This is a genomic window from Streptomyces sp. CA-250714 (assembly GCF_050936705.1).
GTDB lineage: Bacteria > Actinomycetota > Actinomycetes > Streptomycetales > Streptomycetaceae > Streptomyces.
The window spans coordinates 3925244-4039569 of sequence record NZ_JBNJMI010000001.1 but is presented as its reverse complement, the minus strand read 5'-3'; the positions used below and the strand labels follow the sequence as shown (position 1 = coordinate 4039569).

General features: G+C 70.7%; 99 protein-coding genes, 3 tRNA genes and 1 pseudogene (2 of these 103 running past the window's edge). 54 read left to right on the top strand and 49 right to left on the bottom strand.

The features are described from left to right. On the top strand, positions 1-433 hold the final stretch of the coding sequence (locus tag ACQEU8_RS18065) for an alanine racemase (protein ID WP_433101782.1). 599 nt of this gene lie to the left of the window's left edge; the window shows 433 of its 1032 coding nt (coding positions 600-1032); the start codon falls outside the window, past its left edge; the stop codon is at positions 431-433. 69 nt (positions 434-502) lie between these two features. On the opposite strand, the gene ACQEU8_RS18060 is transcribed toward ACQEU8_RS18065, so the two are convergent. Continuing rightward, a complete protein-coding gene (locus tag ACQEU8_RS18060; RefSeq protein WP_433101780.1) occupies positions 503-1585 on the bottom strand; it encodes an inositol-3-phosphate synthase in 1083 nt (360 codons plus the stop codon). 50 nt (positions 1586-1635) lie between these two features. Beyond that, on the bottom strand, positions 1636-2274 hold the full coding sequence (locus ACQEU8_RS18055) for a helix-turn-helix transcriptional regulator (protein ID WP_433101778.1): 639 nt from the start codon (positions 2272-2274) through the stop codon (positions 1636-1638). Between the two features lie 376 nt (positions 2275-2650). On the opposite strand from ACQEU8_RS18055, the gene ACQEU8_RS18050 reads away from it, so the two are divergent. The 3 genes from ACQEU8_RS18050 to ACQEU8_RS18040 all read left to right on the top strand — a co-directional run bounded on the left by ACQEU8_RS18050 (position 2651) and on the right by ACQEU8_RS18040 (position 8472). After that, entirely contained in the window at positions 2651-5341 is a 2691-nt protein-coding gene (locus tag ACQEU8_RS18050) for a transglycosylase domain-containing protein (protein WP_433101776.1), read from the top strand. A 155-nt stretch (positions 5342-5496) separates the two neighbouring features. Continuing rightward, a complete protein-coding gene (locus ACQEU8_RS18045; protein ID WP_433101774.1) occupies positions 5497-7020 on the top strand; it encodes a glycosyltransferase family 87 protein in 1524 nt (507 codons plus the stop codon). Positions 7021-7110: 90 nt separating this feature from the next. After that, a complete protein-coding gene (locus tag ACQEU8_RS18040; RefSeq protein WP_433101772.1) occupies positions 7111-8472 on the top strand; it encodes an MFS transporter in 1362 nt (453 codons plus the stop codon). On the opposite strand, the gene ACQEU8_RS18035 is transcribed toward ACQEU8_RS18040, so the two are convergent. Then, a complete protein-coding gene (locus tag ACQEU8_RS18035; RefSeq protein WP_433102493.1) occupies positions 8435-9844 on the bottom strand; it encodes a CCA tRNA nucleotidyltransferase in 1410 nt (469 codons plus the stop codon). The genes ACQEU8_RS18040 and ACQEU8_RS18035 overlap by 38 nt on opposite strands. Before the next feature lie 277 nt (positions 9845-10121). On the opposite strand from ACQEU8_RS18035, the gene ACQEU8_RS18030 reads away from it, so the two are divergent. From ACQEU8_RS18030 to trxA, 7 genes are all read left to right on the top strand, one after another. Continuing rightward, positions 10122-12623: a DUF6049 family protein gene (locus ACQEU8_RS18030; RefSeq protein WP_433102491.1), complete on the top strand. Its 2502-nt coding sequence runs from the start codon at positions 10122-10124 to the stop codon at positions 12621-12623. Positions 12624-12661: 38 nt separating this feature from the next. Further along, positions 12662-14905 carry a murein biosynthesis integral membrane protein MurJ gene (gene murJ / locus ACQEU8_RS18025; protein WP_433101770.1) on the top strand — a complete coding sequence of 748 codons (2244 nt, stop codon included), beginning with the start codon at positions 12662-12664 and terminating at the stop codon, positions 14903-14905. 133 nt (positions 14906-15038) lie between these two features. Continuing rightward, positions 15039-17222, top strand: a complete 2184-nt coding sequence (locus ACQEU8_RS18020) for a hypothetical protein (protein WP_433101768.1) — start codon at positions 15039-15041, stop codon at positions 17220-17222. Positions 17223-17274: 52 nt separating this feature from the next. Continuing rightward, positions 17275-18090, top strand: a complete 816-nt coding sequence (gene sigM, locus ACQEU8_RS18015) for an RNA polymerase sigma factor SigM (RefSeq protein WP_433101766.1) — start codon at positions 17275-17277, stop codon at positions 18088-18090. Next, positions 18087-19115: a hypothetical protein gene (locus ACQEU8_RS18010; protein WP_433101764.1), complete on the top strand. Its 1029-nt coding sequence runs from the start codon at positions 18087-18089 to the stop codon at positions 19113-19115. The genes sigM and ACQEU8_RS18010 overlap by 4 nt, the downstream gene beginning before the upstream one ends. A gap of 105 nt (positions 19116-19220) precedes the next feature. Then, positions 19221-20207, top strand: a complete 987-nt coding sequence (trxB, locus tag ACQEU8_RS18005; RefSeq protein ID WP_433101762.1) for a thioredoxin-disulfide reductase — start codon at positions 19221-19223, stop codon at positions 20205-20207. Between the two features lie 85 nt (positions 20208-20292). Continuing rightward, positions 20293-20622, top strand: coding sequence for a thioredoxin (gene trxA, locus ACQEU8_RS18000; protein WP_209209333.1), 330 nt, complete (start codon positions 20293-20295; stop codon positions 20620-20622). 83 nt (positions 20623-20705) lie between these two features. Here trxA and ACQEU8_RS17995 read toward each other — a convergent pair whose 3' ends face one another. The 9 genes and pseudogenes from ACQEU8_RS17995 to rpmH all read right to left on the bottom strand — a co-directional run bounded on the left by ACQEU8_RS17995 (position 20706) and on the right by rpmH (position 27518). After that, positions 20706-21326, bottom strand: a complete 621-nt coding sequence (locus tag ACQEU8_RS17995; protein WP_433101760.1) for an N-acetyltransferase family protein — start codon at positions 21324-21326, stop codon at positions 20706-20708. A gap of 212 nt (positions 21327-21538) precedes the next feature. After that, on the bottom strand, positions 21539-22708 hold the full coding sequence (locus ACQEU8_RS17990) for a ParB/RepB/Spo0J family partition protein (protein ID WP_433101758.1): 1170 nt from the start codon (positions 22706-22708) through the stop codon (positions 21539-21541). Further along, complete coding sequence (locus ACQEU8_RS17985; RefSeq protein WP_433102489.1) at positions 22705-23871, bottom strand: ParA family protein; 1167 nt, start codon at positions 23869-23871, stop codon at positions 22705-22707. The genes ACQEU8_RS17990 and ACQEU8_RS17985 overlap by 4 nt, the downstream gene beginning before the upstream one ends. A gap of 269 nt (positions 23872-24140) precedes the next feature. Then, positions 24141-24905 carry a 16S rRNA (guanine(527)-N(7))-methyltransferase RsmG gene (gene rsmG / locus ACQEU8_RS17980; protein WP_433101756.1) on the bottom strand — a complete coding sequence of 255 codons (765 nt, stop codon included), beginning with the start codon at positions 24903-24905 and terminating at the stop codon, positions 24141-24143. Then, positions 24902-25414, bottom strand: coding sequence for a protein jag (locus tag ACQEU8_RS17975; RefSeq protein ID WP_433101754.1), 513 nt, complete (start codon positions 25412-25414; stop codon positions 24902-24904). Before ACQEU8_RS17975 ends, rsmG begins: the two co-directional genes overlap by 4 nt. A gap of 20 nt (positions 25415-25434) precedes the next feature. Next, positions 25435-26637 carry a membrane protein insertase YidC gene (gene yidC, locus ACQEU8_RS17970; protein WP_433101752.1) on the bottom strand — a complete coding sequence of 401 codons (1203 nt, stop codon included), beginning with the start codon at positions 26635-26637 and terminating at the stop codon, positions 25435-25437. Positions 26638-26640: 3 nt separating this feature from the next. Next, positions 26641-26931 carry a membrane protein insertion efficiency factor YidD gene (gene yidD / locus ACQEU8_RS17965; protein ID WP_433101750.1) on the bottom strand — a complete coding sequence of 97 codons (291 nt, stop codon included), beginning with the start codon at positions 26929-26931 and terminating at the stop codon, positions 26641-26643. 59 nt (positions 26932-26990) lie between these two features. Further along, positions 26991-27356, bottom strand: a pseudogene (rnpA, locus tag ACQEU8_RS17960) (ribonuclease P protein component); the annotation flags it as partial. Positions 27357-27380: 24 nt separating this feature from the next. Continuing rightward, entirely contained in the window at positions 27381-27518 is a 138-nt protein-coding gene (gene rpmH / locus ACQEU8_RS17955; RefSeq protein WP_099882808.1) for a 50S ribosomal protein L34, read from the bottom strand. Positions 27519-27994: 476 nt separating this feature from the next. On the opposite strand from rpmH, the gene dnaA reads away from it, so the two are divergent. The 9 genes from dnaA (at position 27995) to ACQEU8_RS17910 (ending at position 40700) form a co-directional block, all read left to right on the top strand. Continuing rightward, complete coding sequence (dnaA, locus tag ACQEU8_RS17950; protein ID WP_433101748.1) at positions 27995-29986, top strand: chromosomal replication initiator protein DnaA; 1992 nt, start codon at positions 27995-27997, stop codon at positions 29984-29986. A gap of 889 nt (positions 29987-30875) precedes the next feature. Next, the gene (gene dnaN, locus ACQEU8_RS17945; RefSeq protein ID WP_433101746.1) at positions 30876-32006 is read left to right on the top strand and encodes a DNA polymerase III subunit beta; all 1131 of its coding nucleotides are present in this window, start codon (positions 30876-30878) and stop codon (positions 32004-32006) included. Positions 32007-32096: 90 nt separating this feature from the next. Further along, positions 32097-33083: a phosphogluconate dehydrogenase (NAD(+)-dependent, decarboxylating) gene (gnd, locus tag ACQEU8_RS17940; RefSeq protein ID WP_433101744.1), complete on the top strand. Its 987-nt coding sequence runs from the start codon at positions 32097-32099 to the stop codon at positions 33081-33083. 10 nt (positions 33084-33093) lie between these two features. Further along, positions 33094-34209 carry a DNA replication/repair protein RecF gene (gene recF, locus ACQEU8_RS17935; protein ID WP_433101742.1) on the top strand — a complete coding sequence of 372 codons (1116 nt, stop codon included), beginning with the start codon at positions 33094-33096 and terminating at the stop codon, positions 34207-34209. Beyond that, positions 34206-34781, top strand: coding sequence for a DUF721 domain-containing protein (locus ACQEU8_RS17930; RefSeq protein ID WP_433101740.1), 576 nt, complete (start codon positions 34206-34208; stop codon positions 34779-34781). The genes recF and ACQEU8_RS17930 overlap by 4 nt, the downstream gene beginning before the upstream one ends. Positions 34782-35110: 329 nt before the next feature. Then, positions 35111-37192, top strand: coding sequence for a DNA topoisomerase (ATP-hydrolyzing) subunit B (gyrB, locus tag ACQEU8_RS17925; RefSeq protein WP_433101738.1), 2082 nt, complete (start codon positions 35111-35113; stop codon positions 37190-37192). 117 nt (positions 37193-37309) lie between these two features. Beyond that, positions 37310-39931: a DNA gyrase subunit A gene (gyrA, locus tag ACQEU8_RS17920; protein ID WP_433101736.1), complete on the top strand. Its 2622-nt coding sequence runs from the start codon at positions 37310-37312 to the stop codon at positions 39929-39931. A gap of 9 nt (positions 39932-39940) precedes the next feature. After that, positions 39941-40534, top strand: coding sequence for a DUF3566 domain-containing protein (locus tag ACQEU8_RS17915; RefSeq protein ID WP_433101734.1), 594 nt, complete (start codon positions 39941-39943; stop codon positions 40532-40534). Positions 40535-40623: 89 nt separating this feature from the next. Further along, positions 40624-40700: transfer RNA gene (locus ACQEU8_RS17910), tRNA-Ile, on the top strand. A 56-nt stretch (positions 40701-40756) separates the two neighbouring features. Here the strand turns inward: ACQEU8_RS17910 and ACQEU8_RS17905 are convergent. Next, positions 40757-41290 (bottom strand): hypothetical protein, encoded by a 534-nt coding sequence (locus ACQEU8_RS17905; RefSeq protein WP_433101732.1) that lies wholly within the window; start codon positions 41288-41290, stop codon positions 40757-40759. Between the two features lie 277 nt (positions 41291-41567). Between ACQEU8_RS17905 and ACQEU8_RS17900 the strand changes: the two genes are divergently transcribed. Further along, positions 41568-42461 (top strand): DUF5707 domain-containing protein, encoded by an 894-nt coding sequence (locus tag ACQEU8_RS17900; RefSeq protein WP_433101730.1) that lies wholly within the window; start codon positions 41568-41570, stop codon positions 42459-42461. Here the strand turns inward: ACQEU8_RS17900 and ACQEU8_RS17895 are convergent. After that, positions 42392-43603 (bottom strand): hypothetical protein, encoded by a 1212-nt coding sequence (locus tag ACQEU8_RS17895; protein WP_433101728.1) that lies wholly within the window; start codon positions 43601-43603, stop codon positions 42392-42394. The two genes, ACQEU8_RS17900 and ACQEU8_RS17895, sit on opposite strands and share 70 nt — an antisense overlap. A gap of 204 nt (positions 43604-43807) precedes the next feature. Here ACQEU8_RS17895 and ACQEU8_RS17890 point away from each other — a divergent pair, with 204 nt between their 5' ends. The 4 genes from ACQEU8_RS17890 to ACQEU8_RS17875 all read left to right on the top strand — a co-directional run bounded on the left by ACQEU8_RS17890 (position 43808) and on the right by ACQEU8_RS17875 (position 48813). Further along, positions 43808-44941: a YhjD/YihY/BrkB family envelope integrity protein gene (locus ACQEU8_RS17890; protein WP_433101726.1), complete on the top strand. Its 1134-nt coding sequence runs from the start codon at positions 43808-43810 to the stop codon at positions 44939-44941. Positions 44942-45070: 129 nt separating this feature from the next. Continuing rightward, on the top strand, positions 45071-45205 hold the full coding sequence (locus ACQEU8_RS17885; RefSeq protein ID WP_019356762.1) for a DLW-39 family protein: 135 nt from the start codon (positions 45071-45073) through the stop codon (positions 45203-45205). A gap of 201 nt (positions 45206-45406) precedes the next feature. Next, entirely contained in the window at positions 45407-47374 is a 1968-nt protein-coding gene (locus ACQEU8_RS17880; RefSeq protein ID WP_433101724.1) for a vWA domain-containing protein, read from the top strand. Next, the gene (locus ACQEU8_RS17875) at positions 47368-48813 is read left to right on the top strand and encodes a hypothetical protein (protein WP_433101722.1); all 1446 of its coding nucleotides are present in this window, start codon (positions 47368-47370) and stop codon (positions 48811-48813) included. Before ACQEU8_RS17880 ends, ACQEU8_RS17875 begins: the two co-directional genes overlap by 7 nt. Before the next feature lie 7 nt (positions 48814-48820). Here the strand turns inward: ACQEU8_RS17875 and ACQEU8_RS17870 are convergent, their stop codons facing one another. Beyond that, a complete protein-coding gene (locus ACQEU8_RS17870) occupies positions 48821-50212 on the bottom strand; it encodes a serine/threonine protein kinase (protein WP_433101720.1) in 1392 nt (463 codons plus the stop codon). A gap of 56 nt (positions 50213-50268) precedes the next feature. Next, complete coding sequence (locus tag ACQEU8_RS17865) at positions 50269-50820, bottom strand: helix-turn-helix domain-containing protein (protein WP_433101718.1); 552 nt, start codon at positions 50818-50820, stop codon at positions 50269-50271. Positions 50821-50950: 130 nt separating this feature from the next. Here ACQEU8_RS17865 and ACQEU8_RS17860 point away from each other — a divergent pair. Continuing rightward, positions 50951-51023: transfer RNA gene (locus ACQEU8_RS17860), tRNA-Ala, on the top strand. 268 nt (positions 51024-51291) lie between these two features. On the opposite strand, the gene ACQEU8_RS17855 is transcribed toward ACQEU8_RS17860, so the two are convergent. Then, positions 51292-53391 carry an ATP-binding protein gene (locus tag ACQEU8_RS17855; RefSeq protein ID WP_433101716.1) on the bottom strand — a complete coding sequence of 700 codons (2100 nt, stop codon included), beginning with the start codon at positions 53389-53391 and terminating at the stop codon, positions 51292-51294. Positions 53392-53591: 200 nt separating this feature from the next. Between ACQEU8_RS17855 and ACQEU8_RS17850 the strand changes: the two genes are divergently transcribed. Further along, entirely contained in the window at positions 53592-54104 is a 513-nt protein-coding gene (locus tag ACQEU8_RS17850; RefSeq protein WP_433101714.1) for an STAS domain-containing protein, read from the top strand. Positions 54105-54182: 78 nt separating this feature from the next. Here the strand turns inward: ACQEU8_RS17850 and ACQEU8_RS17845 are convergent, their stop codons facing one another. After that, positions 54183-54923: a DUF5324 family protein gene (locus tag ACQEU8_RS17845; protein ID WP_433101712.1), complete on the bottom strand. Its 741-nt coding sequence runs from the start codon at positions 54921-54923 to the stop codon at positions 54183-54185. Between the two features lie 213 nt (positions 54924-55136). Here ACQEU8_RS17845 and ACQEU8_RS17840 point away from each other — a divergent pair, with 213 nt between their 5' ends. Next, on the top strand, positions 55137-55664 hold the full coding sequence (locus ACQEU8_RS17840) for a peptidylprolyl isomerase (RefSeq protein ID WP_433101710.1): 528 nt from the start codon (positions 55137-55139) through the stop codon (positions 55662-55664). A 132-nt stretch (positions 55665-55796) separates the two neighbouring features. Then, positions 55797-56690 carry a rhomboid family intramembrane serine protease gene (locus tag ACQEU8_RS17835; RefSeq protein ID WP_433102487.1) on the top strand — a complete coding sequence of 298 codons (894 nt, stop codon included), beginning with the start codon at positions 55797-55799 and terminating at the stop codon, positions 56688-56690. Between the two features lie 308 nt (positions 56691-56998). Here ACQEU8_RS17835 and crgA read toward each other — a convergent pair whose 3' ends face one another. Continuing rightward, positions 56999-57262 carry a cell division protein CrgA gene (crgA, locus tag ACQEU8_RS17830; protein ID WP_433101708.1) on the bottom strand — a complete coding sequence of 88 codons (264 nt, stop codon included), beginning with the start codon at positions 57260-57262 and terminating at the stop codon, positions 56999-57001. A 102-nt stretch (positions 57263-57364) separates the two neighbouring features. Between crgA and ACQEU8_RS17825 the strand changes: the two genes are divergently transcribed. The 6 genes from ACQEU8_RS17825 to ACQEU8_RS17800 all read left to right on the top strand — a co-directional run bounded on the left by ACQEU8_RS17825 (position 57365) and on the right by ACQEU8_RS17800 (position 62111). Continuing rightward, positions 57365-58102, top strand: coding sequence for a DUF881 domain-containing protein (locus ACQEU8_RS17825; protein ID WP_433101706.1), 738 nt, complete (start codon positions 57365-57367; stop codon positions 58100-58102). Positions 58103-58121: 19 nt separating this feature from the next. Next, the gene (locus tag ACQEU8_RS17820) at positions 58122-58916 is read left to right on the top strand and encodes a class E sortase (protein WP_433101704.1); all 795 of its coding nucleotides are present in this window, start codon (positions 58122-58124) and stop codon (positions 58914-58916) included. An 87-nt stretch (positions 58917-59003) separates the two neighbouring features. Then, the gene (locus tag ACQEU8_RS17815; RefSeq protein ID WP_433102485.1) at positions 59004-59213 is read left to right on the top strand and encodes a hypothetical protein; all 210 of its coding nucleotides are present in this window, start codon (positions 59004-59006) and stop codon (positions 59211-59213) included. Continuing rightward, positions 59210-59911 (top strand): aminodeoxychorismate/anthranilate synthase component II, encoded by a 702-nt coding sequence (locus ACQEU8_RS17810; RefSeq protein ID WP_433101702.1) that lies wholly within the window; start codon positions 59210-59212, stop codon positions 59909-59911. Before ACQEU8_RS17815 ends, ACQEU8_RS17810 begins: the two co-directional genes overlap by 4 nt. After that, entirely contained in the window at positions 59908-61272 is a 1365-nt protein-coding gene (locus ACQEU8_RS17805; protein WP_433101700.1) for a class E sortase, read from the top strand. Before ACQEU8_RS17810 ends, ACQEU8_RS17805 begins: the two co-directional genes overlap by 4 nt. Before the next feature lie 65 nt (positions 61273-61337). Further along, the gene (locus tag ACQEU8_RS17800; RefSeq protein WP_433101698.1) at positions 61338-62111 is read left to right on the top strand and encodes a class E sortase; all 774 of its coding nucleotides are present in this window, start codon (positions 61338-61340) and stop codon (positions 62109-62111) included. A gap of 301 nt (positions 62112-62412) precedes the next feature. Here the strand turns inward: ACQEU8_RS17800 and pknB are convergent, their stop codons facing one another. The 6 genes from pknB to ACQEU8_RS17770 form a co-directional block, all read right to left on the bottom strand. Then, positions 62413-64377, bottom strand: coding sequence for a Stk1 family PASTA domain-containing Ser/Thr kinase (gene pknB / locus ACQEU8_RS17795; RefSeq protein WP_433101696.1), 1965 nt, complete (start codon positions 64375-64377; stop codon positions 62413-62415). Between the two features lie 181 nt (positions 64378-64558). Beyond that, entirely contained in the window at positions 64559-66031 is a 1473-nt protein-coding gene (locus ACQEU8_RS17790; RefSeq protein ID WP_433101694.1) for a peptidoglycan D,D-transpeptidase FtsI family protein, read from the bottom strand. Further along, positions 66028-67446: an FtsW/RodA/SpoVE family cell cycle protein gene (locus ACQEU8_RS17785; RefSeq protein WP_433101692.1), complete on the bottom strand. Its 1419-nt coding sequence runs from the start codon at positions 67444-67446 to the stop codon at positions 66028-66030. The genes ACQEU8_RS17790 and ACQEU8_RS17785 overlap by 4 nt, the downstream gene beginning before the upstream one ends. Positions 67447-67460: 14 nt before the next feature. Continuing rightward, complete coding sequence (locus ACQEU8_RS17780; RefSeq protein ID WP_433102483.1) at positions 67461-69128, bottom strand: Stp1/IreP family PP2C-type Ser/Thr phosphatase; 1668 nt, start codon at positions 69126-69128, stop codon at positions 67461-67463. Positions 69129-69164: 36 nt separating this feature from the next. Next, entirely contained in the window at positions 69165-69671 is a 507-nt protein-coding gene (locus ACQEU8_RS17775) for an FHA domain-containing protein FhaB/FipA (RefSeq protein ID WP_433101690.1), read from the bottom strand. Between the two features lie 10 nt (positions 69672-69681). After that, positions 69682-70512 (bottom strand): FhaA domain-containing protein, encoded by an 831-nt coding sequence (locus ACQEU8_RS17770; RefSeq protein WP_433101688.1) that lies wholly within the window; start codon positions 70510-70512, stop codon positions 69682-69684. Positions 70513-70950: 438 nt separating this feature from the next. Here ACQEU8_RS17770 and ACQEU8_RS17765 point away from each other — a divergent pair. Beyond that, a tRNA-Leu gene (locus ACQEU8_RS17765) sits at positions 70951-71034 on the top strand. 127 nt (positions 71035-71161) lie between these two features. Here ACQEU8_RS17765 and ACQEU8_RS17760 read toward each other — a convergent pair. After that, positions 71162-71818, bottom strand: coding sequence for an FMN-dependent NADH-azoreductase (locus ACQEU8_RS17760; RefSeq protein ID WP_433101686.1), 657 nt, complete (start codon positions 71816-71818; stop codon positions 71162-71164). Between the two features lie 155 nt (positions 71819-71973). On the opposite strand from ACQEU8_RS17760, the gene ACQEU8_RS17755 reads away from it, so the two are divergent. The 3 genes from ACQEU8_RS17755 to ACQEU8_RS17745 are packed head-to-tail and all read left to right on the top strand — an operon-like array spanning position 71974 to position 73583. Beyond that, positions 71974-72330 carry a winged helix-turn-helix transcriptional regulator gene (locus ACQEU8_RS17755; RefSeq protein ID WP_433102481.1) on the top strand — a complete coding sequence of 119 codons (357 nt, stop codon included), beginning with the start codon at positions 71974-71976 and terminating at the stop codon, positions 72328-72330. Between the two features lie 51 nt (positions 72331-72381). Next, entirely contained in the window at positions 72382-73239 is an 858-nt protein-coding gene (locus ACQEU8_RS17750) for a J domain-containing protein (RefSeq protein WP_433101684.1), read from the top strand. Then, positions 73236-73583: a rhodanese-like domain-containing protein gene (locus tag ACQEU8_RS17745; protein WP_433101682.1), complete on the top strand. Its 348-nt coding sequence runs from the start codon at positions 73236-73238 to the stop codon at positions 73581-73583. Before ACQEU8_RS17750 ends, ACQEU8_RS17745 begins: the two co-directional genes overlap by 4 nt. A 57-nt stretch (positions 73584-73640) precedes the next feature. Here the strand turns inward: ACQEU8_RS17745 and ACQEU8_RS17740 are convergent, their stop codons facing one another. The 6 genes from ACQEU8_RS17740 to paaA form a co-directional block, all read right to left on the bottom strand. Beyond that, the gene (locus tag ACQEU8_RS17740) at positions 73641-74753 is read right to left on the bottom strand and encodes an acyl-CoA dehydrogenase family protein (protein WP_433101680.1); all 1113 of its coding nucleotides are present in this window, start codon (positions 74751-74753) and stop codon (positions 73641-73643) included. 120 nt (positions 74754-74873) lie between these two features. After that, the gene (locus tag ACQEU8_RS17735; protein ID WP_433102479.1) at positions 74874-75953 is read right to left on the bottom strand and encodes a 2Fe-2S iron-sulfur cluster-binding protein; all 1080 of its coding nucleotides are present in this window, start codon (positions 75951-75953) and stop codon (positions 74874-74876) included. Between the two features lie 11 nt (positions 75954-75964). Beyond that, positions 75965-76555: a 1,2-phenylacetyl-CoA epoxidase subunit PaaD gene (paaD, locus tag ACQEU8_RS17730; RefSeq protein WP_433102477.1), complete on the bottom strand. Its 591-nt coding sequence runs from the start codon at positions 76553-76555 to the stop codon at positions 75965-75967. Between the two features lie 14 nt (positions 76556-76569). Then, positions 76570-77292, bottom strand: a complete 723-nt coding sequence (gene paaC / locus ACQEU8_RS17725; RefSeq protein WP_433101678.1) for a 1,2-phenylacetyl-CoA epoxidase subunit PaaC — start codon at positions 77290-77292, stop codon at positions 76570-76572. Then, positions 77289-77573, bottom strand: a complete 285-nt coding sequence (gene paaB, locus ACQEU8_RS17720; RefSeq protein WP_209266011.1) for a 1,2-phenylacetyl-CoA epoxidase subunit PaaB — start codon at positions 77571-77573, stop codon at positions 77289-77291. The genes paaC and paaB overlap by 4 nt, the downstream gene beginning before the upstream one ends. Before the next feature lie 3 nt (positions 77574-77576). Next, positions 77577-78644 (bottom strand): 1,2-phenylacetyl-CoA epoxidase subunit PaaA, encoded by a 1068-nt coding sequence (paaA, locus tag ACQEU8_RS17715; RefSeq protein ID WP_433101676.1) that lies wholly within the window; start codon positions 78642-78644, stop codon positions 77577-77579. Positions 78645-78841: 197 nt separating this feature from the next. Here paaA and ACQEU8_RS17710 point away from each other — a divergent pair, with 197 nt between their 5' ends. From ACQEU8_RS17710 to ACQEU8_RS17700, 3 genes are all read left to right on the top strand, one after another. Further along, positions 78842-79519 (top strand): DUF5819 family protein, encoded by a 678-nt coding sequence (locus tag ACQEU8_RS17710; protein ID WP_433101674.1) that lies wholly within the window; start codon positions 78842-78844, stop codon positions 79517-79519. A gap of 17 nt (positions 79520-79536) precedes the next feature. Continuing rightward, on the top strand, positions 79537-80847 hold the full coding sequence (locus ACQEU8_RS17705) for an HTTM domain-containing protein (protein ID WP_433102475.1): 1311 nt from the start codon (positions 79537-79539) through the stop codon (positions 80845-80847). A gap of 161 nt (positions 80848-81008) precedes the next feature. After that, a complete protein-coding gene (locus ACQEU8_RS17700; RefSeq protein ID WP_433102473.1) occupies positions 81009-81740 on the top strand; it encodes a TrmH family RNA methyltransferase in 732 nt (243 codons plus the stop codon). 43 nt (positions 81741-81783) lie between these two features. Here ACQEU8_RS17700 and ACQEU8_RS17695 read toward each other — a convergent pair whose 3' ends face one another. From ACQEU8_RS17695 to ACQEU8_RS17685, 3 genes are all read right to left on the bottom strand, one after another. Beyond that, positions 81784-82347 carry a bacterial proteasome activator family protein gene (locus tag ACQEU8_RS17695; RefSeq protein ID WP_433101672.1) on the bottom strand — a complete coding sequence of 188 codons (564 nt, stop codon included), beginning with the start codon at positions 82345-82347 and terminating at the stop codon, positions 81784-81786. Positions 82348-82397: 50 nt separating this feature from the next. Then, on the bottom strand, positions 82398-83504 hold the full coding sequence (locus ACQEU8_RS17690; RefSeq protein WP_433101670.1) for a hypothetical protein: 1107 nt from the start codon (positions 83502-83504) through the stop codon (positions 82398-82400). A 360-nt stretch (positions 83505-83864) separates the two neighbouring features. Continuing rightward, the gene (locus ACQEU8_RS17685; protein ID WP_433101668.1) at positions 83865-84848 is read right to left on the bottom strand and encodes an NAD(P)H-quinone oxidoreductase; all 984 of its coding nucleotides are present in this window, start codon (positions 84846-84848) and stop codon (positions 83865-83867) included. On the opposite strand from ACQEU8_RS17685, the gene ACQEU8_RS17680 reads away from it, so the two are divergent. Continuing rightward, entirely contained in the window at positions 84843-84983 is a 141-nt protein-coding gene (locus ACQEU8_RS17680; RefSeq protein ID WP_433101666.1) for a hypothetical protein, read from the top strand. The genes ACQEU8_RS17685 and ACQEU8_RS17680 overlap by 6 nt on opposite strands. On the opposite strand, the gene ACQEU8_RS17675 is transcribed toward ACQEU8_RS17680, so the two are convergent. The 7 genes from ACQEU8_RS17675 to pdhA (ACQEU8_RS17645) are packed head-to-tail and all read right to left on the bottom strand — an operon-like array spanning position 84967 to position 92681. Next, positions 84967-85191, bottom strand: coding sequence for a hypothetical protein (locus tag ACQEU8_RS17675; protein WP_433101664.1), 225 nt, complete (start codon positions 85189-85191; stop codon positions 84967-84969). The genes ACQEU8_RS17680 and ACQEU8_RS17675 overlap by 17 nt on opposite strands. Before the next feature lie 30 nt (positions 85192-85221). Next, positions 85222-86310: a potassium channel family protein gene (locus ACQEU8_RS17670; protein WP_433101662.1), complete on the bottom strand. Its 1089-nt coding sequence runs from the start codon at positions 86308-86310 to the stop codon at positions 85222-85224. Continuing rightward, positions 86304-87980 carry a molybdopterin-binding protein gene (locus ACQEU8_RS17665; RefSeq protein ID WP_433101660.1) on the bottom strand — a complete coding sequence of 559 codons (1677 nt, stop codon included), beginning with the start codon at positions 87978-87980 and terminating at the stop codon, positions 86304-86306. The genes ACQEU8_RS17670 and ACQEU8_RS17665 overlap by 7 nt, the downstream gene beginning before the upstream one ends. Further along, positions 87977-88960: an NTP transferase domain-containing protein gene (locus ACQEU8_RS17660; protein WP_433101658.1), complete on the bottom strand. Its 984-nt coding sequence runs from the start codon at positions 88958-88960 to the stop codon at positions 87977-87979. Before ACQEU8_RS17660 ends, ACQEU8_RS17665 begins: the two co-directional genes overlap by 4 nt. Positions 88961-88978: 18 nt before the next feature. After that, positions 88979-90433, bottom strand: coding sequence for a dihydrolipoamide acetyltransferase family protein (locus ACQEU8_RS17655; protein WP_433101656.1), 1455 nt, complete (start codon positions 90431-90433; stop codon positions 88979-88981). Continuing rightward, the gene (locus ACQEU8_RS17650) at positions 90433-91536 is read right to left on the bottom strand and encodes an alpha-ketoacid dehydrogenase subunit beta (protein ID WP_433101654.1); all 1104 of its coding nucleotides are present in this window, start codon (positions 91534-91536) and stop codon (positions 90433-90435) included. The genes ACQEU8_RS17655 and ACQEU8_RS17650 overlap by 1 nt, the downstream gene beginning before the upstream one ends. Continuing rightward, a complete protein-coding gene (gene pdhA / locus ACQEU8_RS17645; protein ID WP_433101652.1) occupies positions 91533-92681 on the bottom strand; it encodes a pyruvate dehydrogenase (acetyl-transferring) E1 component subunit alpha in 1149 nt (382 codons plus the stop codon). Before pdhA (ACQEU8_RS17645) ends, ACQEU8_RS17650 begins: the two co-directional genes overlap by 4 nt. Positions 92682-92945: 264 nt before the next feature. Here pdhA (ACQEU8_RS17645) and ACQEU8_RS17640 point away from each other — a divergent pair, with 264 nt between their 5' ends. Next, positions 92946-93443: an Lrp/AsnC family transcriptional regulator gene (locus tag ACQEU8_RS17640; protein WP_433102471.1), complete on the top strand. Its 498-nt coding sequence runs from the start codon at positions 92946-92948 to the stop codon at positions 93441-93443. Between the two features lie 25 nt (positions 93444-93468). Here ACQEU8_RS17640 and ACQEU8_RS17635 read toward each other — a convergent pair whose 3' ends face one another. Then, positions 93469-94125 carry a TetR/AcrR family transcriptional regulator gene (locus ACQEU8_RS17635; protein ID WP_433101651.1) on the bottom strand — a complete coding sequence of 219 codons (657 nt, stop codon included), beginning with the start codon at positions 94123-94125 and terminating at the stop codon, positions 93469-93471. 216 nt (positions 94126-94341) lie between these two features. On the opposite strand from ACQEU8_RS17635, the gene paaN reads away from it, so the two are divergent. Further along, positions 94342-96063, top strand: a complete 1722-nt coding sequence (paaN, locus tag ACQEU8_RS17630; RefSeq protein WP_433101649.1) for a phenylacetic acid degradation protein PaaN — start codon at positions 94342-94344, stop codon at positions 96061-96063. A gap of 66 nt (positions 96064-96129) precedes the next feature. On the opposite strand, the gene ACQEU8_RS17625 is transcribed toward paaN, so the two are convergent. Next, the gene (locus ACQEU8_RS17625) at positions 96130-97290 is read right to left on the bottom strand and encodes an RNA-guided endonuclease InsQ/TnpB family protein (RefSeq protein ID WP_433101647.1); all 1161 of its coding nucleotides are present in this window, start codon (positions 97288-97290) and stop codon (positions 96130-96132) included. Between the two features lie 299 nt (positions 97291-97589). After that, on the bottom strand, positions 97590-99317 hold the full coding sequence (locus tag ACQEU8_RS17620; protein ID WP_433101645.1) for a protein kinase domain-containing protein: 1728 nt from the start codon (positions 99315-99317) through the stop codon (positions 97590-97592). Positions 99318-99708: 391 nt separating this feature from the next. Here ACQEU8_RS17620 and ACQEU8_RS17615 point away from each other — a divergent pair, with 391 nt between their 5' ends. Then, complete coding sequence (locus ACQEU8_RS17615; RefSeq protein WP_433101643.1) at positions 99709-101334, top strand: protein kinase domain-containing protein; 1626 nt, start codon at positions 99709-99711, stop codon at positions 101332-101334. A gap of 149 nt (positions 101335-101483) precedes the next feature. After that, positions 101484-102581 (top strand): phosphotransferase, encoded by a 1098-nt coding sequence (locus tag ACQEU8_RS17610; protein ID WP_433101641.1) that lies wholly within the window; start codon positions 101484-101486, stop codon positions 102579-102581. A gap of 17 nt (positions 102582-102598) precedes the next feature. On the opposite strand, the gene ACQEU8_RS17605 is transcribed toward ACQEU8_RS17610, so the two are convergent. Beyond that, positions 102599-103273, bottom strand: coding sequence for a response regulator (locus ACQEU8_RS17605; protein ID WP_433101639.1), 675 nt, complete (start codon positions 103271-103273; stop codon positions 102599-102601). 394 nt (positions 103274-103667) lie between these two features. Between ACQEU8_RS17605 and pdhA (ACQEU8_RS17600) the strand changes: the two genes are divergently transcribed. The 5 genes from pdhA (ACQEU8_RS17600) (at position 103668) to ACQEU8_RS17580 (ending at position 109950) form a co-directional block, all read left to right on the top strand. Continuing rightward, on the top strand, positions 103668-105206 hold the full coding sequence (gene pdhA, locus ACQEU8_RS17600) for a pyruvate dehydrogenase (acetyl-transferring) E1 component subunit alpha (RefSeq protein WP_433101637.1): 1539 nt from the start codon (positions 103668-103670) through the stop codon (positions 105204-105206). A 2-nt stretch (positions 105207-105208) separates the two neighbouring features. Continuing rightward, positions 105209-106189, top strand: coding sequence for an alpha-ketoacid dehydrogenase subunit beta (locus ACQEU8_RS17595; RefSeq protein ID WP_433101635.1), 981 nt, complete (start codon positions 105209-105211; stop codon positions 106187-106189). Between the two features lie 15 nt (positions 106190-106204). Continuing rightward, positions 106205-107674: a dihydrolipoamide acetyltransferase family protein gene (locus ACQEU8_RS17590; protein WP_433101633.1), complete on the top strand. Its 1470-nt coding sequence runs from the start codon at positions 106205-106207 to the stop codon at positions 107672-107674. 246 nt (positions 107675-107920) lie between these two features. Continuing rightward, positions 107921-108625 (top strand): GntR family transcriptional regulator, encoded by a 705-nt coding sequence (locus tag ACQEU8_RS17585; RefSeq protein WP_433101631.1) that lies wholly within the window; start codon positions 107921-107923, stop codon positions 108623-108625. Beyond that, on the top strand, positions 108622-109950 hold the full coding sequence (locus ACQEU8_RS17580; protein WP_433101629.1) for an MFS transporter: 1329 nt from the start codon (positions 108622-108624) through the stop codon (positions 109948-109950). The genes ACQEU8_RS17585 and ACQEU8_RS17580 overlap by 4 nt, the downstream gene beginning before the upstream one ends. 199 nt (positions 109951-110149) lie before the next feature. On the opposite strand, the gene ACQEU8_RS17575 is transcribed toward ACQEU8_RS17580, so the two are convergent. Next, positions 110150-110983 (bottom strand): maleylpyruvate isomerase family mycothiol-dependent enzyme, encoded by an 834-nt coding sequence (locus ACQEU8_RS17575; RefSeq protein WP_433101627.1) that lies wholly within the window; start codon positions 110981-110983, stop codon positions 110150-110152. Positions 110984-111138: 155 nt separating this feature from the next. On the opposite strand from ACQEU8_RS17575, the gene ACQEU8_RS17570 reads away from it, so the two are divergent. Continuing rightward, positions 111139-111936, top strand: coding sequence for a carbon-nitrogen family hydrolase (locus tag ACQEU8_RS17570; protein WP_433101625.1), 798 nt, complete (start codon positions 111139-111141; stop codon positions 111934-111936). A gap of 69 nt (positions 111937-112005) precedes the next feature. Then, complete coding sequence (locus ACQEU8_RS17565; protein ID WP_433101623.1) at positions 112006-113850, top strand: NHL domain-containing thioredoxin family protein; 1845 nt, start codon at positions 112006-112008, stop codon at positions 113848-113850. 24 nt (positions 113851-113874) lie between these two features. Here ACQEU8_RS17565 and ACQEU8_RS17560 read toward each other — a convergent pair whose 3' ends face one another. Next, entirely contained in the window at positions 113875-114102 is a 228-nt protein-coding gene (locus ACQEU8_RS17560; RefSeq protein WP_433101621.1) for a hypothetical protein, read from the bottom strand. A gap of 157 nt (positions 114103-114259) precedes the next feature. After that, a protein-coding gene (locus ACQEU8_RS17555; protein WP_433101619.1) for an ArsR/SmtB family transcription factor crosses the window boundary here: on the bottom strand, positions 114260-114326 show its 3' end. It continues 533 nt past the right edge of the window; only the last 67 of its 600 coding nucleotides appear in the window; the start codon falls outside the window, past its right edge; the stop codon is at positions 114260-114262.

The window sequence follows — 114326 nt, the reverse complement described above, 5'->3', positions numbered from 1 at the left end:
CCGCGCGCGGATCGGCACCCGGCTGTGGCTGGGCGACCACGCCGCCACCGAGTACCGGGGCTCGATCCTGGACGTCACCCGGGTCACCAAGGGCGAACGGTTCGGCTACCGGCAGGCCAAGGCGACGGGCGACGGCTGGCTGGTCGTCGTCGCGGGCGGCACCTCGCACGGGGTGGGCCTGGAGTCCCCCAAGGCCCTGCACGGCATCACGCCGCGCGCCAAGGGTGTGGCCCGCGCGGGTCTGGCCACCGTCAACCGCAACCTCTCCCCCTTCGTCTGGGCCGGCAAGCAGCGCTGGTTCGCGGAGCCCCCGCACATGCAGGTCTCCATCCTCTTCGTCCCCGCGGACGCGCCTGAGCCGCATGTGGGCGAGGAACTGACCGCGATTCTGCGGCACACGACGACGACGGTGGACCGCACGGTGGATCGCTGAGTCCGACAACCGCCGCACACAAAGAGGGGCCCGGGGAACAATTCCCCGGGCCCCTCACGGCTGAAAGCGTCAGCGCTCGACCTTGCCCTCGATGAAGTCCTGCACATTCTTCCGTGCGACATCATCGAAGTACTGCACCGGCGGCGACTTCATGAAGTAGGACGACGCCGAAAGGATCGGGCCGCCGATGCCGCGGTCCTTGGCGATCTTCGCGGCGCGCAGCGCGTCGATGATGACGCCCGCCGAGTTGGGGGAGTCCCACACCTCCAGCTTGTACTCGAGGTTGAGCGGAACGTCACCGAAGGCGCGGCCCTCGAGGCGGACGTACGCCCACTTGCGGTCGTCGAGCCAGGCGACGAAGTCCGAGGGGCCGATGTGCACATTGTCGGCGCCCAGATCGCGGTCGGGGATCTGGGAGGTGACGGCCTGGGTCTTGGAGATCTTCTTGGACTCCAGCCGCTCCCGCTCCAGCATGTTCTTGAAGTCCATGTTGCCGCCGACGTTCAGCTGCATCGTGCGGTCCAGGATGACGCCGCGGTCCTCGAACAGCTTCGCCATGACGCGGTGCGTGATGGTGGCGCCGACCTGCGACTTGATGTCGTCGCCGACGATCGGCACCCCGGCGGCGGTGAACTTGTCCGCCCACTCCTTGGTGCCGGCGATGAAGACGGGCAGCGCGTTGACGAAGGCGACGCCGGCGTCGATGGCGCACTGCGCGTAGAACTCGACGGCCGACTGCGAGCCGACGGGCAGGTAGCAGACCAGGACGTCCGCCCGCGCGTCCTTGAGTGCCTGGACGATGTCGACCGGCTCGGCGGCGGACTCCTCGATGGTCTCCCGGTAGTACTTGCCCAGGCCGTCGTAGGTGTGCCCGCGCTGCACGGAGACACCGGTGGGCGGCACGTCGCAGATCTTGATGGTGTTGTTCTCGCTGGCGCCGATGGCGTCGGCCAGGTCGAGGCCCACCTTCTTGCCGTCGACGTCGAAGGCGGCGACGAACTCGATGTCGCGCACGTGGTACTCGCCGAACTGGACGTGCATCAGACCCGGCACCCTGGCGTCCGGGTCGGCGTCCTTGTAGTACTCGACGCCCTGGACCAGCGATGCGGCGCAGTTGCCCACGCCGGCGATGGCTACGCGAACCGAACCCATTCCGGTTGCTCCCTGTTCGTTCTCGCTGAGGCTCGCGACGGAGTGCGGCCTCATCTGTCGGTGTTGTCGGACGGACCCGGCGCTGGACGATCCGGACCGGTATCCCCCGCCGGGCGCCCCGAACGCTCGCTCTCGATGAGTTCGCTGAGCCAGCGAACCTCGCGCTCCACGGATTCCATGCCGTGGCGCTGGAGCTCGAGCGTGTAGTCGTCGAGGCGGTCGCGGGTGCGGGCCAGAGAGGCGCGCATTTTCGCGAGCCTCTCCTCCAGCCGGCTGCGGCGACCTTCCAGCACGCGCATGCGGACGTCCCGCGAGGTCTGGCCGAAGAACGCGAAGCGGACGCCGAAGTGCTCGTCCTCCCAGGTGTCGGGACCTGTCTGGGAGAGCAGCTCCTCGAAGTGCTCCTTGCCCTCGGCCGTCAGCCGGTAGACGATCTTCGCCCGGCGCCCGGCGAGCGGTGCCGCCTGTGCGCGCCCGGACTGCTGCTCCTCCGGCTGCTCGCTCGGCTCCTCCACCAGCCAGCCGCGCTGCACCAGCGCCTTGAGGCAGGGGTAGAGCGAGCCGTAGCTGAAGGCGCGGAAGACGCCGAGCGAGGTGTTGAGCCGCTTGCGCAGCTCGTACCCGTGCATCGGTGATTCGCGCAGCAGACCGAGCACGGCGAACTCGAGAACGCCTGAGCGCCTGCTCATCGTCCGCCCACCTCCGTCCACAACCGCTTATCCGACGCTTATCTCGCTCTGATGTATCGGCTCGATACATCCCGACGATAGAACGCCGCTTCGGGTGCGACAAGAGGGGGGCCGGTGAAGGGCCTCACATCACTGATTCACCGCAGTCCCTTTGCGTCGATTGAGGCGAATACGACCTAAGGAGGGTTTTGGAGCTGCGTAGTCTGTCCGCTGTGCAGACCACCACCACCGGGAACCGTGCGACGTCACTGAGCGTCCTCGTTCCCGGTGCAGTGCGCCCGGACCTGGTCATTCCATTCCGGCGCACTCGGGGGGACCAGATGCCAACTGCCACCTTCAGGCGCAAGGGCCGCCTGCCCGAGGAGTAGCTGTTCCAATGAGCGGAAACCGTCGAAAGCCGCCGCAGGGGCGCGGCCGTCGTGCGGCGCAGCCGCCACCGTCCCCCGGTCGTCGCGCAGCATCGCGCGGGGGCGGGCAGGCACCGCCCTCCGCCCCGGCCCCCGACGGGTACGGCCGCCGAGGCGCGCCAGGCCACCGGTCGGAGCCGACGGCACCCGGACCCGGAGGCCGCGCGGAGGCCAGAAGAGCCGCCCAGGGAGGCGGACGGCGACGGGCCGCAGCGGCGGCGGCGAGCGCACAGGGCGGCCGGCGCGCTCGGCGCGGGGTGCCGGAGCGCAAGCGCTTCATCGACTACCCGCGCGCGGGCAAATACGGCGTACGGCGCTGGCTCCCGTCCTGGAAGCTGGTGACCGGGACGTGCTTCGGCTTCTTCGCGCTGATGATGGGCGCGCTGGGGATCGGCCTGCTCCTCGTCGACGTCCCGAACGACAAGCTCGCCGCGGCCGAGGTGCAGAAGAACGTCTACTACTGGAAAGACGGCAGCCAGATGGTGGTCGCCGGCGGCGGTGACCAGAACCGGCAGATCGTCGGCATCAACGAGATCCCGAAACATATGCGGTGGGCGGCCATCGCCGCGGAGAACGAGACCTTCTACGAGGACAGCGGCGTCGACCCGATGGGTATCGCCCGCGCGGTCTTCAAGATGGCCACCGGCGGGGAGACCCAGTCCGGCTCCACCATCACGCAGCAGTACGTGAAGAACTCCTACCTGGATCAGTCGCAGACCCTCACCCGTAAGGCGAAGGAGCTGCTGATCTCGATCAAGGTCGGCGGGAAGCTGAGCAAGGACGAGATCCTCGCCGGCTATCTGAACACCGGCTACTACGGGCGGGGCGCCTATGGCATCCAGGCAGCGGCACAGGCGTACTACAACAAGGACGCCAAGGACCTGTCCGCCAGCGAGAGTGCCTTTCTGAGCGCGACGCTCAACGGCCCCAACCTCTACGACCCCGAGGGCGGCATCGGCTCGGCGGCGACCCCCGAGAAGAACAAGAAGCGGGCGAAGGCACGCTGGTCCTGGACGCTGGACCGCGAGGTCGCCATCGGCAAGATGAGCAAGGCGAAGCGCGCGGAGATCGGGGAGAAGTTCCCGATGCCCGACAGGCCGAAGCAGTCCACGGAGCTGAAGGGCCAGATCGGCTATCTGGTGAAGCTGGCGGACAACAACGTCGTCAGCTCCACCGAGCACACGGGCAACCCCATCACCAAGGCCGCGCTCGACAGGGGCGGCTACCGCATCCACACGACCTTCGACAAGCAGAAGATCAAGCAGCTGCAGAAGACGGTCGAGGAGGTCAAGAAGAAGAACATCGACCCCAAAAAGCGGGACGTCGACAAGTACGTCCAGTTCGGCGGGGCTTCCGTCAGACCACAAGACGGCGCCATCCAGGCCATCTACGGCGGTCATGACGCGACCACGCACTTCACCAACAACGCCGACTACACCGGCGTCCAGGTGGGCTCCACCTTCAAGCCGTTCGTGATGGCGGCGGCGATGCGGGACGGCGTACGCGATCCGCAGGGACCCGAGGAACAGGGCCCGGACATGCGCACCAAGGTCTCACCGAAGAGCGTCTACAACGGCAACAACAAGGTCAAACTGCGGAACTACAACGGCACCGTCTGGCATGACAAGAACGGTGGCGAGTGGCACCAGAAGAACGACGGCAACAAGAGCTACGGCGAGGTCACTCTCCGGACCGCCATGCAGCACTCGGTGAACACCCCCTTCATCCAGCTCGGCTGGGATGTCGGCACCGAGCAGGTGAAGAAGGCGGCGCTGGACGCGGGCATCAACGAGGACAGCCTCGCCCGCACCACCCCCACCTTCTCGCTCGGCACCTCGGCCCCCAGCGCCATCCGGATGGCGGGCGCGTACGGCACCTTCGCCACCAGCGGTAAGCAGGCCGATCCCTACTCGGTCACCAAGGTCGAGCGGAAGGGCCAGGTCAAGTACGAGCACAAGAAGGTGACGAAGCCCGCGTTCGATCCCCCGGTCGCGGACAACGTCACCAACATGCTGGAGACCGTGGTCCAGAAGGGCACCGGCACCACAGCCAAGGGCCTGGAGCGGCCGGCGGCGGGCAAGACGGGTACCACGGACGACAACAAGTCCGCCTGGTTCACCGGCTACACCCCGCAGCTGTCCACCTCGGTCGGCATGTGGCGGGTCAACGACAAGGCCAAGTCGCAGAAGTTCCTGAAGATGTACGGCGTGGGCGGCCAGACGTCCATCCACGGTGCCTCCTTCCCGGCCGAGATCTGGACGAAGTACATGAAGCAGGCCCTGAAGGGCACTCCCGTCAAGGACTTCCCGGTTCCGGAACCGATCGGCGACAAGGTCTACGGCGACGGGGCGAGCCCCGATCCGACACCGACCAGGACCACGGCCCCGCCGACACCGTCCGACGAGCCCAGTGAGAGTCCGTCCGACAAGCCGTCGGAGACCCCGTCGGACACCCCGAGTTCGTCGAACACCAGCTGCCCGCCGCTCGACCCGAACTGCGACGAGAACCAGAACGGTGGCGGGAACGACGGCGGAGCCGACGGCGGCAACTCCGACGGCGGTGGCGGGGACCCGGGCGGTACGGGCGATCCCGGTGATCCCGGCGGTGGCGGCGATCAGGGCGGCATCTTCGGCGGCCCGCAGAGCTATCGACGGGAGTGACGGCGTGAGCACCGGCGCCGGGCCCCACTGACGGGCCCGGACGGAGCTCGCCGGCGGAGCCACCCGGCTGCACAGCCCGCCCACGGAAACGGCCCCTGGCTCGGACTCCGAGCCGGGGGCCGTTTCCGTGGGCGGCGTGCGGCAGGATGAAGTCCATGACGAGCGCCCCCACCGAACGGAAATCCGCTCAGCGCCCGGGCCGACCACCCGCCGCGCGTCCCGTCGTACGCCCCACAGACCACGACGAGGTGGCGACAGCGGCGAGCGAAGTGGCCGGCGGTCCTGCAGGACGGCGCGCCGTGGACGGAAGAGGATGGTGGACCCCGGTCCGCGTCGTGGTGACGGTCGCGCTGGGGATGTACGCGCTCGGCATGCTGCAGAAGCTGCCCTGTGTGGACGGGGCCTGGTTTGCCGGACAGACATCGCAGTACGTACACGCCTGCTACTCCGACATTCCGCACCTCTACAACGGCCGCGGTTTCGCCAGCGGGCTGACCCCGTATCTCGACCGCATCCCGGACCGGATCTCCGGCGGGATGGAGTACCTCGAATACCCCGTGCTGACCGGGGTGTTCATGCTGATCGCGGCCAAGCTGACGGTCGGTGGGGACTCGCTCCAGCAGGACCAGCAGCTCTACTGGGTGGTCAACGCGGGGATGCTGATGCTCTGCGCCGCCGTGCTGATCGTCTGCGTGGTCCGTACCCATCGCAACCGCCCCTGGGACGGCATGCTGGTCGCGCTGGCGCCGGGGCTGGCGCTGACGGCGACCATCAACTGGGATCTGCTGGCTGTGGCGATGACGGCCGCGGGGATGCTGCTGTGGGCCCGCTCGCGGCCGCTGGCGGCAGGCGTGCTGATCGGCCTGGCGACGGCGGCGAAGCTCTACCCCGTACTGCTGCTCGGGGCGCTGCTGGTGCTGTGCTTGCGGGCCGGGCGCTGGGGCGCCTTCGGCCGGGCGGCCGGGGGAGCCGCCGCCTCGTGGGCCGTCGTGAACGTGCCGGTGATGCTGCTCTCCTGGGACGGCTGGGCGAAGTTCTACAGCTTCAGCCAGGAGCGGCCCGTGGACTTCGGCTCGCTGTGGCTGATCCTCCAGCAGCGAACCGGACGCACGTTCGATGACGCCAATATCTACGCCACCCTGCTGATGATCCTGGGCTGTGCCGGCGTCGCCGCGCTCGCGCTGTGCGCACCCCGCCGCCCCCGGTTCGCCCAGCTCGCCTTTCTGCTGGTCGCGCTGTTCGTGCTGACCAACAAGGTCTACTCACCCCAGTACGTGCTGTGGCTGATCCCGCTGGCTGCGCTCGCCCGCCCCAGGTGGCGCGACTTCCTCATCTGGCAGAGCTGCGAGGCGCTCTACTTCCTGGGCATCTGGATGTACCTCGCCTACACCGGCTCCGAGAAGCACCAGGGCCTCCCCGAGGACGGCTACCAACTCGTCATCGCCGCGCACCTGCTCAGCACGGCGTATCTCTGCGCGATGGTGGTGCGGGACGCGCTGCGGCCCGAGCACGACCCGGTCCGCAGGGACGACGGCTCCGACGACCCGGGCGGCGGTGTCCTGGACCGGGCGCCCGATGTGTTCTCCCTCGGCTCGCTCACCCACAAGCCGGCACTCCAGCGCTCGGCCACGCCCATGCGCCGGCCCGCCGTGCGCTGGGGAACCACCCTGCGGGAGTGAGCCGGGACGGGGGAGCCCCATGGGTGAGGCGGACGCCGCCGTTTCACGTGAAACCACCGGACTCCGCCCCGACTGTGTGAGGCTGTCCCCATGTCCGTCGCACGTGACCTGCGCACCCTGCTCCGTTTCCCGGACTTCCGGAAGCTGCTGACGGTACGACTGCTCTCCCAGCTCGCCGATGGCATCTATCAGGTCGCACTGGCGGCATACGTCGTCTTCTCCCCCGAGAAGGAGACCTCCCCCGCCGCCATCGCCTCCGCGATGGCGGTGCTGCTGCTGCCGTACTCCCTCCTCGGGCCGTTCGCGGGCGTACTGCTGGACCGCTGGCAGCGCAGGCAGGTGCTCTTCTTCGGCAACGTCCTGCGCACCGTGCTCGCGGCGGCCACCGCGGCGCTCGTCTTCGGCGCCGTTCCCGAGTGGCTGGTCTATCTGTCCGCGCTCACCGTCACCGCCATCAACCGCTTCATCCTCGCCGGGCTGTCGGCCGCCCTGCCCCGCGTCGTGGACAGCGAGCGCCTCGTCATCGCCAACTCCCTCTCCCCGACCGCCGGCACGCTCGCCGCGACCCTCGGCGGCGGCGTCGCCTTCGTGGTGCGCTACCTCGCCCCCGGTACGGGGCGCGAGGCGGACGCCCTCGTGCTGCTGACCGGAGCCGCGGTGTATCTGCTGGCCGGTCTCGCCTCGCTGCGGATGGCCAGGGGCCTGCTCGGCCCCGACCCCTCCGAGGTACAGCCCCGCGTACTGGCCGCCGTCGCCAGCACCGCGCGGGGCCTGCTGGCCGGGCTGCGTCATCTCCGCGAGCGCCGGACGGCCGCCTACGCACTGACCGCCTCCGCGTTGATGCGGTTCTGCTACGGGGCGCTGACGGTCACGGTGCTGATGCTGGCCCGGTACGCGTGGAGCGACGGCAGCCGGACCGACGGCGGGCTACAACTGCTCGGGGTCGCGCTCGCCCTCTCGGGGGTGGGCTTCTTCGCCGCCGCCGTCATCACGCCCTCCGCGGTGCGGCGGGTCGGCGTCTTCGGGTGGATGGCCTTGTGCGCGGGCGTCGCCGCGGTGCTGGAACCCGCGTTGGGGCTGTCCTTCGAGCCGGTGCCGATACTGCTGGCCGCCTTCGTGCTGGCACTCGTCACCCAGGCCGGAAAGATCGCCACGGACACCGCCGTGCAGGTCTCCGTGGACGACGCTTTCCGGGGCCGGGTCTTCTCCCTCTACGACATGCTCTACAACGTCGCCTACGTCGGCGCTGCCGGAGTGGCCGCCGCCATCCTCCCGCCCGACGGGCGCTCCGTGGTCATCGTCGTAGGGGTGGCGGTGCTGTACGCGGCCATCGCCGTCGCGCTCTTCCGTGTTTCACGTGAAACAGCGGCGCGCGACGGGATGGGGAAGGTCGGCCCGCCTACTGGTCCGCCTCCTACTGGTCCGCCTCCTGCTGGGCCCACCACTTCTTGAGCTCCGCGACGGCCGCGTCATGTCCCAGCGGCCCGTGCTCCAGCCGCAGCTCCAGCAGATGCTTGTAGGCCTGCCCCACCACGGGCCCGGGGCCCACGCCGAGCTCCCGCATGATCTCGTTGCCGTCGAGATCGGGCCGGATGGCCTCCAGCTCCTCCTGCTCCTGGAGCCGCGCGATGCGCTCCTCCAGGCTGTCGTACGCACGCGAGAGTGCCTGGGCCTTCCGCTTGTTCCGCGTGGTGCAGTCCGAGCGGGTCAGCTTGTGCAGCCGGTCCAGCAGCGGGCCGGCGTCCCGGACGTAACGGCGCACCGCCGAGTCCGTCCACTCGCCCGTGCCGTAACCGTGGAAGCGCAGATGCAGCTCCACCAACCGCGAGACGTCCTTGATCAGCTCGCCCGGGTACTTGAGCGCGGCCATCCGCTTCTTCGTCATCTTGGCGCCCACCACCTCGTGGTGGTGGAAGGAGACCCGCCCGTCCTTCTCGAACCGCCGCGTCCTCGGCTTGCCGATGTCGTGCAGCAGCGCCGCCAGTCGCAGCGTCAGATCGGGGCCGTCCTCCTCCAGGTCGATCGCCTGGTCCAGCACGGTCAGCGAGTGCTCGTAGACGTCCTTGTGCCGATGGTGCTCATCACGCTCCAGCCGCAGCGCGGGCAGCTCCGGCAGCACATGGTCGGCGAGCCCGGTCTCCACCAGCAGCCGCAGACCCTTGCGCGGCTGGGGAGAGACGAGCAGCTTGTTCAGCTCGTCCCGTACCCGCTCCGCCGAGACGATCTCGATCCGGCCCGCCATCTCCTTCATGGCGGCCACCACCTCAGGCGCGATCTCGAAGTCGAGCTGCGCGGCGAACCGCGCGGCACGCATCATCCGCAGCGGATCGTCCGAGAAGGACGAGTGCGGGGCGCCCGGCGTACGCAGCCGTCGGGCGGCGAGGTCCTCAAGACCGCCGTGCGGGTCGACGAAGTGCTTCTCCGGCAGCGCGACGGCCATCGCGTTCACCGTGAAGTCGCGGCGGACCAGGTCCTCCTCGATGGTCTCGCCGTAGGAGACCTCGGGCTTGCGGGAGGTGCGGTCGTACACCTCCGACCGATACGTCGTCACTTCCAGGACAAAGTCGGATTTCTTGATCCCTACGGTGCCGAAGGCGATACCGACCTCCCACACCGCGTCCGCCCACGGGCGCACGATCTCCAGCACGTCCTCGGGCCGCGCGTCCGTGGTGAAGTCGAGATCGTTGCCGAGCCGCCCCAGCAGTGCGTCGCGTACCGAGCCACCGACCAGGGCGAGACGGAATCCCGCCTCGCGGAAGCGGCGCGCTAGCTCGTCCGCCACCGGCGAGACCCGTAGCAGCTCACTGACGGCACGCCGCTGCACCTCACTGAGCTGCTCGGCTGCCGGTCGGTCTGATGTGGGCCCCGTCGGGGGAGCCGCCGCGGCTGTGGGCTGTTCCTGGCTGTCACTCTTGGCGTTCGGCACAACAGCACAGGTTACGTTGCCGCTCCGCCCGAAGGCGCCCCCGTTCCCGGCCCCCACCCGGAGGGCGCCCCATCAGCAACGGTGATCATGTGGTGGACGGCGCGGCACTTCCACCCACCGGGCATCGTTACCATCAGGCGAACGGGACGACGACCGACGAGGGATGGACGTGCGCGTGGCCGAGGCGGCTGAAAGCCAGGCTCCCCCTGGCCCAAGGGGAACGGCCGGCCCAAAGGGGACGAACCGCTGGAGGCGACGGGCCACGGTGCTCCTCCTCTCCGCCATCCCTGTGCTGGCGGGGGTGCTGCCCACAGCCGCCCCCACGGCCTCGGCAGCACCGGCGGCACCGGCAACGGCCGCCACCAAGGCCACAGCGCCGACAGCGCCCGCGGCCCGCAGCACCGGCACCGGCTCCCGCAGCACCCGGATCTCCGTCAACGAGGTCACGCCCTCAGTCCCGGAGCGAGGCGACACCCTCACCCTGAGCGGCACCGTCACCAACACCAGCAACACGACGCTGACCCACCTGCGGCTGGCCCCGCGCATCGGACCCACCCTCAGCTCGCGCAGCGCCATCGACCAGGCCGCGCGCCGGAAGGGCTATCTCTCCGGCGCCGACGGCACCGAGGTCGCCGGCGACCATGCCGTACGGCTCAGCGGCCTCGCCTCCGGAGTCTCCCGCTCCTTCACTCTCAAGATCCCCGTCAGCGATCTCCACCTCGGCGCCGACGGGGTCTACCAGCTCGGTGTCTCCCTCTCCGGACGGACCCGCAACCGCCCCTACGACCAGGTCCTCGGCATCGGCCGCACCTTCCTGCCCTGGCAGAAGAAGGCGTCCGGCCACCGCACCCGGCTCACCTATCTGTGGCCGCTGATCTCCACCCCGCACGTCACGGCGCGCACCCGGTCCGACAAGCAGCAGACCCGGGTCTTCCGCGACGACAAGCTCGCCAAGGAGCTGGCCCCCGGCGGTCGCCTCCAGCAGATGCTGGAGCTCGGCAAGGACCTGAACGTCACCTGGGTCATCGACCCCGACCTGCTGGCGAGCGTCGACTTCATGGCCCGCGGCTACCGGGTGCACAGGCCCGGCGGCGGCCCGGACGACACCGTCGCCGGAAGGGGCCAGGAGCACGCCAAGCGGTGGCTGGACGAGCTCCAGGAGGCCGTCCGCGGCAAGGAGGTCGTCGCCCTCCCGTTCGCCGACCCCGATCTGGCCTCGCTCGCGCACCGCGGCACCCACATCCGGGGGGCGCTCAGCTCGCTGGGCCAGGCCACCACGCTGGGCAGGGAGACGGTCGAGACGGTGCTCCACGTGAAACCGAGCACGGACTTCGCCTGGCCCTACAAGGGCGCCGTCGACTCCTCCATCGTGGACGTCGCCACCTCGGCGGGTGCGCACAACGTCATCGCGCGCAGCGACAGCGTCCGTGAGACCGGGCTCTCCTACAGCCCCACCGCCGCCCGCCCCATCGGCAGCGGCAACACCGCGCTGGTTGCCGACGCGCCGCTCTCCAGGGCGTTCGAGGGCGATCTGTCGCGGGCCGGCGCTTCCTCGCTGGCCGTCCAGCGGTTCGCCGCACAGTCCCTCGCGCTGTCCCGGCAGGCGCCCTCCCGCACCCGCAGCGTCGTCGTCGCCCCGCAGCGGATGCCCACCGTCTCGCAGGCCCAGGCGATGGCGGCCGGCATCAAGGCGCTCGGGCGCAGCGGCTGGACCGCGCCCAGCAGCCTGGCGGACGCCGCCCAGGCCAAGCCGGACCCCGGCGCCCGGCGCCGGATGCCCGGGCCGTCCTCGTACCCCGCCTCGCTGCGCCGCACGGAGCTGCCGACCGCCGCCTTCGAGCAGGTGCGGAAGACCAAGGACGGGCTGGACGACTTCACACAGATCCTCAGCCAGGCGGACCGCGTCATGCCGCCGTTCACCGCCGCCATAGACCGTGAGGTCTCCAACGCCTGGCGGGGCGAGGGCCGCGCCGCGCAGAGCTACCGCAACGCCGTGGAGAGCTATCTGCTGGAGCTGCGGGGCGCGGTCAAGCTCATCAAGAAGTCCGACATCACCCTCTCCGGGCGCGAGGCCACCATCCCCGTGACCGTTCAGAACAACCTCGCGCAGGGCGTGGACGGGCTCGTCCTGGAGCTCCGCTCCAGCCGCGTGGGGCTGGACGTCGGCGACTCCAAGCGGGTCAAGGTCGACGGGGAGCACACCCAGTCCCTGAAGTTCGACACCACCGCCAAGAACAACGGCCGCGCCTACGTCTACGCCCAGCTCTACACCGAGGACGGCGAGCGCTACGGCAAGGTGATGAAGTTCCAGGTCAACGTGACCTCCATCACCTCGACCGTGCTGCTGGTGATCGCGGGCGGCGTGCTGCTGATCGTGCTCGCGGGCATCCGGATGTACACCCAGCGCAAGCGCTCCGGCCCGGCCCCCGACCCGGACGCCCCGCTGGAGCAGCCGGACGGAGACGGTTCCAAGGGCGGCTCCGGGGAATCCGACGGCTCCGCTGGGGAAGACGACCCCGAAGCGGACGACCCGGACGGAGACGCTGACGGCCCAGGCGGAGACGCTGCCGAATCCGCGGCAGCCGAGGACTCGGCGGACACCGCGCACGGTGACGGAGACGACACCGAACGGGAAAACGACAACCCCCCGGCCGCGGGTGAGAAAGTGGACCGTTGACTCTTCCGGGCGAGCAGGGGCAGGGGTAGGTAGCGACGATGAACGCGCCGTATGGCGGCGACCGGGGCCGGACCCCCGGTGACGGCCCTGGACGGCCGGAAGACGCGTATGCGCCGGATGCGTACGGGCGCGACCCGTACGAGGACAGCGACCCCTCGGCCCAGGACCCGCACGCCTGGCAGCCCTCCCCCGGGCAACAGCCCGCCCCCGGGCAGCAGCAGCCCTACGGGCACCAGCCGTACCAGGGACAGGCGCACCAGCCCCAGTCGTACCAGCCGGGGTCGTCCCAGCAGCCCCCGCAGCCTCCGGGCCCGCCCCACCAGCCTGCGGGTCCGCACCAGCAGCCCGGCGGTCCGCCTCAGCAGCCGTCCGGCGGTCCGCCTCAACAGCCTGTAAACCGGCCGGACGACGCCTTCGCGCACCTCTACCGCGATCAGGGCCACGCCCAGCCCCAGCGTCCCGCGCAGCAGCCGCCGTTCCACCCGGAACCCACCCAGCCGCCGCAGCCCTATCCGCCCGAGCCCGGAGCACCCGGCGCCGCCGAGGAGCCCTCCACGCAGACGGTCAACCTCGGCACGGTGACCCCGAAGGCCGCGCCACCGGCCGCCCCTCCCGGAGCAGGTGAGGCCGCCGCGCCGGCCAAGCCCAGCGGGGGAGGGCTCCTCAAGTCCAGCGCCATCATGGCCGCGGGCACGATGGTCTCCCGGCTCACCGGCTTCGTCCGCTCCGCGATGATCGTCGCGGCGCTCGGCGCCTCGGCCCTCGGCGACAGCTACCAGCTCGCCATCACGCTCCCGACGATGCTCTACATCCTCACCGTCGGCGGCGGTCTCAACTCCGTCTTCGTCCCCCAGCTTGTCCGGGCCATGAAAGACGACGAGGACGGCGGGCAGGCGTACGCGAACCGGCTGCTGACGCTCGTCGCGGTGATCCTGGGCGGGCTGGCCGTCGCCTCCGTGTTCGCCGCGCCGCTGCTGGTGCGACTGATGTCGGTCAAGCTCGCCGACAACCCGGCCGCCAACGAGGTCACCATCACCTTCGTGCGCTACTGCCTGCCCTCGATCTTCTTCATGGGCATCCATGTGGTGATGGGCCAGGTCCTCAACGCGCGCGGCCGCTTCGGCGCCATGATGTGGACCCCGGTCCTCAACAACATCGTCATCATCGCGACGATCAGCATGTTCCTGTGGGTGTACGGCACCGCCGACACCTCGAACCTGACCGTCAACACCATCCCCCCCGAGGGCGTCCGGCTGCTGGGCGTCGGAACCCTGCTGGGCCTGGTGGTCCAGGCGCTGGCGATGATCCCGTATCTGCGGGCCGCCGGCTTCCGCATCCGGCCGCGCTTCGACTGGCGCGGCCACGGGCTGGGCAAGGCCGCCAAGCTGGCCAAGTGGACCATCCTGTTCGTGCTCGCCAACCAGGCAGGCGTACTGGTCGTCTCGCAGCTGTCCACCTGGGCGGGCGACACGGCGGCACAGCAAGGTGACTCCGGCACCGGCTACATCGCCTACTCGAACGCGCAGCTCATCTGGACGATGCCGCAGTCGATCATCACCGTCTCGGTGATGGCCGCGCTGCTGCCCCGGCTCTCGCGCTCCGCCGCCGACGGTGACACCGGCGCCGTGCGGGACGACATCTCCCAGGGGCTGCGCAACTCCGCCGTCGCCATCGTCCCGATCGCCTTCGGCTTCCTGGCGCTCGGCATCCCGATGTGCACGATGATCTACGGCTCGGCAGGCGTGGACGCGGCCCGTTCCATGGGATACATGCTGATGGCCTTCGGTCTCGGCCTGATCCCGTACTCGGTGCAGTACGTCGTGCTGCGCGCCTTCTACGCCTACGAGGACACCCGCACCCCGTTCTTCAACACGGTGATAGTGGCCGCCGTCAACGCCGTGGCCTCCGCACTGTGCTTCCTGCTGCTGCCCTCCCGCTGGGCCGTTGTCGGGATGGCCGCCTCCTACGGGCTCGCCTACATCATCGGAGTGGGCATCGCCTGGCGGCGGCTCCGCAACCGGCTGGGCGGCGACCTCGACGGACGGCACGTGGTCCGTACGTACACGCGGCTGGCCGGCGCCAGTGTCCCGGCCACACTCGCCGCGGGCGCCGCCGCCTGGGGCATCACCCATGTACTGGGCAGCGGCACCTTGGGGTCGATCGCCGCCCTCGTCGGGGGAGGGATCGTTTTGGGCGCGGTTTTCGTCCTAGCGGCGAAGCGCATGCGCATCGAGGAAATGACGGCGATGCTCGGCATGGTGCGCGCCAGACTCGGCCGATGAAAACTCGGCGAGAAACCGGCGTATACAACCATCATTCGCCCCCGCGTGTCGTGCATAGCGGCGAGGTGTAGGCACAATGTTTTTGGCCGTTTCCAGGAAAACGGCCACAACGGATGGGGAGGCAGGAACGACGGTGGCGGAACGGAGCACAGCCGCTGTCGGCGTGGCCGAGACCAGCGGTGCGAACGGCGAACCGCTGACCGCCCAGCAGGACGGGGCCACGGGCGACGGTGCGACGGACGCGACGAACGGATACAGCCACAGCGCCGGGACTTCCCCGCACAAGGAGCCCTCGGCCGACCCCTCCGACACCGCACCCCTGACGGACTCCTCCGGTGCGACGTCGCCCGCGGCATCCCCCGAAGGGAGCAGCGCGAGCCGGCCGACTGCGGCCGACCCGGAATCGGCCCAGGACACCGACCCCGCGGATGCCGCCGCTGAGACCTCCGCAGACGCCGAGACCTCCGCCGCCTCCCCCGCCGACGCCGCTGCCGAGGGCCTCGCCGCCGAAACCGACGCCGGCGCTGTGGATGGCACGGGCGCCGCGGATGGCGCCGGAACGGCGAGCCGTATGAAGGCCAAGGCCAAGGAGAAGACCCGGAGCAGCGGGAAGGCCAAGGGCGCCGGGAAGACCGGGAGCGGCGGCGAGAACACCAAGGACGGGGAGCAGCCCGGAGCCTCCAAAGCCCCCAAGGACACCGAGGACTCCAAGGGCGCCGAGAAGGCCGTCCGCACGGACGATGCCCCCGGCGCCGAGAACACCGCCGCGAAGGCCCCCGCGCCCGAGATGCGGGTGCCCGAGCTGCACAGCGGTCACAAGCTCGCCCGGCGCTACCGCCTCGAGGAGTGCGTCACCCGCCTCGACGGCTTCAGCAGCTGGCGCGCCGTCGACGAGAAGCTGCGCCGCGCCGTCGGAGTCCATGTGCTGCCCGCCGGGCACGCCCGCGCCCGCCAGGTGCTCGCCGCGGCACGCTCCGCAGCCCTGCTCGGTGATCCCCGGTTCGTGCAGGTCCTCGACGCGGTCGAGGAGGACGAGCTGGTCTACGTTGTCCACGAGTGGCTGCCCGACGCCGTTCCGCTCAGCGAGCTGCTCGCCGCGGGCCCGCTGGAGCCGCACGAGGCGTACCAGCTCGTCAGCCAGCTCGCCCAGGCGCTGACCGCTGCGCACCGCGAGGGGCTGGCGCATCTGCGGCTGACGCCCTCCTGCGTGCTGCGCACCGGCATGGGCCAGTACCGCATCCGAGGGCTCGCCGTGAACGCGGCCCTGCGCGGCGTCACCAGCGACCACCCGCAGCGAGACGACACCGAGGCGATCGGCGCCCTGCTGTACGCGGCGCTCACCAAGCGCTGGCCGTACGAGGAGGGCGCGCACGGGCTGCCGGGCGTCGGCTCGCTGGACATCGGCACCCTCGTGGCGCCCGAGCAGCTCCGCGCCGGCGTCCACCGCGGGCTGTCCACGCTGGCCATGCGCGCCCTGGTCAACGACGGCGCGACCGCATCCCGGCAGGAGCAGCCCTGCACCACCCCGGAGGAGCTGTCCAAGGCGGTCTCCGCGCTTCCCAAGATCCGCCCGCCGGAGTCCTCCTTCGCCGCGCCGCCGGCGTATCAACGCCCGGCGAGCGTCGCCGCACCCGGCGGACCCGGGGGTGCTGCTCCCGGGGCGCCCGTCGCCAGGGCAGGAGCCACGCCCCCCGCGCTGCCGGGGCGTACCGGCAAGGTCCTCAAATGGGGCGTCTCCGCGCTGCTGATCGCCGCACTCGGACTCGGCAGCTGGCAGGTCGCCGACGCACTCCTCAAAGGCGAACCTCCGGTCACCAAGAAGTCCGCCAGGCAGGCAAAGGGCTCCGACAACGCCGCGCAGACCGGCAAGCCCGTCAAGATCGATGACGTGCGGGACTTCGACCCGGAGAGCTCCGACGGCCGCGAGAAGCCGGAGAGGGTCGGCGACGCCGTGGACGGCAAGCCCGGCACCTACTGGCTCACGGACAAGTACCTGAACTACCCCAAGTTCGGCAACTTCAAGTCCGGCGCCGGCATCATCCTCGACCTGGGGAAGACCCGGCAGGTCAGCCAGCTCAAGGTCGACTTCATCGGCAAGACCTCGGCGAGCTTCCTGGCCGCGCCGAAGAGCGTCAACGAGATGCCCTCCTCGCTGGGCAGCTTCAGCAAGGTCACCAGTGGCTCCGGTGCACACCTCACCCTGAAGGCGAAGAAGCCCATCAGGACCCGTTACGTACTGCTGTGGCTCACCAAGCTCCCACTCACCGACGACGGCAACTACCGTGGTCGCGTCACGGAGGTCCAGGTCCTCAGTTGAGGCCGCGGGCGCCGCTTCCGACGTGGGCGCGGCAGGGCGAGGGGAGGGGCTGATGGCGAGCGACGGCGCGCCCGACGAGATAACCGGGCCGGACGACAAGGAGCTGCTCGCCCGCCATGTGGCGGGCGACCCGGAGGCGTTCGGTGAGCTCGTCCGCCGGCACCGGGACCGGCTGTGGGCGGTGGCCCTGCGGACGCTCGGCGACCGCGAGGAGGCCGCCGACGCCGTGCAGGACGCCCTCGTCTCCGCGTACCGCGCCGCGCACACCTTCCGCGGCCAGTCCGCCGTCACCACCTGGCTGCACCGCATCACGGTCAACGCCTGCCTGGACCGCGCCCGCAAGGCCGCCTCCCGCCGTGCGACGCTCACGGATGACACCGAGCGCATGGAACAGCTCATGGAACCGCACGAGTCCGCGGCCGCGCCCGTGGAGCGGCAGGACGTGCAGCAGCAGGTGGTGACCGCGCTCTCCGAGCTGCCGGTCGAGCAGCGTGCCGCGCTGGTGCTGGTGGATATGCAGGGCTACCCCGTCGCCGAGGCCGCCGAGGTGCTCGACGTGGCCGTGGGTACCGTCAAGAGCCGCTGCGCCCGCGGCCGCGCCCGGCTCCTCCCACTCGTCTCCCATCTGCGCACCGGAATCGGCGGCAAGAAGGACAGCAGCGGCGGTACGGGCGGCAGCGGTGGCCCGCGCAACAACGGCAGCGGCGGTGGCGCCGAGGGCGGCGGCAGCAGCGACGGGAACCCGTCTTCGGGGGCATCCGTCCCAGCACCGAGAGGGACACCACCGAAGACACCGCGAAAGGCTCGACGGAACACCCAGCAGGACACCACAGGCTCCGGGGCCGTGAAGGGAGGGGGACAGGCATGACATCCACTCCTTTCCCGTACGGCGAGCATCCGGAGGTCACCGAGATCTCCGCGCTCAGCGAGGGCATCCTGCCCGCCGAGCGCCAGACGGACCTCCGATCCCATCTGGTCGAGTGCGAACTCTGCGCCGATGTGTACGCCTCGCTGGAGGAGATCCGCGAGACGCTCGGCACCCTGCCCGGCCCTGTCCAGATGCCGGAGGATGTGGCGAGCCGCATCGATGCGGCGCTTGCCGCGGAGGCGCTGCTGACGGCCACGGCGCCGGGGGAGGCCGAGACTGCTTCCGGTGACGAGGCTGCCGCCCATGACGCTGCCGTTTCACGTGAAACGGCAGCGGAGCCTCCCGTGAAACCCGCTTCCGAGACGCCTCCGGGCCCCGTTTCACGTGAAACAGCGACTTCCGTCTCCCTCAGCCCCTGGCGCCGGAAGCGGACGATGGTGCTCGTGGCAGCTGCGTCTCTGGCTGTCCTCACGCTCGGCGGGATCACCATCCGGGCGCTCTCCAACCCCGCACCCACCGAGGTGAGTTCGGGCACCGCCCAGTCGACCCCCGGGAAGCAGGCTCCCGATGCGGCGCCGGGCTCCTCAGCGCCCACGGACACCGACGCCGGCGGCAGCAGCGACGACCAGCGGCTACGCAAGCGCGTCCAGAACCTGCTCTCGGACCAGAAGTCGCCGTCCCCCTCCCGGAGCGCACCCGGCAGCTCCGCCCGGCCCAGCGATCCCCCCTCGATCGACACCAAGCGCAGCCCCAGCAGCAAGGAGAAGACCCTCCGCGACGACAGGCTGGGCGGCGGACAGTCCATACCGTCCTGCGTCCGTGACGGGATCAACCGTACGGAGAGCCCGCTGGCCGTCGACTCCGACGCCACCTTCGAGAACCGCTCCGGCTATCTGGTCGTCCTTCCCCACCAGGGTGGCGACCCGCGGCTGGTGGATGCCTACCTGGTGGACCCCTCCTGTGTGAGCGCCGACCCGTCGGGCCCCGGGAAGGTGCTGTTCAAGCGCACCTACCCGCGCGGGTGACACGCGGACGCGGGCCCGGGAATGTCTGCCCCGTAGGATCCGTTGGACGGGGTGCAAGCCTCGGCAGAAGATCCCGGAAGCAGTCGGCAGACAAGGAAGACTCCCGTGAGCGACGTCCGTAACGTCATCATCATCGGCTCGGGCCCAGCCGGATACACGGCTGCGCTCTACACCGCCCGCGCGTCGCTGAAGCCGCTGGTGTTCGAGGGCTCCGTCACCGCAGGCGGGGCCCTGATGAACACCACCGATGTCGAGAACTTCCCCGGGTTCCAGGAAGGCATCATGGGCCCGGAGCTCATGGACAACATGCGGGCCCAGGCCGAGCGCTTCGGCGCCGAGCTGATCCCGGACGACGTCACCGCCGTCGACCTGTCCGGGCCTGTGAAGACCGTCACGGACTCCAACGGGACCGTCCACCGCACCCGGACTGTGATCGTCGCCACCGGCTCCCAGCACCGCACGCTGGGCCTGCCGCTGGAGGAGGAGCTGTCCGGCCGCGGCGTCTCCTACTGCGCCACGTGTGACGGCTTCTTCTTCCGCGAGCAGCACATCGCCGTCGTGGGTGGCGGTGACACCGCCATGGAGGAGGCCACGTTCCTCTCCCGCTTCGCGGCCTCGGTCACCGTGATCCACCGCCGGGACACGCTCCGCGCCTCCAAGGCGATGCAGGAGCGGGCCTTCGCCGACCCGAAGATCTCCTTCGCCTGGGACAGCGAGGTCGCCGAGATCCACAGCAAGGACGGCAAGCTGTCCGGTCTGACGCTGCGCGACACGCAGAACGGCGAGACCCGTGAGCTGGATGTGACGGGTCTGTTCGTCGCCATCGGCCACGACCCGCGCGTGGACCTGTTCAAGGAGGAGCTGACCCTGGACGAGGACGGCTACCTCAAGGTGGACGCCCCGTCCACCCGCACCAACGTCCCCGGCGTCTTCGCGGCGGGCGACGTGGTGGACCACACCTACCGCCAGGCCATCACCGCGGCGGGCACCGGCTGCTCCGCGGCGCTGGACGCCGAGCGGTATCTGGCCGCGCTCACCGATGTGGCCGCCGAGGAAACCCCGGAGCCGGAGAAGACCGCGGCAGCCGTCTGACGCGGCGCCCTTCGAGGGGGACCAGCCCTGTCCCCCGCCAGCTCCCCACCCGACCCGCAGTCAACAGAGATTGAGGAGAAGCACCATGGCCGGTGCCACCGTGACCGCGACCGACGCCGACTTCGACGACGTCGTCCTGAAGAGCGACAAGCCCGTGCTGGTCGACTTCTGGGCGGCCTGGTGCGGCCCGTGCCGTCAGATCGCCCCGTCGCTGGAGGCCATCGCCTCCGAGCACGCCGACAAGCTGACGGTGGTCAAGCTCAACATCGACGAGAACCCGGGCGTCGCCGCCAAGTACGGCATCATGTCGATCCCGACGATGAACGTCTACCAGGGCGGCGAGGTCGTGAAGACCATCGTCGGTGCCAAGCCGAAGGCCGCCATCGAGAAGGACCTCGCGGACTTCATCGGCTGAGGCTCACTTCGCCACCGACTGAGGGGCGCTGTTTCACGTGAAACGGCGCCCCTCAGTCGTATCCGGAAGTCTCCGTTGGGCCCTCACAGCGGGCGGAGCGCCGGCTCCTTGCTGTGCACCTTGCCCAGCAACTGGTCCAGCGCCCGCTCCATGTCGTGCCGCCAGGAGACGGTGGAGCGCAACTCCAGCCGCAGCCGGGGGTGGCGGGGATGCGGGCGAACGGTCTTGAAGCCGACGGAGAGCAGATGGTCGGCAGGCAGCACACAGGCGGGCTCCGCCCACTGGGCGTCCCCGAACGCCTCTATCGCCTTGAACCCCCGCCGCAGCAGATCCTTCGCCACGGTCTGCACTATCACCCGCCCCAGCCCCTGCCCCCGGAACTCCGGCAGCAGAAAGGCCGTCATCAACTGCACCGCGTCCGGAGAGACGGGACTGGTGGGAAAGGCGAAGGAGCGCGGCACATACGCGGGCGGCGCGTACAGCACATAGCCGACCGCTACATCGTCGACGTAGACGACCCGGCCGCAGGAGCCCCATTCCAGCAGCACCGCCGAGATCCAGGCTTCCTTCTCCAGGTCCGGCCGCCCCGCCTTCTTCGCCTCCTCGCCGCTGACCGGGTCCAGCTCCCAGAAGGTGCAGCCACGGCAACGCTTCGGCAGGTCCGGGAGGTTGTCCAGCGTGAGCGGAACGAGCTGTCGCCCCATGACAGACATCGTATCCGTGGGGCGGACAACTCGTCGGCACGTTTCTTCTGTCGTGACGGCTATGGACCTTCTGTTGGGGCAGCTACAAATCCTCTGCTCTGACGGCTACGCAAAAGGGGCCCGAGCGCAGCGCCCGGGCCCCTTGCCGTCTACGAGGGCCAGCTCTCAGAAGGCTCAGCCCCGCGCAGACCCGCTCCATGAGCGGTCCTGCTCTACGAGGGATCGTCGTCCTCGCCGCTGTCCCCCTCGGCGAGCTTCTGCTCAAGCACCCGGCCCTCTCCCGGGGCAAGCTGCCCCAGGATGCGCTCCAGGTCCTCCATGGAGGCGAACTCCACCACGATCTTGCCCTTCTTCTGGCCGAGGTCGACCTTCACCCGCGTCTCGAAGCGGTCCGAGAGCCGCCCGGCGAGGTGGTCCAGCGCGGGGGAGACCCGCGCGCCGGCCCGGGGCCCCTTGGGCTTTGTGCTGTTCTTGGGCTTGCCGCCCATCAGCGTGACGATCTCCTCCACCGCACGCACCGAGAGCCCCTCGGCCACGATGCGGTGGGCGAGCTTGTCCTGCTCTTCCCCGTCTTCCACGGACAGCAGCGCCCGCGCATGCCCCGCGGAGAGGACTCCGGCAGCCACCCGGCGCTGCACTCCCGGAGAGAGCCGCAGCAGCCGCAGCGTGTTGGACACCTGCGGACGGGAACGGCCGATGCGGTCGGCCAGCTCGTCATGGGTGCAGTTGAAATCCTTGAGGAGCTGGTCGTAGGCGGCTGCCTCTTCCAGCGGGTTGAGCTGTGCGCGGTGCAGGTTCTCCAGCAGCGCGTCGAGGAGCAGCTTCTCGTCCTCGGTGGCCCGAACGATGGCCGGGATCCGCTCCAGCCCCGCCTCGCGGCAGGCCCGCCAGCGGCGCTCACCCATGATGAGCTCGAAGTTGCCCGCCGTGAGCTCGCGGACGACCACGGGCTGGAGGAGGCCAACTTCCTTGATGGAGGTGACCAGTTCGGCCAGCGCATCCTCGTCGAAGACCTCACGGGGCTGCCGCGGGTTCGGGGTGATGGCGTCCAGCGGCACCTCCGCGAAGAACGCACCACCCGCTTCCTCGGGAACACCGCCCTCCACGGTGGCCGAGGGCGCCGTTTCACGTGAAACGGCTTCCTCATCCGAAACCTCGTCCTCGTTCTCCCGCTGGGAGAGCGCGGCGACCTTGGCGGCCGCGACCCCTCGCATCCCCTGCTCCGGGGTGAGCACAGGAACGGCGGTGGGGGAGGTGGAGCCTCCCGTCATATTCGGCTTCTGCTCCCCGTTTTCGGAAGAGTCAGCGGAATCCGTCCCCGTTGGAGCCGCCGGGATCAGTGCACCGAGCCCCCGCCCCAGACCCCTACGTCGCTCGCTCACTGAGTCCCCTCCGCCATGCTGCCGTGCTGCTGCGCCTGTACTTGTGCTTGTGCGTGCTGTGTGTGCTGTGCGTGTACTTGCTGAGCCTGCGCCTGCTGCAACTGAAGCTGCTGCTGTGCTTGCGCCTGCTCAACATGCGGATCCCGCAGAGCGATCTCCCGAGCCGCCTCCAGATAGGAGAGCGAACCACTGGAGCCCGGATCGTACGTGAGGACCGTCTGCCCGTAGCTGGGTGCCTCCGAGATACGGACCGACCGCGGGATGTTGGTGCGCAGCACCTCCTTGCCGAAGTGGCCGCGCACCTCCTCCGCCACCTGCGACGCCAGCCGGGTCCGGCCGTCGTACATGGTGAGGATGATGGTCGAGACGTGCAGCCGGGGGTTCAGATGCCCCCGCACCAGCTCGACGTTCCGCAGCAGTTGGCCGAGCCCCTCCAGCGCGTAGTACTCGCACTGAATGGGGATCAGAACCTCGGCGCCGGCCACGAGCGCATTCACCGTCAGCAGCCCCAGAGAGGGCGGGCAGTCGATGAGGATGTAGTCCAACGGCTGCTCGTATGCCTCGATGGCCCGCTGAAGGCGGCTCTCCCGCGCGACCAGCGACACGAGTTCGATCTCCGCACCGGCGAGATCGATGGTCGCTGGCGCGCAGAAGAGCCCCTCCACGTCCGGCACCGGCTGGACGACTTCCGAGAGCGGCTTGCTCTCCACCAGAACGTCGTAGATCGACGGAACCTCGGCATGGTGGTCGACCCCCAACGCCGTCGAGGCGTTGCCCTGCGGGTCGAGATCGACGACCAGGACGCGGCCCCCGTGCAGGGCCAGCGAGGCGGCGAGGTTCACCGTCGTGGTGGTCTTGCCGACTCCGCCCTTCTGGTTGGCAACAACCATGACCCGCGTCTGGGCAGGGCGAGGCAGCCCCTCCCCGGCGCGGTTCATCGCTTCGACCGCCTGCTGGGCCGCACGGCCGATCGGCGTGTCATCCATGGGCGGTGGCGTTTCACGTGCCGCGTCACCGCGGGGAGCGACCCCACCCGCGCTGGTATCCCCCGGCTCTGTGCGGGGACCGGGGACCGGGTCGGCCATCGGTCCCGCGATGTTGGCGTCGGACCGCAACGGTTCACTCTCCTCAACATCAGGCTCGCTATGAACAGAGCCTCCCATGCTTTCGGTGCCGTGAACCAGCGAGCCCCGCTCAGTTGTGGACAACTCCACGTCCGAGCGGGGCTCATTGGCGGTCTGGCCGCGTGCGCTGGCGGCAGCGCGGCCTCGGTTGATGATTCCGTGCAACAGAGAGCGGCGTTTCACGTGAAACACGATGCACACGCACCCGACGGTGACCGTCGCGACACTCCGCTCCGCAGGGTCTTAAGCGTTTTTATGGAGTAACCGAATCAGCGTTTCAGCGCCGACCGGTCACTCCCCCCGGCCTGTCAGCGCCGCCGCCGGCCGCCCCGGGTGGAGCGGCCGCTCGCGCGGGCCGCCTTCTCGGCCTTGACCCGCCGGGCCGCGAAACGCACCCCGCCGGGGCTCTCGCCGACCCTGGCCCGTACGACCGTCGAGGGCGGGTCGATCAGGTCGCGGCCGATCTGCTCCACCGTCGTCTCCACGACGCCCAGCTTGTGCAGCGCGTCCCGGGCGGCCCGTACCTCGTCCTCGGCGGTGTCGCCCTTGAGCGCCACCATCTCGCCGTACGGCCGCAGCAGCGGAACGCCCCAGCCGGCCAGCCGGTCCAGCGGCGCCACCGCACGGGCCGTCACCACATGGACGGGCGTCAGCGTGCCCAGCATCTCCTCGGCCCGGCCCCGCATCACCGTCACATGGTCGAGCCCCAGCAGCTCGACGACCTCCTGGAGGAAGGTCGTCCGCCGCAGCAGCGGCTCCAGCAGCGTGATCTCCAGGTCCGGCCGTACCAGCGCCAGCGGAATGCCCGGCAGCCCGGCACCCGAGCCGACATCGCAGACCGTGACACCCTCGGGCACCACTTCGGAGAGCACCACACAGTTCAGCAGGTGTCGCTCCCACAGCCGGGGCACCTCGCGCGGACCGAGCAGTCCGCGCCGTACCCCGGCATCCGCCAGCAACTCCGCGTACCGCTCGACCGCGGGCAGGCTGTCACCGAACGCCTTGTGCGCCGCCTCGGGCGGGGGCGGCGGGGCCGCCTGCTCCTCCGAGGGCTCCCCCGACCGCTCCGTCACGGGAGAACGACCACGCAGCGCTGCGGCTCCTCGCCCTCGGACTCGCTGCGCAGTCCGGCGTCCTTCACCGCGTCGTGCACGACCTTGCGCTCGAAGGGCGTCATCGGGCGCAGCTTGACGGGCTCACCGCTGCTCTTCGCCTCCTGCGCCGCCTTCGCGCCCAGCTCCGCGAGCTCCTCGCGCTTACGGGCACGGAACCCGGCGATGTCCAGCATCAGCCGGCTGCGGTCACCGGTCTCCCGGTGCACGGCCAGCCGGGTCAGCTCCTGGAGGGCCTCCAGGACCTCGCCGTCCCGGCCGACCAGCTTCTGCAAGTCGCGGGACGAGCCCTCGCTGATCACCGACACCGCGGCGCGGTCGGCCTCGACGTCCATGTCGATGTCGCCGTCCAGATCGGCGATATCGAGAAGTCCCTCGAGGTAGTCGGCCGCGATCTCACCCTCCTGTTCCAGGCGGGTCAGGGTGTCGGTGTCGGCTTCGGTGCCTTCTGGGACAGTCGTGTCCGTCACGGCGGGGACTCCTTCGGTGCTCACTTCTTGGAGGGGTGCTTGGGACGCTGCGGGCCCTTGCGCTGCTGACCGGACTTCTTCTGGCCCGACTTCTGCTGGCCCGACTTGGCCTGGCCTGCCGCCTTCGACCCGCCACCCTGTTTCTGGCCGGCGCCCTTCTGCCCGGACTGCTTCTGACCGGACTGGCCGGACTGACCGCCCTGCTTCTGGTCCGTCTTCGGGCCGGTCTTCTGCATCGACGTGGGGGCCGAGGTGGACTCGTCCTTCTTGGTGCCCGTGGCGACCGCGCCGCCGCCGCTCTGACGCTTCGCCTTGGGCTGCCGCTTCGGCTGCTGCCGGCGGACCCGGGCCGCCTCGGCGGCCTCACGCGCCTCGACCTCCTTCGGGTCCTCCTTGAGCTTGCCCTTGGCACGCAGCTTCTCCTGGCGCTCCGTGAAGGCGCGGGAGCCGGGGGTCGGGTTGCGCTTGATGACGTACATCTGCTGACCCATCGTCCACACGTTGGTCGTCAGCCAGTAGACGAGGACACCGACGGGGAAGTTGATACCGAAGACGGCGAACATGATGGGGAAGACGTACATCAGCATCTTCTGCTGCTGCATGAACGGCGTCTTCACCGTCAGGTCGACGTTCTTGGTCATCAGCTGGCGCTGCGTGTAGAACTGCGACGCCGACATCAGGATGATCATGATCACCGTGACGACGCGGACGTCGGTCAGCGTGGCCGCCAGCGCCTCGACCTTGTCGGCGCTGTCCATGAACTTCGCGGCGATCGGGGCACCGAAGATCTTGGCGTTACGGGCGCTGTCGACCTGCTCGGCGGTGAGTACACCGACCTTCCTGTCACCCGCGATGTGGTTGAGCACCTGGAAGAGGGCGATGAAGAACGGCGACTGCGCCAGGATCGGCAGGCAGCTGGAGAGCGGGTTGGTGCCCGTCTCCTTGTAGAGCTTCATCATCTCTTCGCTCTGGCGCTGCTTGTCGCTCTTGTAGCGCTCCTGGATCGCCTTCATCTTCGGCTGGAGCGCCTGCATGTTCCGGGTCGACTTGATCTGCTTCACGAAGAGCGGGATCAGGCAGATCCGGATCAGCACCACCAGACAGAAGATGGACAGACCCCAGGCCAGGCCGCTGTCCTTGTCGAAGACCAGGCTGAACAGCGAATGGAACTGGACAATGATCCAGGAGACAGCGGTATAGAGAGGACTCAGGATCGTGTCCACGAATCAGGCTCCTTGGGCGTTGGACTGGGTCCGGTGCTGCTGCCAGCGGGAGCGGATCCGCTGGTGCCATACCGGGTGCTTCCGGGCGGGGACATGGTCGACGCCACCGGGCGACCACGGATTGCAGCGCAGAATGCGCCAGGCCGTCAGTGCCGTTCCCTTCACGGCGCCATGGCGGTCGATGGCCGTATACCCGTAGTGCGAGCACGACGGGTAGTACCGGCACACCGGGCCGAGCAGGGGACTGATGGTCCACTGGTACAGCTTGATCAACCACAGCAGCGGGTACTTCACTGAGCTCTCCCTCCCGGTCCGCGGCCGGGATTTCGAGGGCTGTCCCCCGAGGCGGCAGAGCGAGGGGACCCTTTGAGCAGCTTCCGCAGCGCGGCGTCCAGATCGCGCACCAGTTCCACGTGGTCCGCGTCTGCCGCACCGGGTTGCGCCCGTACGACGACAAGGCTACCGGGGGGCAGCTGGGAGAGGCGGTCCCGCAGCAGATGCCGCAGGCGCCGCTTCACACGGTTACGGACCACGGCGTTGCCGACGGCCTTGCTCACGACGAAACCCGCACGCACCGGGGGAACCTCTCCCCCCAACGCATGCGGGTCCGTTCGACTGCGTAGATGGACGACGAGGAGCGGGCGCCCGGCCCTGCGTCCTCGGCGTACCGCGGCCGCGAAGTCCTCGCGCCGCCTCAGCCGGTTCTCGGTAGGCAGCACGTCATGGACCTGTGGTCAGGCTGCTCAGGCCGACAGGCGGGCGCGACCCTTGCTGCGACGGTTCGCGATGATCGCGCGGCCGGCGCGGGTCCGCATGCGCAGCCGGAAGCCGTGGGTCTTCGCGCGGCGGCGGGTGTTCGGCTGGAAGGTGCGCTTGCTCACTCGGGGGCTCCAGAGATGCTTCGTGTCCCACGGTCACCGTGGGACTGGGTGTGGGGAGTCGACCGGCTGTCACCGTGCGCCCACGAGTAGCTCGCAACGCCCGAGTGTGCACCGCTTCATGATCGCTCGGGAAAACCCGTTGATCTTGCCCATCGGAGGCAGGCGGCAGCAGCCGTCGACACTCGACCTGGTTACGGTACGCGCGCCTACGCCATCCGGTCAAACCAGCGCCGACGGGGCACCCGGGCCGCTTCCCGACGGCTGTCCACCCGCTGCCCGGCCCGGTCCGGCTACTGCACTCGTGCACAGCCTGTGGACAACGACTTGAACGGGGCACGTCCGCGTGACTACCGTGGCCGAACTTCCCTTCCTTCCCGACCTTCCCGAGAAACATGCATTCGTGGGACCTGGTCGATCACCGGACGACCGTCACCCAGCGAGTGACCCGTCACCCAGCGAGTGAGAGAGCGTGCCCCGTGGCTGACCTACCTGCCGATCTTGCCGCAGTGTGGCCACGGGTGCTGGATCAGCTGCTGCGCGAGGGACAGGGCGTCGAGGCGAAGGACCAGCGCTGGCTGCGGGACTGCCAGCCCCTCGTCCTCGTCTCGGGTACGGCGCTGCTCGGCGTTCCGAACGAGTATGCGAAGGGCGTCCTGGAGGGCCGTCTCGCGCCGCTGATCACCGAGGCCCTCAGCCGCGAGTGCCAGCAGCCCATCCGGCTGGCGATCACGGTGACCGGCCCGGCTCCCGAGGCGACCGCACCGCCCGCCCCCGCCATCCCGTCCCCCACACCGGCCCCCGAACAGCAGCAGCCGTCACAGCCGCAGCAGCCCTCGCACCCCCAGCCCCCGCAGCAGCACGGGCACCAGGAGCGGTACGAGCAGGATCGGTACGGCGAGGACAGGTACGAGCAGGACAGGCAGGACCGGTACGAGCAGTACGAGAGCCGCGAGATCCCCGGCGCCCGCTCCGCGTACCCGACGGACTACTCGCCCTGGCAGCAGCCGCGCGAGCCCTACCCCCCGCAGCAGCACCAGCCCCGCCAGCCCTACGAGCGGCAGCAGCAGAGCTACGACCAGCAGTCCTACGAGCAGCAGGGCGGCGGCTACGACACCGGCCAGGGTTATGAGCGCGCCGGGGGACAGGGCTATGAGCGCGGTGGCCAGGGCTACGAGCACGGCCAGAACTACGACGGCGGCCAGGGCTACCAGTCCGGTCCGCCCGGCCAGGGGAGCCAGGGCTACGACCAGCAGTCGTTCGAGTCCTACGAGCAGCAACAGCACCAGCAGCACCAGCAGCGCCCCCGTCCGCAGGTGCCGCCCCAGGGGCGCCCGCCCGCCCCGCACTACGACAGCCCGGCACAGCTGCCCGCGCCCAGCGGGGCGCCAGGGCCGCTGGCCGCGCAGCCCGCGCCGGCCACGGGGCCGGGGGAGCCGACAGCGCGGCTGAACCCGAAGTACCTCTTCGACACCTTTGTGATCGGTGCCTCGAACCGGTTCGCGCACGCCGCGGCCGTCGCCGTGGCGGAGGCACCGGCCAAGGCGTACAACCCGCTGTTCATCTACGGCGAGTCCGGGCTGGGCAAAACGCATCTGCTGCACGCGATCGGCCACTACGCGCGCAGCCTCTACCCGGGCACACGGGTGCGCTACGTCAGCTCGGAGGAGTTCACCAACGAGTTCATCAACTCCATCCGCGACGGCAAGGCGGACGCGTTCCGCAAGCGCTACCGCGACATGGACATCCTGCTCGTCGACGACGTCCAGTTCCTGGCGGACAAGGAGTCGACGCAGGAGGAGTTCTTCCACACCTTCAACACCCTGCACAACGCCAACAAGCAGATCGTCCTCTCCAGCGACCGGCCGCCCAAGGCGCTCGAGACGCTGGAGGACCGGCTGCGCAACCGCTTCGAGTGGGGCCTGATCACCGATGTGCAGCCGCCCGAGCTGGAGACGCGGATCGCGATCCTCCGGAAGAAGGCGGTGCAGGAGCAGCTGAACGCCCCACCCGAGGTGCTGGAGTTCATCGCCTCGCGCATCTCCCGCAACATCCGGGAGCTGGAGGGCGCACTGATCCGGGTGACGGCCTTCGCCAGCCTCAACCGGCAGCCGGTCGATCTCGGGCTGACCGAGATCGTGCTGAAGGACCTCATCCCGGGCGGCGAGGACGCGACACCGGAGATCACCGCGCCCGCGATCATGGCCGCGACGGCCGACTACTTCGGGCTGACGGTCGACGACCTGTGCGGCTCCTCTCGCAGCCGGGTGCTGGTGACGGCACGGCAGATCGCGATGTATCTGTGCCGGGAGCTGACCGACCTCTCGCTGCCGAAGATCGGCGGCCAGTTCGGGGGTCGCGACCACACCACGGTGATGCACGCCGACCGCAAGATCCGCGCCCTGATGGCCGAGCGGCGCTCCATCTACAACCAGGTCACGGAGCTGACCAACCGCATCAAGAACGGCTGAGCCGACCCGCTGCGCGGCACCACGCCGACCCGCTCCGCGCCACCACGGCAACCCGCTGCGCCGGCACCACGCCGCCCACCACGCTGCCCACCAGACGGGCTGACGCGGCTCTCCCGACGACGAAGGGCCCCCGGGGGACAACTACCCGGGGGCCCTTCGCTGTTCGATTCATGGGTGCGGGAGCGGTCCGGTCCACAGCTACGGGCGGTTTACCGCTTCCACACCCTGGGGACCTTTTCCGTTGTCCCAAGGGCGTCCACAACTGGCCCGGTGGGAGGGTGGTTTGCCGAGGTCACTCGGCTGTGTACTTGTGGGCGCGCGGTGTCCACAGCATGTGGAGGGCGGGACGGGCCGCGACGCGGCTCGTGGCTTGTCCACCGGCCGCCCACAGCTTGGGGCTTCTTTTCCCCAGTGATCGGCCACTTCTCCACAGAGCTGTCCACTGTTCGGCAACGCAACGCGCCCGCTCACCGGTCCGAGTGAAAGCCGTCACATCGAGGGCCAGGATTGGGCTGTGGGAAAGGCGGGTAAAACTGTGGGCGCCGCTGTGGGGAAACCACCTCTGCCTGTGGGCGGGGTGTGCAGAACTTTTCCGCGTCCACAGAAACCCCCGCTTCCTCCACCGGTCCACCCACAGGCGCGGTGGACAAAATTCCCGGGCTGAGCTGCGGAAACGTGCTTTTCCACCGTTTCCACAAGCCCTACTACTACGACCACACAGAGAGAGCCCGGGATTCGCTTCGAAGTGGGGGCTGTGCACAACTCGGCGCCGCGGGCCCCGACCCGGATCGCGTCGACTTGACCCGCACCCGCACCTGCTGTCAGTCCGGTGCGTCAGACTGGTGCCCGGCAAAGCACGAGCAGAGGCAGCAGCAGGAGGCGGCTGAACGTGAAGATCCGGGTTGAACGCGATGTGCTCGCGGAGGCGGTGGCCTGGACGGCCAAGAGCCTCCCCGCCCGCCCGCCGGTACCCGTGCTCGCGGGCCTGCTGTTGAAGGCGGAAGACGGCACGCTGAGCCTCTCCGGCTTCGACTACGAGGTCTCGGCGCGGGTCTCGGTCGAGGCGGAGGTCGAGGAGGACGGCACGGTGCTGGTCTCCGGCCGGCTGCTGGCCGACATCTGCCGCGCCCTCCCCAACCGCCCGGTGGAGATCTCCACAGACGGTGTACGGGCGACCGTCGTCTGCGGCTCCTCCCGGTTCACGCTGCACACCCTCCCTGTGGAGGAGTACCCGGCGCTGCCGGAGATGCCGTCCGCCACCGGCACCGTTCCCGGCGAGGTCTTCGCCGCCGCGGCCCAGCAGGTCGCCATCGCGGCCGGCCGGGACGACACCCTGCCGGTGCTGACCGGTGTGCGGATCGAGATCGAGGGCGACACCGTCACCCTGGCCTCCACCGACCGCTACCGCTTCGCAGTGCGCGAGTTCCTGTGGAAGCCCGAGACGCCGGACGCCTCCGCGGTGGCCCTGGTGCCCGCCAAGACGCTGCTGGAGACCGCCAAGTCGCTCAGCGGCGGCGACAGTGTGACGCTGGCGCTGTCCGGCTCCGGCTCCGGTGAGGGGCTGATCGGCTTCGAGGGCGCCGGGCGGCGGACGACGACGCGGCTGCTGGAGGGCGATCTGCCGAAGTACCGCACGCTGTTCCCCACGGAGTTCAACTCCGTCGCGGTGATCGAGACGGCGCCGTTCGTGGAGGCCGTCAAGCGCGTGGCGCTGGTCGCGGAGCGGAACACTCCGGTGCGGCTCAGCTTCGAGCAGGGTGTGCTCACCCTGGAGGCCGGCTCCAGCGACGACGCACAGGCTGTGGAGCGGGTCGACGCCGACCTCGAGGGCGACGACATCTCGATCGCCTTCAACCCCGGGTTCCTGCTGGAGGGGCTGAGCGCCATCGACTCGCCCGTCGCCCAGCTGTCGTTCACCACGTCGACCAAGCCGGCGCTGCTGAGCGGCCGCCCGGCCAAGGACGCCGAGGCCGATGACGCGTACAAGTACCTGATCATGCCGGTGCGGCTCTCCGGCTGATGCCGACGACGGCGGCGGCAGTCTGTCCACAGCCTGTGGGGCGTAGGGTCGAATGCGTACGAACTGCGGAAACTCAGCTAAGGGGCAGTGATGGAGCTCGGTCTGGTCGGTCTCGGGAAGATGGGCGGGAACATGCGCGAGCGCATCCGCCGCGGGGGCCACACGGTCATCGGGTATGACCGGAACCCGGACGTCGCCGATGTGGGCAGCCTCAAGGAGCTGGTCGATTCGCTCAGCGCGCCGCGCGTGGTGTGGGTGATGGTGCCGGCGGGCTCGGCCACCCAGTCGACCATCGACGAGCTCGGTGAACTGCTCTCCCCCGGAGACCTGGTCGTGGACGGCGGCAACTCGCGCTGGACCGACGACGAGAAGCACGCCGAGGAGCTGAAGGCCAAGGGCATCGGCTTCGTCGACTGCGGTGTCTCCGGCGGCGTATGGGGCCTGGAGAACGGCTACGCGCTGATGTACGGCGGCTCCGCCGAGGACGTGGCGAAGGTGCAGCCGGTCTTCGACGCGCTCAAGCCCAACGAATCTGACGCGCAAAGCGCGACCACTCGGGGCGGTGGCGGGCGACGGGTGGGCGAGTTCGGCTCCGTCCACGCGGGCAAGGTCGGTGCGGGCCACTTCGCGAAGATGGTCCACAACGGCATCGAGTACGCGATGATGCAGTCCTTCGCCGAGGGCTGGGAGCTGCTGGAGGCCGCGGACTCGGTGACCGACGTACGCGAGGTCTTCCGCTCCTGGCAGGAGGGCACCGTCATCCGCTCCTGGCTGCTGGACCTGGCGGTCAAGGCGCTGGACAGCGACGAGCACCTGGACGCGCTGCGCGGCTACGCGGCGGACTCGGGCGAGGGCCGCTGGACGGTGGAGGCCGCGATCGACAAGGCGGTGCCGCTGCCCGCGATCACCGCTTCGCTGTTCGCCCGGTTCTCCTCCCGGCAGGAGGACTCCCCGCAGATGAAGATGATCGCCGCGCTGCGCAACCAGTTCGGCGGCCACGCGGTGACGGCCGCGAAGGGCGGGGAGAAGGGCGCCGACTCCCCGGGCGCCGACGTCACCCCGCCCACCGGAGGCTGACGGCCAGGCGATGCACGTCACGCATCTCTCGCTCGCTGATTTCCGCTCGTACGCCCGGGCCGAGGTTCCGCTCGGTCCGGGCGTGACGGCGTTCCTCGGGCCGAACGGCCAGGGCAAGACCAACCTGGTCGAAGCCGTCGGCTATCTGGCCACGCTGGGCAGCCACCGGGTCTCGGCGGACGCGCCGCTGGTACGGCAGGGCGCCCAGCGCGCCGTCGTACGGGCCCAGGTGCGGCAGGGCGAGCGTGAGCAGCTGGTCGAGCTGGAGCTGAACCCGGGCAAGGCCAACCGGGCCCGGATCAACCGCTCCTCGCAGGTGCGGCCCCGCGATGTGCTGGGCATCCTGCGCACGGTGCTGTTCGCGCCGGAGGATCTGACGCTGGTCAAGGGCGACCCGGGCGAACGGCGCCGCTTCCTGGACGAGCTGGTGACGGCGCGTGCCCCGCGGATGGCGGGGGTGCGCTCGGACTACGAGCGGGTGCTCAAGCAGCGCAACAGCCTGCTGAAGTCCGCCGCCATGGCGCGGCGGCACGGCGGCCGGGGCGTGGATCTGTCCACGCTGGACGTGTGGGACCAGCATCTGGCGCGTACGGGCGCCGAGTTGCTGGCGCAGCGGCTGGACCTGCTGGCGGTGCTGGGCCCGCTGGCCGACAAGGCGTACGAGCGGCTGGCGCCGGGCGGCGGCCCGGTCGCGTTCGAGTACCGCGGTCCGGTGGCCGGAGCGACCCGGGAGGAGCTGTACGCGGGGTTGGTCGCGGCGCTGGGCGAGGCCCGTAAGCAGGAGATCGAGCGCGGCGTGACGCTCGTCGGCCCGCATCGCGACGATGTACTGCTGCGGCTGGGCGAGCTGCCCGCCAAGGGGTATGCCAGCCATGGCGAGTCGTGGTCCTACGCGCTGGCGCTGCGGCTGGCCGCGTACGAGCTGCTCAAGAGCGAGGGGCATGAGCCGGTGCTGATCCTGGACGATGTCTTCGCCGAGCTGGACACCAGACGCCGTACCCGGCTCGCGGAGTTGGTGGCGACGGCCGAGCAGGTGCTGGTGACCGCCGCCGTGCCGGAGGACGTACCGGATGTGCTGGTGGGAGCACGGTTCGCGGTGGCGGACGGGGAGGTGACGCCGCTGTGAAGGAGCCCCAGGAGCCACAGGAGCCGCAAGCGCCCCAGGAAGCCCAGGAGCCCCGCACGTCGGAGCCGCCCGCGACCAGCGGCGTCGATCTGGCGCGGGTCGCGCTGCGGGCCGCCAAGGAGCAGGCGCGGGCCCGCGGGGCCGAGGCGCAGCAGCGGCGGCAGGCCCGCCGGGGCGGCGGTCTGCGCTCGGGTGCGCGGCGGGACGGGCGGGACCCGCTGCCGCTGGGTGCCGCCGTCAGCAGGCTGATCGCGGAGCGCGGCTGGGAGACCCCGGCGGCGGTCGGCGGGGTGATGGGGCGCTGGCCGCAGCTGGTGGGCCCGGGGCTGGCGCAGCACTGTGAGCCGCAGCGGTACGACGAGGAGGAGCGCACGCTGCTGGTGCGCTGCGACTCCACGGCGTGGGCCACACAACTGCGGCTGCTGGCGCCGCAGGTGGTGGCGCGGCTGAACGAGGCCCTCGGCCAGGGCACCGTACGGATGATCAAGGTGCGGGGCCCGGAGGCTCCGCGCAACGAGTACGGGCCGCTGCGGGCACCCGGCAGCAGAGGTCCCGGCGACACCTACGGGTGAGGTTTCGAGCGCCCCGTCGCCGCCCGTTCGCGTCCCTGTCGCCGTGCGTTCGCGGCCCTCGGCGGCGCCGGTCCGGGGCCCCCGTCGCAGTCCGTGCCCGGACCGGGACAGCCGGAGACGGATCGAAGCGCTCAGTGCCACTGTGAGGCTCTTGGCCCCCCGGTCCAGATATGGGGAGTCGAACGACGCCAGTTCAGGGCGCCACATGTGGACTCAGGCACCGGCAAACCCCCACTCCTGTCGCAGCCACCGGTACACTGGGGGACTACCGCACCGTTGCGGGACATGTCGAACGACGCAGCCGCTCCGCCTTGCCCTGGAGACGGCCTGTGCTGTGCCAGAAAGGGCGCTTCGTGGCCGATTCCGGCGATCTCAACGAGAACGACAAGACGACTCCGCCGCAGCCCGCGGAGGCAACCCCCGAATCCGCAGGCGGCGGCGCCGCCACGTCCGACGCCGAGGTGTCCGAGGTGTCGTACGACGCGAGCGCGATCACCGTCCTGGAAGGGCTGGACGCTGTCCGCAAACGGCCCGGAATGTACATCGGGTCGACCGGTGAACGTGGTCTTCATCACCTCGTCCAAGAGGTGGTCGACAACTCCGTCGACGAGGCCATGGCCGGGCACGCGGACACGATCGACGTGACGCTGCTGGCCGACGGCGGCGTGCGCGTCGTCGACAACGGCCGCGGTATCCCGGTGGGCATCCACCCGGTCGAGAAGAAGCCGGCCGTCGAGGTCGTGCTCACGGTGCTGCACGCGGGCGGCAAGTTCGGCGGCGGCGGTTACGCGGTCTCCGGTGGTCTGCACGGCGTCGGTGTCTCCGTCGTGAACGCCCTGTCGACCAAGCTCGCCGTCGACATCAAGGCCGACGGCTACCGCTGGACGCAGGACTACAAGATGGGGGCGCCGACGGCCCCGCTGGAGAAGAACGAGGCGACGGACGAAACCGGAACGACCGTTACGTTCTGGGCGGATCCGGACATCTTCGAGACGACGGACTATTCGTTCGAGACGCTCGCGCGGCGCTTCCAGGAGATGGCCTTCCTCAACAAGGGCCTGACCATCGCCCTGACCGACGAGCGTGAGGGCCACGTCGACGAGGACGGCAAGCCGAACGCGGTCCGCTACCACTACGAGGGCGGCATCTCGGACTTCGTCCGCTACCTCAACTCCCGCAAGGGCGAGCTGGTCCACCCGACGGTGATCGGCTTCGAGGCCGAGGACACGGAGCGGATGCTCTCCGTCGAGGTCGCGATGCAGTGGAACAACCAGTACAGCGAGGGGGTCTACTCCTTCGCCAACACGATCCACACGCACGAGGGCGGCACCCACGAGGAGGGCTTCCGCGCGGCGCTGACGGGTCTGATCAACCGGTACGCGCGGGAGAAGAAGCTGCTGCGCGAGAAGGACGACAACCTCACGGGTGAGGACATCCGCGAGGGTCTGACCGCGATCATCTCCATCAAGCTGGGCGAGCCCCAGTTCGAGGGCCAGACGAAGACGAAGCTGGGCAACACCGAGGCCAAGACCTTCGTCCAGAAGATCGTCCACGAGCATCTGACCGACTGGCTCGACCGGAACCCGAACGAGGCAGCGGACATCATCCGCAAGGGCATCCAGGCGGCCACGGCCCGGGTCGCCGCGCGCAAGGCACGCGATCTGACGCGGCGCAAGGGCCTGCTGGAGACGGCGTCGCTGCCGGGCAAGCTCTCGGACTGCCAGTCCAACGACCCGGTCAAGTGCGAGATCTTCATCGTGGAGGGTGACTCGGCGGGCGGCTCGGCCAAGTCGGGCCGCGACCCCGAGTACCAGGCCATCCTGCCGATCCGCGGCAAGATCCTGAACGTGGAGAAGGCGCGGATCGACAAGGTCCTCCAGAACGCCGAGGTGCAGGCGCTGATCTCGGCGTTCGGCACGGGTGTGCACGAGGACTTCGACATCGAGAAGCTCCGCTACCACAAGATCATCCTGATGGCGGACGCCGACGTCGACGGCCAGCACATCAACACCCTGCTGCTCACCCTGCTCTTCCGCTTCATGCGGCCGCTGGTGGAGGCCGGACACGTCTTCCTGTCCCAGCCGCCGCTGTACAAGATCAAGTGGAGCCGGGACGAATTCCAGTACGCCTACTCCGACCCCGAGCGCGACAGCCTCATCCAGCTCGGCCGTGAGCAGGGCAAGCGGATCAGGGACGACTCGGTGCAGCGCTTCAAGGGTCTGGGTGAGATGAACGCGGACGAGCTGCGGGTCACCACCATGGACATCGAGCACCGCGTCCTTCGCCAGGTGACGCTGGACGACGCGGCCGCCGCCGACGATCTGTTCTCCATCCTGATGGGTGAGGACGTCGAGGCCCGCCGCTCGTTCATCCAGCGGAACGCCAAGGACGTCCGCTTCCTGGATATTTAGCCGAGTGTTCTGGTTGAGCCCGTCGAATCGCCGCCGGACCCTCGCCGCTGTGGCTGCGCGCCGTTGCGGCGGGAATGGCTTTTCCGCCGCACTACCTCAAGGACTTGATCTTTAACCATGGCCGACGAGACCCCCACCACACCCGAACCGACGCCCGAGAACGCCCCCACGCCCGACAGCGCGCTGGTGGACACCGAGGCGGGTGCGCGCGTCGAGCCCGTCAGCCTCGAGACGGAGATGCAGCGCTCCTACCTCGACTACGCGATGAGCGTGATCGTGAGCCGTGCGCTGCCCGACATCCGCGACGGCCTCAAGCCGGTGCACCGCCGGGTGCTGTACGCGATGTACGACGGCGGCTACCGCCCCGAGAAGGGCTACTACAAGTGCGCCCGCGTCGTCGGCGACGTCATGGGCACCTACCACCCGCACGGTGACACCTCGATCTACGACGCGCTGGTGCGGCTGGCGCAGCCCTGGTCGATGCGGATGCCGCTGGTGGACTCCAACGGCAACTTCGGCTCGCCGGGCAACGACCCGGCGGCGGCCATGCGGTACACCGAGTGCAAGATGGCGCCGCTGGCCATGGAGATGCTCCGGGACATCGACGAGGAGACCGTCGACTTCCAGGACAACTACGACGGCCGCAACCAGGAGCCGACGGTCCTGCCGGCCCGGTTCCCGAACCTGCTGATCAACGGTTCGGCCGGTATCGCCGTCGGTATGGCGACCAACATCCCGCCGCACAATCTGCGGGAGGTCGCCGCGGGTGCCCAGTGGTACCTCGACCACCCCGAGGCCTCCAGCGAGGAGTTGCTGGACGCCCTCATCGAGCGGATCAAGGGCCCGGACTTCCCCAGCGGCGCCCTCGTGGTGGGCCGTCGCGGCATCGAGGAGGCGTACCGCACCGGGCGCGGCTCGATCACCATGCGGGCCGTGGTGGAGGTCGAGGAGATCCAGGGCCGCCAGTGCCTGGTCGTCACCGAGCTGCCCTACCAGGTCAACCCGGACAACCTAGCGCTGAAGATCGCCGACCTGGTCAAGGAGGGCCGGATCGGCGGCATCGCTGACGTCCGCGACGAGACCTCCTCGCGGACCGGCCAGCGCCTCGTCATCGTCCTGAAGCGGGACGCGGTCGCCAAGGTCGTCCTCAACAACCTCTACAAGCACACCGATCTCCAGACCAACTTCGGCGCCAACATGCTGGCCCTGGTCGAGGGCGTGCCGCGCACCCTGTCGCTGGACGCCTTCATCCGGCACTGGGTCGCGCACCAGATCGACGTCATCGTGCGCCGTACCCGCTTCCGGCTGCGCAAGGCCGAGGAGCGCGCCCACATCCTGCGCGGTCTGCTCAAGGCGCTGGACGCGATCGACGAGGTCATCGCGCTGATCCGGCGCAGCCAGACCGTCGAGGAGGCCCGCGAGGGGCTGATGGGGCTGCTGACGATCGACGAGATCCAGGCCAACGCGATCCTGGAGATGCAGCTGCGCAGGCTGGCCGCGCTGGAGCGGCAGAAGATCACCGCGGAGCACGACGAGCTCCAGGCGAAGATCAACGAGTACAACGCGATCCTCGCCTCGCCCGAGCGGCAGCGGCAGATCATCGGCGAGGAGATGAAGGCGATCGTCGACAAGTTCGGCGACGACCGGCGTACCAAGCTGATCCCCTTCGAGGGCGACATGTCCATCGAGGACCTGATCGCCGAGGAGGACATCGTCGTCACGATCACCCGTGGCGGCTACGTCAAGCGCACCAAGACCGACGACTACCGGGCCCAGAAGCGCGGCGGCAAGGGCGTGCGGGGGACGAAGCTGAAGGAAGACGACATCGTCGACCACTTCTTCGTCTCCACCACCCACCACTGGCTGCTGTTCTTCACCAACAAGGGCCGCGTCTACCGGGCCAAGGCGTACGAACTGCCGGACGCCGGGCGGGACGCGCGGGGCCAGCACGTGGCGAACCTGCTGGCCTTCCAGCCGGACGAGCAGATCGCCGAGATCCTCGCCATCCGGGACTACGAGGCAGCGCCCTATCTGGTGCTGGCCACCAAGTCGGGCCTGGTCAAGAAGACCCCGCTCAAGGACTACGACTCGCCCCGCTCCGGCGGCGTCATCGCCATCAACCTCCGCGAGATGGAGGACGGCCGGGACGACGAGCTGATCGGTGCCGAGCTGGTCTCCCCCGACGACGACCTGCTGCTGGTCAGCAGGAAGGCGCAGTCGATCCGCTTCACCGCGACCGACGACGCGCTGCGCCCGATGGGCCGGGCCACCTCCGGCGTCAAGGGGATGAGTTTCCGCGAAGACGACGAACTCCTCTCGATGAATGTCGTGCGGGCGGGTACGTTCGTGTTCACAGCCACCGATGGCGGGTACGCGAAGCGGACCAACGTGGACGAGTACCGGGTCCAGGGCCGCGGCGGCCTCGGCATCAAGGCCGCCAAGATCGTGGAAGACCGGGGATCACTGGTCGGCGCGCTGGTGGTCGAGGAGACCGACGAGATCCTCGCCATCACGCTCGGCGGCGGTGTGATCCGTACGCGGGTCAACGAAGTGAGGGAGACCGGCCGTGACACCATGGGCGTCCAACTGATCAACCTGGGCAAGAAGGACGCGGTTGTCGGCGTGGCACGTAACGCCGAAGCCGGTCGGGAGGCCGAGGAAGTGGAGGCCGCGGCGGGTACCCCTGACGAGGGGGAGCAGCAGGACGCGCCCGACCCGGACGACGACCAGGACAACTAGGAGCAGGGCGTGAGTGGTGCTCAGCCGCAGCCGAAGGCTCAGCCGCAGCCGCAGGCGAAGCCCCCGTCCCCGGCCCAGCCGCAGCCGCAGCCGCAGCAGAGTGAGCAGCAGCCGCACCGGCCGCCGCAGGCGTATCCGTCGCCGGACGGCGGCCGGCCGGGCCCTTCGGGTCGGCCCCCGTCGGGGTCGGACACCGTACGCAAGCCCCGCACCGGGGCCCGTACGGTGCCGCGGACGCGCAAGGCCAGGCTGCGGGTGGCGAAGGCGGACCCGTGGTCGGTGATGAAGGTCAGCTTCCTGCTGGCGGTCGCGCTGGGGGTGTGCACCATCGTGGCGGTCGCCGTGCTGTGGATGGTGATGGACGCGATGGGCGTCTTCTCCACCCTCGGCGGCACCGTCAGCGAGGCCACCAGCGCGGAGGGCAGCGGCGGCTTCGATCTGGAGACGTTCCTCTCGCTGCCCCGGGTGCTGCTGTTCACCTCGCTCATCGCCGTGATCAATGTTGTCCTGGCCACCGCGCTGGCCACCCTGGGTGCCTTCATCTACAACCTCTCGGCCGGCTTCGTCGGCGGCGTCGAGCTGACCCTGGCGGAGGACGAGTAGGCCCCTCCGGGCTCCCCGGAGGGGCCCTCCGGCCCCACGGAACCGATTTGGGACCACGGCTGAAGTGCGCTAACCTTTCCGTGCAGCGCGCGGCTATAGCTCAGACGGTTAGAGCGCTTCCCTGATAAGGAAGAGGCCCCAGGTTCAAGTCCTGGTAGCCGCACCAGCACCAAGGCCCCCAGCTTCCTGAAGCCGGGGGCCTTTTGCGTCCCATGGGGGACATCAGCCGTGGGCAGAGAGCTGCACGCGCCACGGGCGGCTGCGGAGGGTGTATGAGAGCGCCACCGTGAGCCACGAGGCGATGGCGATGCTGCCCGAGAGGGTTTCGTAGCAGGGGTACCAGTCGAGGTGCTCCAGGTCGAGGGCCGCGCGCTGGACGATGAGGGCCGCGCCCAGCGACTCCGTCACGGCGGCGGGGAACAGCGCGCAGAGCAGGGCCCAGCGTGGGACACGTGCTCCCCAGGCCGCGATGGTCGCCCAGGCCACCAATGCCGCGACCAGGCCGAGCGTGGCGTTGCCCGCCTGGGCCAGGCCCGGGTGTTCGAACTGGGCCTGTACCTGGGCGGAGGCGGGGTGTCCCGGCATCCCGACCTCTCCGCGCGATGCCATGTAGAGCTTCTGCCCCACGTACGCCAAGGAGCCCGCGACCGTCAGCCAGGCCGCCAGCCTTACGAGGGGTCCGGCGGGAGCGGGGCGGGCCGGCCGCAGGAGCTTGTGGCGGATCGGGGCAACGGATGCGGTCACGTCGAGGCTCATGGGTTCCATGCTGTTCGGCGCGCACGCCTCCCACGTCGGGCCGGAGAACCATCCCGCTCCACCGGGCGGACGAGCGGCGACCGCACCGGAGGAGGAGAGATCAAAGTGCCGCTTGTCGGCAAAGAGTTCGTTTTTCCCGCGTGTTCATGCAACCAGTGCAACCTTCCGTACGTTTCGTGGATCTGCTTCGTCGAGTCAACAGACTCCTTCGAAACTTCGGCCCTTCGCCGAGCAGCCGGCTCGCGGGGCCCCTTCTCCACTTGGGGAACACATGCGTATGCGTGCCACTGCCGCCGCCGTGAGCGGTGCCCTGGCCCTGACCGCTTTCGCGGTTCCGACCGCGCTGGCCGCCACTGCTGGGACGAGCGACGCCGCGGCGGCCGTCCGTGCCGGCCACGACGCCGCTCTGAGCAAGGCCGCCTCGGCGCAGCGGGCGGCTGCCCCGTTCGGGCTGCGTGCGGGTACGGACGACGGTTCCGGCGACACGCAGATATCCGACGTCGTCGTCAACGGCGGCAAGGATGTGGTGCTGGGCACCACCAACGCCAAGACGGTGACGGTCACCTTCACCGTGACCGACGACTCCGGCGCCGCATGGGCCGACGCCATCCTGTGGCACGGCCCGACCTTCGACGAACTGGACGCAGGTGTCCTGGCGAACGAGGACGAGGCCGACTGCACGGCCACGTCGGACACCACGGCCAACTGCAAGCAGACATTCACGATCGACCCGCAGGTGGATCTGACCAACGCGGTGGCGGGCGGCTGGAAGGTCGAGGCGATCGCCCAGGGCAACGACACGGACTGGGTGCAGCAGGACAGCGTCAAGTCGTTCGCGATGAAGCGCTACTCCAAGCTGACCGTCAACGCGTCCCCGGAGCCGGTGAAGAAGGGCAGGACCCTCACCATCACCGGCTCCCTCACCCGCGCCAACTGGGACACCTCCAAGTACGGGGGCTACACCAAGCAGACGGTGGCGCTGCAGTCCAGGCCGGCGAGCGGTGGCAGCTACACCACCTCCAAGACGTACACCAGCGGCAGCGGTTCGTCCGCCGGGGTCGTCAAGACCACCCGTACCGCGGGCAAGGACACCTGCTGGCGCTACTCCTTCGCGGGCACCTCGACCACTCCGTCGGTCACCTCGACCGGTGACTGCGTGGACGTCCGCTGAACGGAGCCGGGCACGCCGGTCCGCCGCTCCGCCGTCGGCTGACCTCGGCCCGCTGATACGGCCCCGCTTCTGATACGGCCCTGCTCCGGGGGCGCCGGAATCCGGTGTTCCCGGAGCGGGTCGGTCCGGGCCCCGGGCGGGTTCGTACGGAGCAGTGTTGTGAGCATGTCCGCGCCCGCTGCGACGGCCGCGGCATGCAGTACGACGGCGACGGCGGGGTTTTCCGGGAGGGTGACGTCGCTCGGCCGGGCCACCGCAACGTACAGCGTGAGCGGCAGTTTCCAGCCGCTCCACGCGAACAGCGAGCCCGATCCCAGCCAGCCCACCGCGAGCGGCAGCAGCCGGGGCAGCCGCGCGGGCCGGGCCAGGGCGAGTGCCCATACGGCGGCCGACCCGGCCAGCGCCCACAGCGCGCCCACACCGGTCAGCACGGAACCGGCGGTGTCCCGCTCGGCGGGGTGGGCGATCCCGAGGGTGCCGCCGACCGCCCAGTACAGCCAGACCAGCCCCACCGCGGTCGCGAGGCCGGCCGCGCAGAGCGCCAGTACGCGCGTACCGCCGCCGTTCCGTGCGCTGTCACCGAGCCGCCCGGCGAAGGCGTCCGGCCAGCGGCGCCGCAGATAGGCGGGGAGCGCGACGGCGAGCCCGAGCCCCATCCCGATGAAGCCGAACTGGACCAGGGCGGCCTCCCAGCCCGGCATGGTGGGATCGCCGCCTGTGCCGTCGCCCGGGCCCGCGCCGTCGCCTGATCCCCCGCCCGCGCCCCTGCCTGCGCCGTCGGCCGGGCCGTCCCCGTCCGCCCGCTCGTCCCCGGAGGCGCCCAGGAGCGCGCTGAGCACGCTGTACGGCAGGATCGACACCAGGAACCCGGAGCCCGTCCAGGCGCAGAAGACCACCAGCCACGCCGGTATCCGCATCCCCCACGGCCGCGCCAGGGCGAGTCCCAGTGCGATTCCGGTGGCCGCCATGCCGATGGTCACCGTGTTGAGGAGTACCCATCCGGCCAGGTCGAAGCCCTCTCCCACCGGCAGCAGTCCCAGCAGCGGGCCGGCCACCCAGGACACCTTGATCAGCAAATACGGTGCGAGCGCCAGGGCCGCTCCATAGGCCGACCCCCGTCCGACCCGGTCCCAGCGCTCCACCCGGCCCCCCTTCCCTCAGCGGTGATCCCACCCTCGGACGCGCTGCCCGCCGCCACATCCACCGCTGGGCTCATCCGCCTCCACCGTCCGGCTGAGCCGGGTCACACCCTGTGATGACGTTTGCACCGCGCCGGGTCCTGGTACCGGTAGCGGCGTCCTGACGTCGGCGCCGGCCGGCGCCCTCTCGGTGAGCGGAGTGCTGCGATGACCAGTCCCGATCCCGGATCCCGGCCCGAGAACGAGCCCGAGCGGGAGCCCGCGAACGAGCCCGAGCGAGGGCCCGAGAATGTGCCCGAGCGGGAGCCCGCGAACGAGCCCGAGCGGGAGCCCGCGAACGAGCCCGAGCGGGAGCCCGCGAACGAGCCCGAGCGGGAGAAGACCTCCGGGCGGCGGCCCGAGGGGCCGCCCCATGAGCGCAGCGGAACGCTCGGCCAGACGCTCAAACGCACCCTGACCGAGTTCAAGGAGGACAATCTCTCCGACTCGGCCGCCGCCCTCACCTACTACTCGGTGCTGTCGATCTTCCCCGCCCTGATCGCGTTGATCTCGCTGGTCAGCCTGGTGATGAGCCCGAAGAAGATCATCAGCACCCTGACCGACCTGGTCGGCTCGATCGGCCCGGCGTCCGCAGTCGACACCTTCAAGAAGCCGATCGAGTCCATGGCGTCCAGCTCCGGCACTTCCACAGTGCTGCTGATCGTCGGCGCACTGGGTGCGCTGTGGACGGCCTCGGGTTACGTGGGGGCCTTCATCCGCGCCTCCAATGTGATCTACGAGGTGGAGGAGGGCCGCTCCTTCTTCAAGCTGCGTCCGGTGCAGCTGCTGGTGACGCTGATCGCGGTGCTGCTCCAGGCCGCTGTGCTGGTCGCGCTGGTGATCAGCGGGCCGCTGGCCAAGAAGGTCGGGAACGCGCTGGGCGCCGGGGACGCGGCGGTGACGGCGTGGAACTTCGCCAAGTGGCCGGTGATGGTGTTGGTCGTCGTACTGATCATCGCCGTGCTGTACTACGCCTCGCCCAACGCGCGGCTGCGCGGTTTCGGTTCGGTGCTGCCCGGTGCCGTAGTGGCGCTGGTGGTCTGGCTGATCGCCTCGGTGGGCTTCGCGTTCTACGTGGCGAACTTCGGGTCGTACAACAAGACCTACGGGACGCTGGGCGGAGTCGTGGTGTTCCTGGTGTGGCTGTGGCTCACCAATCTGGCCATCGCGCTGGGTGCCGAGTTCAACGCCGAGCGGGAGCGCGGCCGGCAGCTGGCAGCGGGGGTGCTCGGCGCGGAGCGCGAGATCCAGCTGGAGGAGCGCTCCGGGACCAAGCGGAAGAAGCGCTCCCGGACCGCCTGACACCGGCCCTCGCGGGGCGCTTGACGGCGCGTAGGGGCGCGGCCGGGCCGACCCGGCTGTACGGGAAGCCTGTTGGGTATCATCGGCCGCCAGAGAGGTCCCAATGTCTATGAAGGACGAGGTAGCGCGGTGAAGAAGCTTTTCCTGGTCGCACTGGCCGCCATCGGCGGTCTCCTCGTGTACCGCCAGATCCAGGCGGACCGCGCCGAGCAGGATCTGTGGACGGAGGCGACCGACTCCGTGCCCGCAGGTTCGGGCGTGTAAGCCCCAGCGAACAGTGAACGAAGGCCCCGGCCGCTTCAGGCGGCCGGGGCCTTCGTCGTTTCGGCCCTGCAGGGTTGGGTGTATGGAGCCGCTCGCTGTTGCCGTACCGTGACGCTTCCCCTCTTGTCGCTTGCTGCTGCAAACTCCTACCGTGCTGGAGCAAAGCTGCTGAGGCCGAACGGTCCGAGGGGGACGATGGACATGCGACCAGTGCGAAGCCGCCTGACGCGGGGGGTGACGGGCGGGGCGCTGCTCGCCCTCCTCGCCGTACCGCTCACGGCGGCCCCGACCGAAGCGTCGACTGCCACCAAGGCGGCCCCGACCAAGACAGCGGCTGCCACCGAGGCGCTCGGCAACAACTCGATGGAGATTGTGCTGGACTCCTCGGGCTCGATGGCCGACAAGGACGACTCGGGGCAGACCCGGATGCAGTCCGCACGCAAGGCGGTCGGCACTCTCGTCGACAGCCTGCCCGACGGCTATCCGACGGGGCTGCGGGTCTACGGCGCCGACAAGACCGACAGCTGCACCGACACCCGGCTCGCCGAACCGGTCCGGGCGCTGGACCGCAATAGCATCAAGAAGGCCGTCGCCGAGGTGCGGCCCAAGGGCGAGACGCCCATCGGCCACTCCCTCGAGAAGGCCGCCGCCGATCTGCCCCGCGCATCGGAGAACGGCATCGGCCGCCGCACGATCGTGCTGGTCTCCGACGGCGAGGACACCTGCGGGACGCCCAAGCCCTGCGAGGTCGCGAAGGAGCTGTCCCGGGACGGGCTCGATCTGCGTATCGACGCCATCGGCTTCCAGGTGAAGGGCAAGGCGCGCAAGCAGCTGGAGTGCATCGCCGAGGCCGGGCACGGCAAGTACTACGACGCTCCGAAGGCCGACGACCTGGCCCGCGAACTCGAGCGCGCGGGGCGGCAGTCGGCCGCCGGGTACCGCTTCAAGGGCAAGCGCGTCACCGGAACGCGGTCCTCCGCCGACGCCCCCGCGCTGCGCAGCCCCGGCCAGTACCTGGACACCATCGGTCCGGGCGAGACCCGCTGGTACAGCACCGAACTGGACGCCGAGTCCGCCGCGAAGGCCATGGACTTCGCCGCCACGGGGGTGCCGCAGCCCGGGGCGCCGGTCGACAGGATGGACGGGCTGAAGCTGACGATGCGCAGCTCCGACGGCAGCATGTGCGGGGACGACCGGTCCTGGTTCGAGCAGGACGAGGGCGGCACCCCGATCACCACGGCCGTCAGCCGGATCCCCAGCGAGGACGGCAGCCGTACCTGCGACAAGCCGGGCCGGTTCACCTTCGAGCTGACCCGCGACACCGCCGAGGACTCCGACCGGGCACGCTGGCCCGTCGAGCTGCGGCTCGGCACCGAGCGGGCGCTGCCGGGGGGCGCCGTCCCGGCTCGCGCGGAGACCGGGTACCGGAACGCGGGCAAGGACGCCACGATGCCGGCCGGAACGCCCCGGGACATCGAGGGCGGCACCGGCTTCAACGACGCGAGGAAGCTGCGGAAGGGCGTGTGGCGGGACACCCTGCTGCCGGCCGAGACCCGCTGGTACCGGGTTCCGGTCGGCTGGAACCAACAGCTCCGCTACGACGTGGAGTTCGCCAACGAGCCCAAGCGCAGGGAGATCGCCCCCGACATCTCGTACGTGCGGACGGAGACGTACGCGCCCGGGCGGGTGCCGGTCGCGGACGGCCTGGAGTTCACCGCGCGACAGCCCTACCGGGGTGACCCCGTGAAGGTGTCGCAGGGTACCGTGCCCGTCGCCTGGAAGAACCGGGCGGAGTCGCAGAGCTCCGTGCAGCCCGTGCGGCGCGGCGGCAACTACTACATCGCCGTCACGCTGGGCGCCGGGGCGGCCGAGATCGCCGACAACGCCGCGGTCCGCGTCGTCCTGCGCGTCGACGTCAAGGGCAAGGCGAAGCGGGGGCCCGAGCACGACGCCCCGTTCGTCGACGCCAAGGCAGCAGCGGACCGCGGGTCCGCCGGGTCCGGTGGCGGCGACGCGGAGCACGCCGGGGACTCCGGGCTGCTGTCCCCGGCGGTGCTGGCCGGTGGCGGCGCCGCAGCGGTGCTGGTGGTGGCAGGAGGGGTCTGGTACGCGCTGCGGCGGCGTGCCAGGGTCCACAGCATGAACGGGATGAGGGGTGGGACGTGGTGACTCGCCACAACTGGAGCGGACGCGGACAGGTGTGCGTGCGCGGGCGCGGAAACGGTCGCGGTCGCGGGCCGGCCGAGCGCGCCGGCGCGTTGACAGCCGCCCTGTGTGTGACTGCCGCGGCGCTGGGCATGTCCGCGCCGGGCGCCTGGGCGGCGAGCGAGCCGCGCCTGTACACGATGTCCGAGGACGCCAAGAAGGTCACCGGCACCACCAGCAGCGGGGACGCGCCCAAGCTGACATCCGGTCTGTTCACCGACCGGATCAAGCCGGGCGAGGAGAAGTACTACGCCCTCGATCTGAACGCCAAGTCCGATGTCCATGTCACCGCGACCGGCGTCCCGGAACCCGGCACCAGGGTCACCTACGAGGACGGCCTCACGGTGACGCTCCAGACCACCGACGGTGACACCTGCGACGAGGGCGATGCCGACGGCGACGGCGACACCGCCTTCCCGCTGTCAGCGCACGCCGCCCGGCTGGTGGGCGACACCGTCAACGAGAGCTGCCGGATGAAGGGCCCGTACCTCGTGCACGTCGTACGCGAGGAGGGCGACAACTCCGATCCGAGCTCGTGGCCGCTGGAACTGTCGGTCATGAAGGAGCCCGGCCTCAAGGGCAGCATCCCCGCGCCCCGTCCCGGCGCCGAGGAGGAGACCGACGACAACAACACCCGCCCGGCGCCGCCCTCGGGGACGCCGAAGTCCCGCAAGGGCGGCACCGGTTTCAACGACGCCCGCGCGATCGCCGACGGGGTCTGGAAGGACCGCCTCCGCGCCGGCGAGACCCGCTACTTCCGGGTGCCCGTCGACTGGGGCCAGCGGCTGTACGCGCGCATGGAGGTGCCCAACGCGGCGCGGCAGGACGAGACCGGCAGCATGTTCCTGCCCAACGGCTTCCGGATGAACGTCTACAACCCGGCGCGGTCGGCGCTCTACGACGAGGACTTCCAGAGCTACGACGGTGACGGTGCCAAGTTCGACCGGTACAGCAATCCGGTCCGCTACGAGAACCGCTTCCTCGACGGCGACACCGTCTCCGGGACCCGTTTCGCGGGCTGGTACTACGTGGCCGTGACCGCCAGCCCTGACATGGTCAAGCCGTTCCCCAAGGGCACCCCCGTCACGCTGCGGATCGGTGTGGAGGGCAAGGGGAAGCAGGGCCCGGAGTACAACGGGGACGCCAAGGACGCCGGGTTCGGGGTCGACGACCAGGACCGCGAGATGGCCGAGAAGGGCCTGACCGAAGGCGACGCCGAGCAGAACGCGACCCTGCGGATGTTCGGCTGGGTCGGCGTCGGTGCGGGCGCCGCGCTGCTCGTCGTGCTCGCCGCGTGGCTGTTGCTGGCCCGCCGCCGTGCGGCTCCCGCTGTCGCTGCCCCGCCGTACACTCCGGCCCGGCCCGGCGGCTGGCCCCCGCACGGCGGCTACCCCCAGGGCTAGCCGACGGCTAGCTCGCGGAAGTGAGGGCCCACATGCCTGCGGCCAGGCAGATGAGGGCGACTATCAGCACCGGCACCGCCACTTTCACCGGCGGGCCGGGCTTCCGCGTGGGCGCGCCTGGCGCCGCGGGCGCAGGTGTGGGCGGCGCAGGCGCGGGTGCGGAGGCCGGTGGTGCGGGCGGCGTGCCCGGGGCCACGGGGTTCGGCTGCCCGGCCGCGGGCGGCTGGTACGCGGTGTAGGGGCGGGTGCCGTCACCCGCGTCGGGAGCGTACGGATAGTGCTGCGTCTCGGCGGCGGGCACAGGTGCGGGCGGTTGCAGCGGGAAGCTCCCGGTGGCCGACGGCTGCGGCGCGGCGGGCGCGTCGGCACCGCCACCACCGACGGCTGCACCGGCACCACCACCGACAGCCGCACCACCGACAGCGGCACCGGCGGCACCGCCAGCAGCACCCTCGCCCGCGCCCGCAGCACCCGCGCCCGCAGCGCCCGGTGCGCCCCCCTCCGCCCCGGTGGCGCCGCGCAGCGGGCCGTCGGGGCCGAAGCCCTCGGGAAGCGGGCCGAGATGGTCGAAGACCTCGACCGGCTCCTGCTCCAACGTCGCATCCTGGTCCAACAGCTCCGCCGCGCTCGCCAACGCCTTGCGCGTACCTGTCGCGGTGCGGAAGCGCGCGGCGGGATCGGGCTGCAGCAGCTGCCCCAGCACCTGCCACAGCGGCTCGGGAACGCCCTCGGGCGCGGCGGGCATGCCGTTCTCGTACTGCTCGAAAAGGGCCTGCGAGTCCGGCTTCGTGCCGGTGAGCAGATAGAGCCCGACCAGCCCGACCGCGTACAGGTCGGACGGGAAGTCCGCCTCGGCCTCCAGCATCTGCTCGGGCGCGAAGTAGCCGGGCGTACCGACCACATAGTTGGTCTCCGTCAGCCGGGGCTCGCCCTTGCGCATGGAGATGCCGAAGTCGGACAGCCGCAGATGCGGCCGTCCGGTTCCGGTGGGCTCCAGCAGGATGTTGGCCGGTTTGATGTCCCTGTGCACCACGTCCTCGGCGTGCACGGCGGCCAGACCGGAGAGCAGCTGGTCGAGCAGGGTGCAGACGAATGTGGGGGGCAACGGCCCGTAGTCGCCGACCAGATGGGCCAGTGAGCCGCCGCGCACCAGATCCATGGTGAACAGGACCTTCTCGTCATCGGCCGCCCAGCTCGCCGGGGCCAGCACGTGCGGGTGGTCGATGCGCAGGGCCTGTTCGCGGACGAAGCGCAGCAGTGTGTGGGCATCGGACTGCTGGAGCACCTTGGCGGCGACGTACCGTTTGCGCCGGTGGTCCCAGGCTCGCCAGACCATGCCGACGCCGCCGCGTCCGATCGGATCGATCAGCTCGTATCTGCCGGCGAAGATCTCTCCCATGGTGCTGCGCCTGCCCCCTGCTTCCGCTTTGTGCGTTCTGTGCCGATCAGCCCGGATCAGCTCTGGTGCGACTCGTAGTGTTTGACGGCGTCCGAGGTGCGGCCCGCGCCGTAGACCCTGAGGAACTCTGCCAGCTCCGGGTGGGAGGGGGCGAGCGTGTTGGACGCCTCGATGATGTCCGCGGCGTCCGAGACCGAACGCAGCAGGGCCTGGATCTCCCGTACGACGCGCTTGACGGGGGTCTGGGAGGCGCCGGAGGAGGAGGTCTGCGTGGTGTGGTTGAGCACGTTGCCGCCCGCGGTACGGCGGATCTCGTCCATCCGGTTGGTCGCGTCGGCCGCGCTGACATCGCCGCGCGCCACCTCGGCGGCCAGCTCCTGGAGGGCCTGGACCCGCTGGACGACGGCCGGGTTGCCGATCTTTGCCCGCTGCCCACTCATGAGCTGCGAAAGCATAGGCGCGGACAGTCCGAGCACTGTTGCGAGGCGCGCCTGGTTGAGCCCCAGGTCCTCGATCAGCCGGCGGAAGAGAGTCCCCAACGGCTCGCCGTACCACTGACTCTGGAGCTCGCGCGCCTTCGCTGTCGGGTCGTGTGCTGCTGCGTCCATGGCGTCTCCCCTGGGCTGCCCTGTTTCACTTCGCTCGCGCGAACTTGCCGTGCATCCTACGGACGGTGACAGGGGCGGGGCGATACCCGGTCGGAATTCGCCCAGGAGAGCCGGTACCCTGGTGCCCGACGGGGCCATAGCTCAGTTGGTAGAGCGCTGTCTTTGCATGGCAGATGTCAGGGGTTCGACTCCCCTTGGCTCCACGAGACCGAGGCCGACGTGTGTCCGCGCAGCTGCGCGGACACACGTCGGCCTCGTCGTGTTTTGCTCGGCTTCGCCTCGCGTTGCGGGGGCTTCGCCACCCGCACCCCCTTTGGGGGGTGCCCCGCAAGTTTGGGTGGGTTGGCCCGCATTCTTTGATGGGTTGGTCCGCAAGCTCTGGATGGGTTGGCCCGCGAGGTTTGGGTGGGTTGGGGCGCAAATCTGCGTGAATCCGCTCCCCGCGAGGGGCTTCTGGCGGGCGTTGGTCTGTCATAGGTGGGGGTCCGGGGCGGGGTGGGTGGCCCAGGTCAGTACGTGGTCGCGGTCGGCGTGCAGGGCGCTGCGGAAGAGCGCGTCGTACACCGCGTCGCCCAGCTGGGCGCGGGCCGTGGCCTGGCCCTCGTCGCGCAGTGGGGCCACCTCGGGGGTGCCGCGCTGCGGGTGCCCCACCATCTCCCAGTGCTGTGCCGCCGCGCCGTACGCGAGGGCGGCCCGCTCCGGCTCGCCCTGCTGGGCCCACGCGGCGGCCAGCAGCTCCAGACCGAGGGCGATGCCGAACCGGTCGCCGATCCGCCGCTTGGCGTCGAGCATGTCCCGCGCGTGCGCACCGGCCGCGCACGCACGGCTCTCGAACAGCGCGATCAGGCCCAGCTGGTAGTCGGTGTACGAGCGCGTCCAGTACTCCCCGAGCCGTACGCACTCCTGGCGCAGCGCCTCCGTCTCGCGGCGGGCCTCCTTGAGCCGGCCCGCGCCGGTGAGCGCGAACACCCGCACCAGACGGCACAGGGTGCTGCCGAACGCGGGCGGCCGGACGCCCGCGGCGGCCGCGTCCCGCAGCGCCGCGTCGACCGTCGCCAGCGCGGCCAGCGGGCGGCCGGTCAGCAGCGCGGCGACGCCCTCCAGATAGGCGGCCTGGCGCAGCCCCTCCGCGTCGCCCGTACCAGTGGCCGCCTGTCTGCTCAGCTCGGCGAAGGTACGGCCCGCCTCGTGGTCCCCCTGCAGCAGCTTGGCCAGTCCCAGCGACCACAGGCCCCGCGCACGTGCCTCGCTCGACCCGTCGGTGCAGGCCAGCGCCAGCTCCAGATAGTGGTGGGTCTCGTAGAGGTGGCCGCAGCACACCCAGAAGAACGCGACATTCCCGGCCAGTTCCAGGGCTGCCGCGGGGCGGGTGCCCAGCAGGAACCGCAGCGCCTCCCGCACATCGTGGTACAGCTCCTCCAGCCGCTCGTACCACGACTGCTGGCGCGCACCGAGCCACTCGGTACGGGCCTGCCGGGACAGCTCCACGACCGTGGTGGCGTGCCGGGTGGCGACATGCTCGGTCTCGCCCAGCTCCCGCAGCCACATCCGGCCGTACTCGCGGATGGTGTCCAGCAGCCGGTAGCGGCCGCCCTCGGCCATGACGACCGACTTGTGCACCAGCCCGGCCAGGCAGGCGCGCAGCTCCCGAGGGGCCAACGGGCCGCCCGCGCAGACCCGTTCGGCGAGATCGGCGTCGAAGCTGCCGGGAAAGACGGTCAGCCGCGCCCACAGCAGCCGTTCGGTGGGGCGGCACAGCTCGTGGCTCCAGCCCACCGCCGTCCGTACGGCGCTGTGCCGCGCCGGCCGCCGCGGGTTGTCGTCGGGGCCGCAGTGCGCGGCGCCGGGAGGTGCGCAGGCGGGCAGTCCGTCCGGCAGGTCCAGCCCGGTGCGGACCCGCTCCGCGGTCTCGGCCAGTGTGTGGTGGCGCAGCTGCGCCGCGGCCAGCTCCAGGGCGAGCGGCACCCCGTCCAGCCGGGCGCACAGCCGCGCTGCCAGCCGCTGGTCACACGCCTCGCGCAGGGGCCGGCCGACGGCCTCGGCACGCTGCCGGAAGAGGGTCACCGCCTCGGTGGCGAGCGCGAGCGGCGGTACGGGCAGCACGGTCTCGGCAGCCATGCCCAGCGGCTCCCTGCTGGTGGCCAGCACGGTCAGGTTGGGGCAGGCGGTCAGCAGCTCGCCGACCAGGTGACGGCAGTACGGCACCAGGTGCTCGCACGAGTCGAGCGCCAGCAGCACCGAACGGTCGGCCACCCAGCCGCACAGCGCGTCCAGCGGCATCCGGGGCGTGTGGTCGGACAAGCCGAGCGCGTCGGCCACGGTGGCGGCCAGCAGTTCGTCGCTCCGCAGCGGCCACAGATCGGCCCAGTAGATGCCCCGGGTCTCCTCGGGCGGTGCGGCGTACAGGGCGCGCAGAGCGAGCCGCGACTTCCCCACTCCGGCGCCGCCGGTGAGGGTCACCAGTCGGTGCTCCCTGAGTGCTCCGGTCAGCTGTGCCAATTCGGCCGTCCTGCCGACGAACGAGCTTGTTTCCTCAGGGATGTTCTGCTGCTGCACAGGTTCAGTCTTCATGGCCGGCCGGGCCGTAGTCCGCCACTTCTGGGTTTCTCCAGATGCGGAGAACTCGTGAGGGTGAGGCTTCAACTGGCAAGCAGAATTGGGTTTTTCCACTCGTTCGAGTGACGATGCAGGGGTGGCGCAACGCCACCCCCAAGGCCCCTGCCTATGCTCAGGGGCCGATTTCCCGGACTCCTACGGTCACAAGGTCATACGTGAGGGCACCGATGGCACCGCACCCGGACGAGAGCGGCCGCAGGCTGTCCTCCACCGAACGAGAGGAGCCCTGGGCCGCGAGCGAGGACCCCTGGGCGGCGGACGCCGCCGACGAGGAGGAGGGTCCGGCCGGCTCGGTGCTCACCCGTACGGAGCACGGCCGTACCGTGGTCGAGCTGCACGGGGAGATCGACCTCGCGGTGGTGCTCGACACCACGCCCCAGCTGTACGAACTCACCACCGCCGCCGCCCCGCGGCTCGTCGCCGATCTGCGGCCCGTCACCTTCATCGACTGCAGCGGCCTGGCCCTCCTCGTGGACATCCGCTCCCGGGTGCTGGCTAGCGGCGGCACCTTCACGCTGGTGTGCGCCGACCCACGGGTGCTGCGGCTACTGCAGATCACCGGACTGTCCGACGTGCTGGCCCCGGTGCCGTCCCTGGCGGCGCCGGGAGGCCCGCTGGGCCCGCAGGACGCGGGTGACGAGATCACGGTCAGGGGGCGGGAGAGCTGAGACTCCCGCCCCCTGAACGTCACCGGCTCCCACGTGAACGCCACCGGCACCCACGCATGAGGCCGACAGCACCGGCGGCTACTTCTTCTTGCGGCCGTCCTCGGACTCGGCGTCCTCCTGCTTGGCCTTGACCTCCGGGTCCAGCTCCGAGTCGCCGCCGCTCTCGACGGGTGAGCCGTTCACGCTCGAGAGGGACGCCCGATCGCCGACCTCCGTCGCGGCCGGCGGCTCCACCAGCCAGTCCGGGTTCGCCTGCCGGTCCCACCAGCGCCACGCGGCATAGGCGCCGCCCGCCACCAGCCCGACCAGGCCGGCACGCCAGACGAACCGGCCCGCGCGGGAGCGCCTGCGGCGGCGGCGCGAGAGCTTCTCGATCTCCTCGACCGTCACCTGGCCGCGCAGCGCGGCCACGGCCGCGGCCCCGCGCTGCACCGCTTCCTCCCTGGCCGGCCCGGCGGCGGCCCGCGCCTCGGTCACCGCACTCTCGATACGCGGCCCCGCGTAGGCGGCGGCCTTGCGGGCGGCCTTACGGGTACGCCTGGCCGCGCGGCCCGCGGCCACCTCGACCTCGGGCGGGAGGGCGTCACGAGCCTGCGCGACCCGGGGGCCGACATAGTGTTCGTATCCTTCGCGGGCGGAGTGGCGGGCCTGCTCGGCGGCCTTGGAGACCTTCGGCCCGAGCCGCGCACTCGCCTCCTGCGCGTAGCGCGCCGCGGTGTCCTTGGCCTGGCCCGCGTGGGGCTTCACCACCTCCGCGGCGTGGCGCACGCTCTCCTTGGCGGTGCCGGTCGCAGCGCGCACGCTTTTCTTGGCGGTCACGGTTCCTCCTCCTCGGTGGCTCATGACTCTGGGCAGTCTCTCCGGCAGCCTCTTCGGCTACGGAGGACAGGAAGTCGTTTTTCCACCTGTTTTGAAGATCATGCCTGCCCGTGCTCTGCCCGGCATCCCCCGGTCGGGCATCCGGGTCAGCCGCTGCCTCCAGCGTCCGTGGGAGGATCGGGGGAGTCAATGCAGACAGATGGAAGGTAGATCGTGGCTGAGCAACTCCACGCCACCCTGAAGACCAACCACGGCGACATCCGCGTTCAGCTCTTCCCGAACCACGCGCCGAAGACGGTCAAGAATTTCGTCGAGCTGGCCGAGGGCTCGCGCGAATGGACGAACCCGGAGACGGGGCAGAAGACCACGGCGAGGCTGTACGACGGCACCGTCTTCCACCGGGTGATCAGCGGCTTCATGATCCAGGGCGGGGACCCGCTGGGCAACGGCACCGGCGGCCCCGGCTACGAGTTCGGCGACGAGATCCACCCCGATCTCGCCTTCACCAAGCCGTACCTGCTGGCCATGGCCAACGCGGGTCCCGGCACCAACGGCTCGCAGTTCTTCATCACCGTGGGCGCCACCAGCTGGCTCACGGGCAAGCACACCATCTTCGGTGAGGTCACCGACAAGGCCGGCCAGGAGGTGGTCGACGCGATCAGCAGCACGCAGACCAACCCCCGCACCGACCGTCCGCTCCAGGACGTCGTGCTCAAGTCGGTCGTCATCGAGCGGCAGTAGTTCTCGAGCAACAGCAGCCGACAGCGGCCGACAGCAGGCCCGCGGCCGGCGAGAGGCGGGGAACCACACGCCCCACCCGTCCGTATTCAGGGCGGGTGGGGCGGGTGCGTACGGGACACTGGAGGGGTGAGCGTGGAGCAGGACGGACAACCCGGGGGCGGGGCCGAAGGGCGGGCGCCGAAGCACTGCTACCGGCATCCCGACCGGGAGACGGGCATCTCGTGCACGCGCTGCGAGCGGCCCATCTGCCCCGAGTGCATGGTGCCGGCCTCCGTCGGATTCCAGTGCCCCGAGTGCGTCCGCTCCGGTTCGGGGACCGGACACCGGCCGGGCGCCAATCGCCCCAGGACAGTAGCGGGCGGCCAGGTCACGGCTGACCCCCGGCTGGTCACCAAGGCGCTGCTGGGCATCAACGTCGCCGTCTTCATCGCGGTGCTCTCGGTCGGCGACCGGCTGCTGGACGAACTGCTGCTGTTCGGCCAGGCGGTGACCGAGCCGTACGGACCGCTGGAGGGCGTCGCCCAGGGGCAGTGGTACCGGCTGCTGACCTCGATGTTCCTGCATCAGGAGATCTGGCACATCGCGATGAACATGCTCGGGCTGTGGTTCCTGGGCCCGCCGCTGGAGGCGGCGCTGGGCCGGGTGCGCTTCCTGGGGCTGTATCTGCTCTCCGGGCTCGGCGGCGGCGCGGTCACCTATCTGCTGGTGGCGCCGCAGCAGGCGTCGCTGGGCGCCTCCGGAGCGATCTTCGGTCTGTTCGGGGCGACGGCCGTGCTGATGCGGCGGATGCGCTACGACATGCGGCCGATCCTGATCCTGCTGGCGATCAACCTGGTCTTCACCTTCACCTGGGAGAACATCGCCTGGGAGGCGCACGTCGGCGGCCTGGTCACCGGTGTGCTGCTGGCCTACGCGATGGTGCACGCCCCCCGCGAGCGGCGGAAGCTGGTGCAGTACGGCGCCTGCGCGCTGGTGCTGGCGCTGGTCGTGATGCTCCTGGTGATCCGGACGCTCCAGCTCAGCTGAGCAGCAGGGCGCCTCGGCCCAGCTGGGCACTGGACGGCTGCCGGCCCGGTGGACAACCGGGCGCGGCGCCCCTCGTACGGTGCTCGTACGGAGGTCCGGCGCCCGGTTGTCCACAGCGGGTACGGAATCTTGTGCATGGCGTGGCCCGTCCGGGGCTGCCTTCGCTCAGGTGTGCCTTTCCCTTGCGATTGCTTGCCCGACCAGGGCTCCCGGCACGGCCCGTGCGATCACATCGGCGTCAACACCCGGAAAGTTATCCACAGATCTTGTGAGTTTTCCAAGGCTGTGGATCAGCCTGTGGATAACTCTTATTTCCACTGGGTGGAGACGACGAAGCCGGTCGCGATGAAGCCGAACCCGACCACGATGTTCCAGTTGCCCAGCGACTCGACGGGAAGCGAGTTGTTGGTGACATAGAACACCACGATCCAGGCGAGGCCGATCCCGAACATCGCCAGCATCAGGGGGGCCACCCAGCGGCGGCCACCGCCACTGCCCAGATCGATCTTGGTGGCCTGCTTCTCCGGCGGGGGCGTGAAGTCCGCTTTCTTCCGGGTACGTGACTTCGGCACGAGAGACTCTCCTGTCGATGCTCTGCTGACCGCCGTACGGCCCACGGGGACGGTGGTCCGTTAGCGTAGTGCTTTCCCAGGGCGGAGGGAGACAAGGGTACGGTGACCAGATCGTTGATCCGGCCTGCACGGCTGGCCGCGATAGGCGTCTTCGCCCTCGCGGGACTCATCTTCTGGGTCAGTTTCAACACGGCGCAAGGGACGAACATCCGCAGCGACGGTTCCATGCTGCGGCTCTCCGACCTCATCCAGGAGCGCAGCAGACAGAACACCGAGCTCGACAGCCAGGCAGCGGCACTGCGCCGCCAGGTCGACAGACTCGCCAGGCGCGACGACGGCAGCACCGGGGCCCAGGACCGCAAGCTCGGCGCGCTGGAGGCGCAGGCCGGCCTCAAGAAGCTCTCAGGCCAGGGGCTGAGCGTCACCCTCGACGACGCGCCCTCCAACGCCACCGCCAAGGTCCCCGGGCTCCCCGACCCCGAACCCAACGATCTGGTCATCCACCAGCAGGACCTCCAGGCCGTGGTGAACGCGCTGTGGCAGGGCGGGGCCAAGGGCATCAAGGTCATGGACCAGCGGCTGATCTCCACCAGCGCGGTGCGCTGCGTCGGCAACACCCTCATCCTCCAGGGCCGGGTCTACTCCCCGCCGTACAAGATCAGCGCAGTCGGCGATCGGGAGAAGCTGCGCACCGCGCTCGACAGGGCCCCCGCGATCCGCAACTACCTCGAATACGTCGACGCCTACGGCCTCGGCTGGAAAGTCGACGAGCACGAGGCACTGACTCTTCCCGGCTACTCCGGCACAGTGGATCTCCAGCAGGCCAAGCCCCTGGAGTGACCGTCGGGAGTGAGACGGCGTGGCGTTACGAGCGGTCGTACGAAGCCTCAGCGAACTGTGCATCACCGTCGGCATCCTGATCGTGCTGTTCGTCGTCCACCTCCTCTACTGGACGGGACTGCGCGCCGACAGCGCCTCCGACGACGAGATCGCCCGGCTCCAGAAGGAGTGGTCGTCAGGACCGGTGGACGGCGGCGCCGGGCGTGGCGGGCGCGGCGGCGCGGACCCGGCCACCGGGAGCGGCCAGAGCGACGGACAGGCGCGGAACGGCACCGGCGCGGACAGCGGCACCGGCGGCCAGGGCCGGAGCACGGCAGGCCCCGGCTACCGGGACGGCAGGTCCTTCGCCGTCATGTACATCCCCCGCTTCGGCCGCGACTGGTCCCGGCCCGTCCTGGAGAACACGCGCAAACAGACCCTGCGCAAGGGCCTCGGCCACTACCCCCGCACCGCCGGCCTCGGACAGCGCGGCAACTTCGCCGTGGCGGGACACCGCCGCACCTACGGCGACCCCTTCAAGGACTTCCCGAAGCTGCGCCCCGGCGACCACGTCTACGTCACCGACGGCGCCACCTGGTACACCTACACGCTCACCCGGCGCCCCTACCGCACCCTGCCCGGAGACACCGGAGTGCTCGATTCCGTGCCCGCGCCGGTCGACAGGGCCGCCACCCCCTTCGACCGTCCCGGCCGCTACCTCACCCTGACGACCTGCGATCCGGAGTGGGGCAGCAGCCACCGGCTGATCGCCTGGGCCCGGCTGGACGCCACCAGCCCGGCGACCGGGGGGAAGCCGGACGCGCTCACGGGCTGACGCCGTACTCTGACGCCGTACTCTTGGGTGGGCCGAACGGCACGCGTGCCCGATGTGGCGCGGGAGGAGAGAGGACGGCATCGCGGGATGTACGGCTGGATCTGGCGGCATCTGCCGGGCAACGTGTACGTACGCGCACTGATTTCGGTGGTGCTGGTGGTCGGGGTCGTCTTCCTGCTGTTCCAGTACGTCTTCCCGTGGGCGGAGCCGATGCTGCCGTTCAACGACGTGACGGTGGACGGCGCGGCCGGCCGCGCCACCGAGGTTGCCGGCACGGTCGCGGGGGGCACGGCGTGAGCGCCCGCATCCTGGTCGTCGACAACTACGACAGCTTCGTCTTCAACCTCGTCCAGTACCTCTACCAACTCGGCGCCACCTGCGAGGTGGTGCGCAACGACGAGGTCGAGCCGCGGCACGCCGTGGGCCCCTCCTCGCCGAAGGCGGGCGAGGAGGGAGGATTCGACGGCGTACTCCTCTCCCCCGGCCCAGGGGCGCCCGAGGACGCCGGCGTCTGCATCAGCATGGTGCGGCACTGCGCGGCCCGAGGGCTCCCCGTCTTCGGCGTCTGCCTCGGCATGCAGTCGATGGCCGTCGCCTATGGCGGAGTCGTCGACCGGGCCCCCGAGCTGCTGCACGGCAAGACCTCGGTGGTCTCGCACGAGGGCGCGGGCGTCTTCGCCGGGCTGCCCTCGCCCTTCACCGCGACGCGCTACCACTCGCTGGCCGTACGCGGTGCGCTCCCCGCCGAGCTGGAGATCACCGCCTGGACGGCGCCCGGCGGCGCTGCTGTGGACGGTGCCGACCTGGTGATGGGGCTGCGCCACCGTGAACTGCCGGTCGAGGGGGTGCAGTTCCACCCGGAGTCCGTCCTCACCGAGGGCGGCCACCGGATGCTGGCGAACTGGCTGGAGCGCTGCGGGGACGCCGGGGCCGTGGAGCGCTCCGCGGGGCTGGGGGTGCCGCGCGGAGCCGGATTCGGGACGGTCACCGGGTGACCACGGGGCACGGGGACGGCACGGGGGGCGAGGGCACCTCCCCGGCGACGCCCGAGGGAGGCTACGGCTCCGAGTACGACCCGTACCGTGCGGCCGTCGACGCCCTCGCCGACCCGCTCAACGATCCTCTTCCGGGCCAGCAACCGGCGCAGTCGCAGTCGCAGCGGCAATCGCCGTCCCCGCAGCAGGGGGTGACGCCGCAGCCGCAGCAGCCCGGGCCGGTGCCGGCCGACGCCCTGTACGGGGCGGAGGCGGACGTGAGGCCCGCCTGGTACGCGACGGCACCGCACGAGGCGTACGACAAGCCGTACGAGCCGTACGAGGCGTACGCGGAGCCCGTACCGCCGCAGCACCAGCAGCCCGCTCAGCCCGTACAGACGCCGCAGCCGCAGCAGTTCGTGCCGGAACCCGGCCCCGGGCGGCCGCAGGCGCCCGTCAGCGGCCACGATCCGTACGCGGCCGCCCTCTACCAGCCCGGGCCCGATCCCGATCCGCCGGCGGGACCGGCCCAGACCGAGGACCGCAGCACCGTGGGGCTGCGCAGGCCCCGCCTGGAGGAGCTCTCGCGGCGGACCGGCGTCGCGGCGCCCGGCACGCGCTCGCACACCGAACGTCCGCCCGGCCCCTCGCGGCTGGAGGCGCGCAGGGCCGCCCGGGCGCTTCGGCCAGGGCCCGGCATCATCGCCAGCCGCGCCATCGGTGAGGTGTTCATCACCTGCGGCGTGCTGATGCTGCTCTTCGTCGCCTACCAGTTGTGGTGGACGAACGTCCTCGCCGACCAGCAGGCGGGCGGCGCCGCCGACAAGCTCCACCAGCAGTGGGACGAGCACAAGCCGGGCGACGGCATGGACCCGGAGCGCAAGGCCGGTGCCTTCAAGCCCGGCGAGGGCTTCGCGATCATCCACATCCCGAAGATCGACATCTCCAGGCCGATCGCCGAGGGCATTTCCAAGCCGAAGGTGCTCGACAAGGGCATGGTCGGGCACTACGACGAGAAGCCCCTGAAGACCGCCATGCCGTGGGACAAGAAGGGCAACTTCGCACTCGCCGGACACCGCAACACCCATGGCGAACCGTTCCGCTACATCAACAGGCTGGAGCCGGGCGACGAGGTCGTGGTCGAGACGCAGTCCAAGTACTACACGTACAAGGTGACGCGGCAGCTTCCGTCCACCTCCCCGTCCGATACCGGGGTGATCGATCCGGTTCCGCCCAAGTCGGGCTACACGAAGCCCGGTCGCTATATCACACTGACCACCTGCACGCCGGAATTCACCTCCAAGTACCGTCTGATCGTCTGGGGCAAAATGGTGGACGAACGTCCGCGCAGCAAGGGCAAGCCGGACGCGCTCGTCGACTGACACCTCGACGGGCGGGCCCGGGGTGGCGACCAGCGACCAGCGAGAAGCGGCGGAGGCGGCAACAGGTGAGCGAGGGCAAGCGGGAGACCGCCGGGACGACGGAGACCGCCGACCCGGCCGACGAGACCGCCACCGACGCCGCGGAGTCCGGGGCGCGGGTTGCGGCGGGTCGGGGGCCGATAGCCGTCGCCGTCGGCGTCTTCGGTGAACTCCTCATCACCGCGGGGCTGGTGCTCGCCCTGTTCGTCGTCTACTCGCTCTGGTGGACGAACGTCCTCGCCGACCGGCAGGCCAAGAAGGAGAGCGACCGCGTCCGCGAGCACTGGGCCGCCGACCGCGGCCCCGGAAACCTCGACACCCGGGACGGCATCGGCTTCCTGCACGTGCCGTCGATGTCGTCCGACGACATCCTGGTCAAGAAGGGCACCGACCCCAAGGAGCTGAACCAGGGCATCGCGGGCTACTACACCGAGCCCGTCAAGTCCGCGCTCCCCCAGGACCAGTCGGGCAACTTCTCGCTCGCCGCGCACCGCGACGGGCACGGGGCGAAGTTCCACAACATCGACAAGATCGACACGGGCGACCCGGTCGTCTTCGAGACCAAGAACACCTGGTACGTGTACAAGGTGTTCAAGACCCTGCCGCAGACGTCGAAGTACAACATCGACGTGGTGGACCCGATCCCCAAGGGGTCGGGCAAGAAGCAGCGCGGCCGCTACATCACCCTGACGACGTGCACGCCGGTCTACACCTCGAAGTACCGCTACATCGTCTGGGGCGAGCTCGTCCGCACGGAAGACGTCGACGAGGACCGCACGCCCCCTACGGAGATCCGTTGATCGAGCGCGGTGGTTGAGGCCGCCCTTTTTGCCGCCGGACCCTCGCCGTTGTGGTCGCGCGCCGTCGCGGCGGAAACAAGGTTCAGGGGCTACGCCCCTGAAACCCCTGCCGGGCAGGTGTCGGGGGCTGCCGCCCTGAAACCCCGCCGTGGGGGCGCAGCCGTCTCAGTCCGGGGGTCAGGGGGCGAAGCCTCCTGAGTCCAATCCCGCCGCGACGGCGCGCAACCACGACCGCGAGGGTCCGGCGGAAGAAACGACGGCCGCAACCACCACGTTCGGTGGCCGCAACAACCGCGTTCGGTCAACGACCGATGCCGCCGAAGAGGCCGCCGTCGCCTCCGCCGTCGCCGCCGCCGTCACCCTCGTCGGGGCCGCCGGGGCGGGTCATGATGTCGACCTTGTCGCCCTTCTTGCCCTGGGAGTTGGGGGGCGGAGTGGTGGTGACGACGAGCGCGTTGGGGCCTTGCGGTCCCTGGATGCTGCCGACGGTGAAGCCGGCGTCCTGGAGGGCCTGCTTGGCGTCCTTCAGCTTCTGGTTGGTGAGGTCCGGCACGGTGGCGGGCTCGTCGGCGGGGGCCTTGGCGACGGTCAGCGTGATGGTGGTGCCCTCGGACTGCTTGCCGGGGCCCGGGTTCTGCTTCAGCACGGTGCCGGCGGCCTTGGTCTCGTCGTCCTGTTCCGTCTTCGAGACCTTGAAACCGAGCGCTTCGAGCTGGGTCTTGGCCTGGTCGAAGGGCTTGTCGACGACGTTGGGCACGGTGGGCTGGGACTCGGTGGCCACGGTCAGCGTGACCTTGGAGCCCTTCTTGGCCTTCTCACCGGCGCCGGGGTCCTGTTCGAGGACCGTACCGGCCTGCTGGTCCTCCGACTCCTGCTGCTTCTTGCCGACCTTGAAGCCCGCCTCGCTGAGCTTCTGCTTGGCGTCGGCGTACACATCGCCTGTGACGTCCGGGACGCTGCGGGGCGCCTTGTCCCGCGGCCCCTTGGACATGATCATGTTGACGGTGCTGTTGGGCTCGACGCTCTCGCCGACCCCCGGGTCCGTCTTGCAGACGGTGCCCTTCTTCTCGTCGCAGAAGATGCTCTCGCCCTTGGCGGCCTTCAGCCCGGAGTTGCCGATCTGCTCCTCGGCCTCGGAGGCGGACAGCCCTGTGACGTTGGGCACATCCACATCGTTGTTGGGCGAGTCGAGCAGCGCCTTGCCGACGAAGATCGCACCGACGAGCACCAGGATCACGGCGAGCGCCAGCAGGATCGTGGACAGCGGGTTCCGGCCCTTGCGGCGGCCGCGCTGCTCGTCGTAGTAGCCGCCGTCGTCCGGGCGCATCGGCGGCAGCATGGAGGTCTGCGGCTCCTGGGCGCGCAGTGCCGTGGTGGGCTGGTCCTCGGGATAGCCGCCGGCGCCCATGGCGGTGGCGGCGACGGGCTGGCCGTCCAGGCACGCCTCGATGTCGGCGCGCATCTCATCGGCGCTCTGGTACCGGTAGTCCGGATCCTTGACGAGCGCCTTCATCACGATCGCGTCCATGGCGGGCGAGATCTCGGGATCGAAGGCGCTCGGCGGCTGCGGCTCCTCGCGTACGTGCTGGTAGGCGACGGCGACCGGGGAGTCACCGACGAACGGCGGCCGTACGGTGAGCAGCTCGTACAGCAGACAACCCGTGGAGTACAGGTCGGAGCGGGAGTCGACGGTCTCGCCCTTGGCCTGCTCGGGGGAGAGGTACTGGGCCGTGCCGATCACGGCGGCCGTCTGCGTCATCGTCATACCGGAGTCGCCCATGGCGCGCGCGATGCCGAAGTCCATGACCTTGACCTGGCCGGTGCGCGTCAGCATGACGTTGGCGGGCTTGATGTCGCGGTGGACGATGCCGTTGCGGTGGCTGTACTCCAGCGCCTGGAGGATGCCGACGCACATCTCCATGGCCCGCTCGGGCAGCAGCTTGCGCCCGGAGTGCAGCAGCTCCCGCAGCGTGGAGCCGTCCACGTACTCCATGACGATGTACGGGATGGAGACCCCGTCGACATAGTCCTCGCCCGTGTCGTACACCGCGACGATCGCCGGGTGGTTGAGCGAGGCGGCCGACTGGGCTTCACGGCGGAAGCGGGCCTGGAACGACGGATCGCGGGCGAGGTCGACGCGGAGCGTCTTGACCGCGACCGTACGGCCCAGCCGGGTGTCCTGGGCGAGGTAGACCTCGGCCATGCCTCCTCGGCCGAGCACCGAGCCCAGCTCGTACCGGCCGCCTAGGCGACGCGGCTCTTCCATAGTCTCCAGCCCTCTCCGGTCTTCCGTGCCGCGGCGCGTGGAACTCCCCCGGCCTTCGGCCGGGCGGTGCCCCCAGGCTTGCGACACAGCGGTGTGCTGCTCGGCATACGGTACCCGCCACTGGGAGCGTGCCTGGTGTGGCCGTGGTGACCGGGCTCACCCGATGCTGCTGGTGTGTGCGTCACTGCTTGCCGTCGAGGACGGCCTCCATCACACCCTTGGCGATCGGGGCCGCCAGCTTGCCACCCGCGATGTCGCTGCGGAGTGTGTCGGAACTCTCCACCACGACAGCGACGGCGACGGGAGATCCGTCACTCGTCTTCGCATACGAGATGAACCAGGCGTACGGGTTCTTCTTGTTGTTCTCACCGTGCTGTGCCGTACCGGTCTTGCCACCGACCGTGACGCCGGGGATCTTGCCCGACGTTCCGGTGCCCTTCTCGACGACCGTCTCCATGCCCTGCTGAAGCTTCTGCGCGTTCTCCGGCGACACCGGCCGGCTCAGCTCCTTGGGCTTGGTCTGTTCGACCACGTTCAGGTTCGGCGCCACGAGCTGGTCCACCATGTAGGGCTTCATCAGCTTGCCGTCGTTGGCGACGGCGGCGGCGACCATCGCCATCTGCAGCGGGGTGGCGCGGTTGGACGCCTGGCCGATGCCCGCCATGGCGTTCTGCGGCTGGTTGTCCTTGGGGTAGATGCTGGGCGCCGGGCGGACCGGGGTGTCCTGCGAGTCGTCGTCCTGGTCGCGGTTGAAGCCGAACTTCTCGGCCGCCTTCATCATCTCGTCGTTGCCGAGCTGGTCGCTCATCTTGGCGAAGACGGTGTTGCAGGACCACTGCAGCGCGACCCGCACGGAGGCGTTCTTGCAGGCCGGGTTGTTGCCCTCGTTGCCCAGGTCCTTGGTCGTCTGCGGCAGCCGGTACGGGTCCTCGGAGTCGGTCTTGGAGTCCAGGTCGTACTTGCCGCTCTCCAGGCCCGCGGCCGCGGTGACGACCTTGAAGGTGGAGCCGGGCGGATACGTCTGCCGCAGCGCCCGGTTGAGCATCGGCTGGTCCTTGTCGTCGTCCAGCTTCTTGAACCGCTCACCGTCCTTGCCGGTGACGCCAGCGAAGCTGGACGGGTCGTAGGACGGCTTGTTGGCCAGGGCCAGGATGGCGCCGGTCTTCGGGTTGATCGCGGCGACCGCGCCCTTCTTGTCACCGAGCCCGTCGTAGGCGGCCTTCTGGGCCTTGGCGTTGAGCGTGGTGACGACGTTGCCGCCCTTCTGCGGCTTGCCGGTGATCATGTCGATGGTGCGGTTGAAGAACAGCCGGTCGTCGTCGCCCGTCAGGAACGGGTCGTAGAGGCTCTCCAGTTGGTTGGCGCCGATCCGCTGCGAGGCGAAGCCGGTGACCGGCGACCACAGCTGGCCGTTCTTGTAGGTGCGCTTGTACTTGAAGTCGGTGCCGTTGACGACCGTCGATCCGGTGACCGCCTTGCCGTCGACGATGATGTTGCCGCGCGGCTGGGCGTAGCGTGCGATGTCGACGCGTCTGTTGTCCGGGTCGGTCTTGAGCTCGTCGGCCTGGACGAACTGCAGCCAGTTGGTCCGCACCAGCAGGGCCAGGACCAGCAGACCGCAGAAGATCGCGATGCGGCGCAGAGGCTTGTTCACGGTCGGACCACCTGGGTCATCTCGGCATCGGGTGACGGGGCGGGCGCGGGCGCCGGGCGGCGGGCGGTGTCGCTGATCCTGATCAGAATGCCGATCAGTGCCCAGTTGGCGAGCACCGAGGAACCGCCGGAGGCCAGGAACGGCATGGTCATACCGGTCAGCGGGATCAGCCCCATCACGCCGCCCGCGACGACGAAGACCTGGAGCCCGAAGGCGCCCGAGAGGCCGACCGCCAGCAGCTTGCCGAACGGGTCACGGGCGGCGAGCGAGATCCGCACCCCGCGCTCGACGACCAGTCCGTAGATGATGAGGACCGCCATCATGCCGGTCAGGCCCAGCTCCTCGCCGACCGTGGCGAGGACGAAGTCGGAGTTGGCGGCGAACCCGATCAGGTCCGAGTTGCCCTGGCCCCAGCCGGTGCCGAGCACTCCGCCGGAGCCGAACGCCCACAGGGCCTGGGCGATCTGGTCGCTCTGCGCCATCGTCTCCTTGGCGAAGGGGTGCAGCCACGCCTGGACGCGGTCCTGCACATGCGGCTCGAACGTGGCCACGGCCGTGGCGCCGCCCGCCGACAGGAGCAGACCGAAGACGATCCAGCTCGTGCGCTCGGTGGCGACGTACAACATGATCACGAAGAGGCCGAAGAAGAGCAGCGAGGTACCCAGGTCGGTCTCGAAGACCAGGATCATCAGGCTCAGCGCCCAGATGACGAGGATCGGCCCCAGGTCACGGCCGCGCGGCAGATACAGCCCCATGAAGCGGCGCGAGGCCAGCGCGAGCGCATCGCGTTTCACCATCAGATAACCCGCGAAGAAGACCGCGAGGATGATCTTCACGAACTCGCCCGGCTGCAGATTGATGAAGCCCAGGTTCACCCAGATCCGCGCGCCGTTCACCGGCGGGAAGAACATCGGCAGGATCAGCAGCACCAGGCCGACGGCCATCGAGATGTAGGTGTAACGCTGAAGTACCCGGTGGTCCTTGAGGAACATCAGGATCGCCACGAACAGCGCCAGCCCGATCGCCGAGTACATCAGCTGCTTGGGGGCGTCCGGGCTGAAGGCGCCGAACAGGTCCTCGGCGCGCTGCTGCAGCCGCTCCGACTGGTCCAGCCGCCAGATCAGCACCAGGCCCAGCCCGTTGAGCAGCGTCGCCAGCGGCAGCAGCAGCGGGTCGGCGTAGGGCGCGTACCGGCGCACCACCAGGTGGCCGACTCCCGCCAGCAGCGCCAGCCCGCAGCCGTAGGCGAGCATGCCCGAGGGCAGCTGGTCGTCGATGGCCAGCCCCACATTGGCGTACGCGAAGACGGGGACGAGCACCGCGAAGACGAGCATCGCCAGCTCGGTGTTGCGGCGGCTCGGCAGTCCGCCGGAGGACACGGTGGTGTTGCTGCCCGTGTTGGTGAGGTTGCTCATGCCTGTGCCGCCCCCTACGGCCCGGTGCACTGCTTGGCCAGCTCCTGCTGCTTCTCCGAGAGCTCAGGGCTCGGTGAGGGAGTGCTGGAGGCGGCGTCAGTGGTGTCGTTGGTGGAGCCGGAGGTGAAGGCGGCGTTGTGGGCGGTGCCCACACCGGCGGTGCCCTGGCCGACGCCCGGGGTACCGGTGCCCGTACCGGGGGTGCCGTTGCCGGTGCCGCCGTTGGTGGCCGCGTCACCGGGCGTGTTCTGCTCGTCCTTCCGCTGCTTCTCGGAGTCCTTGCCCCCGGCGCCCTTGTCCTTGGGGTCCTTGGGCTGCTTCTTCGCATCGGAGACGATCTTGCAGACCTTCGCCTGCTCGCTCAGCTCGTCCAGCTTGTTGCGGGCCTCGTCCCGGCTGCCCATCGCGATCGTCTCGCGGAGCTCCTTGCGCTGGAAGCCGGGCAGGTACTTGAGTTCGATCTCGGGGTGGTCCTCGTCGATCTTGTTCAGCTTGACGCCCGCCAACTCCTGGTCGATGCCGCGGTAGAGGGCGACGTGCTCCTTGTTGGAGCCGACGTAGTACTGCGTCTGCGTCCAGCGGTAGCCGCCGTACAGCCCGCCGCCGACCACGGCCAGCGCCAGCGCGATCCACAGCGAGCGCTTGACCCAGCGGCCCTTGCCCTTGCCGGGCTTGGTGAAGTCCTCGTCCGTGTAAGGGCCGAACGCTCCGGGCGGCGGCGCTGCCGGGTCCGCGTTCGGAGGGCCGAAGCCCTCGGGCGCCCCCTGCGGCGGCACTCCGCCGCCGCGCCCCAACTCGGCGGCGCGGGCCGCTGGGGTGCTGCGCGCCGCGCCGTCGCCGCCCAGCGGCTGCTGGCTCTCGGCGACCGCGCCGACGATGACGGGGGTGTCGTTGAGCTGGCCGTGCAGGGTGTCCTCGGGGCCGAGGGCGTCCACGTCCAGCACGTCGGCGACGATGCAGGTGATGTTGTCGGGCCCGCCGCCGCGCAGCGCGAGCTGGATCAACTCCTGCACGGTGTCCTGCGGGCCGTGGTAACTGGCCAGCGTCTCCTCGATCGTCTGATGCGAGACGACCGCCGAGAGCCCGTCCGAGCACAGCAGATAGCGGTCGCCGGCCCGCACCTCGCGGATCGACAGGTCGGGTTCCACGTGGTCGCCGCTGCCCAACGCCCGCATCAGCAGCGAGCGCTGCGGGTGCGTGGTGGCCTCTTCCTCGGTGATCCGGCCCTCGTCCACCAGCCGCTGCACCCAGGTGTGGTCCTGGGTGATCTGCGTGAGCTGGCCGTCCCGCAGCAGATAGGCGCGGGAGTCACCGACGTGTACGAGGCCGAGCCGCTGGCCCGTCCACAGCAGCGCGGTCAGCGTGGTGCCCATGCCCTCGAGCTGCGGGTCCTCCTCGACCATCACGCGCAACTGGTCGTTGGCGCGCTGCACGGTCGTACCGAGGGAGGTGAGGATGTCCGAACCGGGGATGTCCTCGTCGAGCTGGACCATGGCGGAGATCACCTCGGAGGAGGCGACCTCGCCGGCGGCCTGGCCGCCCATCCCGTCGGCGACCGCGAGCAGCCGTGGACCGGCGTAGCCGGAGTCCTCGTTGTGCTCGCGGATCATGCCGTCGTGTGATCCGGCGGCAAAGCGCAGTGACAGGCTCATGCGCACCTCGCCCGTCGGCTCCGGGTACATCCGCACGGTGCCCACCCTCCGGTCGTCATGTCGGTACTACTTCCGCAGCTCGATGACCGTCTTGCCGATACGGATCGGCGCTTCGAGCGGGATCGGCGTCGGTGTGGTGAGCCGGGTCCGATCGAGATAGGTGCCGTTGGTCGACCCGAGATCCTCGACGATCCACTTTCCGTCACGGTCCGGGTAGATCCTGGCATGCCGGCTGGAGGCGTAGTCGTCGTCCAGCACGATCGTGGAGTCGTGCGCGCGGCCCAGGGTGATGGTCTGCCCCTGGAGGGCCACCGTGGTGCCGGTGAGCGACCCCTCGGTGACGACCAGCTTGGAGGGGGCGTTCCGGCCCCGGCCGCGCCTGCCGCCGCCCTGTGGGGGCTGCTGGGGCTGGGGCCGCTGTGCCGGGCGCTGCGCTTCCGCGCGCCGGGCGGTGCGCTGCGTCACCCTGGTGCCGAACAGGTCACTCCTGATGACCTGGATGGACACGATGACGAACAGCCACAGTACGGCGAGAAACCCCAACCGCATGACCGTGAGGGTCAGCTCTGACATTGCCCCCGCTTCACCCTTCGGCTTGCCGGTAAATGATCGTGGTACTGCCCACGACGATGCGTGAGCCGTCGCGGAGCGTAGCGCGCGTGGTGTGCTGTCCGTCTACCACGATTCCGTTTGTGGAGCCCAGATCCTGGATCGAGGAGGGGTTTCCGGCACGGATCTCGCAGTGCCGCCGGGAGACCCCGGGGTCGTCGATCCGTACGTCGGCCTCCGTGCTGCGGCCCAGCACCAGGGTCGGCCCGGAGATCTGGTGGCGGTTGCCGTTGATCTCGACCCAGCGCCGCGTCTCGGCGCCGGGCAGCGGTCCCGCCGAGCCCGCAGGGCCTGGCGCGTAGGTGGGCGGGGCCGTGGGCGCGGGCGGCGCGGAAGCGGGCGGCGGCGGATATCCGGCACCCGCGCCCGCACCGGCGCCGCCGTACCCGGCGCCGGCCTGTGTCGGGCCGCCGCGCTGCGGCTGGGAGGTGCTGGAGGCGAGGGTGCGGCTGCGTACGCGGTAGAGGCCGGTGTCGAGATCGTCGGCCTTCTCCAGATGGACCTTGATCGGCCCCATGAACGTGTAGCGCTGCTGCTTGGCGTAGTCCCGCACCATGCCGGCGAGTTCGTCGCCGAGCTGGCCCGAGTAGGGGCTGAGCCGCTCGTAGTCCGGCGGGCTGAGTTCGACGACGAAGTCGTTGGGGACAACCGTGCGCTCGCGATTCCAGATCGTCGCGTTGTTGTCGCACTCCCGCTGGAGGGCGCCCGCGATCTCCACGGGTTGCACCTCGGACTTGAACACCTTCGCGAAGGTGCCGTTCACGAGACCCTCGAGTCGCTGCTCGAACCGCTTCAGTACTCCCACGACGCACCTCCTTCCCAGATGCTCTCCGACCTAGTGCCTGCTTCGTGCCTAGTGCCTGGTGCCTGCTCGCGTGCCTGTTTCGTGCCTGGTGCCGTGCTTCGCACCCACTTCCCAGTGTCCCCGGGATCAGGGCACGACGCTTCTGCGGTACTGCTTACTGATCGTATCCACGCGCGAGGAAATCGACTGGTTCCCCACCGGGGCCCGGTGCTCAAGTGTTGCCCCTCACAGTGGTCCGCGCGTGCCCCCGCCCACAGTCGCTCGTACCGCCCTACACCCTCGCATGGATAGTAGAGCGCCCGCGCTGGGTCCCGCACCGAGTGTCCTGTCCGAGGGCCCGAGCAGGGGCGGAATACGGATGTGAGTCCACCCCGGACAGCGTGCTAATCTTCTGGATGTCGGCAGGCGCCCGCACCGGGCGAGACGACAACACCCAATGCGCGGGTGGCGGAATAGGCAGACGCGCTGGATTCAGGTTCCAGTGTCCGAAAGGACGTGGGGGTTCAACTCCCCCCTCGCGCACAGAGAAAAAGGCTCCCACCGGAACCCGGTGGGAGCCTTCTTCGTATGTGCTCGCGCGGTGGTCCTTCGTGACGACCGGCGCGTGACAACCGCTCGCGCGGGCCGCGGCCGTACGCGGCCCGCGGTCTCAGGCGGCGAGCTGGGACGCCAGGGCCTTGCCGCGGGCCTCGGCCTCCTCGTGCGCCTTGGCGCGGGACTCCCTGGCCATGTCGATGAGCTGTTCCATGCCGGGTGTCGACTCGGCCAGCGTGAGCTCCGGCACGATGAACTCGACATCCAGCCCGAGGGTGGCCTCGCCCAGCAGCTTCTCCAGGTAGGGCAGTACGAACTCGAAGCTCTCGCGCGGGGTGCCCGGGCCGTAGCCGCCGCCGCGGCTGGCGACCACCGTGGTCGGCTTGCCGGCCGCCGACGGGTTCTCCGTACCGGCGGTGCGGCCCATGATGATCACGTGGTCCAGCCACGCCTTGAGGGTCGAGGGAATCGCGTAGTTGTACATCGGGGCGCCGATCAGCACCGCGTCCGCCTGCTCCAGCTCGGTGGCCAGCTGGTCGCGCGGTGCGAAGGCGGCAGCCTGCTCGGCGGTGTGGTTCTGGGGAGGTATGAAGCCTGCGGCCGCGGCCACGTCCTGCAGATGCGGGATCGGGTCTGCGTTGAGGTCGCGGTAGATCACCTTGCCGTCCGGGTGCTGGGCCTCCCATGCCTCGCGGAAGGAGGCGGTCACGGAGCGGGAGACGGAGGCACCGTCCGGGTGGACCGAGGTGTCGATGTGCAGGAGGGTGGCCATGGGGGGACTCCTAGTGTTTCGTAAGCTGTCGAACCTTTCCGACGTAGCTAGTTATAACACAGTTACTTACTTTTCTGCACCTCCTTGCTGTCGCGCAGTACTCTGGTGCCATGTCAGAGCTTGGAGAGATGCGCGATCTGCCGCCGGAGCGCGCCATGGCTGCTGCGGTCTGCACCGAGCCGGAGAGCGCCATCACGCGCGTCTTCCACCTGCTCGGCAAGCGGTGGACGGGGCTGATCCTGGCCGCGCTGATGAGTGGCCCTGGTCACTTCGCGGAGCTGCGCCGTGCGGTGCCGGGCATCAGTGAGCGGATGCTCTCCGACCGGCTCACCGAGCTGGCGTCCTTCGGCCTGGTCTCCCGGTCCGTCGAGGAGGGCCCGCCGCTGCGGGTCAGCTACAGCCTCACCGACGCCGGGCATGCCCTGCGGCCCGCCATGGTGGAGCTCACGCGCTGGGCGGACAGTCACCTTCCGCTGTCCGCCGGCTCCTGTCCGGAGGCGTTCCGGGAGTGACCGGAGGCGTTCCGGGGCGGGCCGGGGCGCGGCGGTCGTAGGGTGGTGGCGATGAACGCCAACTCCCCCGCCCAGGCGAGCGAGGACCCGAAGGTGAGCGAAGGCCCCACAGCGGGCGAGGAGCCCGGTACCGAGCGCCTCGAGAAGGCGGTGCGGGCCGCGGAGACCGCGCTGATCGAGTACGAGATCGCGGTCGAGACCTTCCGGGTCGAGGTGGAGAACTTCTCCCGGCTGCACCACCAGCGGCTCGGTCCCGTCTACGCCCGGCTCGACGAGCTGGACGCGCAGATCGCCGAGGCGATCGCGGCGCGCACCGGCGACCCCGAGGACATCCGCAAGGCCGACGCGGCACGCGGCGCCGTCCTGCCGATGCCGAAGGTCGAGGAGCTGTTCTTCGGCTGGATCGGCTCCGACGGCATGCTTCCCGAGGCCCAGGCGATGCTCAACGAGCAGTCCGTCAGTCCCCCGAGCCGGGTGCGGCCCAGCGAGGAGGCCCGTAAGGCGTACCGCGATCTGGTCCGCAAGGCCCATCCCGACCTCGCCCAGGACGAGGCGGAGCGCGAGCGGCGGGAGGCGTTCCTCGTGCGGGTGAACAAGGCGTACGCGGACGGTGACGCGCCCGCGCTCGCCGCGCTCGCCGAGGAGTGGGAAGCGGGCCCGCTGCCCGCGCCCGTGGCCGAACTGCTGCGCAGCGAAGAGCTGTACGCGCGGCTGGAGTGGCTGGCGCAGCGCAAGGAGATGCTCGCCGGGATGGCAGCGGAGCTGGAGGAGAGCGCGATCGGGGCGATGCTGAAGCTGGCGCCCGACGATCCCGACGCACTGCTGGAAGAGATCGCCGAGCAACTGCTCGGGCAGGTGGCCGAGCGCGAGCGCGAGCTCGCCCGGCTGAGAGAGGGAGAGCAGGAATGAACGCCCTTCCCGGGCAGGTGCCGCAGACGGACGCCGCCTCCGTACCGGCCGACGCGCTGCTGCTGGACGTACGCGAGGACGACGAGTGGGCCGCAGGCCGGGCGCCCGGCGCGCTGCACATTCCGATGAGCGAGTTCGTCGCGCGGCAGGGCGAGTTGACCGAACGGCTGGGCGAGGGCGAGCGGGTGTATGTCATCTGCCGCGTCGGCGGGCGTTCGGCCCAGGTCGCCGGCTACCTCGCCCAGCAGGGCGTGGACGCGGTGAACGTCGACGGCGGCATGCTCGCCTGGCACGCCGCCGGGCGGCCCTTGGAGAGCGACGCGGGGTCGGCTTTCGTGCAGTAGGCCCGGACGCAGGCGGGGCCGGAATCCTCGACGGCTGCGACAGGTGCGGCGGCCCGCTCAGCTGGTGGCGAGCAGGTCAGCGAGGGCTTCCTCATGGGCGGCTGCCGGGCCGTAGGAGAGCTCCCATTGCTTGGCCCAGGCATGAAAGCGGTGCAGGGGGTAGTCGGTGTCGGCGCCCATGCCGCCGTGCAGATGCTGGGCCGTCTGCACGACGCGGCGTACTCCGTCGGACGCCCACATCTTGGCGACTGCCACGTCGCGAGGGTCCAGCCGCCAGGCCGCCTGCCAGAGGGTGGCCTCCATTGCGCGCAGGTCGATGTAGCGGTCGGCTGTCTGGACGGCCACCGCCTGGAACGTGGCGATCGGAAACCCGAACTGTTCGCGCCGGCTGACGTATTCGCTGGTCATCTCCAGCACCTTGGTGCCAAGGCCCAGGGCGAGCGCACAGGTGCCGGTGGTCATCAGCTGGTGCAGTCGGCCGGGAGCCTCCGGATCGTCGATGACGTCCCGCGCCGGTATGCGCACCGCTGTCAGGCCGACCTCCGCGTAGCGCTCGCCGTTGGAGGAGGCCTGCTCGGCGAGGGAGACGCCGTCGGTGCCGGGCGCCAGGAGCGCCAGCAGCGGGCGTCCTTCGGCCGTGTGGGCGGGGACGACGACGAGGTCCGCTGTGCCGGCCCATGGCACAGCGGTCTGTACGCCGTCCAGCACCCAGCCGCCGCCGTCGGGCGCGTCGGGCGCGGCGCTCGCCGTCACGGCGTGCTCGGCCGGTTCATGGCCCGTACGCCCCTGCCCGGCGACCGTGACAGCCAGCTCGCCCGCCGCGATCCGCGGCAGCAGCGCGGCGCGCGCCTCCTTTGTGCCGTATGTGGCCAGGGAGAGGGCGGCCGCGCTGGTCTCCAGCAGCGGTACGCGCGCCAGTACGCGGCCTGCCTCGCGCAGCACCAGGCACAGTGCCACCGGGTCGAGCCCCAGGCCGCCGTGCTCGCGGGGGACGGTGAGCCCGAGCAGGTCGGACCGCGCCAGCCGCTGCCACAGCGCCCGGTCGAAATCGTCGGCGACCGTCCCCCGGGTCAGCGCCGGGCTGTCCACGGCGTCGGGTGACACCTGTGAGAAGACGGCCTTGGCGGCTTCCTGGGCTGCCTGCTGCTCTTCGCTGAAGCTGAAGTCCATGGCGCTCTCCCCGGATTGCCCCTCGAGTGGCCCTCTGAAAGCTGACGAGCCGTCAGGTTAGGGTGAGAGCGCGGACTTCACCAGAGGGCCGGCTGGGCCAGGGGCGTGCGGGCTCGGCCCTCACGCGTCGAAATCGACCTCCACCTTCTCCGTGAGCGGATGCGACTGGCACGCCAGCACGTACCCCGCGTCCAACTCCTCCGGCTCCAAAGCGAAGTTGCGGTCCATATGGATCTCGCCGCCCAGCAGCCGGGCCCGGCAGGTGCCGCAGACCCCTCCCTTGCAGGCGTACGGGGCGTCGGTCCGGTTCCGCAGCACCGTCTCCAGCAGCGTCTCCCCCTCATGCGTGGGCCAACTGCCGCCCCGGCCGCCCAGGGTGGCGCTCACCGTGGCGGAGCCGGATATCGCCCGGGCGCTCGGCGGTGGCGCGGAGGTGGCCGCGGCGGAGGTGTCCGCGTGGAAGATCTCCTGGTGGACCCGGCTCCGGGGCACACCCAGCGTCCGCAGTGCCCTGGTCGCGCCCTCCACCAGGCCCAGGGGGCCGCACAGATACCAGCCGTCCGTCTCCCGTACCCCGGACTCGGCCAGGAGGGCGGGCAGCAGCGCGGTCAGCCGTTCCTCGTCCAGCCGGCCGGAGGGCAGTCCGCTGTGCTGTTCCTCCCGGGAGAGGGCCGTGACCAGGTGGAACCGGTCGGGGTAGCGGTCCTTGAGGTCGGCGACCTCCTCCAGGAACATCGTCGAGGCCGTGGTGCGGTCGCTGCGTATCAGGCAGAAGCGGGCTTCCGGTTCGTGGGCCAGCAGCGTGCCGGCTATGGACAGCACGGGTGTGATGCCGCTGCCGCCCACCACCGCGGCGAACCGGCCGGGGCGGGGCTCCAGCACGAACCGCCCCATGGGCGGCAGCACTTCGACGGTGCTGCCCTCGGTCAGCTCCTTGAGCGCGTACGTGGAGAACTCGCCGCCCTCCACCAGCCGGATGCCCACCCGCAGCGTCGCGGGGCGGGGCCGGGCCGGGTCGCACAGCGAATAGGTGCGGCGGACCTCCTCGCCTCGCTCGTTCACCCGCCGCAGCGTGAGGTGCTGGCCGGCGGCGTAGCCGAAGGTCTCGCGCAGCTCGGGCGGCACGTCGAGGGTCAGCGCGGCCGAGTCGTCGGTCAGCTGCTCGACGGCGCGGACGCGCAGGGGATGGAAGGCCGGCACTGCTGGCACCCTCAGACCTCCTTGAAGTGGTCGAACGGCTCCCGGCATTCGGTGCAGCGGCGCAGCGCCTTGCAGGCCGTGGAGGAGAACCGGCTGAGCAGCTCCGTTTCGGCCGAACCGCAGTGCGGGCAGCACACCGGCTCGGGTGCGGCGGGCCGGGCCTCGGAGTGCTGCTGCGTATCGCGGCGCGCGCGACGTGTGGGGGAGAGGCCGACCAGGACCGGGTCCGCGGCACGGGCCCCGGCGCGGGGCGGGGCTACGCCGTGCTCGGCGAGCTTGCGGCGGCCCTCCTCGCTGATGTCGTCGGTCGACCAGGGAGGAGAGAGCACCGTACGGACCTCGATCCGCTCGGCGCCGGCCTCCTCCCGCAGCACCCGCTCGATATCGGCCGCCATGGCCTCGATCGCGGGGCAGCCGGTGTAGGTCGGGGTCAGCTCGACCAGCACATGTCCGGGCTCCGGCTCCGCCACTCCGCGCAGTACGCCCAGCTCGGCGAGTGTGATCACCGGCAGCTCCGGGTCCGGGACGGACCCGGCCAGCTCGGCCAGCGCTGCCGACCGAGCCGACTCCGTGCCGGTCGCCGACAGGGAGCGGTGTCCCATGGCGGCTGAGGGCGTCACCATGTCGCCCCCGGGTGGCTGCGGTGCAGATGCTGCATCTCGGCGAGCATCCGGCCGAACGGCTCGGTGTGCAGCCCCTGGCGGCCCGCACCGGCGGACCAGGCGCCCTCGCGCGGGCCTTCCGGAACGGTGAGCCCGGCGCGGTCGAAGACGTCACGGATGCTCGCGGACCACTCCTCGGCCAGCTCCGGCCATGCCACCTCCAGGCCCTCGATCGGCTGGAACAGCTCGCCCGTGTACCGCCACAGCGCGTCGGCGGCGCGCTGGGTGCGGGCGTGGCTCTCCTCCGTGCCGTCCCCCAGCCGCAGCGTCCACTGCTCGGCGTGGTCGCGGTGGTAGGCCGTCTCGCGAACTGCCTTGGCCGCCAGTGGGAGCACCGGCGACAGCTGGGCGTAGAGCGGCTGTTGGTACGTGGAGAAGAACAGCTGCCGGACGATGGTGTACGCGAAGTCCCCGTTCGGCTGCTCCACCAACTGGCAGTTGCGGAAGGCGCGTTCCTCCCGGAGGAAGGCGATCTCGTCCTCGCTGCCCAGCACGTCGGAGAGCCCGGCGTAGAGCGCGCGGGCCTGGCCCAGCAGGTCCAGCGCGATATTGGCCAGCGCCACCTCCTCCTCCAGGACGGGGGCGTGGCCCGCCCATTCGCCGAGGCGGTGGGAGAGGATCAGCGCGTCATCGCCGAGGGGGAGGGTCGCCAGGGCGGCCGGTGCCGGCGCCGTCACAGGTTCCGCACCCCCTCCGGGACCTCGTAGAACGTCGGATGGCGGTAGGCCTTGTCGGCGGCGGGCTCGAAGAAGGGGTCCTTCTCGTCCGGCGAGGAGGCGGTGATCTCGCTGGAGGGGACCACCCACAGGGAGACGCCCTCGCTGCGGCGGGTGAACAGATCCCGTGCGTTGCGGAGCGCCATCTGCGCGTCCGGGGCGTGCAGGCTTCCCGCGTGGGTGTGCGAGAGGCCGCGCCTGCTGCGTACGAAAACCTCCCACAGGGGCCAGTCGGCGCTCATGGCTCAACTCCTCGCTGTCCGGGGCGCGGACGTTCCGTCCTGGGCCGCGCGGGCTGCCTGTTTCGCGGCGTGCGCCGCGGCCGCCTCGCGGACCCAGGCGCCGTTCTCGTGTGCCGTACGGCGCTGCTGCAGTCGCTGTTCGTTGCAGGGGCCGTTGCCCTTGAGCACCTCGCGGAACTCCTGCCAGTCGATGGCGCCGAAGTCCCAGTGGCCCCGCTCCTCGTTCCAGCGCAGCTCCGGGTCGGGCAGGGTGAGGCCCAGTGCTTCCGCCTGGGGGACGCAGATGTCCACGAAGCGCTGCCGCAGCTCGTCGTTGGAGTGCCGCTTGATCTTCCACTCCATGGACTGGGCGCTGTGTGCCGACTCGTCGTCCGGCGGGCCGAACATCATCAGCGACGGCCACCACCAGCGGTCCACCGCGTCCTGCGCCATCGCACGCTGCGCCTCGGTGCCACGGGCCAGGGCGAGCAGCAGTTCGTAGCCCTGGCGCTGGTGGAAGGACTCCTCCTTGCAGATCCGGACCATGGCGCGGGCATAGGGGCCGTAGGAGCAGCGGCACAGCGGCACCTGGTTGGTGATGGCGGCGCCGTCCACCAGCCAGCCGATGGCGCCGACGTCCGCCCAGGTCAGCGTGGGGTAGTTGAAGATCGAGGAGTACTTCTGGCGGCCCGCGTGCAGTTTGTCGAGCAGTTCGTCGCGGCTGGTGCCCAGCGTTTCGGCCGCGCCGTAGAGATACAGGCCGTGGCCCGCCTCGTCCTGCACCTTGGCCATCAGGATCGCCTTGCGGCGCAGGGAGGGGGCGCGGGTGATCCAGTTGGCCTCCGGTTGCATGCCGATGATCTCGGAGTGCGCGTGCTGGGCGATCTGGCGGACGAGGGTGGAGCGGTAGGCGTCCGGCATCCAGTCCCGAGGCTCGATGCGCTCGTCGGCGGCGACGGCCGCGTCGAAGGCGGCCTGAAGGGCGCGTGCGGCCTCCGGGTCCGCCGTACGCCCCGGCCCGGCCGGGTCCGGCGTCCCGTGCGCGCCCTCCCCCGGCCCGCGGCCGCGCGGCGGCGATGTCACCGGTGTCATACCTGCCCCCTGATCCCTCGGCACTCAGCCTACCGACCGATCGTTCGGTTCAAGGATGAGTGCGGGTCCCGGGCCTGTCAAGGCCGAATGCCGCGGACCGGCGGGGCCAGCCGCCCGCACCCCAGTACCCTCTGAGAGTCTCTGAGGCGGACCAGCCCGGTCATGGGCATGGAGAACATGGGGAGCAGGGGTAGGGCATGGAGCCAGCGGCGCACCAGGCGCCCGGGGGGGAAGGCACGCGCGGAATCGCCGCGCTCTCGCTGCCCGCGCGGATCTTCGTCGCGATAGCCGTGGCCGTCGTCACGGTCGGAATCGCGTTCCACGTGGCGATGGTCTTCTTGCAGACGGCCCCGGACAACACGATCAGCAAGCGGCACGGGGAAGTCGTCGACTCGTACGTCTACCCCGAATTCGAGCGCAACTGGAAACTGTTCGCCCCCAACCCCCTCCAGCAGAACGTCGCCGTACACGCCCGCGCGACCGTCGCCAAGAATGACGGCACCACACAGACCACCGGCTGGGTCAACCTCACCGCCATGGACGGCGAGGCCATCAAAGGCAATCCGGCCCCCAGCCACACCCAGCAGAACGAACTGCGCCGCGCCTGGGAGTTCTACGTCGACAACCACGACGAGAAGGGCAAGCCCTTCGGGCTGCGAGGCCGGCTCTCCGAGCAGTACATCAAGCGGATCGTGATGCTGCGCTTCGGGCCCGAGCTCAACGGCGGCAGCGTCGAGCGCATCCAGGTGCGCTCCGCCGTCACCCCCGTCGCGCCGCCCGACTGGAGCGACGAACGGATCGACGTGCGTACCCGGTACACCGTGCAGCCCTGGTGGCAGGTCACCAGCGCCGACCTTCCGGGAGGCGGCAAGTGACGGACGAGGGACGGTACATGGGGATGGACGGACCGCGTGCGCGGATCGAGCGCTGCGTCTCCCGCGGCCTGGCCAAGGTCACCGCACAGGCGCTCGGCCCCTACCAGACGGCGATCGTCCGGATCGGATTCGGCGCCGCGTGGCTGTTCTTCCTGCTGCGCGAGTGGCCGCACCGGCAGGAGCTCTACGGGCCGGACAGCCCGTGGACCTGGGGGCTGGCCCGGCAGCTGATCGAGACCAACGACGCCTTCACGGTGCTGATGTGGTCCAGTAGCAACAGCTGGTTCCAGCTCGTCTACGTCGTCGCCATCGCGGCCTCCGTCGCCGTACTGCTCGGCTGGCACACCAGGGCCGCCACAGTGCTGTTCATGGTCGGGGTGCTCTCGCTGCAGAACCGCAGCGTCTTCATGGGGGACGGCGGGGACAACGTCATCCACCTGATGGCGATATACCTCGTCTTCACCCGCTGCGCGCAGGTGTGGTCACTGGACGCCCGGCGGGCCGAGCGCGCCCGGGAACGCCAGGAGGCGTCCGCGGCGCAGGCGGAGCAGCAGGAGGCGTTTTTCGAGGGCGGGGAGAGGCCCGTACGACGCGATGTCGACCCGGTCGCCGGTATCGGGGGTGTGGTGCTGTGGACGGTGTTCGGCGCTGTGCTGCTGGGCAGCACCGTCGCGGGCGGTTTCAGCATCGGCTGGGCCGTCTTCTACTGGGGGCTGTGGGCCGTCCACGGACTGTGGTGGGTGATCAACCGGGCAGCGGCGCGGGGCGGTGCGACGATCCGCGAGATGCGCGACGTGTGCGACATCCTCGCCAATCTGGCGCACAACGGCGTGCTGCTCGTCATCATGATCGAGGTCTGCCTGGTCTACTCGACGGCCGGCTGGTTCAAGATCCAGGGCACCCGCTGGCAGGACGGCACCGCCGTCTACTACCCGATGAACCTGGACTACTTCACGCCTTGGCCCGAGCTGAGCCACCTGCTGGCGGGCAACGGCGTGATGATCTTTCTGGTCACCTACGGCACTGTTGCCACCCAGGTCGCCTTCCCCTTCACCCTCCTCAACCGGCGGGCGAAGAACGTGCTGCTGACCTTCATGATCCTGGAGCACCTCAGCATCGCCGTACTGCTCGGTCTGCCGTTCTTCTCGCTGGCGATGATCGCGGCCGACGCGGTGTTCCTGCCGACGGCTTTCCTGGTGTGGTGCGGTCGGCACACGGCGGTGTTGGGTGGCCGGGTACGTGGGTTGTTGCCGGGCGGCGGTTCCGGAGGGGGTCGGCCGGTGTCGGCGGAGCCGGCTGGGGAGGCGGCGCCGAAGGTTTCCGCGTAGGCCCTTTCCTTGTTCCGGGGAGGGGGTGCCCCTGCCTGTCGGTCGCGGACTGCGGATACGTCGTGGTTGGTCGCGCAGTTCCCCGCGCCCCTTCGGGGCACGGCCTCCCTGCGCCGCAGGCGGGCTGGTGCGTGCTTCGGCGGTCGTAGGGTTGGCCGGTGATGGGTGAGACGGTGGAGAGTCGGTGGGCGCGGTATGCGGTGGAGGGCGTGCTGCTGGACGGGTTCCATGCGCTGAAGCACGCGCTGCGGTTCGGCGCGCGGGTGCCGGTCGCGGTCGCCACCGACCGGCGTGCCGCCCTCGCGCTGGCCGAGGAGCTCGCGCCGGATCTGACCGGCACGCTCGACGGACTGCTGCACGAGGTGCCGGCCGGCACGCTGGGCGCCCTGGTGCCCCGTCCGCACCCCACGGGCGTCGCGGCGCTCGCGCTACGGGACGTCGGCACGCTGCCGGCGGCACCCGACAGGGAAGCGCCGCTCGTCGTCCTGGACAACCCGCGCAACCTCGGCAACGTAGGAGCCGTCGTACGGCTGGCGGCCGGTGCGGGCGCCGGCGGGGTGCTCACCACCGGTGACGTCGACCCCTGGCACCCGGCGGCGGTGCGGGCGGGCGCGGGGCTGCACTTCGCCACCCCGGTCGAGCGGCGCCCGGTGGCCGGGTTGCCGGACGGGCCGCTGTTCGCGTTCGACCCCGAGGGCGACGATCTGCGCTCCGTGACCCTGCCCGCCGGGGCGATGCTCGCCTTCGGCTCGGAGCGGCGCGGGCTCTCGGCCGAGATGCGCGCCCGTGCCGACCGCCTGGTCGCGCTCCCGATGCGCCCCCAGGTCTCCAGCTACAACCTGGCCACCAGTGTGGCGATGGCGCTGTATCACTGGCTGGCCCGCACCGGCTGACGTCCGCGGTCCGCGGGGGCGGGGCCCAGGTGGAGCCGGCGGGTTACAGGTACGGGCCGCCCGTGCGGTGCTGTGCCTCGTTGGCCTGTGCCTCGTCCGGTACGACGCCGGGCGGCAGCGCCCTGCGCATCTGCTCCAACTGTGCGCGAGCCGCCATCTGCTGGGCGAACAGCGCGGTCTGGATGCCGTGGAAGAGGCCCTCCAGCCAGCCGACCAACTGGGCCTGCGCGATGCGGAGCTCCGCGTCGGTGGGGGTGGACTCCTCGGTGAAGGGGAGGGAGAGCCGCTCCAGCTCCTCGATCAGTTCCGGTGCGAGGCCGTCCTCCAGCTCCTTGATCGAGCTGGTGTGGATCTCCTTCAGCCGTGCCCTGCTGGCCTCGTCCAGCGGCGCGGCCTTCACTTCCTCGAGCAGCTGCTTGATCATGCTGCCGATCCGCATGACCTTCGCGGGCTGTTCCACCATCTCCGTCACGGGGACCTCAGCCTGCTCATCGCCCTCGCCGTCGCCGTTGCCCTTGGCGCCGGTACCACCGAGAGCCATTCCGTCCGGCCCCACGACCAGGACCTGCGGGCTCTCCTGCGACTTCTCGTTGCTCGGCTGCGTCATGCCCCCATTCTGCATCGACGGACCGGCCGGCGCCGAGCCAGGGCGGAACGTCACCGACGGCGCAGTCGCAGGGCCAGAAAGGCGAGTCCCAGCCCCATGAGCGTCATGCCCGTGCCGAGCGGCAGTACGGGCAGCACCTGCCCGGACGGCTGGGCGGCGACGTGGTCGCCCTGCCCGGGGGCTTCTCCGGGGGGCGGGCTGTCGGACCCGTACAGGTCGTGCTTGCCGATCGCCTGGCCGGACGGCCGTGGTGCGACGGGGTTCCCGAAGGCGGACGGGGGGCGCAGGGCGGACCGGTGGTTCGGGCGGCGGGGAGGGCTGTCGCCGCGTTCCTCCTGGTGCCCGGCGTCCTTCCGCTGCCGCTGTTCGCCTTTTCGCCGCTCGTCCTCCCGCCGTTCGCGCTGCCGCTCTTCGCGCTCCCGCGCTTCCTGGGCCTCGCGGGCTTTCCGGGCTTCACGGGCTTTCCGGGCTTCGCGTTCCTCCTGCACCTGTCGCGCCCGCTCCTCGCGCGTCTGTTGCGCCTTCCGTGCTTGCTCTGCCTCGCGCTGTCGGCGCGTCTCCTGTCGCTTTTCGCGCTGCTGTCGGGCCTCTTGCCGCTCGCGCTGCTGCTCCCGCTGTTGGGCCTGCTCTTCCCGCTGCTGCTCCTGCCTTCTCTCCTCCTCCCTGTCCGTCAGCTGCTGCTCCTGGTGCCATTTGCCGTCGTCGGGCGTCTGGGTGTCAGGGCTGCTGGGCAGCGAGGGCGGGGAGGGAGGGGAGCCCGTTTCCGGGAGGCCGGGGAGTTTGGGCGGGTCGGGGACCTTGGGGGGCTTGGGGACCTCTGGGGCCTTGGGGCGCTCCGGGAACTCCGGGAGCGCGGGGGGATCGGGGAGCTCAGGTGGCTTGGGCAGCTCCGGCAGTTTGGGCAGCTGCGGCGCTCGGGGCAGCCCGGGCGTCTCCGGGAGCGGCGCCCACGTGCGGGTGCGCGGGCTCGTGGTGGGCGGCGTCAGGCTGGGCGTCGACCCCAGCGCCGGCCCACCAAGCGTGGCTCCACCAGAAGTGGCTCCGCCCGGCGCTGCTCCGCCCGGCCTCGCTCCAGACGGTGTCGCTCCTCCCGGCGCTGCCCCGTCCGGCGTCACCCCGCCCGGCGTCGCCCCATGGGACAGGGAGCCGTCGCGCACAGCAGCGGCCCCGGGCTCCGCCTGGTCGATCCCGGGGCCCGGAGGGTTCCCCGCAGTGGCGACAGGCGCGGGAAGAGCAAGAAAAGCACAGGTCAACAAGGTGACAGCAGTGCTCCGTCGCTGGGTGTGCCGCACGACCGTGACCCTCCCGAGCTGGATGGTCCGCAGACCAGACCAGCGTCACATGAAGGGATAAAATCGGCATTTCGGACAGGAGGAACGGGTGACGTCCGGTGCCGTACGGAGGAACGGACGAGTCGGCGGATACGCCGGGCCCCGCCCCGTCACCGAGCACCAGCCGGGCGGGGCGAGGCGGGTCAGGACCCGTGGGCCGCGGGTCAGCGGCCCATGGCGGGGGCGTCAGCCGGCCGTGGTCAGCAGGATCTTGCCGACGTGGGTGCTCTCGTCCAGCGTGCGGTGCGCCCGGGCCGCATCCCGCATCGGGACCGTACTGTCGATCACCGGGCGCACCCGGCCGTCCGAGAGCAGCGGCCACACATGTTCACGTACGGCCGCGACGATCGCCGCCTTCTCGGCCGGGGGCCGGGCCCGCAGCGAGGTGGCCGTCACCGCGCCGCGTTTGGCCAGCAGCGCGCCCAGGTTCAACTCGCCCTTGGTGCCGCCCTGCATACCGATGACGGCCAGCCGGCCGTTCACCGCGAGGGCCTTGATGTTCGGCTGGAGGTACTTGGCGCCCATGTTGTCCAGGATCACGTCGGCGCCCGCGCCGTCGGTCGCAGCGCGCAGCTCCTCGGCGAAGTCCTGCTCGCGATAGTTGATCAGGATGTCGGCGCCCAGCTCGGCGCACCGCTGGAGCTTCTCCGCTGTGCCCGCCGTCACCGCGACCCGGGCGCCCACCGACTTGCCCAGCTGGACGGCCATGGTGCCGATGCCGCTGGAGCCGCCGTGCACCAGCAGGGTCTCCCCCGGGCGCAGGTGCGCCACCATGAAGACGTTCGACCAGACCGTGCAGGTGACCTCCGGCAGACCGGCCGCTGTCGCGATATCGACGCCGTCCGGCACGGGCAGCAGCTGGCCGGCCGGCACCGCGACCTTCTCCGCGTAGCCGCCACCGCCGAGCAGCGCGCACACCTGGTCGCCGACCGCCCAGCCGGACACCCCGGGGCCGAGGGCGGAGATCCGCCCCGCGCACTCCAGCCCGGGGTAGGGGCTCGCTCCCGGTGGCGGGTCGTAGAAGCCCTGGCGTTGCAGGACGTCCGCGCGGTTGACGGCGCTCGCTACGACATCGACGAGGACTTCGCCCTCCCCGGGCTCCGGGTCCGGGACCTCGGCCCAGACCAGCGCCTCGGGGCCGCCGGGTTCGGGAATCGTGATCGCATGCATACGGCCGACGCTACCCGCACCGTCCCGCACGCCTGCCCCGGGCCGCTGCCGGCGGCTCCGGCCCGGGTGGCGCGCCGCCTGCGGGCCGGTGGCCGGTACAGCAGCGCGGGCGAACTGGTCAAGCCGCGTAGGTGAAGCGGAGCTTCTGGTCCGGGGTGGGCACATACGCCTGGTGGCAGCCGGTGCAGAACCAGAACCAGGAATCCTCCTTGCCGGGTCCCGTCTCGCGGGTGTCCTTCCACAGGAGGCGGTCGGGGCAGTTGGGGCAGGTGGGCGGCGGGTCCATCGCGTCATCGTCACCCGCGTGCGCCCCGCCGGGGCCCACCCGGCGCACCACAGTCACCTGAAGGGGTGAGAACCTCCAGCTGCCCGGCTACCGCAACTCGCCGCGCCGCTCGTCCGGTTCGGGACGGGAGGGGGAGGCGCGGTGGATGACGACCAGCCGGTCGGTGAGCTCCAAGGTGGCGGCCTCCGGATCGTCGAAGGCGAGTATTCGATGGCCGCGGACCACGGAGACGACCAGGTCGGCGCAGTCCCGCGGGGAGCGTCCCGCCTCCGCCTTGGTGACAGGGCGCTCCTTCAGATCGAGTCCGGTGCCCTGCTGGATGAGGTCCTCTATCACCGTGCTGGCGTTCGGGCTGAGCATCGCCAGGCCGAGCAGCCGGCCGGCCGCACTGGCGCTCGTGATGACCTGGTCGGCGCCCGACTGCCGCAGCAGTGGCGCGTTCTCCTCCTCCCGCACCGCGGCGACGATGTTGATGCGCGGATTGAGCTGCCGTGCCGTCAGCGTCACCAGCACCGAGGTGTCGTCCCGCTGCGGCGCGATCACGATCTGCTTGGCCCGCTGCACCTCGGCCCTGGTCAGCACCTCGCTGCGGGTGGCGTCGCCCTCGACCCCGACGAACCCTTCCGCGGTGGCGGTCCTGACGGCCTGTGCGTGCGGATCGATGACGACTACCTGGTCGCGGCTCAGCCCCGTCGACAGCAGGGTCTGCACGGCCGAGCGGCCCTTGGTGCCGAAGCCGACGACGACAGTGTGGTCGCGCAACGCGGACCTCCAGCGGTTCAGGCGCCACTGCTGGCGGGTGCGGTCCGTCAGCGCCTCGAGCGTGGTGCCGATGAGGATGATCAGGAACAGTACGCGCAGCGGCGTGATGATGAGCGTGTTGACCAGCCGCGCACTGTCGGACCCCGGGGTGATGTCGCCGTAGCCGGTCGTGGAGAGCGTGACGGTCGTGTAGTACAGGCAGTCCAGGAACGACACGTTGTCGTCCCTGTCCACATAGCCGTCCCGGTCCAGATAGACCAGCAGCACTGTCGCCCACAGGACGGCGAGCGCGGCCAGCAGCCGCCGTACGACCTGCCGCTGCGGACTGACGTCGGGGCGTGGCAGCAGTACGGAGCCCTGTCGTTCCGCAGCGCCTGCCCAGGGTGCCCGGGGACTGTCCGGCCGGATCACCATGGCAGCTCCAGTACGGGCACGTCCGTGCCGGGCGTACCGCCGCCGGGCGGCACCACGGCCAGCGCGTCACAGGAGGCCACCCCGCGCAGCATGGCGGGCCCCGCGTAACGCAGCGGCCGGATGCGTGCCCGGATGCCGGAGCCCTCGTACCGTACGGGCACCAGCCGGGTGTCGCGCGGATGGCCGGACACCTCGGCGCCCAACGTGGCCTCCCTGGGCTCCGGTTCGGTACGGCCCGCCAGGGTGCGCAGCAGTGGCGCGGCGAGGGTGACAAGACCGGAGAGCGCCGCCAGCGGATTGCCGGGCAGGCCCACCAGGAACCTGCGGCGCGGCTGCTTTCCGGCGCTCTGCTGCGCTGTGCCGGGCAGTGCGGCCAGCAGCATCGGGTGCCCGGGCCGCACACGTACTCCGTGCACCAGCAGTTGGGCGTCCAGGCGGCGCAGCGTCGGCTGGAGGTGGTCGACGGGCCCGCTCGCCGTACCGCCTGTGGTGACGACGACATCGGCCGTCGTGGTGGCCACCGCCTCGTGCAGTGCCTCCGCGTCGTCCCCCAGCAGCCGGGTGACGGTCACCTCCGCGCCCAGGGCCGTCAGCCACGGCTCGACCATCGGCCCGAGCGCGTCCCGGATCCGGCCGTCACGCGGCAGGCCGCGGTGCAGCAGTTCGTCACCCAGGACGAGCACTTCGGCACGCGGGCGCGGCACCGCCGGCAGTTCGTCGTAGCCCGCCGCCGCTGCCAGCCCGAGCACGGCGGGGGTGATGGCCGGCCCGGAGGGCAGCAGCTCGTCGCCCTTACGGCACTCCTGGCCGCGCGGGCGGATGTCGGTGCCGGGCTGCGGGGGAGTGGCCGTACGCAGCCGTGCGCCGGTCCGCTGGGCTGCCTCCGAGCGCAGCACCGCGCTGGTGCCGGGCGGGATACGGGCGCCGGTCGCGATGCGGACAGCCTCGCCGTCGGCGAGCTGCGGCGGCTCCGAGCGGTCCCCCGCCAGGACGCCGGGCCGCTCCGTGCCGTCCGCCGCGCGGGCCGGCTCCCATGGGCCGGGCCCGGACACCGCCCAGCCGTCCATCGCCGAGGTGTCGAACGGCGGCAGATCGGTGAGGGCCCGCAGCGGCGCCGCCAGGGTGCGGCCCAGCGCGTGCTGGAGGGGGACGGTTTCCGCGGGGAGCGGGGTCGCCGCGGAGGACGCCAGGGCGACGGCCTCGGACCAACTGGGCGGCGGCTTGTGCGCACCGTCGCCGGACTGGTGCTGCGGGTGCTGTCGCGGGCCCCGCTGCGGGTTCTCCGGGCCGCCCGGGGTGTGCTGCTGTGAGCTGTGGCCGGGCTCGTCGGGGGGTTCTCCGGGGTGCCCGGGCGGGGTGGGGCCGCTGTTGCCAATGCCGCTGTTGCCGGTTCCGCCTGCGTTGCTGTTGCGGTTGCTGGCGTTGCCGCTGCTCTGACCGCTGTGGTGTCCGCCGCGTTCGCCGTGCCCCGCGGCCTGGTCGGACGGGCGGCCGCCCGGGGGCTGTGCTGTGGGGCCCACGGTGCTCCCCGGGCGTTCGCCGTGCCCGGCGTTCTCGCTCCACTCGATACGGCGGATGCGCTTCAGGCGCGGTGCGGGCGGCGGATCCGGGCGTTCCCGGCCGCTGTTGGCCAGGGCGATGGCCTCGTCGAGTTCGTCGGCGCCGCTCATCGGTCGTCGGTGTTCTCGGGAGAGTTGCCCGGGGTGTTCCCGGGCGCGTCGGTGTTCCCGGAGGGGTTGCCCGGGGCGTTCCCAGGCATGTCGGTGTCCCCGGCAGGGTCCGCCGTCTCGTCGGCCCAGCGCCGGGCCAGCCGGGCCGCTGTCTCCGCCGCCCGCGCGACGTCCTGCGGCGAACCGTCCGCCCGCGCGGCCGCGTAGCCCACCAGGAAGGTGGTGAGCGGCGCCGCGGGGCGCGCCACACCGTGTGCGGCGTCGCGGGCGAGGTCGAGCAGCGCGGAGGTGTCGACGTCGAGTTCGACGCCGAGTTCGGCCTTGACCGCGGCGATCCATTCATCCAGCACGGCTTCATGCTCCCTGATGCGGGCCCTCGCTGTGGCGATGTCGTCCCAGGTGTCGCAGTCCAGGGCTGCGGCGGTGACCGAGGGCGAGGTCACCCGGTGCAGCATCAGCCCTTGCAGCACCATGCGCAACGGCAGACTCGCCACAGACCCGTACTCGGTGCGCAACAGCGCGAGTTCACGGCGCAGCGGCTCCACCCGGTAGGCCGCCGGCAGCGGTTGGTCGCGCCCGTCGTGCACGATCGCCCCGTCGTACCGCTCCGGTACGGCCACCAGCGCGCGCACCGCCTCCGGCGACAGGAAGGGCAGATCCGCTGAGACGACGAGCACGGGGTCCTGTGCCGAGCCCTCCAGCGCGTCCAGTCCCGCCTGAAGAGCGGCGAGCGGGCCGCCGCCGGGCGGCTCCTCGCGGGCCCACCGAACCGGTCGGTATGTCGGGCGGCGCGGGCCCACCACCACGGTGGCCGCCGCGTCGGCGCATGCCGCCAGCACCCGGTCGAGCAGCGTCCTGCCACCGACCGTGACACCGGGCTTGTCGACCCCGCCCAGCCGCCGCGCCCCACCACCCGCGAGAACGAGCGCGGCATACGGGCGGCCGATGGCGGGCGCTGGTGGATCTGGAGCCTGGGTCACACCTCAGAGCGTACGTAGTCAGAGCGTACGGAGCAGCTTCGCCGGGTGTTCCACGCAGTCCGCGACATGGCGTAGGAAGCCGCCTGCTGTGCCGCCGTCGCACACCCGGTGGTCGAAGGTGAGGGACAGCTGCACGACACTGCGGACGGCCAGTTCGTCGCCGACCACCCAGGGCTTGCGGGCGATACGGCCGACGCCGAGCATGGCGGCCTCCGGGTGGTTGATGATCGGCGTGGAGCCGTCCACCCCGAAGACGCCGTAGTTGTTCAGCGTGAATGTGCCGCCCGTCAGTTCGGCGGGGGTCAGGGTGCCGGTGCGGGCCGCCTCGGTGAGCCTGGTCATCTCGGCGGTGAGCTGTTCGGCGCTCAGCGTGTGCGCGTTGCGGACGACAGGGACGACGAGCCCCCTGTCGGTCTGTGCGGCGAATCCCAGATGCACCTCGGGCAGTACTACGATTTCCCGTGCCTCGGTGTCCACCGTCGAGTTGAGCTCCGGGAACCGGGCGAGAGCCGCCGTGCACACCCGGCCCAGCAGTGCGAGCAGCGAGACAGGTGCCGGCGCTTCGCCGTGTGCGAGGGGCGCGTTCATCTCCTTGCGCGCGGCGAGGAGTTCGGTGGCGTCCGCGTCCACCCAGCAGCTGGCGTCGGGGATCTCGGCGCGACTGCGCGAGAGCCGTTCGGCCGCCGTACCGCGCATACCGCGCAGCGGAATACGGCGCTCCAGTCCCGCACCCTCCCGAGCGCTCTGCGGAGCGGCACCATGCGGTGAAGCAGGTGCGGCACCATGCGGTGAAGCACCGGGCTGCGCGGCGCCGCCCTGTGCGGCGTGCACGGCGCGCTCCACGTCCGCGCGCAGGATGAGCCCGTCAGGCCCGCTGCCCGTCACCTGGCGCAGCTCCACGCCGTGTTCGCGGGCCAGTCGGCGTACCAGGGGGGAGATCACCGGGACGGGCCCACCGGTGCTGCCGTTCGCGCTACGGGTGCCGGGCCCGGTGTCCTTGCCCGGCCCGGGGGCGGGGGCGCCCCGGTCGGCTGCGGACCGGGGCTCCTCCCCTGGCCCCGCCCCGGGCGGCCGGGCGGCCCGTGGCCGCCGCCTGGGCGGCTCGGCTGTCCCGTAGCCGACCAGCACATTGCCCGAGCCGCCCACATGCTCCAGCTCCGGGCCCGTGCCGCTCTCTCCCGCCCGTTCGCCTCCCCCGGCATCCCGGTCGGCGGGCGCCCCGGCACCAGGGCTCACCGCGACGGTGACCAGCGGTGTGCCCACGGCGACCTCGGCGCCCTCCTCGGCGGCGTGCGAGGTGACCACGCCCGCGTAGGGGCAGGGGACCTCGACGAGCGCCTTGGCCGTCTCCACCTCGACGACCGGCTCATCCACCCGTACTGTGTCGCCGACCGCGACCAGCCACCTGACGATCGTCGCCTCCGTCAGCCCTTCCCCCAGGTCCGGCAGGGCGAACTCGCGTACCTCGCCCATCAGACGGCACCCCCGCCCCGGCCCTCGGTCAAGCCCCGGCCCCCGGCCAAGCCCCGGCCCTCGGTGAAACCGCTCTCCCACTGGAGCCGCGCAACAGCGTCCAGAATCCGGTCGACGCCCGGCAGATGGTGCTGCTCCAGCATCGGCGGCGGGTAGGGGATGTCGAACCCGGCGACGCGCAGCACGGGCGCCTCCAGATAGTGGAAGCAGCGCTCGGTGATCCGGGCCGCGATCTCCCCGCCGGGACCGGCGAAACCGGGTGACTCGTGCACCACAACGGCCCGCCCGGTGCGCCGTACGGAGGCGGCGACCGTCTCCTCGTCGAACGGCACCAGGGAGCGCAGGTCGATCACCTCCAGGTCCCAGCCCTCGGCACCGTCCTCGCGCGCCGCCTCGGCGGCCTCAAGACAGACCGGTACGGACGGGCCATAGGTGATCAGCGTCGCTGAGCTGCCGCGACGGCGTACGACGGCCCTGCCGATACCGGGGACCGGCTCCGGCTGCTCCGGGTTCCAGTCGGCCTTCGACCAGTAGAGCCGTTTCGGCTCCAGCAGGACGACCGGGTCGTCGGAGGCGATGGCGGCGCGCAGCAGCCCGTAGGCGTCGGCGACCGTGGCCGGGGTGACGACATGCAGGCCCGGCGTCGCCATGTAGTACGCCTCGGAGGAGTCGCTGTGGTGCTCCACACCGCCGATACCGCCGCCGTACGGGACGCGCACGGTCAGCGGCATGGGCATCCTGCCGCGCGTGCGGTTGCGCATCCGCGAGACGTGCGACACCAGTTGCTCGAAACCGGGGTAGGCGAACGCGTCGAACTGCATCTCCACGACCGGCCGCAGCCCGTACATCGCCATCCCGACCGCCGTGCCGAGGATGCCCGCCTCCGCCAGTGGCGTATCGGTGCACCGGTCGGGGCCGAACTCCGCGGCCAGCCCGTCCGTCACCCGGAAGACGCCGCCCAGGGTGCCCACGTCCTCCCCGAAGACGTGCACATCCGGGTCGTCGGCCATGGCGTCCCGCAGGGCGCGGCGCAGCGCCTGCCCCATGGTGGCGGGTTTGCGGTCCACGGCGGCCGCTGCGGGCTGCCGCACTGCTGTGCTCATCGGGTCTCCTCCCCCGCTTCCCCCGCTGCGAGCTCGGCCCGCAACTGGTCCGCCTGGTCGCGCAGTTGCGGTGTCGGCTCCGCGTAGACGTGGGCGAACAGCTCCGCCGGATCCAGCGGCGGGTCCTGGTGCATGCGCTCGCGCAGGTCGGCCGCCTGCCTCTCGGCCGCCTCCGTGGCCTCCCGTACGGTCTTCTCGTCCAGCAGTCCGCGGCTGCGCAGCTCGCGCTCCAGCAGCGTCACCGGGTCGTGCGCCTGCCACGCCGCCACCTCGCTGTCGGTGCGGTAGCGGGTCGCGTCGTCGGCGTTCGTGTGCGCCTCCAGCCGGTAGGTGACCGCCTCGACGAGGGTGGGGCCGCCGCCGGTGCGGGCGCGGTCCAGCGCCTCGCACAGCACCTCGTGCACCGCCACCGCGTCGTTTCCGTCCACCAGTCGCCCCGGCATGCCGTAGCCGACCGCCTTGTGCGCAAGGGAGGGCGCCGCGGTCTGTTTGGCGAGCGGTACGGAGATCGCGAAACCGTTGTTCTGCACCAGGAAGACGACCGGCGCCTGCCATACGGCGGCGAAGTTGAGCGCCTCATGGAAGTCGCCCTCGCTGGTGCCGCCGTCGCCGACCAGCGCGAGCGCCGCCACCTCGTCGCCCTTCAGCCGCGCGGCGTGGGCCAGCCCCACCGCGTGCGGCAGCTGGGTGGCCAGCGGCGTGCACAGGGGTGCGACCCGGGTGCCGGGAGAGTCGTACCCGTGGTGCCAGTCACCGCGCAGCAGTGCCAGCACTTCCACCGGATCCAGTCCGCGCGCCACGGCGGCGAGGGTGTCGCGGTAGCTGGGGAACAGCCAGTCGTGCTCGCGCAGCGCGAGCGCGGCGGCGATCTGGCACGCCTCCTGGCCCCGCGATGACGGATAGACGGCGAGTCGGCCCTGCCGGGTCAGCGCGGTGGCCTGCTCGTTGAACCGCCGCCCCTGCACCACGGCGGCGTACAGCCTGCGCAGCAGCTCCGCGTCCGGGGCCGCCTCCCGCTCCGCCGTACGGGTCCCCAGGACGCGGTACGGCTCGGCGTCGGGGAGGAGCGGTGCGGCGTCCGTACGGGGACGCCACGAGGGGGGAGGCGCGGGGGCGTAGGCACCTGGCTGCTCTAGGACCGTCATGACGAGCACCTCCTCGTGGGCGGGCTGCGGCGCGGGCAGGCGGGGTACGCCTGACGCACCGGGCTCCTGGCGCGCCGGCCTGCCGATGGCCGTACCACCGGCAGGCCGGGCCGGTGACCGAACGGGCCACCCCTACCGATTGTTCGGTCGTCGGCACATTTTGGCTACGGGTGGCCCCGGCCTGTGGACAACTGGCCCGCAAAACCGTTCGATGTCCGCAGAGTGTCCATCCAGGGGAGGCGAGGGACCGTGCGGGGTGAACAGATGGCCAACGGGCCCGAGGAAGTGGCAGCACCCGAAGGACACCGGTTTGCCGCCCGGCCGCTGGACTCGATCGACCGCGACATCCTGCGGCTGCTGCGCGCGGACGGACGGGCCTCCATCCGCTCGGTTGCCGAGCGCGTGCACGTCTCCCGCGCCAACGCCTACGCCCGTATCAACCGGCTGATCGACGACGGGGTGATCCGCGGCTTCAGCGCCCGGATCGACCAGGAGCGCGCGGGCCACGGGGCCTCGGCCTACATCACCCTCAAGATCGTCCAGGACTCGTGGCGCAGCGTCCGCGAGAAGCTCCAGGAGCTCCCGGGCGCAGCGCACATGGCGCTGGTCAGCGGCGATTTCGACGTACTGCTGCTGGTGCACACCCCGGACAACAGGGCGCTGCGGGACCTCGTCCTCACCCGTATCCAGTCGATGCCGGAGGTGCTGAGCACCCGCACGCTGCTGGTGTTCGAGGAGACGGATCTGGAGCCGGGGCCGTAGCCCTCCGGCCGGGCCGGCGGTGCCGTCAGTCGGTGCGCAGGCCCGCGAAGGCGGTGCGGATGACGGCCTCGGCGACCTCCGCGCTGGTGCTGGTGCCCGAGCCGGGGGCGCCCTGGCTCGCGCCACCCGGCGCGGGCGCTTCGTCATGGGCGCCGTTGTGTGCGGCGCGGTCGGGGCGGTACCACTCGGCAATCGAGTTGATCATGCCGAAGAGCAGCCGGGTCGCCAGCCGGGCGTCCACATCGGAGCGCAGGTCCCCGTCCGCCGCCGCCTGCTTGACCAGCTCGGCCACCCGCTGGTCGAACTCGCGGCGCCGGGACATCGCCCACACCTCGGTCTCGGTGTTGCCGCGCACCCGCAGCAGCAGCGTCACATACGGCAGCTCGGTCATCAGCACCTCGACCGTACGGCGCGTGACGTGCTCCAGCCGCTCCACCGCGCGCCCCTCCCCCGCCCGGGGCTCCTCCAGAACGGCGAACAAGCCGTCCAGTGCCCGGCTTATGCCCCGGCGCAGCAGCTCCTCCTTGCCGCGTACGTGGTGGTAGATCGAGGACTTGGAGATCCCGGCCGCCTTCGACAGGTGCTCCATCGAGGTGCCGTCGTAGCCCCGCTCGTTGAACACCCGCACGGCGACGGAGAGCAGCGAGTCGGGCGTGTAGGTGTCGCGCTTGACCGTGGGCATGCGGCCGATGCTAGCCGGGCCCCGCGCCGGGCCTGCCGGGCGGCGGTCGACGGGCTCGGCAGCACCCTGCGCCGGGCGCTGAGCGGAGTTGTCCACAGGTTCCGGGGCCCCCTTGCACCGACCGATCGTTCGGTAGCAGTATCTACCAGGTGAGCGGCCGCGGCAAAGCCGTCGCCACCCGCATTCCGTCCCAGCTCAGCGAGGAGTTGGTCCCGCGTGACCACCGGTATCGGAACGACCACTGCCCAGCTCATCGACAAGCACCGCCCCACCTTGGACCGCGCGCTGGAAGCAATCCGCAGCCGGGAGTTCTGGACCCCGCATCCCGAGCACCCGAAGGCGTACGGCGAGGGGGCGGCGGAGGAGGGCAAGGCCGCCTTCGACGCGCTGCGCGGCAGCCGCTTCGAGCTGCCCGGCCAGCCGGTCTCCGGCGAGTGGGTGGCCACCGAGGTGTCGCCGTACGGATTCGAGCTGGGCATCTCCTACCCGCGCGCGGACGAGGGAGCCGTCGACGCGCTGCTCTCGGTGATGCGTGGCGGCCTCCCGGCCTGGCGCAAGGCGGGACCCGAGGCCCGCGCGGCGGTGTGCCTGGAGATCCTGGCGCGGATCAGCGCCCGCACCCACGAGTTCGCCCAGGCCGTGATGCACACCAGCGGCCAGGCGTTCATGATGGCCTTCCAGGCCGGCGGCCCGCACGCGCAGGACCGCGGCATGGAGGCGGTGGCCTACGCCTACGCGGAGCAGGTGCGCACGCCCGAGCGCGCCCACTGGGAGAAGCCGCAGGGCAAGCGCGAACCGCTGCGGGTCACCAAGGAGTTCACCCCCGTCGGGCGCGGCATCGCGCTGCTGATCGGCTGCAACACCTTCCCCACCTGGAACGGCTACCCCGGCTTCTTCGCCTCCCTCGCCACCGGCAACGCCGTGCTGGTCAAGCCGCACCCGCGCGCCGTGCTCCCGCTCGCCCTGACGGTGCGGATCGCCCGCGAGGTGCTGGCGGAGGCGGGGTTCGACGCCGACCTGGTGGCGCTGGCGGCCGAGGCGGAGGGCGACGGCATCGCCAAGGACCTGGCCACCCGCCCCGAGATCCGGGTGATCGACTACACCGGAGGCACGGCCTTCGGCGAGTGGCTGGAGGCCAACGCCCGCCAGGCGCGGGTCTACACCGAGAAGGCCGGCGTCAACACGGTCGTCATCGACTCCACCGACGACTACCAGGGCATGCTCGCCAACCTCGCCTTCTCCCTCTCCCTCTACAGCGGCCAGATGTGCACGACGCCGCAGAACCTGCTGATCCCGGCAGGCGGCATCACCACCGAGTCCGGCCCCAAGTCCTACGACGAGGTGGTGGCCGACCTCGCCACCGCCGTCGGCAAGCTGCTCGGCGACGAAGCGCGGGCCAACGCCCTGCTGGGCGCGATCGTCAACGACCAGGTGCGGGCACGCCTGGAGGCGGCACCCGCACTGGGCGAGGTGGCTCTGCCCTCCCGCCCGGTGGCCAACCCGGAGTTCCCGGACGCCACGGTCCGCACCCCCGCGATCGTCAAGCTGGACGCCACCAAGCCGGATCCCGAGGCGGCGTACCACAACGAGTGCTTCGGCCCGGTCTCCTTCGCGGTGGCCGTCGGCTCCACGGAGGACGCCCTGGAGCTGTTGCGCAACACCCTCCAGTCCAAGGGCGCCATGACGGTCTCCGCCTACACCACCTCGCCCGAGGTGGCGCGCCATGTGGAGGAGGTCTGCTTCGACGAGCCCGCTCAGCTCTCGCTCAATCTGACAGGTGGCGTCTACGTCAATCAGACGGCCGCCTTCAGTGATTTCCACGGCTCGGGCGGCAACCCGGCAGCCAACTGCGCCCTGTGCGACGGCGACTTCGTCTCCGGGCGGTTCCGCGTGGTGGAGGTGCGGCGTATGACGGAGGGGTCAGCTTCTCGGGGCTGAAGCCCCGAGCTTGCAGGTAAGGCCTCACTGGCTGTGAGGTGGCCTCCCGCGTCTTGGCCATCAGCGTCAGGGGCTGGTGGCCGGGACGCGTGACTCACGCCCCGCACTCCACACGACTTCGCCTCTGCGGGCGAGGACGCGGGAAGCGTTCCGGTCGGCGTGCGCAACGACGCCGCACGACCGGCAAGCAAATCGAGCTTGGGAGATGCGGTTGAGCCGGTCCACATGCCCGCACTCCGCGCACTCCTTGGAGGAGTAGGCAGGGTCTACGACCACGAGCGGAACCCCGGCCCGACGCGCCTTGTAGACGATGAACTCTCTCAGCTGGGCGAAGGCCCAGGAATGGAGCGCGACCCGTTGGGGCTTTTCCAGCCGTACCCGTTCGCGGATACCCTTGAGTTCTTCCAGGGACAATCCACGCCCGGTGCGTTCAGCCTCGGTCACGATCGTCTTGGAGATGACGTGGTTGATGTTCTTGACGTGCCGCGCTTCCTTACAGGAGCGCTTCTTCAGCCGCCGTTTGGCGGACTTGGTGCTCTTCTTCTGCAGCTTGCGCCGTAAGCCGGCCTGTCGCTTGCGGTAGCGGTTGAGCTTGCGCCCGGCAGCCTGGTAGCCGGTGGAGGTGGTGGCGATGTTGACGATGCCCAGGTCCACACCGATGAATCCGTCCGGCTCGTACTGCTCGGCCTCGGGCACCTCGCACGTGGCGACCAGATAGAAGACGCCGTCCCGCTCGATGAGGTCACTCTCACCCTTGCGGAACTGCTGGAGCGTCTTGAGCGCGCCCGGCGAGCAGACGAACGGTACGCCCTTCAACCGGCCGCTCGTGGTCCAGATGCTCACTGTCCTCGCGTCGTACTGCCAGCTCAGGCACCGGTCGTCGTACGGCTGCGCGGCCCCCCGACGGAAAGCGACCGGCTTGGAGGCGGCCTTGGCGCGCCGCCGGGAGCCCTTCGGCCCGAGGTTCCCGGCGCGGAGATTGGCGTGCAGCGCTGTGTAAGCATCGCGCACCTTCTTGATCACATGCTGCGCGGCCTGCGCTCCCAGCCCACGGTCTTTCAGCTGCGCGTAGGTGTGCCTGCGCAGCTCGTATTCCCGCGGCACACCTCGCTCAAAGGCCACGCCGGACACCCAGTTCGCCGCATCGTTGACCGCACCCAGCGTCGCCGAGACCGCCGCCACCTGCACGGCATCCGGCACCAGCTTGACCCGCACCACGACCTTCACACCAGCATCGTAGAAGCGACCACTGACAACGCCTCCACGTCAACGAGGCTGCGGGGCTCCGCGCCGCCAGCTCGGGATGCGATTCCTCCCGGGGCGTGAACAGGTTCCTCGCAAGGTCACGCTGAACAGCACAATGGAGAACGGAACCGCGGAGCGGCGGCGGCTCGGTGCGCTCGGGGGGCCCGAACAGCGCCTGAACAGCACAGTGCCCCCGGGCGGTTCACCCGGGGGCATGTGATCGGCAGTTCGTGGGGGCCAGTCCTTCAGGGGACCCGGCCGGCCCTCCGAGGGGCCCGGCCTCAGTCGGCGGGCTGGCCCGTGGAGACCGTCAGGTCGACCTTGTCCTTCTTCGGGTCGAACTCCTCGATGGAGCCGGGGCTCTGGTCCAGGACGATGTTCTTGCCCCAGACGTTCTCGTCCTCGGTGGTCACCTCGCCGAGCTCCCACCCCGCGGCGCGCAGGCACGCCTTGACGGAGGTGAGGTCCTTGGTCGTCAGGTCGGGCATCAGGACCTTGCCCTTTTCGCTGTAGGACTCGGTGGCGTCGCTGCACTTCGAGGAGTCGATGGTGCGGGACTTGTCGGGGCCCTTGAAGCCACCGGAGTCGGAGCCGCCGTCGTCCTCGTCCCCGCTGTCTCCACCGGGGTCGGCGGTCGGGGTGTGCTTCGGCTTGGCCTTGGGCTTGGGGTCGGGGTCGTCCCCGCCGCCGGTGAGCCCGATGATCACGAAGACCAGGGCCACGATGACGGCTACGGCCGCCAGGCCGTAGCCGGCCATGGCACCGGTCGACAGCTTCTTCCCGGAGCCGCCGTGACCGGGGCCGCCGGTGCTGGGCGCCCCGATGGTGTAGGGCGGCGGGGTGGAGGCACCGCCGTGGGACGCCTGCGGGTGGGACGCCTGCGGGTATCCGTAGCCGGCGTTGGCGGCGGGGGAGGCCTGGGTGGGGGGAGGGGGGGTGGAGGGCCCGAAGCCCCCGCTGTTGTACGGCCCCGGCTGCCCCTGCGGCTGATACGGCGTCTGCACCCCGCCCTGCTGCGGCTGGGAGTTGGCGTCGACCGGCGGGAAGACGGCCTGGCCGACCCCCGCGCCGCTGTTGGCGGGCGGGCCGCCGCTGATGATGATCGGCGAGGCGCCGGAGGCGACACCGGAACCGCCGATGCGGGTGCACTCGTCGTGCATCGCCTCGGCGGACGGGAAGCGCTCGTTGGGGTTCTTCTTCAGGGTGCGGGCGACCAGCGCGTCCACCGCCGGGGGGATGGACTGGTTGATGGAGGAGGGCGTCGGCGGCTCCTCCTGGACGTGCGCGTAGGCGATGGCCAGCGGCGAGTCCGCGTCGAACGGCAGCCGCCCGGTGAGCAGCTCGAAGAGCATGATGCCGACCGAGTACAGGTCGGAGCGGGCGTCCACCCCGCGGCCGAGGGCCTGTTCCGGCGAGAGGTACTGCGGGGTGCCGACGACCATGCCGGTCTGTGTCATGGATGTCACACCGGACTGCATGGCGCGGGCGATGCCGAAGTCCATGACCTTGACCACACCGCGCTTGGTGAGCATCACGTTCCCGGGCTTGATGTCCCGGTGCACGAGGCCCATCTCATGGCTGACCTCGAGGGCCGCCAGCACATCGCCGGTGATCTTCATCGCCTTGTCGGCGGGCATCGCGCCGTACTGGGCGATGTCCTCGTCCAGGACCGTGCGCAGCGGCTTGCCCTCGACGTACTCCATGACGATGTACGGCACCATCGCGCCGTCGATCTCGTCCTCGCCGGAGTCGAAGACGGAGACGATATTGGTGTGGGTCAGCTTCGCGACCGACTGCGCCTCGCGGCGGAACCGTTCGCGGAAGGACTGTTCCCGGCCAAGTTCGGTGTGCAGGGTCTTGACCGCGACCTGCCGGTCCAGCACCGAGTCGTAGGCGAGATAGACGGATGCCATCCCGCCGGCGCCCAGCAGTGAACGGAGCTGGAAGCGCCCCCCGCCGACCATGCGGCCCAAGTAGTTGCCGGCCGCCTGTGCGCCGTCGTCGCTCATCTGACTGCTTCCCCCTCGGCGGCGCTGCCCCCGTGCAGGTACGTTGAGTGATCCTTGACCCTGATACTGGCCCAAGTTTGCCCGGGGGCACGGTCACGTCAAGTTCGTTGCCCGTTCCGTGACCGAATGCGCATACGCCCTTCGCGAGCGGCGCCCCGGACGGTCCCACGAGCGTAGAGGGTGCCTCTCAGCTGCTTCGCGAGGGGTCTGGCAAGGGCCGCTGTGCCGATTTCGGGACCGACTTGCGGGGCCGGGGCTCAGCTTGTTGGATGTCCACTCCTTGGCTTCGGTATTCCGTCCCACCCATTCCACCCCCCGCGTGCCTGTAGCCTCCTTGGGGGGAGTATCCACCGCGCGCAAGCCCGCGGATTCGAATCGACGGCGAGGACTGATGGCACAGACGCAAGCCGCCGGGGGCCCTTCGGACCCCGACGCGACGGGCGGCGGCTCCCTGCCCGATTCGCCGGAACTGTGGGGCAACAACGGCCTGGTCGGCGACGGCAGGTACCGCCTGACGCACCGCCTCGGCCGTGGTGGCATGGCCGAGGTCTTCGGAGCCGAGGACCTGCGCCTCGGCCGTACGGTCGCGGTCAAGCTGCTGCGCTCGGACCTGGCCGAGGACCCCATCTCCAAGGCGCGCTTCACGCGCGAGGCCCAGTCCGTCGCGGGGCTCAACCACCACTCCGTGGTCGCGGTCTACGACTCCGGCGAGGAGTTCATCGGCGGCAACGTCACGCCGTACATCGTGATGGAGCTCGTCGAGGGCAGCACGATCCGCGATCTGCTGCTGAACGCCGACGCACCGCCGCCGGACCAGGCGCTGATCATCGTCTCGGGGGTGCTGGACGCGCTGGCCTACAGCCACCAGCACGGCATCGTGCACCGCGACATCAAGCCCGCGAACGTGATCATCACGCGGGACGGCGCGGTCAAGGTGATGGACTTCGGTATCGCCCGTGCCCTGCACGGCGCCTCCAACACCATGACGCAGACCGGCATGGTGATGGGCACCCCGCAGTACCTCTCCCCCGAGCAGGCGCTCGGCAAGACCGTCGACACCCGCTCCGATCTGTACGCGACCGGCTGTCTGCTGTACGAGCTGCTGACCCGGCGCCCCCCGTTCACGGGTGAGACGCCGCTGTCGGTGGTCTACCAGCACGTCCAGGACGATCCGGTGCTGCCGTCCGAGGTCTGGGACGGCTCGCCGCCGGAGCTGGACGGTCTGGTGATGCGGGCGTTGGCCAAGGATCCGGACGACCGGTTCCAGACGGCCGAGGAGATGCGCGGACTGACACAGTACGCGCTCCAGATGCTGCACGAGCAGGGCAGCCACACCGGCGGTCTGTGGAACACCGGCCCGACGGCGCACCACGGCGCTTCCACTCCGGCCATGGGCGTCCCGGGCGCCGGCGCGCGTCCGCACCCCTCGCACTCCGACACCTCCCAGATGGGCGCCCCGCTGCTGGCGGGCCCCCGGGACGACGACGGCGGCTTCGACGGCGGACCCCGGGGCGGGCGCGGTCGCGGGCGTGGCAGCGGTGGCGGCGGCAAGGGCCTCCGGTACGCGCTGGTCGCCTTCCTGGCGGTGATCGCCATAGCGGGCGGCATCTTCTACGCCCTCAACGCGAACAACGACAAGAACGACAAGAACGACAAGCCCTCTCCGACCACGTCCGAGACGAAGGACCACAAGCCCACCAAGGATCCGTCGCCCACTCCGACGGAGACCGAGGAGGAGCAGCCGGGCACCTCGGACGGCACCGGTGACTGGACGCCGTCCGACCGGCCTTCGCAGTCCGTACCGTCCCAGACCGGCGACCCGAGCCAGACGCAGCCGTCCCAGACCGGCGACCCGAGCGAGACGGACAGCGGCAGCGGCAGCGGTAACGGCGGCTCCGGGAACGGTGGCGGCGGCAGCAAGCCGACCAAGACCTCGGAACCGCCGCCCACCGATGGCGGCGTCACCCAGGGCGACACGGGCGCCAACAGCGGCGCCGACGCCGGCACGGAGGAGTAAGCCCCCCGCGGCTCGCCCGGTGCTGCGGGGTGCCCTCCTTGCGGCTCGCCTGCTGCTGAAGGGGCGCCCCCCTTGCTGGGGCGCGGCGCCCTGTACCGGGCATCCGAGATCCACTGCGCCGAGCCCTTGCGGGCCTCTACGATGCGGCCGTGCAGCCGTCTTCCCCCGCCCTCACGGAGGGCACGCTCCACTCTCTGTTGCGGCAGTACGACGGTGTCGGGGAGCCCCTCTCGTGCACCCCGGTCTCGCACGGACTGCTCAACCGCGGCTACCGCCTGACGACGACGCGCGGCTGCTACTTCCTCAAACACCACCTGGACGGCCGGGCCTCGCTCGGCCGGATCGAGCGCCAGCACCGGGCCACCGACCGGCTGGGGGCGCTGGGGCTGCCCGTCGTACCTGTGGTGCCGGGCGCCGACGGCCGCACCGTCACCCTGGCCGAGGAGCGCTGCTTCGCCCTGCACCCATGGATCGAGGGCACCCACCGGCACGGCAGCGAGCTGACCGCGGCGCAGTCCCGGGCCCTGGGCGCCCTGCTGGGGCGGGTCCACGTCCGGCTGGCCCGGGTGATACCGACGCCAGGCACGCGGCAGGCCGACGATGAGAACGGCCACGATAGCGACTACGAGGCCGACCACCGGGTCGGCCATGAGAACGACCACGAGAGCGCCGACCCCGCCGCGACGTACGACATGATCGGCGCGCTGTTGGAGCGGATCAGGGCGCGCCGCCGCCGGGACAGCTTCGACGAGCTGGCCGAGCACCGGCTGACCGAGCGCCGGGAGCTGCTGCGCCGGTACGCGGGGGAGCGGCCGGACGCGGTCCCGGCCCGGTTCACGGGCTGGGTGCACGGGGACTTCCACCCGCTCAACCTGCTGTACGCGCCCGCGGGCCGCAGCCCCCGTCCGGTGGCGATCCTGGACTGGGACCGGCTGGGGGTGCAGCCACGCGCTGAGGAGGCGGTGCGGGGCGCGGCGATCTTCTTCCTGCGCCCCGCCGGCACGCTCGACCTGCGCAAGGTGCGGGCCTTCGCACGCGCGTACCGGGGCGGCGCGGGCGCTTCCCGTGCGGAGCTGGCCGCCGCCGTGCACCGGGTGTGGTGGGAGCGGCTGAACGACTTCTGGATGCTGCGCTGGCGCTACCAGCTGCGCGACGTACGGGCAGATCCGCAGTTCCCCGCGGCGGCCGCGCTGGTCGTGTGGTGGAGCAGCCACTACGACGCCGTACGTGCCGCGTTCTGCGACTGAGCGCCCGTCTTGGGGGGTCAGTGGTGGGCGTCGTCGCCCGAGGCGCGGATCCGGGCGATGTACGCGGCGGCCTGGGAGCGGCGCTCCATGCCGAGCTTGGCCAGCAGCCCGGAGACGTAGTTCTTGACGGTCTTCTCCGCGAGGTGGAGGCGCTCGCCGATGGCCCGGTTGGTCAGCCCTTCGCCGATCAGTCCCAGGATCCGGCGCTCCTGCACGGTGAGCGCGTCCAGCTTGTCGTCCTGCGCCCCGCCGGTGCCCCGGCCGCGCAGCCGGTCCAGTAGGCGCCGGGTGTCGGCCGGGTCCAGCAGTGAGGTGCCTGCCGCCACCTCGTGCACGGCGCGTACCAGCTCGCGGCCGGTCAGCCACTTGAGGACGTAACCGGAGGCACCGGCCACCACGGAGGCCAGCAGTGCCTCGTCGTCCGCGTACGAGGTGAGCATCAGACAGCGGACGGTCTCGTCGCGGGAGCGCACCTCGCGGCAGACCTCGATGCCGCTGCCGTCCGGAAGGCGTACGTCCAGGATGGCGACGTCCGGCCTGGTGGCGGCGATGCCGCTGAGTGCTTCGGCCGCCGTGCCGGCCTCTCCGGCGATCTCGACGCCGGGGTCGGCCGTGAGCATGTCGCGTACGCCTCTGCGGACGACCTCGTGATCGTCAACTAGGTATACCCGGGTTCGTCCGTTTTCGGGCACCTTTTCAGTCTCACATACTGATCCGCTCTTCACTCTTCCCGGGCTCCCGCACCCCGGGTTACGGTGCGGGTGTCCGCGGCTCGCGAGGCCGTGACCAGTGATGTCCCGACTTTTTGCGCAACTGCTTGGATCTCCTCGTTCTTACTTGGAAATCCGAGCAAAGTTGCAGGTCAGGGCCGCCTCGTGCGTCTATGGAGATGCCAGCCATGGCTGGGGCGTCCCGACCGGGGTCGGGACAGCGGGCCGCGACCGGGACAGCAGTCACCACCCGGTGCCGACCGCGACGCTCCCACCCCGTGCGCCGCACGGGACCGGGCGAGCCTCCCCCCGCCAGTGGGCGGGGGAGCCCCAGGTCACCGGCAATCCCGGCGGCCGGACAGACGGAGGAGCACACGTGACCGTGGAGAGCACTGCCGCGCGGAGCACCGCGCGCCGCAGCGGCACCGGAGGGAAGCGCGCCACCCAGGCCGCCGCCGAGAACGGCAAGCCCGCCGGTACTGGCACGGCGGAGGCCCCCGAGGGGGCAGCCGCTCCTGGGGGTACCTCCCGGCCCAAGGCCGAGGGAAAGTCCCGCGGGACCGCGGCGAAGACCCCGGCGAAGAGCACCCGGAAGCCCGCGGCCAAGAGCACCGCCAAGGCCGCACCGAAGGCCCCCGCGAAGAGCACCGGCAAGAGCGCGGCCAAGACCGCCGCGAAGAGCCCGGCGAAGACCGGTACGCGGACGACTGACGCGAAGGCCCCGGCCAAGACCCGTACGCGGACGACCGACGCCAAGAACCCGGCGAAGGCCGGTACCCGCGCCGGCTCCCGAGCCCGCGGCAACGGCTCCGCGCAGCCCGATCCCGAGCTGGTCCAGCTGCTGACGCCCGAGGGCGAGCGGGTCAGCCACCCGGACTACGACGTCGACCTGAGCGCCGAGGAGATCCAGGGCCTCTACCGCGACATGGTGCTGACCCGGCGCTTCGACGCCGAGGCCACCGCGCTCCAGCGGCAGGGCGAACTCGGACTGTGGGCGTCGCTGCTCGGCCAGGAGGCGGCCCAGATCGGTTCCGGCCGGGCGCTGCGCGAGGACGACTACGTCTTCCCCACCTACCGCGAGCACGGCGTCGCCTGGTGTCGCGACGTGGACCCGACGATGCTGCTGGGCATGTTCCGCGGGGTGAACAACGGCGGCTGGGACCCGAACAGCAACAACTTCCACCTCTACACGATCGTCATCGGCTCCCAGGTCCTGCACGCGACCGGGTACGCGATGGGCGTGGCCAAGGACGGCGCCGACTCGGCGGTGATCGCCTACTTCGGCGACGGCGCCTCCAGCCAGGGCGACGTCGCCGAGGCGTTCACGTTCTCGGCCGTCTACAACGCGCCGGTCGTCTTCTTCTGCCAGAACAACCAGTGGGCGATCTCCGAGCCCACCGAGCGCCAGTCCCGGGTGCCGATCTACCAGCGTGCCCAGGGCTACGGCTTCCCCGGCGTCCGCGTGGACGGCAACGATGTGCTGGCCTGTCTCGCGGTGACCAAGGCCGCGGTCGAGAGGGCCCGCGCGGGCGAGGGACCGATGCTGATCGAGGCGTTCACCTACCGGATGGGCGCCCACACCACCTCCGACGACCCCACGCGCTACCGCTCCGACGAGGAGCGCACCGCCTGGGAGGCCAAGGACCCGATCCAGCGGCTCCGCAGCTATCTGGAGGGTGCGAAGCTGGCCGACGACGCCTTCTTCGCCCGCATCGACGAGGAGAGCGAGGCGATGGGGCAGCACGTGCGCGAGGCGATCCGTACGATGCCCGACCCCGACACCATGGCGATCTTCGAGAACGTCTACGCGGACGGACACGCGCTGGTGGACGAGGAGCGTGCCCAGTTCGCCGAGTACCAGGCGTCGTTCGCGACCGAGGCCGGCAGCGGCGCCGCCGCGGGGGAGGGCAAGTGAGCATGGCTGTCCAGAAGCTTCCGGTCGCCAAGGCGATCAACGCCTCGCTGCGTACGGCGATGGAGAACGACCCCAAGGTCCTGATCATGGGCGAGGACGTCGGCAAACTCGGCGGCGTCTTCCGCGTCACCGACGGCTTGCAGAAGGACTTCGGCGAGGACCGGGTCATCGACACCCCGCTCGCCGAGTCCGGCATCGTCGGTACGGCGATCGGGCTGGCGCTGCGCGGCTACCGTCCCGTCGTCGAGATCCAGTTCGACGGCTTCGTCTTCCCCGCCTACGACCAGATCGTCACCCAGCTCGCCAAGATGCACGCGCGGGCCCTGGGCAAGATCAAGCTGCCGGTCGTCATCCGGATCCCCTACGGCGGCGGCATCGGCGCCGTCGAGCACCACAGCGAGTCCCCCGAGGCGCTGTTCGCGCACGTCGCGGGGCTCAAGTGCGTCTCGCCCTCGAACGCCGCGGACGCCTACTGGATGATGCAGCAGGCCATCGAGAGCGACGACCCGGTGATCTTCTTCGAGCCGAAGCGGCGGTACTGGGACAAGGGCGAGGTCGATCCCTCCGCCATCCCGGCCCCGCTGCACTCCGCGAAGATCGCCCGCCAGGGCAGCGCGGCCACGCTCGCCGCGTACGGACCGATGGTGAAGGTCTGTCTGGAGGCGGCGGCAGCCGCCGAGGAGGAGGGCAACTCGCTGGAGGTCGTGGACCTGCGCTCGATGTCCCCGATCGACTTCGACACCCTCCAGCGCTCCGTGGAGAAGACCCGCCGCCTCGTGCTCGTCCACGAGGCCCCGGTTTTTCTCGGCACCGGAGCGGAGATTGCAGCGCGTATCACCGAACGATGCTTCTACCATCTGGAAGCACCGGTGCTGCGTGTCGGCGGGTTCCACGCGCCGTACCCGCCGGCCCGGCTGGAGGACGAGTACCTGCCGAACCTGGACCGGGTGCTCGATGCCGTCGACCGCGCGCTGGCGTACTGAGGGAGAGCCGTGACGATGACCAACAGCGCACAGACCGGACAGACGGCCGCCGGCATCCGTGAGTTCAAGATGCCCGATGTGGGCGAGGGGCTGACGGAGGCCGAGATCCTCAAGTGGTACGTACAGCCCGGTGACACCGTCACCGACGGGCAGGTCGTCTGCGAGGTGGAGACGGCCAAGGCCGCCGTCGAACTGCCCATCCCGTTCAACGGACTCGTGCACGAACTGCGGTTCGAGGAGGGTACGACGGTCGACGTCGGCACCCCGATCATCACCGTCGACACCGGTGGCCCGGCCACTGGCACCGGTGCCGCCTCCGCGGCCCAGCCCGCGATGGAGACGGGAGCCGGTGCGGCGGCCGAGGCCGCCGAGGAAGCGGAGACTGCCGCTGCGGAGTCCGCCGCTGAGGGAGAGGCCGAGGAAGAGGCCGAGCCGGAGGGGCGGCAGCCCGTACTGGTCGGCTACGGAGTCGGCACCAGCTCCACCAAGCGGCGCCCGCGCAAGCCGGTGCCCGGAGCCGGGGCTCCCACCCCCGTCGCGGAGCCGGGCCGCAATGGGCACGGCGCGGCGGTTCCGGCCCCCGCCGGTGAACGCCCGCTCGCCAAGCCCCCGGTACGCAAGCTCGCCAAGGACCTCGGCGTCGATCTGAACACGGTCACGCCGACCGGCCCCGACGGGATCATCACCCGCGACGACGTACACGCGGCGGCGGCCCCCGAGCCCGCCGCTGCCCCGGAGCCCGCCGCGGCCCCGGTGGTGGAACCCGCCGTCGCGGCTCCCGGCGCCCGGGAGACCCGTATCCCCGTCAAGGGCGTACGGAAGGCCACGGCGCAGGCGATGGTGGACAGCGCGTTCACGGCGCCGCACGTCACCGAGTTCGTGACCGTGGACGTCACCCGGACGATGAAGCTCGTCGCGGAGCTCAAGCAGGACCCGGACATGGCGGGCGTCCGCGTCAACCCGCTGCTGTTCGTCGCCAAGGCGTTCCTACTGGCCATCCGGCGCAATCCGGAGGTCAACGCCGCCTGGGACGAGGAGCGGCAGGAGATCGTCCGCAAGCACTACGTCAACCTGGGCATCGCGGCGGCCACGCCGCGCGGACTGATCGTCCCTAACATCAAGGACGCACAGGACAAGACCCTGCCCGAACTGGCGTCCGCGCTCGGTGAGCTCGTCGCCACCGCACGTGAGGGCAGGACCAGTCCTGCCGCGATGAGCGGGGGCACGGTGACGATCACCAACGTCGGCGTCTTCGGTGTGGACACCGGTACGCCGATCCTCAACCCCGGCGAGTCCGCCATTCTGGCCTTCGGCCAGATCCGCGAACAGCCCTGGGTGCACAAGGGGAAGGTCAAGCCGCGCCATGTCACCACGCTGGCCCTCTCCTTCGACCACCGCCTGGTCGACGGCGAACTCGGCTCCAAGGTGCTGGCCGACATCGCGGCAGTGCTGGAGCGCCCCAAGCGGCTGATGACCTGGGGCTGAGCCCGTCGTCCCTTCCGCCGGACCCTCGCCGTCGTCGTTGCGCGCCGTCGCGGCGGAAAGGGGTGTGGGGGCTCCGCCCCCACACCTCGGCGGGGTCTCGCCATGAACTTTTTCCGCCGGTACGGCGCGCAACCACAACGCGACAGGGTCCGGCGGCATAGGTGACGGCCGCGACCACAGCGCTCGGCGATGTCCACATGGCGGAAGCCACCCCTCACGTATGCGTGTTGTATCTATGGTGTGCACATGGCTTCCCCCACACCCCTCACAGCGCGAGCCACCAAAGACGCCCGGCGGCAGCCGGCTGCTGCTGAGCGGGTGTACGCGCACGTCAAGCAGGCCGTGCTGGAGCGGCGGTACGAGGGCGGTCTGCTCCTCACCGAAGGTGAACTCGCCCAGGCGGTGGGCGTCTCCCGCACCCCCGTACGTGAGGGCCTGCTCCGGCTGGAGGTCGAGGGCCTCATCCGGCTGTACCCGAAGAAGGGCGCGCTCGTACTGCCGGTCTCCGCGCAGGAGATCGAGGACGTCGTGGAGACCCGCCTGCTGGTGGAGCAGCACGCGGTGCGCCGCGCCGTCCCGGTGTCGCAGTCGCTGGTCGACCGGCTGGAGGAGACCCTGGCCGAGCAGATCGCGCACGCCGAGGCGGGCGATCTGGCCGCCGTCTCCGCCGCCGACCGCTGTTTTCACGCCACGATCGTCGAGGCCACGGGCAACCAGATCCTCACCCGCCTCTACGACCAGCTCCGGGACCGCCAACTGCGGATGGGGGTCGCCGTGATGCACGCGCACCCGGACCGGGTGGCGAAGAACATCACCGAGCACGCCGACATCCTGCGCACCCTGCGCGAGGGGGACAGCGAGGCCGCGGCGCTCGCGGTGCACCAACATGTGAGCCGGGTCCGTCATCTGGTGCGCGGCGAGGACCTCCGCGAGCTCGGTGATCCGCGATGAGTGCGTCGCCCTCCGTGGAGCTGCGGCTGCCCGGTGACCCGCCGGGCGGCCCCCGCGCGCTGTGGGTGTGGGGGATCGGCGTCGCGGTCTACTTCGTGGCGGTCACCTTCCGCACCAGCCTCGGCGTCGCGGGTATCGACGCCGCCCATCGCTTCGACATCAACGCCTCCGCGCTCGCCGGCTTCTCGATCCTCCAGCTGCTGGTGTACGCGGGGATGCAGATACCCGTGGGCCTGCTGGTGGACCGCTGGGGGACGCGCCGCGTCCTGCTGCTGGGCATCCTGCTGTTCACGGCGGGCCAGTTCGGCTTCGCGCTCTCGTCCTCGTACGGCACGGCGCTGGCCTTCCGCGCGCTGCTGGGCTGCGGCGACGCGATGACGTTCATCGCCGTACTGCGGCTGGGCGCGCGCTGGTTCCCCGCGCGCAAGGGGCCGATGATCGCGCAGGTCGCCGCGTTGATCGGGATGTCGGGCAACCTCGTCACCACGCTGGTGCTCGCCCGGGTCCTGGAGACGTTCGGCTGGACGCCGACGTTCGCGGGGAGCGCGGCGGGCGGGTTCGTCATCCTGCTGCTGGTGATCTTCTTCCTGCGCGACCACCCCGAGGGGCACGAGCCGCCGTCCGTCCCCAAGGGCGGCGACCGGGACCACGGCCCCGGAACGGGCTACATACGGCAGCAGATCGGCGCCGCGTGGCGGGAGCCGGGCACCCGGGCCGGTATGTGGGTGCACTTCACCTGCCAGTTCCCCGGCATGGTCTTCCTGCTGCTGTGGGGCATGCCGTACCTGGTCGAGGCCCAGGGGCTGGACAGGGGCACGGCGGGCGAGCTGCTGACCCTGGTGGTGGTCTCCAACATGTGCTGCGGGCTGGTGTACGGGCAGGTCATCGCCCGCCACCACACGGCCCGTACCCCGCTGGTGCTCGGTACGGTGTTCACCACCGCGGCGGCGTGGGCGGCGGCCCTCGCCTGGCCGGGGCACGCGCCGATGTGGCTGCTGGTGCTGCTGTGCGTGGTGCTCGGCGCGTGCGGGCCCGGCTCGATGATCGGCTTCGACTTCTCCCGCCCCGCCAACCCGCCCGAGAGGCACGGCACCGCCTCCGGCATCGTCAACATGGGCGGCTTCACCGCGTCCATGACGACGCTGTTCGCTGTCGGCGTACTGCTCGATCTGACGGGCGACAATTTCCGGATCGCCTTCGCCGCCGTCTTCGTCCTCCAAGCCCTCGGCCTGGCCCAGTTCACCCGCCTACGGGGGCGCGCGGTGCGCCGGGAGCGAGAACGAGTGGTCGCCAGCAGGGTGGAAGCCGTCCACGTCCCCGTGTAGGGGGCTGCCCCTGTCTCGTCGTCGCAGGCTGCGGGTGCGTTGTCGTTGCGCGCGCAGTTCCCCGCGCCCCTTGATGGCTTGCCCGCGAAGCTTGGGCAGTCTGCTCCCCCAGACTCCGTCCGGGAGGTACCCCCAGGGCGCAGGGTGGGCAAGCGCAGCCCTCATTGCCGGGTACGCAAGACGCGAGGGGTAACCCCCCTCAGGGCGTCACCGCGAAGTGCCGCAAAATGGCGCCGGCCAACTCCGCGTCTCCGTCAACCTTCACCCGTTCCGCGACGGCCTCCGCCCGTACCCGCCCCGCGGCGAGCCGGGAGTACGTCTCCCAGTCCATCGCGAGGGTGGCGGCGGGGCCCAGCGAGACGCTGCCGTCCACCGTGCCGTTGCCGGCCGGATCAACCCGCACGGTCCGCATGAACTCGACGGGCCCGCTCACATCGAAGACCACCGCGCAGTTGGGCGGCGCCCCCGCGTCGTGGGCGACGACCTTCGGCAGCCGGGAGAGGAACTCGTCCCGCGCCACGTGCGCACCCGGGGAGTCCAGGTTCCCCGGCTTGTCCAGCGCACGCCGCAGATCCTGCTCGTGCACCCACACATCGAAGGCGCGCAGCATCAACTGCCGCTCCAGGGGCAGCTTGCGCGGGCCGAACGGCAGCACGTTGTTGACCTCGGCGTCCGGGCCCCGCTTCTCGTTCCGCAACTGCCGCGAGCGGCGGATGAGCGTGTACTCGAACTCGCTGGTCATCTCCGGACCTGTGTGGTGCCGCCGCACGTCCACCTGCACTTCCATGTGCCGGCTGACCTCGTCCCGTACGTGGTAGATGTCGCGCGGGAGCGAGTGGATGGGCCTGGGATCGCCCAGCAGTTCGCACTCGATGCCGATGATGTGGGAGACCACATCGCGGACCGACCACCCCGGGCAATCGGTCCGCCCGTTCCACTCCCCTTCCACGAGCGGAGTGACCAGCTCGGATATTGCTTCCATGGACTGCGTCCAGGCGTCAACGTAGGGCTGAAGGCTTGGGTGGTCGGTCACGGGACCCCTCGGCGTTGCGGTTCGTTCGCGGGCTGGACAGGGCAGGGTGCTGAAGCTGGGTGCTCTCAAGTTACGCTGCGCCCGGGCACCCCGGCAGTGCTTTTGGGACGATGCTAGGCCCAATCGACCCCCTCGATCGCATGGACGGTGGTACGGTGCGCGCTTCGCTCTTGCAGATTTACGTAGACCCGGACGAGTCGGTCGATTCCCGGCGGGAGCGGGTGTCTTCTCTCGTACGCGAACAAGCCGGTGCCGACCTGGTGGTACTGCCCGAACTTTGGCCCGTCGGCGCCTTCGCGTACGAGCGCTTCGCCGCGGAGGCCGAGGACGCGGATCCGGCTACCGGGCCGACGGCGCTCGCCATGTCGGCGGCCGCCCGGGACGCGGGCGTCTGGCTGCACGCGGGCTCCATCGTCGAGAGGGCCCCCGAGGGCGGCGCCCTCTACAACACCTCGCTGGTCTTCTCCCCGACCGGCGAACTCGCCGCCACCTACCGCAAGATCCACCGCTTCGGCTTCGACCGGGGCGAGGCCATCCTGATGGCCGCGGGCTCCACTCCCGTCACGGTGTCCCACCCGCAGGCCACACTCGGTCTGGCCACCTGCTACGACCTGCGCTTCCCCGAACTCTTCCGGGCCCTGATCGACGCCGAACCCGACGGCGCCCGGGTGCTGGTCGTCCCGGCCGGCTGGCCCGCGAAGCGTGCCGACCACTGGACGCTCTTCGCCCGCACCCGTGCGGTGGAGAACCAGTGCTTCGTCCTCGCCTGCGGCACAGCGGGCAGCCACGCGGGCGTCGCGCAGGCCGGCCGCAGCGCCGTCATCGACCCCTGGGGCACCATCCTCGCGGAGGCCGACGGCACCGAGGAGACCACGGTCACCGCCGAGCTCGACCTCTCCCAGATCGACAAGGTCCGCGAGACGTTCCCCGTTCTCAAGGACCGGGTGCTCTGAGCCCGCTGCCCCATCGACCCCTCGGGGCCCCTCCGCCGTCCGCAAAGCCGGAGTGGCACCCTGGACGGCATGACCAATCGTGCCCGCGTCCGCGCCCCTGAGCTGCATGGACGGTCCTGGATCAACACCGGAGGCGAGGAGCTCGACCTGGCCGGGCTCCGGGGCCGGATCGTGGTGCTCGACTTCTGGACCTTCTGCTGCATCAACTGCCTGCATGTTATCGACGAGTTGCGGGAGCTGGAGGAGCGGCACCGGGACACGGTGGTCGTGATCGGGGTGCACTCGCCGAAGTTCGTGCACGAGGCCGAGCACGCCGCCGTGGTGGACGCGGTGGAGCGGTACGGGGTGGCGCACCCGGTGCTGGACGACCCCGAGCTGGCGACGTGGAAGCAGTACGCGGTGCGGGCGTGGCCGACGCTGGTGGTGATCGACCCGGAGGGGTACGTGGTCGCGCAGCACGCCGGTGAGGGGCATGTGCACGCGATCGAGAAGCTGGTCGGTCAGCTGGAGGCGGAGCACGAGGCGAAGGGGACGCTGCGGCGGGGCGAGGCGCCGTTCAGCGCGCCGGAGCCGGTCGCCGGTGAGCTGCGCTTCCCCGGGAAGGTGCTGGCGCTGCCGCAGGGCACATTCCTCGTCTCGGACACCACCCGGCACCAGCTGGTGGAGCTGGCGACGGACGGGGAGACCGTGCTGCGGCGGATCGGGTCCGGCGAGCGAGGGCTGGTGGACGGCGCGGCACAGCAGGCGCGGTTCAACGAGCCGCAGGGGCTGGCGCTGCTGCCGGACGGCGGGGTGCTGGTCGCGGACACCGTCAACCACGCGCTGCGCCGACTCGATCCGGAGACCGGCAGCGTGGCAACCGTTGCGGGAACCGGCGCGCAGTGGTGGCAGGGCGCCCGCACAAGCGGTCCCGCGCGGGAGGTGGCGCTCTCCTCGCCGTGGGACGTGGCGTGGTTCGCGGGGCAGGTGTGGATCGCGATGGCCGGGGTGCACCAGGTGTGGACGTACGACCCGGAGAGCGGGACCGTGGCCGTCGCGGCGGGTACGACGAACGAGGGCCTGGTGGACGGGCCCGCAGCCGAGGCGTGGTTCGCCCAGCCGTCCGGGCTGGCCGTCGCGGCGGACGGCACCCGGCTGTGGGTGGCCGACTCCGAGACGAGTGCGCTGCGGTGGATCGAGCGCGAGGGGGACGGGTTCGCGGTACGGACGGCCGTCGGCACCGGCCTGTTCGACTTCGGCCACCGGGACGGCCCGGCGGGTCAGGCCTTGTTCCAGCACCCGCTGGGCGTCACGGCGCTGCCCGACGGATCGGTCGCCGTCTGCGACACGTACAACCACGCGCTACGCCGCTACGACCCGGCCACCGGCGAGCTGGGTGAGGTGAGCACGCTGGCCACGGACCTGCGCGAGCCGTCGGGTGCCGTGCTGGCCCCCGACGGCGCGGACGGCGCCCCGGAGATCGTCGTCGTCGAGTCGGCGCGGCACCGGCTGACCAGGCTGCGGCTGCCCGAGGACGCCGTACGGGTCGAGGCCGTGGCGCACCGTACGCAGCGGGCGGCCACCGAGGTGGCGCCGGGCGTGCTTAGGCTCGACGTCGTCTTCCAGCCGCCGCCCGGGCAGAAGCTCGACTCCCGCTACGGCCCCGCGACGCGGCTGGTCGTCAGCTCGACCCCGCCCGGACTGCTCGCCGATGGCGAGGGGACGGGGACCGAACTGCACCGTGAGGTGCGGCTGTCAGGTGATGAGGGGACCGAGGGTGTGCTGCACGTCTCGGCGATGGCTGCCTCCTGCGACGAGGAGGGGGAGTACCCTGCCTGCCATATGCACCAGCAGGACTGGGGAGTCCCGGTGCGGCTGAGCGCGCGGGGCGCCGACCGGCTGCCGCTGGTGCTGGCGGGGATGGCCGCGGGCTGAGGTCCGGGAGCCGGCGGGAGCGGCTCATTCCCAGTGGTGCCTGTTGTACTCCTCGACCACCGGTGCGCCGGGGGACGGGGGTTCCACGCGGCGGCGCTTGAGGATGCTGATGTACGTGCACAGTCCGATCGTGCCGACGATCAGCAGGACGATGCCCATCAGGTCGACGTTGATCCCACTGAGGTCGAGATCGATGGCCAGCGTCAGAATCGCCCCCACGGCCATCATGCCGATGCAGATGATGATGCCCACGAGTGATGCCTCCAAGCTCGGTTGAGCCGAACCGGCCCTGTGGGGCGACCGGTTCACTTACCGGGCGCGAGTACCCGACCCGGGGGGACACATGCAGCGGTAGGTGTGCCTGGCGGGAGTCGTACGGCTTCGCGGGGCCCGCGCACCTCCCGGGGGGTCACTCCTCGGTGTCGACCGGCACCCCGAACCAGCGCAGGGCTATCGGCCGCGTGCCGGGTGTCGCC

What these genes read in the sequence shown, in the direction of transcription:
- ACQEU8_RS18060 (WP_433101780.1), bottom strand. Translation starts at nt 1,585, where the DNA reads ATGGGTTCGGTTCGCGTAGCCATCGCCGGCGTGGGCAACTGCGCCGCA.
- ACQEU8_RS18055 (WP_433101778.1), bottom strand. Translation starts at nt 2,274, where the DNA reads ATGAGCAGGCGCTCAGGCGTTCTCGAGTTCGCCGTGCTCGGTCTGCTG.
- ACQEU8_RS18050 (WP_433101776.1), top strand. Translation starts at nt 2,651, where the DNA reads ATGAGCGGAAACCGTCGAAAGCCGCCGCAGGGGCGCGGCCGTCGTGCG.
- ACQEU8_RS18045 (WP_433101774.1), top strand. Translation starts at nt 5,497, where the DNA reads ATGACGAGCGCCCCCACCGAACGGAAATCCGCTCAGCGCCCGGGCCGA.
- ACQEU8_RS18040 (WP_433101772.1), top strand. Translation starts at nt 7,111, where the DNA reads ATGTCCGTCGCACGTGACCTGCGCACCCTGCTCCGTTTCCCGGACTTC.
- murJ (WP_433101770.1), top strand. Translation starts at nt 12,662, where the DNA reads ATGAACGCGCCGTATGGCGGCGACCGGGGCCGGACCCCCGGTGACGGC.
- sigM (WP_433101766.1), top strand. Translation starts at nt 17,275, where the DNA reads ATGGCGAGCGACGGCGCGCCCGACGAGATAACCGGGCCGGACGACAAG.
- ACQEU8_RS18010 (WP_433101764.1), top strand. Translation starts at nt 18,087, where the DNA reads ATGACATCCACTCCTTTCCCGTACGGCGAGCATCCGGAGGTCACCGAG.
- trxA (WP_209209333.1), top strand. Translation starts at nt 20,293, where the DNA reads ATGGCCGGTGCCACCGTGACCGCGACCGACGCCGACTTCGACGACGTC.
- ACQEU8_RS17995 (WP_433101760.1), bottom strand. Translation starts at nt 21,326, where the DNA reads ATGGGGCGACAGCTCGTTCCGCTCACGCTGGACAACCTCCCGGACCTG.
- ACQEU8_RS17985 (WP_433102489.1), bottom strand. Translation starts at nt 23,871, where the DNA reads ATGGGAGGCTCTGTTCATAGCGAGCCTGATGTTGAGGAGAGTGAACCG.
- gnd (WP_433101744.1), top strand. Translation starts at nt 32,097, where the DNA reads ATGGAGCTCGGTCTGGTCGGTCTCGGGAAGATGGGCGGGAACATGCGC.
- recF (WP_433101742.1), top strand. Translation starts at nt 33,094, where the DNA reads ATGCACGTCACGCATCTCTCGCTCGCTGATTTCCGCTCGTACGCCCGG.
- gyrA (WP_433101736.1), top strand. Translation starts at nt 37,310, where the DNA reads ATGGCCGACGAGACCCCCACCACACCCGAACCGACGCCCGAGAACGCC.
- ACQEU8_RS17905 (WP_433101732.1), bottom strand. Translation starts at nt 41,290, where the DNA reads ATGAGCCTCGACGTGACCGCATCCGTTGCCCCGATCCGCCACAAGCTC.
- ACQEU8_RS17900 (WP_433101730.1), top strand. Translation starts at nt 41,568, where the DNA reads ATGCGTGCCACTGCCGCCGCCGTGAGCGGTGCCCTGGCCCTGACCGCT.
- ACQEU8_RS17890 (WP_433101726.1), top strand. Translation starts at nt 43,808, where the DNA reads ATGACCAGTCCCGATCCCGGATCCCGGCCCGAGAACGAGCCCGAGCGG.
- ACQEU8_RS17880 (WP_433101724.1), top strand. Translation starts at nt 45,407, where the DNA reads ATGCGACCAGTGCGAAGCCGCCTGACGCGGGGGGTGACGGGCGGGGCG.
- ACQEU8_RS17870 (WP_433101720.1), bottom strand. Translation starts at nt 50,212, where the DNA reads ATGGGAGAGATCTTCGCCGGCAGATACGAGCTGATCGATCCGATCGGA.
- ACQEU8_RS17865 (WP_433101718.1), bottom strand. Translation starts at nt 50,820, where the DNA reads ATGGACGCAGCAGCACACGACCCGACAGCGAAGGCGCGCGAGCTCCAG.
- ACQEU8_RS17855 (WP_433101716.1), bottom strand. Translation starts at nt 53,391, where the DNA reads ATGAAGACTGAACCTGTGCAGCAGCAGAACATCCCTGAGGAAACAAGC.
- ACQEU8_RS17815 (WP_433102485.1), top strand. Translation starts at nt 59,004, where the DNA reads ATGTACGGCTGGATCTGGCGGCATCTGCCGGGCAACGTGTACGTACGC.
- pknB (WP_433101696.1), bottom strand. Translation starts at nt 64,377, where the DNA reads ATGGAAGAGCCGCGTCGCCTAGGCGGCCGGTACGAGCTGGGCTCGGTG.
- ACQEU8_RS17785 (WP_433101692.1), bottom strand. Translation starts at nt 67,446, where the DNA reads ATGAGCAACCTCACCAACACGGGCAGCAACACCACCGTGTCCTCCGGC.
- ACQEU8_RS17780 (WP_433102483.1), bottom strand. Translation starts at nt 69,128, where the DNA reads ATGTACCCGGAGCCGACGGGCGAGGTGCGCATGAGCCTGTCACTGCGC.
- ACQEU8_RS17775 (WP_433101690.1), bottom strand. Translation starts at nt 69,671, where the DNA reads ATGTCAGAGCTGACCCTCACGGTCATGCGGTTGGGGTTTCTCGCCGTA.
- ACQEU8_RS17760 (WP_433101686.1), bottom strand. Translation starts at nt 71,818, where the DNA reads ATGGCCACCCTCCTGCACATCGACACCTCGGTCCACCCGGACGGTGCC.
- ACQEU8_RS17755 (WP_433102481.1), top strand. Translation starts at nt 71,974, where the DNA reads ATGGCTGCTGCGGTCTGCACCGAGCCGGAGAGCGCCATCACGCGCGTC.
- ACQEU8_RS17750 (WP_433101684.1), top strand. Translation starts at nt 72,382, where the DNA reads ATGAACGCCAACTCCCCCGCCCAGGCGAGCGAGGACCCGAAGGTGAGC.
- ACQEU8_RS17745 (WP_433101682.1), top strand. Translation starts at nt 73,236, where the DNA reads ATGAACGCCCTTCCCGGGCAGGTGCCGCAGACGGACGCCGCCTCCGTA.
- ACQEU8_RS17740 (WP_433101680.1), bottom strand. Translation starts at nt 74,753, where the DNA reads ATGGACTTCAGCTTCAGCGAAGAGCAGCAGGCAGCCCAGGAAGCCGCC.
- paaD (WP_433102477.1), bottom strand. Translation starts at nt 76,555, where the DNA reads ATGGGACACCGCTCCCTGTCGGCGACCGGCACGGAGTCGGCTCGGTCG.
- paaB (WP_209266011.1), bottom strand. Translation starts at nt 77,573, where the DNA reads ATGAGCGCCGACTGGCCCCTGTGGGAGGTTTTCGTACGCAGCAGGCGC.
- paaA (WP_433101676.1), bottom strand. Translation starts at nt 78,644, where the DNA reads ATGACACCGGTGACATCGCCGCCGCGCGGCCGCGGGCCGGGGGAGGGC.
- ACQEU8_RS17710 (WP_433101674.1), top strand. Translation starts at nt 78,842, where the DNA reads ATGGAGCCAGCGGCGCACCAGGCGCCCGGGGGGGAAGGCACGCGCGGA.
- ACQEU8_RS17705 (WP_433102475.1), top strand. Translation starts at nt 79,537, where the DNA reads ATGGGGATGGACGGACCGCGTGCGCGGATCGAGCGCTGCGTCTCCCGC.
- ACQEU8_RS17700 (WP_433102473.1), top strand. Translation starts at nt 81,009, where the DNA reads ATGGGTGAGACGGTGGAGAGTCGGTGGGCGCGGTATGCGGTGGAGGGC.
- ACQEU8_RS17695 (WP_433101672.1), bottom strand. Translation starts at nt 82,347, where the DNA reads ATGACGCAGCCGAGCAACGAGAAGTCGCAGGAGAGCCCGCAGGTCCTG.
- ACQEU8_RS17680 (WP_433101666.1), top strand. Translation starts at nt 84,843, where the DNA reads ATGCATACGGCCGACGCTACCCGCACCGTCCCGCACGCCTGCCCCGGG.
- ACQEU8_RS17685 (WP_433101668.1), bottom strand. Translation starts at nt 84,848, where the DNA reads ATGCATGCGATCACGATTCCCGAACCCGGCGGCCCCGAGGCGCTGGTC.
- ACQEU8_RS17670 (WP_433101662.1), bottom strand. Translation starts at nt 86,310, where the DNA reads ATGGTGATCCGGCCGGACAGTCCCCGGGCACCCTGGGCAGGCGCTGCG.
- ACQEU8_RS17665 (WP_433101660.1), bottom strand. Translation starts at nt 87,980, where the DNA reads ATGAGCGGCGCCGACGAACTCGACGAGGCCATCGCCCTGGCCAACAGC.
- ACQEU8_RS17655 (WP_433101656.1), bottom strand. Translation starts at nt 90,433, where the DNA reads ATGGGCGAGGTACGCGAGTTCGCCCTGCCGGACCTGGGGGAAGGGCTG.
- ACQEU8_RS17650 (WP_433101654.1), bottom strand. Translation starts at nt 91,536, where the DNA reads ATGAGCACAGCAGTGCGGCAGCCCGCAGCGGCCGCCGTGGACCGCAAA.
- pdhA (WP_433101652.1), bottom strand. Translation starts at nt 92,681, where the DNA reads ATGACGGTCCTAGAGCAGCCAGGTGCCTACGCCCCCGCGCCTCCCCCC.
- ACQEU8_RS17640 (WP_433102471.1), top strand. Translation starts at nt 92,946, where the DNA reads ATGGCCAACGGGCCCGAGGAAGTGGCAGCACCCGAAGGACACCGGTTT.
- ACQEU8_RS17635 (WP_433101651.1), bottom strand. Translation starts at nt 94,125, where the DNA reads ATGCCCACGGTCAAGCGCGACACCTACACGCCCGACTCGCTGCTCTCC.
- ACQEU8_RS17620 (WP_433101645.1), bottom strand. Translation starts at nt 99,317, where the DNA reads ATGAGCGACGACGGCGCACAGGCGGCCGGCAACTACTTGGGCCGCATG.
- ACQEU8_RS17615 (WP_433101643.1), top strand. Translation starts at nt 99,709, where the DNA reads ATGGCACAGACGCAAGCCGCCGGGGGCCCTTCGGACCCCGACGCGACG.
- ACQEU8_RS17595 (WP_433101635.1), top strand. Translation starts at nt 105,209, where the DNA reads ATGGCTGTCCAGAAGCTTCCGGTCGCCAAGGCGATCAACGCCTCGCTG.
- ACQEU8_RS17590 (WP_433101633.1), top strand. Translation starts at nt 106,205, where the DNA reads ATGACCAACAGCGCACAGACCGGACAGACGGCCGCCGGCATCCGTGAG.
- ACQEU8_RS17585 (WP_433101631.1), top strand. Translation starts at nt 107,921, where the DNA reads ATGGCTTCCCCCACACCCCTCACAGCGCGAGCCACCAAAGACGCCCGG.
- ACQEU8_RS17580 (WP_433101629.1), top strand. Translation starts at nt 108,622, where the DNA reads ATGAGTGCGTCGCCCTCCGTGGAGCTGCGGCTGCCCGGTGACCCGCCG.
- ACQEU8_RS17565 (WP_433101623.1), top strand. Translation starts at nt 112,006, where the DNA reads ATGACCAATCGTGCCCGCGTCCGCGCCCCTGAGCTGCATGGACGGTCC.